The following is a 115343-nucleotide window of genomic DNA, read 5'->3' as shown; positions in this document are numbered from 1 at the left end:
ACCGCATGCGAACATCAGGTTTTCGATCTCCGGATGAGCACCCAGCACGGCATTATGATCGAACATGTTCATGTCATAATGGCCAGCCCAGGCATGCAGCAGCCTCAGTTGCTCCAGCGACGGGATGCGTGCGGCCAGTGCTGGCCAGACCCGCTCTTCAAACAGCGACATGTCGGGTTCGAAGTCACCATAGGCATCGGGATCACAGGATGAATCGGGAGAGATGCCGCAGATGAAACCCGCCCCTTCAGGCCGAAGCCAGGCACCGGAAGTGTCGAAGACCATGGGAACGTCTGTGTTGTCGAGCGGAGCCTTGAAATGATAGATGCACCGCTTCTTGGGCACTACAGGCAGATCAACGCCCAGAGATGCCATCAGCCGTCCCGAATGGGCGCCAGCGGCGCACACCACCCAGTCAGGTTCGAGTTCTGTGCCATCGGCCAGACGGACATTCACGATCCGGCCACCCGCTACGCGCAGTCCGTCGGCCTCCGCCCGGCAGAAACGGACATCTTTATCGATTGCTGCTGCGCGCATAGCCGCGAGCAACGACCATGCGTCGAACCACCCCTCCTCACGCAGCCCGAATGTCCCGACACCCACGTCCTCGACCGCGAGCCATGGGAACCGCGCAGCGAGCGCAGCTGGTTCGAAGCGCTCTACCATGCATCCTTGCGCGCGTTGGATATCAAGCAGCCGGTCCGCTTCAGCAACCGCCGGCGGCGGCGACAGGATCAGATAGCCGCGCTCCACATAGCCGACATCGGCCTCGCGCCCCAGGATGCGGGACAGATTCCGCAGGAAGTCGGCGCCGAACCGGCTCAACGCCACATTGACGGGGCTGCCGAACTGGACACGGATGGACGCGGCCGAGAGGGTCGTGGAAGATTGTTGATAGCTGGGATCACGTTCGATGACGACGACCTCGCCCGTAAACCCCTCATGGCGAAGAAACCAGGCGACCGAACATCCTATTATGCCGCCGCCGATGATGACAACCTGCTGCGGCATTACCGGCTTCTCCGCGGCCGCATGATGCAATGCCGCGGTTCCCATATCGTCTTCATGGCGGTCCGACATCCCGATATTGGATAAAGTCTACGCATTGCACCAGCGGCAAGCCGCATGCAAGCGGCAGATGCCTCTTAAACCTTCATGCTTCGGCCGACTGCGCGGGACGATCAGCGAGCCGTCTCGCCATGGCCAGGAAAACCATAGTCACTATGGCGCATCCCCCGATTATTATGACCGCAACCGGAGTATAGCTCCTCATTTCATCCCGCAACACGCCCGCAAGTGGCGGCAGGAAGAAGGTCAGCGGCAAAGTGACAGGACTATACAGCCCAATGATGCGGGGAAGCGATTGCTGACCGAACAGACGCCCCGACAACATGCTCACCGCCGGAAATATACCTGCGCCGCCAGCGCCCAACGTCAGCGCGGCCAACGCCATGATGGGAAAGGACAGGGTCGACAGCAGAACGAACCAGCTGATCGCCATGCCTGCACCGATAAGGGCAAGTGTTGCGGGCGCTCCCAGCCGGTTGGAAAGGATGCCGACCGCGATAGAACCGATGATGGCGGCGCCGCCCAGGATCGACAACAGGCCCGCAGCCTCCTCAGCGCCCACGCCGCGTTCGGCGGCAAAGGCCGCGAGGTGCGACACGCCTGTTATCCCAACGGCGTTCAAATAGCCCGCGAACAAGCTCATCACCCAGAAGGACGGGCTGCTCAGTACCGACCGGATGGATCTCATCACCCCGCTATCGCTGCGTGGAGAACCCTCGGTGTGTTCGACGCCATGCGTCGCTGCATCCGAGACTCCGATCATCAAGGGCAACAGAGCCAAATGGAGAGCCGCCAGAGTGAGATAAAAGGCAGGAAGCCCCTGGTCGCGTATGATGATCAGGCCTGCCATTGGCATCAACGCAACGAACAATGGCATGTTCGCTATGCCGAGCGCCAGACCCGGATTATGCCTGAACCAGTTGCTGGCAAGCACGCTGGCGGGGAACGGGCCAAACATCGACAGGCCGGCGCCAATCGGCACGGCATAGAGCAGCAGCACCACCTGCATGTTGGGCGCTATAGCCAGCAGACCATAGCCGCAGCCCGAAATCAGCGCGCCGATCGTCATAGTCCAGCGCAGTCCAAGTCGCGCAATCAGGGCGGCGACGAACGGGCTTACCAAGCCCATCCCGAGTACCGACAAGGACAATGCCAACGCTGTTTCGCCGCGGCTCGCTCCATGCAATTCCTGCAACGACAGCACCGAAACGCCAAATCCGCCAAAGGCGCTCCCGACCGCAACATTCTGAGCGAGGAAGGCGCGGAACACCATCATCCAGGCTCTTCCGTCAGGGCTGCTCGCGGCAGGTGTCGCAGCGATGATTTCGCCTGTCGTCCCGTTCATTCACCAGTCTCCTGCTGCGCTTGGCGGCCACGCCAGTTCAACTCCCTGGCATGGCCGCTCTGTCCTTTCGAAACATCTCCTGCCCCGACCCGCTCTCATCCAAACCGCGTCCTTCGTTCAGGCTGAGAGCTGTTGTGGGTCGTGGCCTTCCCGATGGCAGACGGCAGTCTTCGTTGCTTGCCCGCTTATTCGCCGCCGAAGCTGTACTTCAGGCGAAGGCCATACATGCGCGGCTCGCCATATAGGGTGGATGAAAAGAGGAAGCTTCCATTGCTGTTGGTGCTGGAAACGCGGTGCAGCTTGTTCGCCAGATTGGTGCCGAATAGCCCCAGATCAAATCCCGATCCCGCCACATTGCGCCAGTCGATCGATACTGAGAGTAAGCCGAACGGTTCCAGCATGGAGCCAGGCTCGCGACCGGGAATATCGACGGCATTGGTATATTGCTTCGACGTATGCGAATAGTTCGCGAAGAACGACAAGGTCCCCAAGTCGTTGCCCAAAGCTTGTTCGGCGGCAACATGAGCGCTCCAGATATAGGGTGCCACATATTGCAGGTCGATACAGGATGCATCGGCTACACCACCTGGAGCGACCGCGCCGTTACAGGCGATCGTGCCCGAGGCGGATATATATTGATATTTCTTGTACTTGGCATCGGTATAGCTGAAATTACCGCCCAGTTCGACGCCGGGGAAAGGACGCATCGACGCTTCGATCTCGATTCCTTTGATGCGGGCGTCAGCGTTCAAAGTGCGCGCGCCAGCCGCCCCCGTCGTCGGATTATAGTCCCCGGCCGTGCGCTGGATATCCTTGTAATCCGTGGAATAGGCCGCGATATTGAAACGCAGCGGCACCGATCCCAGCCGAAAATCGGACTTCATACCGATCTCGTAGGCCGTCACTTTTTCCGGCAGGAAGGTACGTGTGTCAGGGTCGGTGCCCTGGCCGAAATATACCGCATAGGTGTTGAAGCCTCCGGCTTTGTAGCCATGGCTGACCTTTCCGTAGACCAGGATGTTCGACGATATTCTGTAGTCCAGGCCGATCAGCCATGACGGCGAGTTGGTCCGTTGAGATCCGCCAAACTTGCACGCGTCCAGCGCCGTGGCTTCCGGAACGATCAGCGCGCTATCCTTGGAGCAAACGACAAATCCCGGCTGCGAGCCGTCGTCATTGAACTGCGTCGAAAAACCTTCGATATGATCCCAGGTATGGCGATAGCCGCCTGTCAGCCGCAGGCCGTTGAGCGATGGCGAAAGCGCCGCCAGATCCAGCGTAGCCTGCCCGTATAGCGCCTTCGATACTGTGCTGACACCATATCGCGCGTGCGAAGCCGTGCAGGATTCTGATCCCGTCGACACTGCCGGGCAATAGGAGATCGATCGTGACCCCTGAGCCCCGTCGGGCTTCTGATCATAATAGAAGGCACCCACAGTCCAGTTCAGATCGCCGTCCAGCATCTTGCCCTGCAACTGAAGTTCTTCGGTCCATGCCCGCAGATTGTCGGGTATCAGGGATGTCGGCTCGGTCTCGTTCAAATATGTGATGGGAATGCCCGTTCCTGGCAGGTTGACGGCCCCGGGGCCGGGCAGTCTGCCGGGATTGACATCATGCTGCTGAAGAACGGTAGCATCATTATCATAGCGATAGTCGAGCTTCATTTTCTGGTAACTGGCGATATTGCGCAAGGTAATCTGGTCTGACAGCTCGATGTCTGTCGTGTTGCTCACTCCCCAGGTTTCGATCTTGCTGAACACATCGACCGAAAATGCCGTTTTGCGCGGGCCAAGCGCCTTTGCCTGTTCGGACGCAGCGCGATAGACATCGCAGGAATATCCTCCCACGAAACCAACCGGCAAATTGGCGCACATGGAAATGCCGGCCAGTCCATCCACATTATAGCCCTGGTGGATCAGGCCCGCACCGTTATTCCTGGAATAGGATCCATAGACCATGGTGTAATTTGTGATGGTTTCGGTAGGTCTGAACACGATGCCAATGCGACCGGAATACCAGTGCTCATTGTCGCGATCCTTGTTCCATACCACATCGCGCGTGTAACCGTCGCGGTCATGATAGGCCCCGACCACGCGCACGGCCAACTTCTCGTTCACCGGTAGATTGAGCGCGCCTTCGGCATTGGTTCGATTGTAATTGCCGATTTCCCCCTTCACCCAGCCGCCAAATCTATCCGTGGGTTTCTTGGGCACCAGCAGAACCGCGCCGCCCGTCGTATTCCGTCCAAATAGCGTGCCTTGCGGCCCCGCCAACACCTGCAGATTTTCGAGATCCACGAAATTGCCCGGCCCTCCCTGCTGGCTAAGCGAGATTCCGGATGGCAGCGGTACTTCGTTCAGATAGACGACAACACCGGGAGAAGCCTGAAACGTCGCACCCTGACCGCGGAGCGTGATGGAGTTGGATTCGCGTGATCCCTGACCATTCTGCCCGACGACCAAGGACGGGACGCTGGCTTGCAGGTCCTGCTCCTTGTTGATCCCCTGCTGTTCCAGTCGCGCGGGGGACATGGCGGTGATGGCGATCGGCACGTCCTGGCCACGCTCTTCACGCCGGTTAGCAGTGACGATGATCTCGGGAATTGTAATCTGACCTTGATCATCAGACGTGGCCAACTGGGCTAAAGCCTCCGTCGGAATGACAACGGCCAAAATGCCGGACAACAAAGCCGTACCGCAAGCAAATATATGGCTATCCTTATAGCGCATTTATACCTCCCCTGATTGTGTAGACTTTTTATCCAGCATGCTGCTGGCATTTCACTGCAATCTTCGGTTTTCTATTTCAGGTGGTGATATACCTGACATTATCAACGGACATGCAGGGCGTGCCTGACTTGTTCAAATTCTTCTATTGATCACTATGCGTGATACCCGTGTCCGCGCGTAGGACCGGCCAGGATCAGATCTCGCGGAGTCATCTATCCCGCGCCGACGATTTCAACACTCTTCCAATCAGGTCCGAGACTGCCGAAAACTTGCAAGGAGCAAGTCCTCGACAGGCTCAATCCCGTTTTCAGTTCACCGGCTTAGGCTTTGCTATCATCCTCAGACACCTGCACGATGATCTTGCCACCGGCATATGCGCCAGACAGGGATGCAGCGAGCGCGTCCGGCGCGCTTTCCAGGCCGTTGTACATATGGTGCTTGTAGGTGATCTTGCCTTCGCGCCACATCTTGGAGACATCTGCGCGGAAGGCGTCGTTTTCGCTCTCATAGTCCGTTACCACGAAGCCCTGAATTCGCAGCCTCTTGCCCAGGATCATGCCGGTGGAAATGCTGCTCTGCTCAAAGCCGTTATATTCGGCCGCCATGCCGCACACGATCAGCCGGCCAAAGGGCTTGAGCCGATCAAATACCGGCGTCATCAGATTTCCGGCGACATTGTCGAAATAGATATCGATGCCCTTAGGCGCGAGCCTGTCGAGTTCGGCACCAACATCGGCCGTTAGACGGTCGATACACGCGTCCGCCCCAAGTTCTTCCGTCACAAAGCGGCATTTCTCAGCGCCGCTGGCGATGCCGATCACCTGCAACCCCTCCGCCTTGGCCATCTGGATCACCATCATGCCCACCGCACCCGCAGCGGCGGAGATGACCATGGTTTCACCCGGTTTCGCCTCGCAGAAGCGTCGATATCCCACCCAGCCGGTAAAAGCGGACAGGCCGACCATCCCAAGATTGGCTTCGATCGGCAGGTCTTCGGGGTCCACACGCAGCGTGGCGTCGCCATCGACCACTTCGAAATCCTGCCAGAATCGGCCTCCAAAGACGTAGTCTCCCGCCTTGAAGCCTGGGTGCCGCGATTCAATCACGCGCCCCACATTGCCGCCCGTGTGGGGAGACATCGAAGGCACCATCCCGGAACGCATGCGATCACCGACCGTCATGTGACTCATCAGAATTTCGTCATCCGATGCATCAACGCGGCCTTTCGATGGCTGGTTGGATACTTCGGGCTCAAACCCCGCATAGGGCATGATGGGGCGTATGCCCGGTGCGATGGCGATGTAGATATTCCGGATCAGCAGCTGTCCCTCTCCGGGCTGGGGGACAGAAGCTTCCTCCAGTCGATAGTCATCAACGGTAGGAATTCCCGCCATCGGGCGTCCAATCCGCCAGATGCGATTGACGCCATCCTTCAGGCGCCATGTGCCTTTCCGTTCTACAGCCTGCTGCTCGCTCATGTCATGCTCTCCAATGGTTGGCCAATATTTTCGCGCCCGCCGAAGCTTCATGCAGAGTGCGGGCATCAATTCCGAATCCTGTTTACAAAGTGTATATCGTATACAATTAGACGCAAGCGGTAAGTTGATGTTTGCACGCCGTTGTACGTTCAGCTCATCGGCCTCGACCTGCCAGCATCTGGCGAGAGGATCGCTTCGGGCTAGGGAAAATCTTTACGGTCGACTGAACGGAAAAATTTTAGCGGTCATTTCACCTTCGTGCCCCTGTTTCACGCCTATCTAGTTGACAGCACTGTCAACTGGCGGTGGAATGGAAAATGCTCCGTGCGCCAAACCCGCCGCACCCTAAATAGCTGCTTGCTGGCCGCCCAGCGACAAGTGGCGCGTCTCAGGGTCACTTGGCCCATTACGACGATCAGCACCCCGCTGATCGCCAAGTGACTCCCACACAAGAGAGGCTGCCGCAAGGTCGGCGACGGCGCTGCCCACTGCCTTGAACAACGTTATCTCCTCCGGCGTGCAGCGGGCCACGCCAGATGCGAGCGCTTTCATATCCCCTTTGATCGCCTCGGGGCCGATAACCCCCTTGTTGATTGGCATGATCAAATCGCCCGCTTCGCAGAGCGCCGTGTCCACATTATCCACGAAGATTCGGGCGGCCTGTACGCCAGCATCATCCAGCTCGCGCATGTCGGGGCGGTAACTGCCAATAAGGTCGATATGCGTACCAGGGCGTAAGCATGCCCCACGAATAATAGGTTCGATGGCACTCGTCGCTGCCGAGATGATGTCGTTGCAACCAACCGCCTGATCCAAGTCGGACACGACTTCCACATCAATATCCCGCACGCACAGCTGCACCCGTTGCGCTGCATCCTTCCCCTTTGCCAAGTCGCGTGCCCAAACTGAGATGCGTTTGATCGGCCGCACCGCAGCATGAGCTTCGGCGAGATAAGGGATCATATGGCCGGAGCCGCACAGCAGAAGGTTGCTGGATTCTCGTCGCGACAATTGCCTGGACGCAAAAGCGGAAACAGCCGCCGTCCGCCGCCCAGTGAGTTCGCCCACGTCCATCGTCGCCAGCGCACGTCCATCCTCGGTCGAAAACAAGATGTAGGAGCCTCCGATCACTGGCAGGCCCTTGGCCGCATTGGCTTGCACCACCGTGAGAAGCTTGAGGCCGGCATAACACTGACCGACGGCAGGCATGGCCAGCAGTTCCACCCCGGTCTCTCCATTGGCCCTTAAGCGCTGTGGAGCGACGACATCATTCCGTACGACCTTCCCGACACGATCGATCAAAGCCGGGTAAGGCAGCGCCGCTCTGATGGCGGCAGCCGTAAAATGCCGCGTCGCTGAATCCACTATCATCCACCTTTCCCAAAAGGGCCACGATCCGTATCATGGTAGCCCGATCGACGGCAGTAGCATTTTTGGATATTGAATCCAGTGTAATGTTAGAGCCGAACTAGTGATGCGTCGATATCGTGGCTCGATATGCTCACCCCTTCCTCTCCGGAATCTGCGTTGCCACAAACCACTCGGCCGCTGGACCAGTAGGCTGACCGACCACGGGGAGACCGGGCGGTGGATCGATACGAATATATACACTGACCGAAAGACAACATGAGAGGACCATCATGGTTGCAGACCTTAGATCCTTAATCCGACCTGTTGCGCTGCCACGGATAATCGATGACACATACACCGATGACCAGTTCCAACGTCTCGTCAATGTGATGCGGACCGAGGGCCCGTGGGAATTGATCCTGGCTCAGCATTTCGGTTCGCCTGAAGAGGTCATGGCCACTACTACCAGGTCAGTTCCGGAAGGGGTGGAACTGACTTGGGACATGTTCCTCACACCCTATTTCAGTGGGTGCCTCGCGAAGAACGGCGTCTGCCTTTTCCCCGAGATCGAAGATTGCTTCCTCAACCTGCCATTTCTCGACATGGCCCGCAGCTTCTGGAAAGCGGATTACGCCAAGGCGGCGCACATGCTCTTCAACATCAACGGCCCAGCCGCGAACAATGATCCGGCGCACCTTGACGGGACCGAGTTTCGCGGGATCGATTTGCAGAACGCGCCCGCGTGGCTTCTGAATACGATGGCGAAGTCGGGCCTGTTCAGATCATGGCAGTTGAAGAAAGCGCAGGTCATCGCTTGGTTCTACCGCGGCGCGATCGGCGGTGGCTTCACCTATTGGCCGGATGGTCCAGCTGCTCTGCCGCAGCGCATAGCCGCGCCAATGTGGAATAAAGGTGTCGTTGCCGAAAACGAGATGATGTACCACAGGGCTGAAGCCAATGGTCCTGTAGATCAGCGCATGCCCAAGGGGCTGGCATTCAATTCGTTGTTACAGGCGGACCCTGCCGTCCCGGATGGTTGGCAGATCACGTCCGATGGTGAGGTAATCCAGGCAATTCCGGCTCAGGAGGCACGCATCCTGGTGCATGGGGGGCTGAACTGTACATCGACCTGACTGAGCTTAAACAGGTACTCGATCATACAGACGACCTGACGCACGATCATGTCTTCGACCTGTTCATCAGCGATCTGTGCGCCAGGGGCCATAGCTTCGAAGTGCCGACTGACCCGATGCATGACCGCGAGTTCATCGGGCTGTTGACCCGGGCATATGATACTGGCCCACCCAGTATCTATCCAGCGGAAGCACAAGGCCCGGAGCAGCGGGCCGCTTGACCGATCGATGGCGGGTTCGATGCAAGGCCCGCCCGTACCGACATCGTGGATGACCATATTCGGCAGAGACTGCACCTCACCGGCAATTCCCATTCCACTCGCAGGATAAGAGCATGATTACTCTTGAAGACAAGTTCGCTATTCATGAATTGCTCGCGCGTTTTGCCCATTGCTCAGATTATGGCGACTGGGCAGGCCTTGAAAGGCTGTATGTCCCTGAAGTGGTAACAGAAATTGGGCATCTCCCACTAAAATATGAAGGGGTCGCCGCACAGATTGAACATGCGAAGGAATCCGATCATCAGACTGGCGGAAAGAACCGACACTACCACCTCAACATCTATATCGAGGAGGAAGGCGACGCTGTGATCGCTCATTATTCCTTCTTGAACATCAATGCAGGCACAACGCCGATGGCGCCCAAACTGGTGGTTACTGGGCGCATGCGCGATACCGTGGTGAAGAGACCGGATGGTTGGAAATTCGCACACCGCCACGTTTTGTACGACCAATCCTTCGACCTGGATTTTTGAGTCATCATCGGCAGGGGAAGCTGACGCCTCCCACCGGCGATCGCGAGGCGTCGATGGATGTAGGTCCTGCCGATGCTGTCGTCGAAGGTCCGGCTGTCGGTCAGCGCATCCAGCTTCACCGAAAGGTCGTCGGGAAGATAGAATTGATGGCGGGTCTTGAAGGTTTTCAAGGCTGAACTCATGCGCCTTCTCGATCACGGCATAGCGCTGGTCCCCGACATGACGGCGCGACGGTAGACGCCCTCGACCATCTCGCCGCGTTGCGGCGTGACATGCCTCAGCCCGGTTTCCTGTTCGATCTGCTGGCAAGTCCGGCTGAGTTCGCGCTGCTGGAGAACCACAAGCAAGTCGCGGCGGAGGCGGACAGCCTGTCCCTCCTGCTCTACCAGCCCTTGTTCGACGGGCCATGCCTGGCGTTGGACCAGACCCTTCCTGACGTCCGCCCCGAACCCACCGGACATTCGCATCATCCGATTCAGAGAACACTGGATGACGGCAATGCGCCAGTATCGACTCTACCGTATCTCACCGCGGAGTTCCGTCGAAGTTTCGATCGCAACGCAGCGCCCGAAATTATTCGAGCGCTGCGGCGTCATCAATTAAAAGCGGTAGTTCATCGTTATGCCGAATTCGCGCGGCGGATTGACGGACAAGTTCGTATAGCCCGACCGGAACGGTGTGGGATTGCCCGCTGGCCCCGGAACCAGGAAGCGCGTTGCAATCTGCAATTCCGCGGTGGTGGCATTGGTAATCTGTGTCGAATTGAACAGATTTTTGACGAACGCCGTCAATTCCCATCCGGCGCCGGCTGACCGAATGCCAGCGAACAGATTGACGTTGGTGATGGCATTGTACCTATAGTTTGCGGTCTGTGCATAGAAGCCTGGCCGATAGGTCAGTAACCCACGAATGAAAGGTTCCACTGATCCAGCCGAAAAGCGCAGTTCACTGTTGGCGCTCAACGCGAAGCGGGGGATGTTGGCCAAACGGTCGTTGGTGGTGCAGAACGCCACCTGCTGGCCCACAGGGACCGCAGGCTGTCCTGCAGTATCCGGCACGCCGTCGCCGTTGGAATCCCGGCAGGGCACCGTCGCATTGTCATAATGTGAGTTGGCGTAGGACGCGTTAACCGAAATATCCCATTCATCGATCGGACGTGCATCCAGCTGCATTTCCACACCTTTGGAAATAGCGTCGCCATTAAAGCTGATTGAGGCGTTCGATCCATCGATGACGCCGTTTCTAGCTGATGCAGTCGGCGCGGTCACCAGCCCGATGAAGCCATCGAACTTCTGGTAGAAGGCCGCGAGATTTAACGACACGCGCCTGTCGAACATCTGCGCTTTCAAGCCAACCTCTATCGCATCCGACCGTTCTGGGTCGAGCACCAGCAGGTCGGAATCCAGCGGAGAATTGACGCCGAGCTGTGCCGATCCACGGCGGTAAGAACGGCCATAGGTGGCGTAAGTGGTGATGTCGGGCGTCCAATCATAGCTGATACTGGCCGTGCCCGTCAGCGGATGATTGACCTGCCGCACGAAATCGGGATCGACCGTTGCGACGCGGGGCACGACAATGCCTGCGGGTACGGGTATCCCGACGCCGCCCGTGGTCGTCACCTCAAGGAAGCTCTGCGCCGTAGCCACGGTGCGCGTGTAACGCGCGCCCAGTTCTACCCTTAGCTTGTCGGTCAGCTTCAAGCGCGTCTGGCCGAAGAAGGCGAGGTCGCTGGTCTTGTTGGTGATGTCGACTTCCGCCAGCAGCGGCAGGGCAAACATGCTCGCCGGGAAGGGCGTGTTTGGCACTCGGTTGGCAAAGAAGCTGTCGACGCGAATGGAAGACAGGCCGCCCGCCTTGGTCTCATTGTAGAACACGCCAAGCGTATAGTTGAAAATTCCCTCGAACGCGGAGGCTATGCGGGCTTCGGCCGTGTATACTCGAGTTGGATCCGCCACAGTCAGCACCTGATCGTACCCCTGCACCGCATTGCCCACATCCTGGTCGGTGCGTGAATGGAGCGACGTGTCCTGGAAGCCGCCCAGCACTGAGATCAGATGACTGCCCAGGTCATAGGAGGCGTCCGCCGTCACCAGATGTGTGCGATTGGTGTAAAATGACAATCCTTCATGTACCGCCAGCCGGTCGGATGCGCTGATTGCAGGCCCGCTGACGAAGGGTGAGAACAGACTGGGGCGGTTGCCCGGGCCTTGAACCGCCCTATTCTGTAGCAGGTCGCTTTCCAAATATTGGTACACGATGTTTCCCCGCAGCTGCTCCGTCGGCGCGAAGGAGAGAGTGGCGCGAACGCTTTCGGTTTCCTGGTTGGACCATTCATCACGATTGATGTTGTAGACATGGTTGGCTCGGTTCCGATCGAGAACCGCTGCGACGCGGATCGCCAACTTGTCTTGGATCAGCGGTGTAGACGCCGCGATCTGAAAGTTTCGCGCATGTTTGTTGGTGACGGTTGCCTGCAAATAGCCCTCCGGCTCGCTCAAGTCGGCGCGCCGCGTCGTCACCGTGATCGCTCCCGCAGGCGCGGTGCGTCCGCGCAGCGTGCCCTGCGGTCCACGCAGCACTTCCACTTGGCGAATATCGTAAATCGCGGTGGTTACGGTCTGTATATCGACCGGCACTTCGTTATAATAGACCGCGACGGCAGCTGGTCCGCCGATGTCGGGGTTGAACGAAATGCCACGCAGCGTGGCGACGCTGACCCGCCCTGACGTGTTGGCGATCTGAAGCCCCGGCGCAAGTGCGGGAACGTCCTTGAAATCGAACAAGTTGAACTTTTCGATCTGTTCGCCCGTGGCGACGTCGACCGCCATCGGAACGTCCTTCAACCGTTCCTCTCGCTTGCCTGCCGTGACGATGATGTCGGCTGGCCTCGCTTCACTTTCGCCCGACGGCGCCGTTTGCGCCCATGCACCGCTCCCTGAGCAAAGGGCCGTACCCGCCATCAACATGCCGATCATTTTACCGGAACAAAGTCCCCGCATCCCTACCCCCTAATTTCAGACATTCTCATCTTTGCGGATTGTCGGACGAGGAGAACGTTGGTCAACGCCGGAACGATCTACGCGCTTTCAATCCCGCACCATTGTGGATGTTCATTTCAAGGAGACAAAGACGCGGCCGATTATTTTCACGATGCGGAACAATTGGATTCCATCGGGTCAACCGTCGACCAGATCCTTGCATCCTCTCGAAGATCAAGAACCGAATATCCCCCGCGACAATCGAGCATCACACTGGAACGGGTGCGCACTTCTCAACGGGATCGACGAGCCGCTCGTGGTTAGCTAGGTATCGTTTTTAGAATTCCTTGTACGTTGCTTCGACCAGACTATTCGCAATCTTCCGTCAAAACCTTTCCCCATGGGAGCAAAGAGATTGGCGGCGAGGAGAAAACGGGCTTTTGGAGGCCCCATCTTGCTGCGAGCTTGACTCTCAGATTAGTCAGCCTGGCTTAGTCGGGAAATTCCGCCGCCGCCAGTGCGCCAAAACGCCCGGTCAGCACTCAAAATTCTCTGAGCCGAGCATTCCATATGGCGAACCGCCGCAGCGCGAGCCTGATCGGGATCGCCGGCGGCGATCGCATCCCGAATGGCGCCATGCTCTTCATCCACGGCGCGAACGAGATCGCCGCTGAGCGCCTCGTTCGACCGTGTTACTCCGATCGCTACCTCGATGGGCCGTGCGAGGGCCTGGACGACCTTCCGCCAATAATCATTGCCGCATGCGTCGGCGATGCTGGCATGGAACGCGCGGTCTTCGATGACGCCGAGTTCCCCGGCCTGCTGGACTCGCCGCAGTCGATCCAACGCGCGGTCAATTGCCGCCATGGCCTCGCGCGTTCTTTCCGCTGCCGCGATCGCTGCAATCTCGCTCTCGACCACACGTCGCACGCCGATAAGATCGATCAACGACTTCACAGAAGACTGCGTCAGCGTGTCCAGTTCGGGCCCTCCGGCATCAGGAAGACGGACGAAGGCACCGCTGCCCTGAACCGTTTCCACGCGCCCTTCAGCGCGGAGCATGGCGATCGCCTCCCGAATGACCGAACGGCTCACGCTGAAACGCTGCGCGAGGGCATTTTCCGACGGCAACTTGGCACCGGGAACGAGATCGTGGCTCTCGATATGCTCGATTATAAGGCGCGCTATCCACTGCGAACGGCGTCCGCCGTGATGATCAGAACCTGCAAGGGGGAGAGCGGGACCGCGATCCAATTCACGCATCATGGGTCGACCAAAGGCGATCTTCCATCACGCCAACTGCAAGAAACGAACAATCGGGCTTTCCTATCATCGCGAAGCGAGCGCAGCTTTGGCCGGTGATCGCGACCCGGCGAATACGGCGATGGCGGCGACGATCAATATAAGTGCGAGTACCGCCGTCGCGGTTGCCCGGCTGCCCGTTGTTCCGCTGATCCATCCGATCAGCAGCGGACTGGCAAAGCCTGCCAGGTTGCCAACAGAATTGATCGCGGCGATCCCCACAGCAGCGGCGCTGCCGCGCAGGAACGCCGTTGGGAGGTTCCAGAAAAGTGGACTGGCGGTGAGCGTCGATGCCGCAGCAAGGCACAGGAGGGCGATCGCTGGTACGGGGTTTTGCGCCATTGGCGTCACGATAAGCGCGGCCGCGCCCACCAGCAAGGGCAGAATAAGGTGCCAACGGCGTTCGCCGGTGCGATCCGAACTGCGTCCAACCAGCAGCATCACGACGGCTGCACAAGCATATGGGAGCACCGAAAACAGCCCGACAACCAACGGCGAACCGCCCGAAATGTCATCGATCATCGTCGGTAGCCAGAAGGTGAAGCCATATTGGCCCATGATGCAGCCGAAGTAGATCAGGGCCAATCGCATGATCTGCGGGTCGCCGAACACATCGCGGATGCGCGCGTGATGGCGCACGCCTTCGGGTTCATCGGCGGCAAGATCCCGTTCGATCCATGCGCATTCGCTGTCATCGAGCCAATCCGCCTCGGCAGGCCGCGAAGGCAGCATCCGCGGTACGAGACAGCCCAGAACGACAGCGGGCAGAGCCTCGATCACGAACATCCAGCGCCAGCCGCCCCAGCCGCCAATTCCGTCCATCCCCTCCATGATCAAACCGGATAACGGCCCGCCGACGATGCCGGCTAGCGGAATAGAGACCATGAAGAGCGCAATGACTTCACCCCGGCGGGATGACGGAAACCAATAGCTCAGATAGAGGATGATGCCGGGGAAGAAACCGGCTTCGGCCACGCCCAGCAGGAATCGCAGGATATAGAAGGACATTTCGCCTTCTATAAAGGCGCAGCCAGCCGATACGACGGCCCAGCTGATCATGATCCTGGCGATCCAGCGCCGCGCGCCGAACCGGTGGAGCGCCATGTTGCTCGGAATTTCGAACAGGAAATAGCCGATGAAGAAGATGCCCGCGCCAAGTCCGTATGCAGCTTCGCTGATGCCGAGCTCGCCCGACATTCCCAGCTTTGCAAATCCGACATTCACCCGGTCGAGATAAGCGACGACGTAGCAGGCCATGAGGAACGGAACGAGCCGCCACTTGACCTTGCGATAGACAGCATCTGCCTGCGCCGGAGCAGCGCCCTCCCCTACGATACCGTTCGTATTTTCCATGCCTGTCTGGTTGTCAGACAAGTTTGTATGTGTCAATGCGGCCGCTGAAGGAGCCGCCATGCGACTGGGATGTATCGCCGACGACTTTACCGGGGCAACCGACTTGGCCAACGAACTGGCGAGCCGGGGATTAAGAACGTCGCTGCTGTTCGGAATACCCGCTGATCTTGACCTTGCCAAGATTGACGCCGTCGTGATTGCGCTCAAGTCGCGCTCGATTGCGCCCGATGCGGCGGCCGAACAATCGCTTGCAGCCCTGCGCTGGCTGAAGCAGGCTGGGTGCGAGCGCTTCTACTTCAAATATTGTTCGACCTTCGATTCGACCGATGCTGGCAATATCGGACCCGTGCTGGAAGTCATGGCGGCGGACCTGGGTGTTGAAGCAGTGATCGCCTGCCCGGCCTTCCCAGCGACAGGCCGGACCGTTTATCAGGGACATCTGTTTGTCGGCGATCGGCTGCTGAATGAATCGACTATGCGCGATCATCCGCTCAATCCGATGCTGGATGCCGATCTAGTACGGGTTTTGCAACGCCAGACGCGCGGTACAGTCGGCCTTCTGCCGCGTGAAATCCTTGCCGCAGGAGCGGCCGCCGAAGCGATGGCAAAACACCGTGGCGCGGGCATGATTGCCGTCATCGCGGATGCCATCTGCGACGAGGACCTCGCGCTGCTTGGACAATATTGCGCAGGAGTGCCGCTGGCATCGGGCGCTTCTGGCCTTGCTTCGGGCATCGCCCGCGCACTGGCGCCGCCTGACGCTTGCCGCGCATCGGCGCCGTTGCCCGAAGCTGGCGCGTCCCGGTGCGCAATCCTTGCCGGCAGTTGCTCCGCTGCCACGCGACGCCAGGCCGAACTGGCTGCCGAGCGATATCCATCCCTTCGGCTGTCGCTGCGTGCAGGAGAGACACCGGAAGAAGTCGTCGCCCGTGCGAAGGACTGGATCGACAAGCAGGCGCTCGATCGGCCGCTGCTGATCTATTCGACCGCAACGCCCGACATGGTGGAAGCGCAGCGCCGCGCGTGGCCCGATGGAGCCAGCGCCGCATTCGAAGCTATCCTCGCGGAGATGGCCGCCTATCTGTTTGAGGATGGCGGTGGCGCGCTGATCGTCGCGGGCGGCGAAACATCGGGGGCTGTGGTCAGTCGGCTGGGGCTCGGCCGGATTGACATCGGACCAGAAATCGATCCCGGCGTGCCGTGGACCATTGCAGCGCGGGACGAGGGTCCGCCACTGCTGCTGACGCTGAAATCAGGAAATTTCGGCAGCGACGACTTCTTCCTGAAGGCCTGGGAGCACTTAGATGACTGATGATCCTGCGCTTGCCATCCGTACGGATATCGTGCGCCTGGGACACCGCCTGTGCGACCTCGGCCTGGCGCCGGGCAGCAGCGGCAACATCAGCGCCAGGCTGGCGGACGGACGCATTATCATGACGCCTACCAATTCGCGTCTGGGTGACCTGGACGTCGAGCGTCTTTCAGTGCTCGCACCGGATGGCGGCAGGATAGCGGGCGATCCGCCGTCAAAGGAGGAATTTCTGCATCGGGCGGTCTACGACGCTCGACCGGGCGCTCATGCGATAGTCCATCTTCACGCCACACATTCGGCAGCCGTGTCGTGTATGGACGGCCTCGATCCGTCCGATTGCTTGCCACCGCTGACCGCCTATCATGTGATGAAGGTCGGTCGATTGCCGCTGATCCCCTATCATCGCCCCGGGGACCCGGCGCTTGCGGACCAGATCGGCAGCATGGCATCGGCCAACGCTGCCATATTGCTGGCCAATCATGGTCCCATCGTCGCGGGCAAATCTCTGGCCGAAGCGGCTAACGCGATCGAGGAGCTGGAGGAGACGGCCAAGCTGTTCCTGTTGCTGCGCGGTACGCCAACCCGGCCGCTGAATGCCACGCAGATTGAAGAACTTCATCGCGTGTTCGGCGCGCCAGGCGGTGCACAATGAACATCGTCATCACCGGCGGCTCCGGTTTCCTGGGTCAGAAGCTGGCCCACGCGCTGCTGGCGCAGGACGGCTCCACAAAGGGCCGCTCACATCTTCTGCTGGCTGACCGCGTGGCGGGCCCCGATTTTGGTGACGCGAGGGTCCATTATGCTGTCGGAGACGCGTGCGACCGTACCTTCGTCGCGCGCCTCGTAGCTGAGGCTGACGTCATCTACCATCTCGCTGCCGTGGTCAGCAGCGAAGCCGAGGCCAATTTCGACCTTGGCATGCGTGTCAACATCGACGCTGCGCGGCTGTTGCTGGATGAATGCCGCGCAGCCGGCCGGTGTCCGCGGGTGATCTTCACCAGCTCGGTCGCGGTCTTCGGGCCATCCGATCCCACCGCGCCCATCAATGACGAGAGCGCGGTCGATCCGCGCTCATCCTACGGGATGGAGAAAGCGGTCGTGGAACTGCTGGTAGCCGAATACAGCCGGCGCGGCTTTATCAAAGGGCTGACCCTGCGCCTGCCCACGATCAGCGTTCGTCCCGGCCTGCCCAACAGGGCTGCATCTTCTTTCGCCAGCAGCATCATTCGCGAACCGATGTCCGGACAGGCGGCGATCTGCCCAGTGCCGCACGATACCGCTCTATGGCTGCTGTCGCCGCGGAGAGCGATCGCCGCGCTGGTGCACGCCAGTGCCTTGGACACCTCCAGTCTGGGCGCGCGGCGGATTGTAAACTTGCCCGGATTGTCCGTCACCGTGGGTGAGATACTAGACGCGTTGGAGATTATCGGAGGCCAGACGGCACGGCAGATGGTGAGCGAAGTACCGGATGCCGCGATCGAGAAGATTGTCGCGAGTTGGCCAGCGGCCTGGGATGACGCGACGGCCCGGGCGCTGGGGTTCGAGGGTGACACAACGATCGCGCAGATCATCGACGCATTTGTGTCAGACGATCTCCCATCGCAACGAATATTGCGGCGGGAGCTTGCGGGATCGGACTGAAAGACGGCGGCCATGGCTCCAGCATTTGGCAGCAGGCCTCGACCGCGTAGATCGCAGCCACATCGATACCAATCATTGGAGAGATACGCATGATCCGCCATCTTGCTCTCTTGCTGACCCTTGCCACAGCCACGTGCGCGCCTCTTCCGATGAAAGGCGAAACGGCTCAGTTGCCCATGCCATCATTCCGGTTCGATACGCAGTGGCTCAAAATGCCCGTGAACCTCGCAACCGGAGAGATGGTGGCGGTCGCTGTGGACAAGAACGATCACCTGTGGGTCCTGCACCGTCCCCAAACAGTTACCGGCCGCACTCCAGCGAACGTCGCGCCGCCGATCATGGAATTCGACAGGGACGGCAGATATGTTCGTGGCTTTGGAGGGCCGGGCTCAGGCTATGAGTGGCCGGGCAAAGAGCATAGTCTGGCGATAGCGGCCAATGGCGATATCTGGATCAGCGGCAGTCGGCTGGAGGCGGAGGGCGACGACATGCTTCTCGTCTTTGACGCGCAGGGGCGTTTCGTCCGCCAGATCGGGCAGCGCGGAAAAAGCACCGGCAATGGGGACCGGCGGAATGTGCACGCAGCGGCTGACATCTTCATCGATGACCGCGAACAGGCCGCCTATGTTGCGGACGGATACGGCAATCAACGGCTGGTCGTGTTCGGCAAGGACGACGGCGCGTTCCGGCGCATGTGGGGCGCTTATGGGAAAGCCCCGCCCGATCAGCGCCCTGGGCCACCCCCGGCAGATTTCCATGCGGTTGGGCTCGAGCCTGAATATTTTTACGGTGTGCACGGGGTAGAAAAAGCGCGCGACGGAACCGTTTATGTATCGGACCGCATGCACCAGCGCATCCAGGCCTTCTCGGCCCACGGACGCTATCTGCGGCAAGTCTTCATAAATCGGGATGCGCCTTCGCCCACGACAGCCTCGGGCATCACCTTTTCACGCGATCCCCAGCAGAAATACATGTTCGTCGCCGATTGGGGCAATCACATGATTGTCGTGGTGGACCGCAGGAACATGTCCGTGATCGGCACTATCGGGCATCGCGGAGAGGCAGCGGGCGAGTTTCGCGGCCCCCACCTGATTGACACCGACAGCAAGGGCGTCATCTATGTGGCCGAAGTGCAGGGGCGCCGCGTGCAGCGCCTTATCCCGTCAGATAGGCCATATCAGGAGAAAAGCAACGAGCGCAGTCAGCCGTTGTCGAGGCCTTAATCTTACTGAGTTGGGGCTCAGCAACGCAGAATGGCAGATATCTGCGTCTACCTTATCGCCAAAGTTTTACTCAAGCCAAGGGTGATGAGCGATAATGAATAGCTGCCCTTCCGGATCTGGGTTTCGATATTTTGTCACTGTAAGGCATGAACGGGGCGACCTTCCTTCGAGCGTTCTTCTCCCGGGCCATTGTGGCCCGAGGAGAAGTATCATGGGATTATCAGAATTTGATGCCGACGCACGCGAGCGAGTATCATGGAATGCGGGACGCAAAGTCGCGCGAAGCGCGCGCTAAAGCCCCGTCAGGTCTGGGCAATCCGATTCTTTCTTGGATCAGCATGGGCGCACCAGGGATCAGGCGCTTTTTTGACCTCGCATCGACAGTAAGCTGCGCGGCGGTGGCATGGTGAAGATCAAGATCGGCGACATTGTTTGTGACCGAAAGGTTCGTGCCCGGGCGATCGTCGTTCAGCAGAAGACCGGGCGGCCGGTTCAGTTCGCGCTGATGGACGATGCTAGGATCAGCTTCGTTCGGTGGTTGGAACTGCGGGGCGGATCGTTGGAGGAGTATGCGTTCCTGAGCCGCACCCTGGCGCATTCGCAACTCGGTGCAAGAAGGATAGGCCATAATCTATTTCCGGGCGGCGCCATCCCGCGATGACGCGAGTGGCGCATTGGCGGGAAGAGTGCAGTCGGCATAAGAACTACCGCCGCTCGGCAGCCGAAGAGTGAGCGACGGAAAAGAGAATTTGGCCTCGTAAAAGCAAAACTTGGATTGACCACAACTCTATTCTTTTAGTAGAGATAAACCAGATGGTGCACTTGGCAACGCATCCATGCTTAACAGCATGCAAGCCCGCGGCTTTTGAAGGGATGCAGCTTGCTCCGCGTCAACAACGGCTAAAGCGCACGATGCTAAGGCGACCACGCCAGGGATCGTGTTCCCCCCGTTTCAAGGGGTAATGACGATGCTACCGACTTCGAGTTTCGTAAAAATCAAGATGATCCGCAGGCTGGAGCGCGCGGTCGGAAGCTGATCCCCGCCCATCGCTACGCCGATCCTTCCTTAGCCACTGGCTGATGGGAGCGACCGGACATGTCCGTCCAACAAAGCCCCGATGGTGCTCAGCGGAGGATGAATCATGCCCGTATCAACCGACAGCGCCCCGCGCCCCCTCCCGTGTCCCGCTCAGCGCTACTCAATATCCCTATGCCAGGCCGCAGCTGCGGTGTTCGGAGCGCCTGCCGCCGCCGATCTCAGTTCCCCGCCATCTCGCCAAGATAATAAATTCAAGGAAAATCAGTGATCTACCTGCCGCACAACAACAATAAAGCGCATTTGCATTTCCGCCTGTTCGCCTCAACCGCGGTCTTGGCTCTATCCATCGCCTCCCACGCGATCGCTGCGCCTGCCCCTGCGGAGGCAGATGTAGCCGCCGCCAGTGCAGAAGCGGACGCGGGCGAGATATTTGTTACTGCCCGCCGCCGGGACGAGGACGCGCAGGATGTGCCCATCGCCCTCAACGTCGTCAGTGCCGAGACCTTGGACAAGACAGGTAATTTTACGCTGGGACAAGTCCAGCAGCTTGTTCCCAGTCTTCAAGTTTTCAGCTTCAATCCACGCAACACAAATGTCAATATTCGCGGCCTCGGCGCTAATGTCGCTCTGACAAATGACGGCCTCGAAAATGGCGTCGGATTTTATCTCGATAATGTCTACTACGGCCGCCCCGGCCAGTCGCAATTTGACCTGGTCGATCTTCAACAGATAGAAGTGCTGCGCGGTCCGCAAGGAACTTTATTTGGCAAGAACACGACATCAGGTGCGATTAATATTACCAGTCGTGCGCCGAGTTTTGATCCTGAATTCTTTGGCGAGATCACTGGTGGCGACTATGGCTATCACCAACTCCGTGCTTCCGCGTCGGCACCGATCATCGCTGACAAAGCCGCGTTCCGCTTGTCCTTGGCCGATACCCATCGGGACGGCTTCCTCACCAATCTTCATGACGGATCAAAAGCGCAGGATTATGACAATTTCTCGATCCGTGGCCAGTTGTTGGTCACTCCGACCGAAGCCGTTTCGATACGTCTGATCGGTGACTATTCACACCAAAAGCAGCATTATGTGCTGAACATTCCGGTCACCTATTTCGGCACCTATGACAGCGGCGCGCCGATTGCCAACAACTTCCTCAATCGCACCACCCGTGCCGGATACACACCGCTGGCCGCCGATCCCTTCGCTCGTCAAGGGGACTCAGATGGTCACTATCAAGCGGAGATGGAAAGCTATGGCGGGTCGGCTCAGGTTGATTGGGACCTGGGCAAGGTTGCTCTGACGTCCGTGACAGCCTATCGCTGGTGGGATTGGAACCCGGCGAATGACGGAGATTCCACGTCCCTCCCGGTCGTAACAAAGGCGCAGCAAGCCAATCGCCAACGCCAGTTCAGTCAGGAATTGCGCCTCGGATCGACCGGAAACAACAGGATCGATTGGACGCTGGGCGCCTATTATTTCTGGCAAACCGTCCGCGGCTATGGCGCGTCGGCTTATGGAAGCGCAGCTCCCAACTGGTTCGCCCCGGCAGGCAATCCCGTCGTCACCAACGCCGCGTTGAACGGCTTTGAATCCAACAGCTATTCGGAACCGGTGACGAAGAGCTATGCTCTTTTCGGACAGGCGAATTGGCATATCAGCGACAACCTGACCTTCACTGGCGGCCTGCGCTACACCCATGAAGACAAGACGGGCGTCTATCGCCAATATTGGGTCGCCGGGTCCGATCTGTCCACCTTGTCCCCCGCCGATGCCGCCGCAGCGACTGCCATCCGCAACCAGTTCAATCCGCGCACGAGCTATGATGTGGCGGTTTCGGACGACAGTGTTTCAGGCTTGGCCACACTCGCCTGGAAGGTGACGCCGGACGCCCTTCTTTACGGCAGCTATTCGCGCGGTAACAAATCAGGTGGCCTCAACCTCACCAACATTCCTGCCGGTGCGGTCGCTGAAGTAAAACCGGAAAAGGTCGACAATTACGAGTTCGGGCTGAAAAGCCAATGGTTCAACCGCGCCGTGACATTCAACGCGGCCGCCTTCTGGACTGAAGTGTCGGATTATCAGACGGCGATCACTCAGATCAATGCGGTCGGTCCGGCAATACAATATATATCGAACATTCCAAAGGTCCGATCGCGTGGCTTAGAAGCCGATGTTTCATATGCGCCATCAAAATGGATCGGGTTGACGGCCTCTGCTTCCTATGTCGATGCGACCTACCGCGACTACAGGAACGCGCCCCAAGCACCGGAACGCAATGCTGCGCTCAGCCCGACGCAGGATCTCACGGGTGTCCAACTGCCCGGCGTACCTAAATTCACCTACACGTTGGGAGCAGACTTGGCTCAGCCGCTGGGCAGCGGCCTGACGGTCATCTACGGCCACGCTGACTATTCCCATCGGTCAAGCTTCAATACGTCATCAAGCAACAGCCGATACGCGCAGGTTCCTGGTTACGGCATCCTGAACGCGCGCATCGGCGTCCGGGCCGACGATGGCCGCTGGGACCTGTCTGTGTGGGCGCGAAACCTAGCCCATAAAGATTACTTCCAGGCGCTTTCTCCCGGCGGCTTCGGCCTCGTCACCGGCACGATCGGCGACCCCCGGACTCTCGGCGCGACCCTCAGAACCAGATTGTGAGGCAGATGATGGCAACGCTCTATTCTCCACATTCGCTTGCTCATGCCCCAGCCCGGGACAGGACCGGACAGCTGAACAGATGGCGCTTGGCTGGCTTTGCATCGCTTTCGGTGCCCGTCGCCGCTGCACAGATGCCGCTGGCCGTCCATCTCCCTGCCATCTACGCTCAGCATTTCGGGCTGTCATTGGGCGTGATCGGTGCGATCTTTCTCGCCGAACGACTCTGGGGAGCGATTGCCGATCCGCTGATCGGCGTCCTTAGCGACCGAACGAGCAGCCGGTTTGGTCGCCGCAGGCCATGGATCGTTGGCGGCGCCATCATCTTCGGCTTGGCATCCCTCGCCCTGTTTTTCCCTTCTGCCAGCCTCGTCTCGCCCCTCTACCTCGGGGCCGCGATGTTCGCGATCTATCTCGGATCGGCGATGATCCAGATCCCGTATCTCGCCTGGTCGGGGCAGATATCGGGCGAATATCATGAACGGACACGGATAGTGACGTTCCAGACGGTCGCCGCCGCAGCCGCTTTGCTGCTCGTTCTGATCCTCCCGACGATCATTGACCAGTTGAACCCCAGGGATGGTCAACTCAAGCTCGCCGCTATGGGAGCAGTGGTGATCGGCAGCCTGATCATCACGGTCCCGCTCGCGCTGCGCGCCTTCACCGAAGCGCCAGCTGCCACTCCCGTCAATCATGAGCGCGCGCCACTCGGCCGGACGATCACGATCCTGTTCAGCGATCCGTTACTCCGCCGCGTGCTGCTGTCCGACTTCGCCGTTACGATCGGACAAAGCACCCGTGCAGGCCTCATCGTCTTCTTCGTCACCGCCTACATGGGCCTACCGCAATGGGCGAGCGGCCTATACCTCTTCCAGTTTGTCTTCGGCGTTGTCGCTGGTCCGATCTGGGCGCAGATCGGCTATCGCATCGGCAAGCACCGGGCTGCGATCGCGGGTGAACTCACGCAGGTCGCGATCAACCTTGCCCTGCTGCTGGTGGTGCCGGGTCAGATTGCCCTGCTGTTAGCACTAACGGTCGCCCAGGGCCTCGCTCAGGGATCGGGCAACCTGATGTTGCGGTCCATGGTCGCCGATGTTGCTGATGCTCACCGACTGCGTACGGGCGCAGATCGTACCGCCCTGTTCTTCTCCGCCTTCAGCCTGTCGTCAAAGGCAGGCATGGCAGTGGCGGTCGGCATCGCCCTGCCGCTGGTAGGATGGTTCGGCTTCAACCCTCAAGCTGTCACCAACACGCCCGAAGCCCTGCATGGACTGCTCTGGGTGTTCGCCCTCGGCCCCGCCATTGCTCATCTGATTTCCGCTGCGCTGATCCACGGCTTCCCGCTGCACGAAGCGCAACATTCCGAAATTCGCCGTCGGCTGGAGGAGCGGGACGCCGCACTCACGCCTGCCGAATAAACCCTTGCAAAAAGAGGACCCCTGCAATGACTGACCAGATTCACAACTTCATCAACGCCGCTGACGCACAAAGCCCGCTCGACATCGTCCCCGTCGCTGGCCGTATCGGTGCGGAGGTTCGCGGCATCGCATTGTCGGGGGATCTGGAACCGGCAATCATCACCGCGCTCCAGACGGCTCTCGCCCGGCACAAGGTATTGTTCTTCCGCGAACAGCATGAACTGACGGACGAGCGTCATGAACAATTTGCCGCCTTGCTGGGGGATCCTGTGGCGCATCCGACGGTCCCCGTTGCCGAAGGCTCGCGCTACCTGCTCGAACTGGACTCGAAGGAAGGCTATGCGGCATCCAGCTGGCATACCGACGTCACCTTCGTCGAAGCCTATCCCAAAGCATCGATCCTGCGCGCGATCAACGTACCTGCAGCCGGAGGCGACACGCTCTGGGCAAATGGCGCAACGGCATATGAAGAATTGCCTGAAGCGTTAAAAACGTTGGTCGATGGCCTATGGGCGGTGCATTCCAACAAATATGACTATGCTCATGCCCTCGGCACCAAAGACGCCGCACGAGCAGAGGAATATAGCAAGATATTCGCGTCCACCGTGTATGAAACGGAACATCCGGTCGTTCGTGTCCACCCCGAAACCGGCGAACGTAGCCTGCTGGTCGGCCACTTCGTGAAGCAGTTCGTCGGCTTCAATACCGCGGATTCGCAGCGGCTTTTCTCGATCCTGCAGGACCATATTACCAAGCCGGAAAACACCGTGCGCTGGCGCTGGGTTGCGGGCGATGTCGCCATCTGGGACAACCGCGCCACGCAGCATCGCGCGATAGCCGATTTCGGCCTGCAACGCCGTACCCTTCGCCGCGCCACGGTAGCCGGTGACATCCCCGTGGCAATTGACGGCCGCCGCAGCCGTACCGTCAAGAAAGAACAGGCGCCCATCCTCACGCCTGCTGAATAACCCACCCTCAGCCTTCTGGGGACCGCATGCGCTCGCGGCGGTCCCCTCCTGTTTCTTGGAGCATCCATGCCCCGGCCTCTCAAGACCATATTGCCCTTCCTCGGCGCACTTCTGGGCGCCGCTTCGCCGATGGCCCTGTCCGCAGCAGAAGCGCAGCGACCTAACTTCCTCGTCATCGTCGCAGACGACCTTGGCTATTCGGACCTCGGCGCATTCGGGGGTGAAATCGCGACGCCCAATCTGGACGCCATCGCCAAAGGCGGCACCCGCCTTACCGGCTTCCATACCGCGCCGACCTGCTCGCCCACACGGTCGATGCTGCTGACAGGCACGGACAATCACAAGGCTGGGCTAGGCTCGATGGCGGAACTGCTCGCCCCCAATCAAAGGGGTCAGCCAGGCCATGAGGGCTATCTCCGCTCGGACGTGGCGACACTAGCCGAGCTTCTGGGAGCAGGCGGATACCGTACGCTCTTTTCGGGCAAATGGCACCTGGGCGTCGCCGCCGGTCAGGACCCGCATGCACGCGGCTTCCAACATAGCTTTGCGTTGTTGCAGGGTGCCCACAATCATTTCGGCCGCAACCTTTCCACAGATCCGGCAAAAGGCTTTGCCTACACGCAGGATGGCCGCCCTCTGTCCGCACTGCCCGCCAACTTCTATTCTTCCGATTATTTTGCGGCCCGCCTGATTGATCAACTGAAGTCCACATACAGCGGCGCAGACAAGGCCAAGCCCTTCTTCGCCTATCTCGCCTTCACCGCTCCCCACTGGCCGCTCCAAGCCCCGCGTGAAGACATCACCCGTTACAAGGGCCGCTATGACGCAGGGTATGATGTCCTCCGCGCCCAGCGGCTGAAGCGGCAGGTAGAACTCGGGCTGATCGATCCAGCCCTCGCTGCTCACCCCCCTGTACAGAAAAACGGCAACTGGGATGCCCTGAGCGCCGAGCAAAAGCAAAGCGCTGCCCGTAACATGGAAGTCTATGCCGCCATGGTCGATCGAATGGACCAGAATGTGGGGCGCGTGATCGCAGAGCTCAAACGCACTGGGCAGTATGACAATACGGTCATCATCTTCCTTGCCGACAATGGGGCGGAAGGAATGGACATTGAAAATGGCGGCTTGTCGTCAATCAGGCAGGCGACTGCGCGTGCCGACAACGGCCTGGAAAATCGCGGCAACGCGAACAGCTATGTCGGCATCGGCCCCGGCTGGGCACAGGCTGCAACAGCTCCATCATGGCTGTACAAGGCCTATGCTACGGAGGGTGGAACACGCACCGTAGCCTTTACGAGCTATCGTGGTTTCACGCGAAAAGGCATCGCCAACGCATTCACGTCAGTCACGGACATAGTTCCGACGCTACTAGAACTCGCGCAGGTTCCGCAACCGCAGGGCAGCTTCCAAGGCCGCCCGGTAACAGCTATTCGCGGCAAGAGCTGGGTCCCTTATCTCACCAATGCATCCGAACGTGTCTATGCTGCGGAAGACGCGGTAGGTACCGAGCTATTCGGCTCCAGATCGCTGCGGCAAGGTGATTGGAAGATCACTGACCTGGGGGATGGCCAGTGGGGGCTATATAATATCGCGCACGACCCGGGCGAGGTCACCGACCTGTCCCGGGCGGAACCGGACCGGAAAGCCAAACTGATCAAGGCTTGGGACAGCTATGCGAAGGAGGTCGGCGTGATCTTGCCCAATGAACGCATATACCGCCCATAGATAGCGGAACACCGATCCTCTTCCACCCTGGGCGCGATCATCACCGCCGTAAGCCATACGCGACACTATGCTAGGGGCCTCCTTCGCGAGCCATGACTGGCTATCATTTCGGCAGCGGACTGAGCGGCACGAGGAGGGCGGGCATGCGCCACGTTCCTCGGTATATTCCGCATGGGATCGGACAATGTCTACTCCGAGGAAGCACCGGCGCGCTAAGTGCGCGTCGATGCTTTCCACTCACATGGACTCCACAACGGGAAAAATGATCAATGGCCGCCGCGCGGCTTTCTCCAGCAGGCAATGGCAGCTTATCTAAGTCGCCCGTCACCAAGCTGCCATTTCTGAATTCGGCCGTTCGAGACTTTGAGAAATGAGGAAGCGGCCGGTCCACTTCAGGATCGAAGCCGGCGGCTGAAGGGCACAGAAGGGTCGGTTTCGAGCTTCGAGCGATCCATCCTCCCATTTAGCCAAGCGGCACATGTTCCCATGCCCCCCACGGACCAACGCCGCGCGCCGTATGTTCCGCTCGTCCTTCAGCCGATCGAGATAATCACTCCCGATTGGGCCATTTCGACACGTTCATTCCAAAAGGCCCTTCGAGCATAAGCCGCTCCAACGGAATCACGATCCTTGTGCGCTAATGCCCGCTCAATCGCGTCCGGATGCCACTTCCGCACTCATTCAGGAGAGTGGACGCCATGGAACGGAAGCCGTGCGCCGTCATCTCGTCGCCCGATTAGCCCAGGCAGCGTAGGCCAGCATTCACGGTATTCTCTGACATTGGATTTGCCGCGCTTCTGATTGAAGGGAACGAACATTCCCCTCCCAGCCAGATTTTTGATCTCCGTCAGGATCGCCATAGCCTGCCGCGACAGGGGCACCTGGTGCTCAGCCCGCCCCTTCATCTTTGCGGGCGGGATGCGTCATACAGACTTCACTGCGTCGATCTCTGCCATTCCGCTTTCGGAGCTCACCCGGGCGAACGAAAAGATGCGCCGACAGCTGCAGAGCCCAGCGCGTCAGCGGCTGCCCTCATATCCATCTATGGCGCGTAGCATCTCGCCCGCCTGTTCGGGATCAAGAATGGCTGCGTGATGCTCGATCTTGGGTATGATCAGCGCGCCACGAAGATCGCGATACTCCCAATAGGGAGCTGACAGGCGTGGACGGCGACAAACGCACCTGACCAAGAAGAGTGAATTTTTAGCAGATTCCGCCGTTTTTTCAACCTGAAGTGGATGTTGGCGGAGGGGGTAATGGTGCAGGACGCAGTCCAGAGCGAACCCGTCTCCACTTAGAATTGGAAAGAAATGGGTAATATCGCAAAAACGTGGGATCTGAGCCGGGATGCAGGCAGCGAAAACCCATGAACTCCGCGCTTCCTGGGCGGCACGCGCGGAAACGCGAAAATGGAAAAAACCGCAACAGGAAATGGACATCGCAGCGGTTGAAGTGAAAAATGGCCTTGATTTTCAAGGCAGGCTTTTCATAATGGGCATGTTCAGCGATCAATGCTGAATGAGTGAGATGCTCAGCATCGATCTCCAGAAGACGAGGACGGCTCTATGAGCCGGCGCAATTGGCTAACTACGGTGGAGACACCGAGCGGGCACCGCGCATTCAAGCTTAAATCTGAAGCAGTTCTCAAAGTTCTTCTTGGAGGTATTCGTGCCAGCAAAGTCCAAATCGCGTAAGTCCATCCCACTCAACAACTTCGGCTCCATTCGCCTTGCGATCGAATATGTGTCGCCACACAGCATCGCACTCAGCCGTCGCGAATTGCGCAAGCATCCTCAGTCTCAGATCCGCGAGCTCGCCTCGGGGATCGGTCGCATCGGCTTTACTGTCCCGCTCATCGTGGATGAGCGATTGAGCCTGGTCTGCGGTCATGCGCGGCTGGCTGCAGCAAAGCTGCTTGAGCTTGACGAGGTGCCGGTCATCCGGCTCGATCACTTAACGCCCGAGCAGCTGCGGCTTTTCGCCATGTTCGACAATCGTGTCGCGGAACATGGTGAATGGGACGAGGGGGCCCTCGCCCTCGAATTTGCTGAACTTGCCCTAGAGGATGTAACGCTGGACATCTCGGACAGCGGCTTCGCTGTGGCCGAGATTGATGCGATCGTCGGGCGCAGTAGAACCGCTGAGCTATCCGATCTGGATAGCACACAGGCACCGGATGAAACCAAGCCCGCCATCACGCATTTCGGCGATCTGTGGCATTGCGGCCGCCACCGCCTTTTGTGCGGTGATAGCACTCACCCTGAAGCTATCGCGCGACTGACGCAGGGAGCGAAGATAAGGCAGGTCGTTACCGATCCTCCCTTTGACCTTCCCACAGCAGCATTTTCCTCATCGAAAAAGTTTGGCAATTTCCTGATGGGAGCAGGAGAGATGGGGCCGACCGCGTTTACCGACTTCCTGGCACGGTTCATACAGGCGGCGCAGCCAGTGCTGATGGATGGCGCGTTCATCTACGCGTTCATGGACCACAAGCATATCGCTCAGCTCATTGCCGCGGGTGAGCAAGCGGGCGTTTCCTATGTTCAGTTGCTGGTCTGGGTCAAAGGTCAGGCTGGTATGGGCAGCTTCTATCGGTCCGGTCATGAGCTGGTTGGCGTCTTCCGGCATGGTCATAGTGCAGGCTTGAACAATATCATGCTGGGCGCGCATGGGCGTAACCGGTCCAATGTGCTCAGCTATCCAGGCGTCAGAGGTAAGGGCGGCGGCGGCGCCACCGCTCTCGCTATGCATCCCACCGTCAAAAACGTCGCCATGATTGCGGACTTGCTTCTAGATGCCAGCGCGCCGGGTGAAGCGATCCTGGACAGCTTTGGTGGCAGCGGTACCACCCTAATTGCCGCCGAGAAGGTGGATCGCACCGCCTATCTTTGTGAGCTGTCCCCCGGCTTTGTCGACGTCGCGGTCGAACGCTTCGAGGCGTTGGGCGACGAAAAGGCGATCTTAGAGGCAACCGGGCAGACCTTTGCGGAAGTGCGTGAGGAACGAAGCTCCATCGCTGGAGGCGCCGCATGAGCGATGGTCAACCGCCAAAGCCAATCAAGTTGCGCAAGGATGGTCAGCCCGACGGCCGCGGCCATGCGGAGGGATCGAAGGCCAACCGTCTAGCAAAGAATGATGGTCGGCGACGGCCGGGGCGGCCACCGGGCAGTCGTGACGCTAAATCCGAAATATGCGCCGTCCGAGACATGCCGGTCGCCGTGGTGATTGGGGGACGGCAGCGAAAAGTGAGCACCCGGATGGCCAACTTGCTTAAGCTGCGAGAGAAGGCGCTGAAAGGCGATCAACGAGCCGCCGAGTATCTCGATCGCCTGTTCGCCCAAGTCGAGCCCCCTTCGGTTGAGCCTGATCTGACCGCCAGCCTACTCGAAGAAGATGCGCAGCTGATTAATTACTGGCTCAGCCGGAAACAACCCGCCGACGATCAGGCAATATCGGCCACGACCGATATTGCGGCTGATGCTGACGCCGCGATAGGGCTGAAAGAAGAGAAGCAATGAAGCCGGGGCTGACGGAGCAAGCGCGCTTGCGCGATGCCATCTTGCGCAGCGACATCGTGGCCTTCACCCAGAAGGTGTTCAGCGAGTTGCATCCAGGGCGGTCAATGATCACAGGCTGGCATCATGAGGCCATTGCCTACTGCCTGGAAGTGACGGTGCTCACACATGAGGTCGACCGGCTCATCATCAACCTTCCTCCCCGCTCGCTGAAATCCGTTATGGTCTCTGTCGCACTTCCAGCCTTTCTGCTTGGACGCGATCCGACGAGGAAGATCATCGTGGTCAGCTATAACCAGGACCTCGCCAATTATCTCAGCCGGCAGACCAGACAGGTCATGCAGGCTCCATGGTATCGGCGGCTTTTCCCGTCAACGGCCCTTGTTGGGCAAGGCGCGCTAGGGCAGTTTTTCACGACCGCTGGAGGTTTCAGGGCGGCCTTGTCCACAGGCGGCACCTTCACCGGCAAAGGCGGTGACCTCATCATCATCGATGATCCGCTAAAGGCGGATGACGCCTATTCAGAAAGTGCGCGAGCAGCCTTGCTGGAATGGAGCACCAACACCCTCTTCAGTCGCCTAGACGACAAGCAAACGGGCGCGATCATTCTTGTCCAGCAGCGACAACATGAGGATGACCTTTCCGGCCATATGCTGCGCGCCGGTGGATGGTATCATCTGAGCTTGCCTGCCATCGCCACCGAAGATCAACAGATCACCCTATCACGCAATCCTCTGCGTAGGCATTGTCGCAGGATCGGCGATTTGCTCGATCCTCAACGCGAACCCCAGTGGATCCTTAACGGCCTGCGCCGGCAGATGGGGAGCGCTCCCTTTCTGGCGCAATATCAGCAGCAGCCGTTACCGCCAGAGGGCGACGTCATCAAAACTACCTGGTTCCGCACCTATGAGTATCTTCCCGAAGGCGAGGTCGTACTATCTGTTGATACAGCGACGAAAGCAGGCGCCCGCAATGATTGGTCGGTAGCCATGCTGTGGCGCGTGAGCGAAAACCGCTATTATCTCGATTATGTCTGGCGCCGCCGTGTCGAATTCCCAGAGCTGCTCCATTCCATTAAGCAATTGGCGGAAACGGTCAGGCCGGACAAGATACTGATCGAAGACAAGGGCGCGGGCAGCGGCCTCATCCAGACCCTGCGTGATGATAGCGATGGGTACCCCGTAGTCCCTTACGATCCGGGGCAGATCGACAAGGTCAGCCGCATGCGCGTTCAGTCGCACAAGATCGAAGGCGGGCTGGTGTTCCTGCCGCGCGAGGCCCCTTGGCTGGAAGAGTTTTTGAACGAGGTTCGCCGTTTCCCCAACGGCGCTCATGATGATCAGATCGATGCGATGTCACAGTTTCTGGACCATGCCGGCCAACGTTCAGCAGGCTTAATCACCATCAGATAAAATCTCGGCCACTTGCCATAAGCTGGCATACCCATGAACAGCAGGCGAAAGAACTGATCAGACGTGATCTGTCAAATAGCTCCCTTCATCCAAGCCGATTAGCCTAGTTCAATCCCCATGGCTGTTGCCTCACCACCGCCGATGCACAGGCTCGCTATACCGCGTCGGAGACCACGATGCTGCAGGGCACCCATCAGTGTCGTTAAAATGCGCGCGCCTGACGCACCGATCGGATGGCCGAGCGCAGTGGCACCGCCGTTCACATTCAACTTGTCCACAGGAATGCCCAGATCCTTAGCAGCGATCATCGCCACAACGGCGAAGGCTTCGTTAATCTCAAATAGATCAACATCGTTCACGGCCCAACCCGCTTTGGCCAGCACCTTGCGCATGGCAGGCACTGGCGCGGTGGTGAAGGCGGCTGGTTCCTGGGCGTGAGCGGCCGTCGCAACGACGCGCGCCAGAACGGGAAGGCCGAGTTTTTCCGCCACGCTCTGCCGCGTCATGACGAGCGCGGCGGCGCCATCCGAAATGGAGGATGCGTTGGCGGCGGTGATCGTGCCGTCCTTGCCAAAGGCGGGCTTCAGCGTCGGAATTTTATCCGGCCGCGCCTTGCCCGGCTGCTCATCAGTGTCGACCCATGTCTCTCCGCCCCGGCCAGGCACCGCAACAGGCGTGATTTCGCGAACGAAAGCACCGCTGCTGATCGCTTCATTGGCGCGAGATAGAGAACGTAGCGCATAATCATCCTGATCGGCGCGGGTGAACTGATAGTCACGAACGGCTTCTTCAGCAAAGACGCCCATGGCCTTGCCTGGCTGATAAGCGTCTTCGAGACCATCCATCATCATCGTGTCGATGATTCGGTCATGCCCAATACGCGCGCCCGAGCGATGCTTGGGCAAGGCATAGGGCGCGTTGGTCATGCTTTCCATGCCTCCCGCCACGATGACCTCCGCCGCTCCACTGGTCAGCGCCTCATGCGCCATGATCGCCGCTTGCATGCCAGATCCGCACATCTTGTTGACAGTAGTAGCCTCCGTGTTGAGGCCAAGACCGGCAGTCAGCGCAGCTTGCCGGGCGGGCGCTTGCCCCAGCCCAGCGGGCAGCACGCAGCCCATGTAGATGCGTTCGATCGCATCGGCCGATACTCCGGAACGCTCCACGGCAGCTCTGACGGCCGCGGCACCCAATTCCGTCGCCTTGAGCGCGGACAGGGCACCTTGAAAGCCGCCCATGGGCGTCCGGGCATAGCCCGTGATAACGATAGGATCATGTGCCATAGATAAGGTTCTCTTAAAGACCGCACGGGAAATCTTGCGCTGGTGTTGGATTTGAGGTTCAGCGCGGCGCCATGCGGATGGCGCCATCTAGACGGATCACTTCACCGTTCAGCATGGGATTACGAATGATGCTTTCGACCAACTGAGCGTATTCCGCGGGCCTGCCCAAACGGCTGGGATGCGGCACTTGCGCGCCAAGTGCGTCCTGGACAGCTTGAGGGAAGGACTCCAACAACGGCGTCAGGAAGATGCCCGGTGCGATGGACGTTACGCGGATCTTGTGCTGGGCGAGATCGCGCGCAATGGGAAGGGTCATGCCGACCACCCCGCCCTTCGAAGCGCTATAGGCGGCCTGCCCAATCTGTCCGTCATAGGCAGCGACCGACGCTGTGTTGATGATGACCCCCCTTTCGCAGTCAATCTCTTCCGCTGACGCAAGCCGAGCTGAGAATTTGGCAATGACGTTGAAACTGCCGATCAGGTTGACCGTCACCGTCTTCACGAAGCTATCCAGCGGATGCGGCATATTTTCCTTGCCCACTGTCTTCACCGCCGGAGCGATGCCAGCACAATTGACGAGAATGCGCGCAACGCCATGCGTCCGTTCGGCTGCGTCCAGGGCAGCGGTGACGCTGGCGTCGTCGGCGATGTTGGCGGTCACGAAAGTGCCGCCCAATGCCTTGGCGGTCGCCTGCCCGGCTTCCTCGTTCAAGTCGAAAATGGCGACCTTGGCGCCCTGCTCCGCCAGCATCTGCGCCGTTGCCCTGCCCAGACCGGACGCGCCGCCGGTGACGATGGCAGCCATTGCTTTGATGTCCATAAATAATATCCTGTTTCGCGCCCAATGGGCACCTATTCACCAGCCTTTCGATCCGGACCCGTCAGCTATTTGACTGTTCAGCATCCCGCTGTTTGGCGATCTCCTCATTTCTAAGCAGGAAGCGCTGCAACTTGCCGCTTGGTGTCTTGGGCAAAGACTCCACGAAGGCGATTTCACGGGGATAGGCGTGCGCAGACAAGCGCGTCTTGACGTAGCGCTGGATCGAGGAGGCTAAATCAGGGTCATCCGCGCTGTACCCTTGGTTCAGCACGATGAAGGCTTTGATGATCTCGGTCCTTTCCGGATCAGGCTTGCCGATCACGGCGGATTCCATCACCGCATCATGTTCCAGCAGAGCGCTTTCGACATCAAACGGTCCCACGCGATAGCCCGAGGTCGTGATGACGTCGTCGGCCCGTCCAATGAAGGAAATGCTTCCGTCGTCATTCTGCTCGACCGTGTCGCCGCTCAAATAATAGTCGCCCACGAAAGCAGCTGTTTCCCGACCAAGATAGCCCGAAAACCACATCATCGGTGACGCCTTGCGGTCCAGCGCCAATATGCCCGGCTCTCCTTGACGCAGCTCCTCACCCTCTGGCGAGCAGACGACGACACGGTGCCCGGGTGATGCAAACCCAGCTGACCCGATGTGGATCGGATGATCTATGCCATGATGGTTACACAGCACCATGCCCACTTCGGTCTGACCGTAATGATCGTAGATCGGCGCACTGAGATGTTCGTCGAACCAGCGGATGATCTCGGGATTAAGCGGTTCGCCCGCACTGCTGACAGCGCGAAGCTGCCCCTTGACCCGCGCCGCCTTTTCCGGTCCGCCTGCCAGCAGCAGGCGGTAGGCCGTCGGTGACCCCGCAACATTGGTGATGCCAAGTTCAGCGATCGTGTCGTACGCGTCATCGACATCGAAGCCGCGCTGGTTGAATGTCGTCGTTATGCCGAGCGCCAGTGGACCGGTCACGGCGTAATAGAGCCCATAAGCCCAGCCCGGATCGGCGAAGTTCCAGAACCGGTCCTCAGGGCCCAGCCCCACCGCATCGCGCATATAAGCGGCAAAGGCAGCGATCGCCTTCACCGGCACGAACAGCGGCTTGGCAGGCCCCGTCGTTCCTGATGTGAACATGATGAGAAAGGGATCGTCCAGGCCGCAGGGCACGGCCGGATGACCTTCCTCCTCTTCCTCGATCATGCGCCAGAAGTCGCGCTTGGCGCCGGCCTCCCCAGAGGAAACGACGATCTGCTCGATCGATGAAGGCAGTCCTGAAATTTTGGGAAGATTGTCCTGGTCCGCCACGATCACGCGCGTATTGGCGGTCTCCAAACGATATTCGATCGCCTTGGAACCGAAGGCCGTGAACAAAGGCTGGTAAACCGCCCCGAGCCGCCAGGTTGCCAGGATCAGGATCAGCAGCTCGGGAGCGCGCGGGAGCAGTCCCGCCACACGATCACCTTTGGTCACACCCAAGGACGATAGGGCAGCCGCGAGCCGTGCACTGTCATGCGCCAGTCGCGCGAACGTCCACTCCTGCGTAACTCCATTAAGTCCACGGTGGCGCAGTGCGACGCGCGACTTGGCCGGCGCGTGTCGGTCGCAACATATCACCGCCGCATTGGTGTGACCGGTCTCGTCAAAATCCAGGATAGCCAATGCCTGTGATACATCGAACGTAAAATCAGTGCCGCCAGTCTGGATACTGGATTGCGCCACGTCGTCCATGATGGACCTCCTCAACGAACAAAATCATACTATTCGGTATCAGTCCTCCCCGCCTCACCTGCCGTGCTGCCGATGACTTCGCCGAACTTCAGCCCCGAATGTTTCGCGACAGCAGCGTTTTGAGACGCTGCCCAACCAGTTCAGTCGCTTCGGCCGCCGCTGGCACCACAGCTGACAGATTGGGAAAACCATGAGTCAGATGGTCGAACTCCATCAATGCGACTTCGACGCCCGCCTCTGCCAGCCGGTCGGCATAGGCAACGGCTTCATCGCGGAGCGGATCGACTTTCAGAACGACGATTACGGCAGGGGGAGCCGCGTCTAGCCGATCTGATGTAATCGGCGATATGCGAGGATCTGCCTGATCATGGGAGCCGCAATAATCCCGCATGAGTTGCGGCAAGATTTGCGTGGAAAGAGTGGGATCTGCATTGGCGATCCGGGAAGGATAGCTGACGGATTCCTCGCGCAAATCGACCGCAGGATAGAACAGCAATTGCGCGTCAAAATTCCTGCCGCCCTCTTTGCCGCCCTCTTCCCCCAGTTTGAGAGCCACCACTGCCGCCAGATTGGCTCCGGCGCTCTCTCCCGCAATGACGAGGGGGTTTTCGGAGCCGCCAAGCCCAGCCGCATGGTCCATCGTCCAACGCGCAGCCGCCAGGCAATCGTTGACGCCCGCGGGAAAGGGATTTTCAGGAGCGAGCCGATAACCGCTCGCCACGACGACCATCGAGAGATTGCGGGCAAGCCGCCGCGCCAGCGGTTCGATGAAATCGATACTGCCGAACGCCCAGCCGCCACCGTGCAGCAGATGCAAGGTTCCGGTAGGAGCGGTCAAAGGGCGGAAGATGCGAAGCGGAACCGGCCCACCTTCGCCATCGACGATCAAATTCTCAACTGAGGCCACCTCAATGGGACCATCCGGCCCATTAAAAAGGGCGATCATTCCATCCATATCGTTGCGCATCACGTCGTAGTCGATCTCGTCGGACGTGGGCACGGGAATTTGCGATACGATCTGCTGAAGTACCGGGTCTAAGGCCATCTCAGCTTCTCCCTTGAGCTTATTCGCATCAGCAACGCGCAGAGGCGGCCAGCGTGACCATCGATCCGCTGCGCGCCGATTGGTCCGCAGCTTCCGCGAGGATAAGCGCCTTGAGGCCGTCATCTTCATTGACGACCGCTGTTGCCTTGCCTTCGATGATATCCGCGAAATGCTCGATCTCCATGGCGAAGGCTTCCGCATAGCGATCGAGGAAGAAGTTCTGGAAGCAGTCCGAACGGGCGCCCTCCTCGGTCCAGGTCTGGACGCTGCTTTCCAGCTTGTTCTCCGCGCGGATCATGCCCTTCGACCCGAAGGCTTCGATCCGTTGATCATAACCATAGCCGCTGCGACGACTGTTGGAGATGACACAAATCCTGCCGCCCACCGTCCGCAGTAGGATCTTCGCAGTGTCGAAGTCGCCCGCCGCGCCGATTTCCGGATCGATCAGCACTGCGCCCGAGGCAAAAACGCTTTCGATTTCTTCACCCAGGAGCCAGCTTGCCATATCGAGATCATGGATCGACATGTCCTTGAAGATGCCGCCTGATCCGGGAATATAGCTGGCTGGCGGCGGCGCGGGATCGTGGCTGATGATGTGGAGCGTCTCCAGCGTACCGATTTCGCCCTGCTTCAACCGCCGCTGCAGCCTGGCGAAGCTCGGGTCGAACCGCCGGTTGAAACCGAGCAGGACATGCCTGTCGGTGCCCGCGACTGCCTGTTGGACCTGAGCGGCACGACCAGCGTCTTGGTCCAGCGGCTTTTCGCAGAACACCTGCTTTCCCGCGCGGATCGCTTCCAGAGTATAGTTGAGATGGGTGTCCGTCGCACTGGCGACGAGGACGCCGCTGATCGCCGGATCGGCCCAGATATCCTCAGCCGCCGATACCTTGGCACCATAGCGGCCAGCCAGCTCCTCCGCGCCGCCGAACGGATCGACAACGCGCGACAGGGACAGGCGCGGATTGGCGGCGATGTTGGCGGCGTGGATCTTGCCGATCCGACCAGCGCCAATCAGTGCGATTTCAAACATTGGATACCTTTCCTAAATTGATATTTTCGTTCGCCCTCGAAACGGCGCGCTCATGTTTTTCATTGGCGGCCCAGCCCCAGCTCATCCTCCATCATCTCGCGCAAACGGGCCTTCTGCACCTTTCCGGAGACCGTCATGGGAAAGCTGTCGATGAAGCGGACGTATCGCGGCACCTTGTGATGAGCGACGCGGCCACGGCAAAATGTGACGATCGCCTCCGCATCCTCGGGCGCGCCGGGACGAAGCTTGACGCAGGCCATCACTTCTTCACCGAACCGTTCGTCGGCGACGCCGACAACCTGCACGTCAAGGACGGAAGGGTGGAGGTAGAGCAGTTCCTCAAGTTCACGGGGATAGATATTCTCGCCGCCGCGGATGATCATGTCCTTGATCCGCCCGACGACCCGCGCATAGCCAGCATCATCGATGGTGACGAGATCGCCAGTATGCATCCAGCCGTCGCGGATCGCCTCCGCAGTTCTTTCAGGCTCGCCCCAATAGCCGAGCATGACCGAATAGCCGCGGACGCAGAGCTCGCCCGGCTCCCCGCGTGGAACGATCTCCCCGGTTTCGGGATGAACGACTTTCGCTTCAAGGTGAGGGTGAATGCGGCCGATGGTGGCGACGCGGATTTCGATAGGATCGTCCAGCGATGTCTGGAAGCTTACCGGGCTGGTTTCGGTCATTCCATAGCCGATGCCGATGTCGCGCAGATGCATGCGAGTCATCACCTTGCGCATCAACTCTTCCGGACAGGGAGATCCTCCCATCAACCCGACGCGCAATGAGGACAGGTCAAAGCGCGCAAAGGCGGGGTGCTCCAGTTCGGCGATGAACATCGTCGGCACGCCATGCAATATCGTGCAGCGTTCCGCCTCCACGGCTTCCAGCACCGCCAACGGATCGAAACCGGGAGAGGGATAAACCATGGTGACACCATGGACGACGCTCATCAGGTTGCTCATCACCATACCGAAGCAGTGATAGAGCGGCACGGGTATGCAGATCCGGTCGTCCGGCCCCGCGCCAAACGCGGCGCCTCCCATTGCTGCATTGTTGAGTATGTTGCGATGCGAAAGGGTCACGCCCTTCGGCGCACCTGTGGTTCCACTGGTAAACTGAATGTTGATCGGATCGTCAGCCTTCAAGGTTGCGGCGATGCTGGCGAGTTCCGTTTCCGATGCCGCTGTGCGCAAGCCCGCCACCTCGCTGAAGTCAAGCCAGCCCGGCCGCGGTTCGCCGCCGATCTTGATCGCATAGCGGAAGGCCGGGAGATCGACCGAGACGATCTCTCCCGGCTGTTCGCCAAAATGCGTGACGAAGCTTTCCGTCATTGCAAGATAATCGCTGTTCTTGAACGAAGCTGCGCAGATCAGCGCCCTCACTTCCACCTTCCCCAGCGTATATTCCAGTTCGGCAACGCGGTAGGCGGGGTTGATGTTGACCAGGATCATGCCCGCACGCGCGGTCGCAAGCTGAGCGATGGTCCATTCAGCGCAATTGGGCGCCCATATGCCGACCCGGTCCCCCGGCTTCACGCCCAGTGCCAGCAGCCCAGCGGCAAAGTCATCCGTCGCGGCTTTCAACTCCGACCAGCTGTAGCGGATATTACCATGCCGGGCGACGAGCGCATCCTTGTCGGGCCAACGCTGGGCGGCACGGTCGAGCGCTTCGCCGATCGTATCATCCCGCAGGGGCGGATCCGAGACTCCGATAACTTGACTGAGTTCTTGCATAGTCATGATAAGCTGCTCGCCTGACTGCCGGTCCGGCGTAAAACCGGACCGGGACTATCGTCATTTCATCGTCGGGATCATGAAGGCATCGGACAGCGACGATCCCGAAGCGGCGCCCGATGCGTTCGGCCAGCGCTGCGTCACGGTCTTCACCTTCGTCCAGAAACGCACGCCCTCTTCGCCATGCTGGTTATGGTCGCCAAAGCCCGAACGCTTCCAGCCGCCAAAGCTGTGATAGGCGACCGGCACCGGGATCGGCACGTTGATGCCAACCATGCCGACATTCACCCGCGCGGCAAACTCCCGTGCGGCGTGACCATTGCGCGTGAAGATGGCAACGCCATTGCCATATTGATGCTGGGACGGCAAAGCCAGCGCGCCTTCAAAGCTGTCGGCCCGCACCATCTGCAACACGGGTCCGAAAATCTCTTCTCGATAAGCACTCATGTCCGGCGTCACATGGTCGAACAGGGTCGGGCCGACGAAAAAGCCATCCTCATGCCCCTGAAGCGAGAAGCCGCGCCCATCGACGACCAACTCCGCGCCCTCATCCACACCGGTCTGAATCCACTGTTCGATGCGCGCCTTGTGCTGCGCGGTCACCACAGGACCATAATGCGCCTCCGCGTCGGTGGAGACGCCCACGCGCAGGGCCTCTATGGCGGGGACCAGCTTTGCCTTCAGTCGCTCGGCTGTGTCCTGTCCAACCGGAACCACGACCGGCAAAGCCATGCAGCGTTCGCCCGCCGACCCAAAGGCCGCTCCGCAAAGATCAGCGACCGTCTGGTCGAGATCGGCGTCGGGCATGACGATGCCGTGGTTCTTGGCGCCGCCCATGGCCTGCACCCGCTTGCCGTTGTCGACCCCGCGCCGGTAGACATAATGGGCGATGTCGGAGGAGCCGACAAAGCTGACCGCGCTGATCGCCGGGTGATCAAGAATGGCATCCACCATTTCCTTGTCGCCGTGAACGACCTGGAAAATGCCCGCAGGCAGCCCGGCCTCCATGAAAAGTTCCGCCAGGCGGACCGGAACGGACGGATCGCGTTCCGAGGGCTTCAGGATGAAGGCATTGCCGCAGGCCATTGCGACCGCGCTCATCCACAGCGGTATCATCGCCGGAAAGTTGAAGGGGGTGATCCCTGCGCCGATGCCGATCGGCTGGCGCATCGAATAGACATCGATGCCGGGACCTGCGCCCTGCGTATATTCGCCCTTCAGCACATGGGGAATGCCGCAGGCGAACTCCACGACATCCAGACCGCGCTGAATGTCACCCTTGGCATCAGCGACCACCTTGCCATGCTCGGAGGCCAGCAGGCGCGCGAGATCATCCATATCGCGTTCGACCAGCCGCTTGAATTCGAACATGACGCGGGCTCGGCGTTGCGGATTGACCGCCGCCCATGCAGGCTGCGCCGCTTGAGCGGCATCGACCGCTTGCTGCAATTCGCTGGCCGTGCCCAGCGCCACGCGCGCCTGCACCCGGCCGCTGTTCGGATCGAACACATCGCTGGTACGGGAGGCGACGGCAGTCACCGCACGCCCGCCGATGAAATGGGGGATGTTTCGAGTCTCGGCTTCTACAGTCATGATCAAATCTTCCTCATCTTGCACAACGCCGTCTCGCGCGCCAAAGGAGACGCTTCCCCGCCCCTTCCAGGCGCCCAGCCGCCGCCATGGGTAAAGTGCAGGTCTCCATGGCGGGGCTGGACAGGCGATAGACGTCGAAATTTCCGGTTCACATTCGCCCGGCATGCGGACGAACTCACTTACTCATTCTCCCTTGTCAGTTCCGGGCGATGCGCCACGCGCGATCCAGTCATGGGCCGGATCGTTGGCGAACACCCAGTCGCGACGCGGCCCAGCCATGACGTTCAAATAATAAAGGTCGTAGCCGTGCGGCGCGCCGACGGGATGGTAGCCGCGCGGCACCTGCACCACGTCGCCATCCTCCACAGCCATGGTCTCGTCTATCGAGCGGTCGTCCGTATAGACACGCTGGAAGGCAAAGCCCTGCGGCGGTGACAGACGATGATAGTAGGTTTCCTCAAGGAAGGTTTCCTGCGGCCATGCGTCGCGGTCATGCTTGTGCGGCGGATAGCTGGACCAATGCCCGCCCGGGGTGATGACTTCCACAACCAAGAGGCTTTCCGCGTCGCCTGCGTCATCCAGTATGTTGCGCACAAAACGCTGGTTCGTGCCCTGCCCTCTCGTTTCCAACCGCACATCTTCCGGAGCGATGACGCGCGGACGACGGTTGCCACCGCCTGGCGCGGTGCAGATCGCGACTTCAGCGTTTCCCGCCGCCTTGATGCTGTAGGAGGTGCCTGCCGGTACGTAGACCGATGTTGCCGGTCCTTCGAACACATCGGTCCGCCCACCCATCTGGTCGAAACGCACTTCGCCAGCGGTCACATCGACGGTGCCGGACAGGACGACCAGACATGCTTCCCGCCCTTCTTCACCGCCGTCATGCACTTGCCCAGCGGCCAGACGGACGACCTTGAAGCCGACATAGCGCCACCCCGCGCTCTCGGGCGTGATGTCGAGCACCACGCCCTGTGGATCGGGCTCATGGCTGCGAACCTTGAGGCTCATGCCGCCAGCCCCACTTCAGCCGCGATATTTTGCAGCGTACGCAGGCCAAGCTGCTGATAGGTGTAGGGATTGGCCAGAGCGGGATCCTGTTCCGCCTCAATGACGATCCATCCGTCATAACTGACGCTAGCGAGGGCGCCCAGGAACGGCTCATAGTCATAGATGCCGTCGCCCGGCGCCGTGAACATTCCGCTGACCACGCCATCAAGGAAGCTCGCCCCGCCAGCCCGCGCGCGGTTATAGCGGTTCCGCCGCACATCCTTGCAATGAACATGGTTTACCCGTTCGGGACGTTCACTGATCACCTTTAGCGGATCGATGCCGCCGCAAAGCGAATGGCCCGTGTCGAGCGTCAGGCCGACATGATCACCAGTCACCTCGAAAAAGCGCTGCAATTCATCACCGGTCTCCACCACCGTACCCAGATGATGATGGTAGGCAAAGCGCAGCCCGCGCCCATTCACATAAGCGGCCACAGCGTTCAGTCGCGAGCCGAATTGCTCCCATGCCTCATCGTCGATCTGGGGATGAGCATCGAGCGGCCGGGACCGGTCGCAATGTATCGCGTTCGATGTTTCGGCAGCGATGAAGACTTGAGAACCCATTGCTTCCAGCAGGGCGAGGTGGTCGGCCATCGCCTCGATCTCGGCGTCGGCATCCCGGATCAATAGATTGGTGGAATACCAGCCGCCTATGATGTCCAGCCCGTGCGAGACCATGATAGGCTGAAGGGTGGCGGCATCACGCGGGAACTTGCAGCCAAGTTCCACCCCCTCGAAACCGATCTGCCGTACTTCGTTCAGCAGCGTGTCCAGCGTGATGTCGCCCCCAAGCTCGGGCATGTCGTCATTTGCCCAGGCGATCGGGCTTACGCCCCAGCGTATCGTCATGGCTTTTGCCTCTTCTTCATATCTTCATAACGGGCGCGCGCTGCCGAAACTTCCGCGCGCGATGACACCTGCGGCACCGCGACGTCCCACCAGTGCCCACCGGACTGCGTGGTCACAGCAGGGTCGGTTTCCAGCACGATCACATAGCTGCTTCGCGACGCGGCGGCGCGGCCGAGCGCCTCTTCCAGGGCGGCGATGCCGGACACCTTTTCCGCCTGCGCGCCAAGACCGCGGGCATGGCCCGCGAAATCGATCGGAGGCAGCACCTCCTGCCGCGAATCCGCGAGCAGATTGTTGAACGGTCTGCCGCCAGTCGCCTGCTGCAAGCGATTGATGCAGCCGTAACCGCCGTTGTCGAGCAGCACGACGGTGATCTTCATTCCCAGCATGACCGAAGTCGCCAGTTCGGAATTCAGCATCAGATAGCTGCCGTCGCCCACGAGCACGAAGACTTCGCGGCTCGGATCGGCCATCTTGACGCCCAGGCCGCCTGCAATCTCATAGCCCATGCAGGAAAAGCCATATTCAACATGATAGCCGCCCGGCCTGCGAACGGGCCACAGCTTGTGCAGTTCGCCAGGCAGGCCCCCGGCGGCGCAGACCACCACCGCATCCTCCGGCGCGTTGCGTGACACCGCGCCGATCACCTGCGCGTCAGAAGGCAGAGCGTCCGATGATGCCATCGCAGCATTCGCCGCATGGCTCCATTCAGCCCGCGCGGTCTCGTTCGCTTCCTCCCACGCCTGCGGCACACGCCATTTGTCGAGCGATAGGGCCAGCTCTTCTATCACTTCCCGCGCATCGCCCACGACGCTGTGAGCCCCATGCTTGTGCGCATCATTGGGAGCGACGTTGACCTGGAACAGCTGTGCCGGAAGCAACGTGCGCGATCCGGTGGTGAAATCCTGCAAACGTGTGCCCAGGCCAATCACGAGATCAGCCTCCCGCGCCGCTCGATTGGCAGCGCTGGTGCCAGTCACGCCGATAGATCCCAGCGCCTGAGCATGGCTGGCTACCAGACTGCCCTTCCCCGCCTGTGTCTCCGCCACCGGGATGCCGGTGGCTTCCGCAAGTGCCGCAAGCGCCTCTTCAGCCCGTGAATAAAGAACGCCGCCGCCAGCGACGATCAGTGGCCGCTCCGCCGCGCGGATTGCCTGCACCAGCGCACTGAACTCGCCCACGTCCGGATGAGGACGCCGCTGCCGCCACAAGCGGGGTTCGAGGAAGCTGACCGGACAGTCGAACGCCTCCGCCTGCACATCCTGGCATAGTGACAGCGTGACGGGACCGCACCGCGCCGGGTCCATCATCACCGCCATTGCGCGCGGCGCCGCGTCCAGAATCTGCTCCGGCCGGGTAATACGGTCGAAATAGCGGCTGACCGGGCGGAAGCAGTCGCTTGCGCTCACCGTCCCGTCGCCGAAATCCTCTATCTGCTGAAGCACCGGATCAGGCAGGCGGCTGGCATAGACGTCTCCGGGCAGGAACAGCACAGGCAAGCGGTTCACATGCGCGAGTGCGGCGGCGGTTACCATGTTGGTAGCGCCCGGCCCGATCGACGTCGTGCACGCCATCGCGCGCTGGCGGCGATTGGCCTTGGCAAAGGCGATGGCGGCATGAGCCATCCCCTGCTCATTATGCGCTCGATAGGTGGGCAACGCATCGCCGATGTCCGCCAACGCCTCTCCCACACCGGCCACATTGCCGTGGCCGAAGATCGCCCAGACCCCTGCAAAGAATGGCTGTTCCGCGCCGTCAATCTCGACACGCTGCGCCGCCATCCATCGGACCAGCGCCTGCGCCATCGTCAACCTGATGGTTTCTCCGCTCATGATACCGGATCCTGCCTTGCATCGCGCCATGCGCGCGCCAGCACGCTGAAGCTTGCCGCCATCTGGGCAATGGCGGCGGCGTCGTCGATTTCACCCTTGAACCAGCGCATTGCAGGCTCCACCCAGATGGTGCGGCCAACGGCGAAGCCCTTGACCAGTGGATTGCCAACCGCTGCCGAGAAGCTGGCCAGCAGCGACTCTTCATCCGACGCCAGCCCCAGCAGCAATATGCCACGGCAGTAGGGATCGCGCGCTGCGATGACCTGTTCGATGGCTGTCCAGGTGGCAGGATCGACGGCAGGCTCCAGCTTCCACCAGTCCGGATAAACACCCAGGGCGTAAATATGTTCGATCACGCGGGCCACGGTGTCGGGCTCAACCGGACCGTTCTTCGAAGCGATTACCTCCAGCAACAGCTCGTGGCGCGTTGCCCGGCACGCTTCAAACAGGCTCAATATCTGCCGGTCCTGTTCGGCACGCAGCTCAGCCGGGTCATCGGGATGGTAGAAGACCAGACACTTGACGACATGGTCGAGCGGCCAGTCGGCCAAAATCGTTGCGGCTTCACGCCCGCCTTCAAAACGGAGCGGCCGCGAGCCGGGCAGTTCGATCGGTCGGCCGATCCAGTAGCCCCCGCCAGCGGCGCTCTCCAGCGCGGAACGGCCATAACGCCCGTCAGCGAGCAGGCCAAAGCCGTCTTCGTTCTCCGCAACCTGCGCCATGGCGCGCAATGCCAGTTCCTTGAAATCAGTAACACGATCCAGATTGTTGGTGCCCAGTTCTTCGACCAGCTCGTCAAATTGAGCGCGATGGTCGATCGCGAGCACCGTCAGCTTATCGTAACCGGTCAGGCGGTTAGTCGCCCAATGGACATGTTCCAGCGCCGCGCTGTCGCGCAACCGTCGAGGCCAGTCGTTGCGTGACAAGAACACCCGCAGCTCCTCAGCGCTCGGCTGAGCGGGGGCGCAGCCATGACGGGACACCACGATAGCGCCGCAAGCATTGCCGTAGGTGCAGCACTGCTCGATGCTCTCGTCGCGCAGCCAGCCGCGCAGGAAGCCGGCCATGAACGCGTCCCCCGCTCCAAGGACATTGAAAACCTCGATGGGAAAGCCCTTGCCGACAATTCCCTGGTCCAATTGATCAGGGATCGCCGCAGGGAAGGCGACGCATCCATCCGGACCACGCTTGCACACCAGCAGCGCGCCGCTGTACTCGCGGATTTTGCGCAGTGCCGCGACCGTGTCGGTCATGCCGCCAAGGATGTGGATCTCCTCTTCCGTACCGACGATCAAATCGCAGAGCGGCAGGACGTGCTGAAGCTCCTGCGTGACCTGCTCGCTGGAGACGAAACGATCCTCGCCATTATCCTTCGACGCCAGCCCCCATAGTACCGGGCGGTAGTCGACATCGAATATAACGCGGCCGCCAGCCGCCTTGATGGCATGCACAGCCTTGAGCGTCGCCGCACTAACATTGGGTTGCGACAGATGGGTGCCATTGATCAGCAGCGCGCGGGCAGCTGCCACATAATCAGGATCGATATCGTCTTCACACAGCGCCATGTCGGCGCAATTTTCCCGGTAGAAGATCAGCGGGAAGCTTTCTGGATCGCGAATACCCAGGATGACGAGAGCCGTCAGCCGCTCCGGATCATTGACGACGCCCGTCACGTCGACGCCTTCGGCCTCCAGCTGCTGTCGGATGAAGCGTCCCATATGATCCGAACCGACCCGGGTGATGATCCCGGTATCCAGCCCCAGCCGTGCCGCGCCGATGGCGCTGTTCGTCGGACTGCCGCCCACATATTTGGCGAAGGAGCCCATATCTTCCAGCCGACCGCCGACTTGCTCGCCATAGAGGTCAACGCCTGATCGGCCGAGCGTGATAAGATCGAGCGTACGCGCGCTGTTCGCAGTATCGCTCATTGGTCGGCCCCGCTTTGCGAAGAAGAAAGCGATGTACTCTCCTGTCGCTCCAATCCTTCCAAAACATCGGCGACGATCCGGCGGCTTCGGAACTGAAGTCCGAGCCGTTCGGCATCCGTCAACAGATGAACCATGCATACGAAAACAAAGTCATTCTGTGGATCGGACCAGAACCAGCCGCCTGCCGCACCATCCCAGAAGTAAGTACCACTCCCAAGACGAACATCCGCCTTTTCGGGGTCAGTGACGATTATGCCGTTATAGGCATATTCATAGCCGGGACGCAGCCAGTGGGGAGCGGTGCCAAATCCCCCCGTCAACAGATGATCGGCCGTGTGGCTACGCATCATCAAGGCGGCAGCTTCCCGGCTGATAATCCGGCTGCCGTCCAACTCTCCCTGGCCCAACAGCATGCGGGCGAAGCGAAGATAGTCGGCCGCGGTGGACACAAGGCCGCCCCCGCCCGATGCGAGCAGCGGCTCACCGGCGAAAGGATGGACCAGATCGCGGGGCAAAAGAGCGGAGACATTATCATAATATAGCCGTTCGGACTCGTGATCCGTTTCGACCAAGCCATCGCCCGATAGCGAATAGAGCGTAGCAACGCGGTAACGCTTTTCTTCCGGCACGATGAAGTCGGTATCGACCATCCCCAGCGGTTCTAAAATCCTCTGACGCATGAAATCGCGCAGGTTCATGCCGCTCAGGCGTTCGATGATGACGCCTTGAATGTCCATCGACACACTATATCGCCAGCCAGTGCCGGGATGGAAGGCCAGCGGCACCTGCGCCAACCGTGCGAGATATTGGTCCGCAGTGACGTCGTGAGGAATAACCGGCACTTGCGCCGCTCGGAAAAGCTGGTCGACCGGCTCGTCGGTAAAGCCATAGGTGAACCCGGCCTGATGCGTCATCAGATGTTCCAGCGTCGGCTGGACGGCAGCAGGCACCAGCACCGGGGCCTCAGCGGCCGACCCTGCTTCCAGCACTTGCAGGTCTGCGAGCTCGGGAAGATGTTCCGCGATCAGATCGGAGGGAGACCATTTACCCTCGTCCCACAGGATCATCATCGCGACCGCCGTTATCGGCTTGGTCATCGAATAGATCCTGAAGATACTGTCCTGCTGCATCGCATCACGCGTCGCCACGTCACGCCAGCCCAGAGCTGATTGATGCGCGGGGGCACCCCCTCGCCAGGCCGCCGTTACGGCGCCGCTCAGCAAGCTGCGCTCGATAACGTCTTCGAAGAGACTATCCACCGTCCGCCACGCGGCGGCGGGGGGCGTTCCAGCATTTCCCGCAAATACAGCGCCCGCACCCATCGGCTGCCCCACCATTCCTCTCCTATGGAAATTACATTCCACTTTATATTGGATCAGAACCTTTGGTGCAATAGCTCAAATAGAAGGTTCAGAGCTTTTTGCAGGCTGATCGGCTGCGGAAGGCTCATCCCGCAGCGCGGCCATGCCGATTGCAAGAGACTGGGCGAGACACATGGACGCGGCGAGGGAACGGAAGCCTCGCACCTCTGATTCGCGGACCTGAAGGATCAGATCAGCCTCTTTAGCGATGGGACCAATGACGCTGTCAGTGATGGCAACCACAGGACACTGCCCCTTTGCAGCCTCCACCAGGCTCAGAGTTTCATGGCTGTAGGGCGCGAAACTAATGGCCAGCATCACGTCTCCAGCGCGAAGCCCGCCAACCTGCTGGATTTGTAGTCCGGCGAGGCCATCCACGAGCACGGTTCGCTTTCCCGCTTGCCCCAACATATAGGCGAGGTAGGTGGCAACGGGAAACGAGCGGCGGAAGCCCGCTACGAACACCGTTTCCGCGTAATGAAGCATCTCTATCGCTTCGGACAATTCTCGCGAACCCAGTGCATGGTTCAAATTTTCCAAGGCAAGAATGTTACCCTGAACGAATTCCGACAACAGCTGGCGGGGGCCCTCTGGCTCTCCTGACACAGCATAGCGATGCTGACGGATTCGCTCGGCATAACCGACAGAACGATCCTCGCGCAGCAAACCTTCCCGCACAAGGCGCTGCATCGGGCTGGCACCGGAAAAGCCAAATGCCTGTGCGAAGCGCACGATGGCCGACGGCTGCACGTTGCTACGCTCAGCAATCACCGCCAATGTTTCGAACGCAATATCGTGCGGCTCGTCCAGAATATGCCGGGCGATCCGTTGCAACCGATCGCTCAATTCATCATGGCGTTCCCGGATCGCTTCGAGAAACTCCTCGAAGTCATGCGGCTGTTCTTTACTCTCTGGCATAGATGCCCTTCCACTCAGCTATCAGCATCGGATCGGAAGGATATGTAAGATTCCAACCCTCCCGCCCGCGCCGTGGAATTTACATTCCTTTGCGTAAAAAACAATTCCATGGAGTGGCAGTTGCGACGCTGCAGTTTTGGCATGGCGAAGATAGCCAGTAGTCGCAGCGCTAAAGATTGCGAAATGCGCATCATTTCAATGGAGCGGCTCAAGCTCTCACGACCCGAAGGCAATCAGCCGCTGGACGAAGCATGTGGCGGGTCCGCCGTTGCGGTTCCCCTCCTTCTGCGTTGCACTCGTAATTCGTGCCAAACATATCCTTCGATCTGCACGTTTGACGAAGGATGTTTGGCTCGATAGAGATGTAACCTTGGGCATGCCGTGCAACACGTCAGACCCAAGGCCATCTACACCAAGATCAATTAGATGATTTTCCGTCTTTAGAAGGTCAAATCCAAGGCAACACCGAGTTGGCGAAAGCCATTATACGTCAAATTCTGAATATGATCGGTCGGGAAGAACGGATGCCCCTGGATCGTTGATACAAAACGCTCATCCGTACAGTTTCGGCAAAATGCGCGAAGAGTCCAATTCTTCGACTTCTCAGTCAGCGCGACACCGATGTCGAAGGTTGTATATCCTTTCTGCACCGCATCAGGATCGCCGTTCGACAGAAAATTATAAGACGACTGAGACGTGATTCCCAGGTTGAACGTCGCCGCGAAATCATCACCGAGCGGCTGTTCATAACTGACGTCCATGATCGCCTTCCATTTGGGCGCGTTCGGCAGCCTTCTTCCCGAGGAGTCCGTAACGCCATTCACGCAGTCGGCCTGCCCAAAGTAGCAGGTATCGCCCCTAAACGACACGAACCGAGCGTCCGTGTAGGCCAATCCTCCATTTAGAGTGAGGCCTTTGAAAGGACGGGCGATTACCTGTAGTTCTGCCCCGCGCGTCCGCAACTTTCCTGCGTTCTGAAGAAGAAATGATAGCGTCGTGAAATCGATACTCTGCGCTTGGAAGTTCTTGAATTCAGTTTGATATGCAGACAGGTTAATGGTCAATTTGCGGTCAAAGAGCTGCGCTTTAGAACCGATTTCAAAATGGGTCGGAATTTCAGGACGGACATAAGATAGCGAATATTGCGCATATCCCGGACCTTTATAACCGCGCGCCGCAGTGCCATATATCATCCAGTCAGGATTAAAGTTGTACTCAAGCGTTGTTCGCCATGAGAAATTGGTCTCGCTCCGGTCTTGCTCACTCACTGGCGACACTCCGAGAAGGCTTACAGCGCCGCCTCCTGCCGTGGTCTCATATTGCATATTGATGGTATCATGTGTCAGCCGCGCGCCTGCCGTCAATCGCAACTTATCGGTAAAACGGTAGCTGGCTTGGCCGTAAGCGGCATAGCTCCCCAGAAGCTGGCGCCAATAGCTATCCGTCCCAAGGAAAGTCGTGAAGCCTGGAGGCACCGCCTGGCCGAGCGTGGCCGACAAATCAGCATTCTGCTGCACCCGCGCTCTGAGCAAGAACAGTCCCATCTGGTAATCGAACTTGCCTCCTGCCGGAGAGGTCAACCTCAGCTCGTTCGAAAACTGCTTGATCGCCAGACGTTCGCCATAGAATTGCACGAGTGGCAGCGGACTGTAGTCCGGATCAAAAGCTTGAGAGGTCTTGAACCCACGGTAGGCGGTAATGTTTGTCAACCTCAAACCGCTATCGAGTTCATAGGACGCTTTAATCTGCGCTCCGCCGACCTTCAGGTTATAATATGTGGGGCCATCATAGGCGCTCTTTGAATTGCCGTAGCCAGGTTCCACCCCCAGCGGCGGCAGGACTGTTGCGACAGGACTGGTCGGATCCACTTCTCGGAAGCTCGCGACGCCCCCGCCCGAACCGCGGGATTCCATATAGTCACCGGAAACCAAAATAGATAGCTTATCGGTCGGCTCCCAGAGAAGCTTGCCGGAGCCACCGATCTGACGAAGACCGCCTTCAAAATCCGGGTTCGGAACAACATTCTTCTGCAACGCGGAATTCTTGACATAGGAAATATTGATCCGAGCCGCCGCATCTTCGGAGAGGGAGGCGTTCACAATTCCCTGAGCTCTGAACAATGACGTATCGTTCGCATTGTTAAGCTGACCATATTCCGAGAAAAGGCGGAAAGAGTTGCTGCCGATCTCTGGGTCGTTTGTCCGGATATTTACGAGCCCTGCCGAGGCATTCTTGCCGAACAAAAATCCTTGCGGCCCATTGAGCACTTCGATCGCGGCCAAATCTGTAAAGTTGATGACCCCAAGCTCAGATCTTATCAAGGTGACATCATCGACCACCACGGCAACGGTCGGCTCCATGGACCGCTGGAAGCTCGATGTCCCAACGCCGCGGATCGAGAAATTCGTTCCCTGGGCATTTGCCGCATTATTCTGAGTTACCAAGCTTGGCGTGAGTCGAGCCAAGTCTTCTGGATTTTGGACCCCTCGTTCGCGCAAGGTTTCACCCTTGATGGCCGTAACCGAAATCGGCACGTCCTGAAGCCTCTCTTCCCGCCGATTGGCGGTGACAATGATGTCGCTGGTATTCGCAGCCGAAGGCACGCCGCCGCGCGCCGTCGAAGACGACACCTCAGCTTCACCCTGCAGCCGCGCCTGATCGGGTGTCGATTGGGCAAAAACCAACCCAGGAACCAACGTCCAAGTGGCCGCAGCGCACCGCAGCATAAATCGCCTATGCATAACATCTCCCCACAAATAATTTATGGCTGTAAAATGCAATGGAATTTATGTTCTGTCAACTCTAAATATGAAATTATTCAACTCTGCTGTCGCCGCCACGATCGGAGCTTGCCTCATCTCCGCACGACGGCGCCGCGTGGTGAAAGCGAGACGCCGCCAGCCATATGTCAACGGGGGTTATTCCCTGAACGATCTCCCGACAATATCTCGGGTGAATTAGTCATTATAAGTTGGCGGGTGCGGACCAGAGACCGGTCGGACTGCACCGCCGACCGCCCCCCCACACTTCGATAAGAACGCTCTATCGTTTTATGCACGGGGCTGAAGAACGGGCAGTATGGCCCATCGCCCGCTATACCACCGCGACCACAAAGAAATAATAATATCACTTGACTATATTTCGAACATATATTCTATCCATATCATCAGCTGTGCTCGATAGGAGAGACGTGATGCAGCATTGGCCATATGGTCCGAAGAAACCCCTTTTTGAGCGAGGGTTTCAAGGCGAGAAGAACTTGCCCCACCGTGGCGGCCCAAACGGTGCCGGAGTTGGGGATCGCTCCGATTGCGTCACTGTATGACTGAAATGGTTCAGGCCCTGCGATCCACAAGCTCGCGGAGTGATGTTCGGCGCACATCCTTTGTCCTTTTCCTGGGCATGGTGGGAATGATCGCCAGCTTCCAGGGAATGTACAACATCCTGTTACCAGCGGCGATCGAGCGCTTCGATCCTGCCGGGAAGGTTCAGGACCTCGCCATCCTAACAACATCCGCTGCAATCGTTACTATAGTCGGGCTGATTATCGGCGGCATCATTTCCGATAGGACGCGCAGTCGATGGGGGCGCCGAACGCCTACTATTTTCTTTGCGGCGATCGGGTCAATTGGCTTGATGATCGCATTGGGCTTGGCACGATCTGTCTCAGCTTTGATGATCCTCATGCCCAGTGTCTGGTTCACATTGAGTCTTTATCAGGCGGCATTGATGGCAATGCTTCCAGATCGGATACCTCCTGAACATCGTGGCCTTGCCTCGGCGGCCATCGCTGCGGGAACACCCATTGGCATCCTTGTGGGCACAAATGCAGCCGCTGCTGCAACGTCGTCCTTAGGTGGTTATCTCGTCCTGTCATGTCTACTGGCCGCGACAACATGTATCATGTTCATTGTAGCCCCGGAAAGTTCGTCTTTAGAAAACGAGAGCAGAACGGCACAGCTGACAGTAAACCAGCATCGCGGATCTCTATTCGCCGGCTTTAAAAGCCGCAATTTTACGCTCACCTTTGTTTCGCGTTTCCTGCTCTTTGTCTCTTATTTTGCGGTCACGGGATACCTGTTCTATCTTGTTCAGGACTATATTGGGACGTCCGGTTTACCGGGGCAGAGTGCGGCAACGGCGGTCACAATTTTGCTTAGTATCATGACGGCGGCATGGTTATTGGTGACGCCATTTACGGGCTATCTAGCGGACAGGGTAAATCACACCCCCTTGATTGTCGGCGCCTCGTCGATCGGCATGGGTATCGCCATCTTTGCCCCATCCATTTCTGCAACCTGGTTCGCAATGATAATTTTTGCTGTCGGCATGGGGGCGTGTTTCGGGATCTACTTCGCCATTGATTTGAAACTTATGTCGATGGTGCTGCCTTCAGAAGAAGCGGCTGGCCGCGACCTCGGGGTTCTTTCAGTCGCAACGTCAGCTCCCCAAGTCCTGACCCCTGCGGTGGCCGGATGGAGCGTTGCTGTGGGAGGCTATCAGCTGCTTTTCGCATCAGGAGCAGCATTGGCCATCCTGGGCGGGCTAACCGCGTTTTTCATCCGCGTCCGGGAATCACAAAATGTCCATGGTGGCCGCTAGAGAAACGGCACTTGGGCCCAACCACTGCTCTGATAAACTGCGCCCGAACGGGCTAGCGCTGTTGATTCACCTGATGACCTACCGGCTCCCTCTTTCTCCACCTGTGGCCGCCCCCTTAGCAAGAGGCGGTAGGCATCCGCTTCATATTCGGGACCGAGGTTCAGCCCGGACAATAGATGGCTGACGGTCGTCCGCCGGGAAGCCGCTAAAAATGATCCAACGATCTCCCGCCGCCCAGTCCAGCATCAGAAGCGGTTGGCCATGTTTTCCAGCCACTCCTGCCGCCCGGACTTGGGCGTGGGCGCCAGATTGCGCGATACCGCAAGGTCGGCGATGGAGGCGAGCGTCGCCTCCTGCCCGTGAACCGCCTGTCCCAATTCACCCTGCCAACCGGCATAGCGTTCCGCGCGGAAGGCGTCGACGCGGCCGTCCTCGATAATCGCAGCGGCCTTCACCAGCGCCTGCGCGACCGTGTCCATGCCACCAATATGGCCGTGGAACAGGTCTACAGCATCGATGCTCTGGCGGCGCACCTTGGCGTCGAAGTTGAAACCGCCCGTCGTGAAACCGCCTGCCCGGATGATCTCCAGCATGGCGAGCGTCAGTTCCTCCACGGAGTTGGGGAACTGGTCGGTATCCCAGCCATTCTGGTGATCGCCCCGATTGGCGTCGATCGACCCGAAGATGCCCAGCGCACGGGCCATCGCGATCTCATGTTCGAACGTGTGGCCCGACAGCGTGGCGTGGTTCGCCTCGATATTGACGCGGACTTCATCTTCCAGGTCGAAGCGCTTCAGGAAGCCGAATACAGTCTGAGTATCGAAATCATATTGATGCTTGGTCGGCTCATGCGGCTTGGGCTCGATCAAGATCGTGCCCTTGAAGCCGATCCGGTGCTTGTGATCGACGACCAGGCTCAGGAAGCGGCCGAAATTCTCCTGCTCCGTGCCTATTTCGGTGTTGAGGATCGTGTCGTACCCCTCGCGGCCACCCCACAGCACATAGTTGGCGCCGCCAAGACGATGCGTGGCTTCCAGCGCGTCGCGAACCTGGCTCGCGGCCCAGGCATAGACTTCTGGATCGGGATTGGTCGCCGCGCCTGCCATGTAGCGCGGATGGCTAAACAGATTGGCGGTGCCCCAGAGCAGCTTGCGGCCATGTTTTCCCTGGAGCTCCTCCAGATGATCGGCCGCTTCGGCAAAGCTCTTGCGGAAGGCGCCGATCGTGTCGGCATCCGCCATCACATCGACGTCGTGGAAGCTGTAGAAGGGGACGTCCAGCTTTTCGACGAACGCCAACGCAGCCTCGCGCTTGGCACGGGCGGCCGATGCGTCATTGGCACCGGCGTGCCAGGGACGGCGAAAAGTGCCGCCGCCGAACACATCGCTGCCTGGCCAGCAGAATGTGTGCCAGAAGCAGACGGCAAAGCGCAGATGATCCTCCATCCGCTTGCCCAGGATCATGCGATCCTTGTCATACCAGCGATAGGCAAGGTCGCTGCTGCTGTCGGGCCCCTCATAACGGATCGTCGAAAATTCGGCAAAATAGTCGGCGGACATGGGTGTTCCTTTCAGAGTGACTTGAGCGCGGCATAGGCAGCGCGAAAACGGGAGAGCCGAGGGACAAGACGTTCGGTGAGCGCCGGATCGGGCTCGATGGCGTGGGAGACTGGCGGACGGGTGCAGGCTTGAGCAGCGCTGGCGCCGGTCACCGCCATCATGCCGAGCTTGGCCGCGCCGAGCGCGGGACCGACCTCTCCGCCTTCCAGATAGGCGAGCCGCACGTTGAGCGCGGCGGCAAGGATCGTGCCCCAATAGCGCGAGCGCGCGCCGCCGCCGATGACGGAAAGCTCCTCCACCGTCGTGCCCGCCTCGCGCAGCACCGCCATGCCATCCGCATGGGCGAAGGCGACACCCTCCAGCACGGCGGCGGCGATGCGGCCGGGATCGGTTTCATTGTCCATGCCGAGCAGCGCAGCCCGAATATGCGCGTCATTATGCGGCGTCCGCTCACCCGAGAGATAGGGCAGAAACAGTTCCGGCACGCTCGCTGCGCCCGCTGCTTCGGCAAGCGCGAAGAAGGCGCCCGGTCCATTGGTTCCTGTCGCGCGCACGCCCCAGTCGATGCAGGAGGCGGCGGACAGATGGACGCTCATCTGGTGCCACATGCCGGGCAAGGCATGGCAGAAGGCGTGGACGGCACGGTCGGGATTGGGGCGAAACTCGGCGGTCGCAACAAAGATCACGCCGGACGTGCCGAGCGAGAGCAGTGCATCGCCGTCCTTGATGACGCCGACGCCCACTGCGCCCGCCGCATTGTCGCCGCCGCCCGCTGCGACGGGAGCCGGAGCCATGCCCCAGCACTCGGCGACTTCGGCGCGCAGCTTGCCCGTGATGGCGCTCCCCTCGAACAGGCGGGGCATATGGTCGCGCGTCAGGCCGCAAGCGGAAAGCATCGTCTCGCTCCACCCTCGCGCCGCGACGTCTAGCCATAACGTACCGGCGCTGTCCGACAGGTCGGATGCCTTGTCGCCCGTCATGCACAGGCGGACATAGTCCTTGGGCAGGAGTATGCATCGCACCCGCTCGAAAATGTCCGGTTCATGCTTTCGCACCCACAACAGCTTGGGCGCGGTGAAGCCGGGCATTGCAAGGTTGCCGGTGATGGCTCGCGAATCCGGAACGCGCTGTTCCAGTTCCGCGCACTCCGCGAAACTCCGGCCATCGTTCCACAAAATGCCGGGCCGCAACGGTCGATCATCCTCGCCCAGCAGCGTGGCGCCATGCATCTGGCCCGCCAGGCCGACGCCCTGCACGCGCGCGCGCAGATCGGGCGACAGCGCCAGAACCGCTTCTTCCGTCGCGCGCCACCAATCCTCAGGGGCCTGTTCGGACCACAAGCCATGCGGACGCGACACGGTCAGCGGTGCGACACCCTGCCCACACACGCTTCCATCCTCCCCGATGACGACGGCCTTCACGCCGGACGTACCGATATCGATGCCGAGAAACATGCCTGTGCGATCCTTTTCTGAGCATAAGGTAGCGCTACAACTGCTTGAGGGCTGCCTCGCCGCGATCCGTCACACTCACGGACATCCGAAAATCGAAAAGCCCGTAAATTCACAGTCGGGTCGGCGGGTTCGTGCCTCGGAGACTTTCGTACGCCTGTCGGAACACGCTGCGAGGCTAAACTGCGTCCCAACACCGGCGGATCAAGTCATAGCCTTCAGTATAGACTTCTTCCTCGTTGCTGAAGAAGTCCCGCCACACTCGCGTCGCCGCTGCGAGGTCCGACACGCCACGGCCGAACGCCTCGATCGTCAGCCATTCATCATAACCGAGCACCTTAAGCGCAGCGAGTGTCTCCCTGATCTTGGCATGTCCACGTCCCGGCGTGCCACGATCGTTTTCGGAGATGTGAACGTGAGTTAGATTACCCGAGGCGTGGAGCAAATGAAGTGCAGCGATAGGGTCTCTCTCCTCAATATTGGCGTGAAAGGTGTCGTAAAGAATACCGATTCCATCTGCCCCGATCAGCTCGGCATAGGCGATCGCCTGCTCGCACGTGTTGAGGAGGTGCGCCTCGAAGCGGTTCAGCGGCTCGAGCCCTGCAGTAATCCCGGCTTGGCTGAGTAGTGGAAGGATCTGGCGGTGCACTTCAGCGCAACGATCGAGTTCCGCATGACTGGGCTTCTCGCCGGTAAACACGCCAAGTGGCTGGAACCAAGGGCCGGCGAGCACCTTCCCGCCCAGTGCCGCGCTGCAATCGATGACCCGCTTGAGATGATCGACTGCGCCTTGCCGCGCCGACGCATCAGGGGAAATCGGACTATGTGCTTCGTCGGGAATGATCGCGACCATTGTGCGCTCAAGCCCTAGATCGTCGAGCACGCCGCCAAGCCATCGGTAATGCTTTAAGTCGGAGGTGTCGAACACCGGCACTTCGACCCCGTCGAAGCCGGTCTCCTTGAGAGCACGGAGTACCGGTAGGTGCCCTTCGCTCACGTGGCCGGTCCAAAGTAACAGATTCATCCCTATCTTCATCTTCGCTCATTCCTTTGGAAACACAGCTGGGCGAGGGTCATGCTCGATCAGCTGTGCCCCACCGGCAAATTCTCAAGCTGATGTCTGCCAGCTACAAAAAGGTTGCAATCGATCGGCAATGACTATCGACGATCTGCAATTTTCACACACCCGCCAGTGCGGCCCATTTCTGAATGGACCGATCAACATAAATTGCTCGCTATTCCCAAAGCTGCGACCGGGCTTGCCCGGTCGCAAAAGAGTGACGACTGACTTTGGGATCAGAACTTGAAGCGGGCACCGGCGACGAAGCGGCGGCCCAACGTATCGTAGAGGCGGTAGTTGGTTGGCCCAGAAATGCTCGCGGTTGCAACGGACCGCGGATCCTGATCGAAGAGATTGGCGACGGTCCCGTAGAGTTCGAACGTGCCGATCGACCGGCGTATGGTGAGATCAGTCCACCAATTGGCTTTGACTTCGTTCTTTGAACCAGGACGTACCGACAATAATGCATTGCTGACGGTGCCGCCCCCGACATAGTGCTCCTGCAATTGAAATGCCCAAGGACCTGTCTCGTAGGAGATGCTTCCCAGACCTGTCCAATGTGGCACACCTTCGTTGCCGAAGCCTACATCGCCGGCTAGATCGAAAGCCGGAGATCCCGGCGCCTCGGTCACAAGATCATGTACATAAGTAGCGAAAAGCCGCAAATTGAGGATACCCCCTTGGGACCCGAAATTGACATTTCTCCGATAGCTGACGTCAAAGTCGATGCCGCTGGTGCGCAGGGACGAGAGATTGAGGAACGGCGTACGGATCGATACGATCGCATTGGTCGTGGGATCACGCGTCACCAGATCGCACAACGCGGCACTGCCCGCAGCGCATTGATCCACCGTTTGCTGCGGGTTCAAAGTGCTGATGACGTTAGTGATTTTGACCCGATAATAATCGATCGAGGCTGCAAAACCAGGAACAAAGCTCGGTTGCAACACGACGCCCGCAGTGAACGTCTTGCCCACCTCGGGCATGAGTTGGGCGTTGCCGCTCTGCACCGGAATGGCTGGCACGGACTGATTACCATTCTGCGGATCACGGACAATGGCGAAGCCGCTGCTTGAAGGGGAGAATAATTCCGTGACACTGGGTGCTCGCGCATCGCGCGACTTCGACGCACGAAATCTCACACCCTCGACTGGGCTCCAGACGGCTCCTGCTTTCCAGGTGGTTTGCCCGCCGCTCGTGCTGTAGTCGCTGTACCGGACAGCGAAGTTCAGATCGAGTGAGCGAACTGCGGGAAGATCGCTGAGCAGCGGCACCTGCGCCTCCGCAAACGCTTCCTTCACGTCGAAAGAACCGGCGAGCGCAGGCTGGTTGAGGAAGGCCCACGCACCAGGCAACCCGGTAAACGGGTTGGTCAGGCCGGCGAGCTGGTTCGTGAACTGCTTCAGCTTCTCTTTGCGATAACCAACGCCTGCCGCAATGCTGACCTCACCAGCTCGAGTGGAGAACAATGGCCCGGATACCGAGGCTTCGGCTGTGACCTGGGAACCTTTCCCACGATATTCCTGGGTCGGCTGGAAATAGGCCCGCTGTTCCGTTGTCAGCGGACGATCGCCAAGCAGATTATATGGCACGCATCCGTCAGTCGGGCTCGTCAGGGTGGAGCGGCAAACAATTGTGCCGTCGGGCGCGCGTACCGCGTCAATGGCTTTGGCGAAGTTGATCGTATCGAAGTTGCCATCGAGGATCGTCTCGGATGTGACGCGTCCACGTTGAACGTGGGCCTGCCATTTCCAGTTACCGGCGATCTCTCCGTCCCCGCCTAGGGACATGCGCTCGGCGGTATTGTTCTGCTCCGCGCGAAGCTGATCAAAGCGCTTGCCGATAATGACCGCCTGTTCGCCATTAGCCAGCATCTTTGTGCGTACATCGTCGGGAAGGTAGGCGTTGTCTACACTGAGGGAGAGACTCGGCGAGATGAGAGCGGTGAATGCATGCCCGATGCCCGCGGCATTATTTCCTCGCGAATACATCAAGGTTGCGTAAAGCGTCGCATGCTCACTAAACTCGTAACTCACGCGCCCATAAGCGGACGTGCGGGTTAACCCATTCGCCAATGGTATGCCCGGAGCAGGGCTATATCCCCCTCCGCCGGAGGCGACGGCACCGCTGACATTCGTTCCGAAATCATAAGGCGCAGAGGCGCCATCCGGGGTGAAGGTCGTGCCGAAGGCAGCGCCACTCAGCACCACACCTCCTAGCGGAAACGCGGACACACGCAAATCAGGGATCGTGATATATGCCGGCTGACCCGGACCAGCATTTGGGTTCGGGATGAGCCCCCGTCCACTCCTAGCCCAATCGCGTGGCGCCTTGCCAGGCCTGTTCTTGGGATCGCCGTTCAGTTCATCCGACTTCGCATGCTCAAAGCTGAACAGCACATGCCCGCGACCATCGGCGAATGATCCACCTCCAGACAAGCCGAACTTGTAGTTCTGATTGTCGCCACGCGACGTGATGCCGTACTGCGCCTCGCCCTTCAAACCTTCAAAATCATGGTCCAGGACGAAGTTCACAACGCCGGCAACGGCATCAGAGCCGTAGGCCGCAGAAGCGCCGCCAGTGACCGTATCGACTTGCTTGACGAGCGCCGCAGGGATCCAGTCGACATTCACAAATCCTACGGGTGAGCCCGCCGGGCTCGTCGTCGGCAGGCGCTGGCCATCGAGCAGGATTAAGCTTCTACCCGGCCCCAGTGACCGCAGGTTCAGGAAGTTACCGCCATAAAGGCTGCTGCCTCCTTTGGTCGGCGCTTGAGAGTTAGCAAACGCGGGCAGCTGGTTCAGCGCGTCTGCAATCGTGGTGGGCGATGAAGCTGCCAACTGTTCCGTATCGACGGTCGTGACCGGCGTCGGAGCATTCACGGCGGTCGCAACGCGAGACCCAGTTACCACGATATCGGAAGCCTGAGTTGCAGCACCTTCGGCCTGCGCTTGCACCGATTGGGCCTGCGCCATGGCTGACGAGGCGGACCCGATCACAGCGAGTGCAACTGAGGAAGTGCCACAAAGGCACCGTATAAACCCGTTCATCATAACCCCTCCTCTTTAGCCCAAGGGCAAATCCGCTCTGCGGCGACCGCCTACCTGGGTTATGCCGTGACTTACGTTAGCATCAGGCGTTATGCAATATATGTTCCGCATGGAATTCTCTCGAAATTAATATTTTATGTTTTATGCGTGCCTTTGGATTATCAGTGAAAAAATAGTCGGGCGATAGGGCGCCAGTTAAGCATTCAAGTTTCGATTATGAGGGATTTTATAATTGGTGTTTTAACACCCCTCCAAAATGTCATAAGTTCAATTGCCCAAAATCCTTGAGTTTTGAGGTGCCGCGCCCTTGCTCAAGAAAACGGCCGGATCGGGCCGCTTTTGGAAAAACACGCGACTTTTGGACACGTTTGAGGACAGGTGCAGAAGCCTGTTAGTGAACAGAAACGCACGGCCCCCAACCACCTGACGGCAGCCAGATTAGCGAGCCGCTTACCCGCGTTCATGCCTCGTCGAATTGGAAAGGATGATTCGCCGATAGAGGGCTAAGGGGTAAGCGGGTTTTAAAGAGGTGGACATCGAAGCCGTCCCTGGATTGAAGGGATCGACCTCCCAGCTCCGATGCCATAGTCGCGGTTCGCCTTGGAGAGTTCGAACATCGTGCGATGTCCGTGCACAACGTGCTTCGCACAATGCGACCGCTAGATCGTGATTTATCCGTCGCTGAGTGCCCGGGCTCTCACTGCTTTGAGCGACGTCTTGTAGGATCGGGCGGATCGTTGCAATGCGGAGATGCGCGTGGCCTCAGGGCTGCGGCGCGCATGTCCCGCGATCCGCCGCCCATTTCACTGCGGCTTCGTTCAATGCCATATTGTGTGCGTCACTATAAATTTCTGGACGATGCCCGATCGCCGAATAGAAGACCCTCCCCTTCCCGATACAATTCGTCCAAGCGATCGGATGGTCGTTCATCCGTAAGTCCTCGCCCTTTGGACCTACGGGCTTGTAGCTGCTTTCATCGAGCGTAAGTACAACCTTAGCTCCCGCCGCGCGAGGATTGGTGCCGAACGAATACCATTCATCCTTCATTATCCACTCCGACGGCAAACCGGATGCGATCGGATGCGCGGGCTGCTCGACCTTGATCCTGGCATCCTGAAATTGAGGATTCATCGGATGCCCGATAAAGCGCGTGCCGATCAACTTGTCGGCATACCAATCCCAAAAATAGGCCGGGTCGCCTGCCGAGCCATGCACGGCGACCAATCCTCCGCCCTTTTCCACGTAGTTCTGGAGTGCGCGGCGCTGGCTCAGCGTGAGCACATCCCCGCTAATATTGTTCCAGATGATCACATCGACTTTGCGCAATATCGAAGGCGTAATCGCGCCACCCTTGTCAGTGGTCACGATTGACCAACCGTTGCGCTGCGCCATCCCCTGAAAGGAAGCGCGTGCAGCCTCGACCGAAGGTCCGTCACGAAAGCCGTTGATCTTCTCAAACAAAAGAATTCTCAACTTGCCCCGGCTCCAAGTGAGCTTCGGCTTGTCATTGTCATAGCGTTCGCAGCGCTTCATCTTGTCAGCAGCAGTCACTGGCAGCGCGCGCAGCTTTTGTTCGAGCTGCATCAATCTGTCAGGCGACAAGCCGAGAATGCGCCAAGTATCTCTTACTGTCACGATCGCAGCGAAGGTCGGAGCCTCAGTGCTTATGAACTGCTCGGGAACTTTGTCCAAAAGTGTAGGCGCGGCTTCCATCAACATGGAACGCCCGGCGGGGCTCAACAGCACATCGACCAGCGGAGAATCGAGGGAGTAAGGCGCATCTCGAAGCGGGCAGTCAGTAACTGGCCGTGCAGCCTGCGCAGGAGTTATTGCGAGGGGCGCCAGCAGAGCAGCCGCTCCGGCCATCAGTTTCCTCATCCATAGCCATTCTGCCCTCACGCGCCGGTCTCCTCACCATCGTTCCAAAAAGCCGGTCCCGATTCAGATCTTGCCTGCGCGCAGAAACTCCGCCGCATGATGAGCAGCCCTCGCCGACAGCGCCATATAGGTAAGGGACGGGTTCTGGCAGCCTGACGACGCCATGGCAGCGCCGTCGGTGATGAACAGATTAGGCACCTCATGAGCCTGATTATATTTGTTGAGCACCGAAGTCTTAGGATCCTTGCCCATGCATGCGGTGCCCATTTCATGAATGCCCAGGCCGAGCGAACCCGGCTCTTCGCTGGCGTAAAGCACCTTGCCGCCCGCGGCCTCAACCATTGCCTGCCCATCCGCGACAATCTGCTTTGCCATCTTCTTCTCGTTTTCACCTAACTCGCAATCGATATGCACGATCGGCATGCCCCATTTGTCGGTGCGGCTTGGATGAAGCGTCACCCGGTTCTGCGGGTTCGGCAGCATCTCGCCAAAGCCCACAATGGCCGCCATCCAGGGTCCGACGCGGCGGGTCCGCTCTTTCAGCGCCTTGCCGATGCCGGGTGCACCCGTGGCATTCGCGCGCCAGCCGGTTCGCGAAACACCCCCTTGAAAGCCGTAGCCGCGCACAAAATCGCCCGGCTCACTAACATTGCGGTAGCGCGGAATGTAGAGCCCCGTCGGGCGCCGACCTTTATAATAAGTGTTGGGCCCATCCATTGTGCCAACCACGGCCAATCCGGCAATATGGTCCATGAGATTGCGCCCCACCATGCCGGAGCCGTTGGCGAGGCCATGAGGGTCGGCCTCCGACTTTGAATTCAGAAGTATTTGAGCGGTCGCGATCGCCGAAGCGCAGCAAAAGATCGCCTTTGCTTCATATGTCCGGCCCTGCTTGCTGTTGGTGTCGACCACCCGCACTCCGGTGGCCTTGCCGGTCTTGGGATCGCGGATGATGCTGTGGACGATCGCATCTGTCACGATCGTGAGATTGCCGGTGCGCTCGGCCGCCGGGAGCGATCCGCTCAGGCTCGAATAATAGGCACCATAGCTGCAGCCCCGTTCGCAAAGCGATCTATTTTGACAGCTCGTCCGACCCAGTGCCTCATGTTCCGGCGTAGCCTTGGAAAGGTTGGCGGCCCTGCCGGGAATAACCTTGCGTCCGGGGAATTTCGTCTCCACGGCCTGCTTGAACATCTTTTCGGCATCGTTCAGGGCGAATTCGGGAAGGAACTGACCATCAGGCAGTTGCGCCAGTCCTTCTTTCGAACCAGCCACGCCGACGAAGCGCTCCACATGATCATACCAAGGCGCGATATCGCCATATCGGATCGGCCAATCGGAACCGTGTCCATCCTTGGCGTTAGCTTCGAAATCCATAGGGCTCAGCCGATAGGATTGCCGCCCCCACATGATCGAGCGGCCGCCCAGATGATAACCCCTGATCCACAGGAACGGCTTGTCGTCTGGCGTTGAATAGGGGTGCTCGCTATCCTTCACCCAATATTGCTGCGTAGCCGTATTCATCGCATAGCATTGGCTCTGGATCTTGTAGTCGGAAGCGATCTCTTCCTCTGGCACCAGCCCGGCTGTGGGAAGATCCCAGGGCTGCATCCAGTCAGTGTAGGAACCACCATGTTCCAGCTTCCGGCCACGTTCTATGACGAGTGTCTTGAGCCCGCGCTCGCACAATTCCTTGGCAGCCATGCCACCGCTCATCCCTGAGCCGATCACGATCACGTCAAACATGGTTTTTGTCTTTCCCTCGACCGATCAATTGACGCCGGCGCCGCCCCAGGCACGTGTTTCGGGGGTGATCGGAATGGATGGAACCCATTGTCCGGGCGCGTGCTCATAGCGGAGTTCCTGGGTGAGGGCGGGCTCGGAAAAATAGTAGAGCACAATCACCAATTCCTTCAGCTTCGCGTAGCCCATGTCGGCGACCTGAGGTCCGGCCAGCAGAGCGTCGAGCGAGGTCGGCTTCTTCTTCTGGGTGGGCGCTTGTGCCACAGGAACGCCTGGCGGCTGGGTGGGGACTGCGTCCTGCTTTGGCCGACCATAATGTGGGTCCAATATGGCATGTGCCGAATTCAGCGGTCCGACGGCCTCGGCCGGCGCGCCCGCGGGCGTGAGCGCCGCTTTGTCATGCGCTTCGAGCAACGCATAGCGCTGCTCAGCGGTCAGCTTGACGAAGGGCGTTTCGCTCCCCGGAATCTTCAGGGTTCCGATCCTGTCGAGCGAAGCGATGATCGTGGCCCGTCGCTCCGACGAAGCCCATTTGCGGAGCATTTCGTCGAACAGTTTTGGCACGCCCACATCCATCGCTCCGGGGGTCTCGGTTCGAGGGATGATCGTGTCCGCCGTCGCGCTGAGAAGCGCAAAACGCGCGGCTTCGAGGCCCGGCTGCTGGACAGCTGCTGCCAGCGCGCCCTTTGGCACTGCGCTTGCGCCGATGAGCCACAATGCATGTTTGAAAAGCGTCCGGCGATCTGTGTCAGGCAGGGTTAGCATCTTGATCCTCTCCAGCATCTCCGGGGCTCAATGTCTGATGTAGAACATATTTTCCGTATAAACAAATGTTAGATCTATATTTTTCCCTAGAAGCGTCGGAGCGATCAAAAGAGCGCTCGCTGGGGAGAACGCCTGCAGCGCCTGGAGTCCAAAGAAAGCCGGGCGATGCTAGACAGCCTCCCCGCAAATTGTCATGACAACCTCATAGCGGCGCGATGTGAACTGATCAGGCGAGACCCAGCGTCTCCCGAATAAAATTTCTATCGACAGCACTGCCCGCAAAATCGTCGAATGCCTTTTCGGCTTTTCGGATCATGTGCCCTTTGATGAAGGGCGCGCCCTCCGCCGCCCCCTGCTCGGGGTGTTTGAGCGCGCATTCCCATTCGAGCACCGCCCAGCCAGCATAGCCATATTGGATCAGCTTGGAGAAAATCGCGCAAAAGTCGATTTGCCCGTCTCCGAGCGAGCGGAAACGGCCGGGCCGTTCAACCCATGAAGAATAGGAGCCATAGACGCCAGCGCGCCCATTCGGGCGGAATTCCGCATCCTTTACGTGAAAGGCTTTGATCCGGTCATGATAGATGTCGATGAAAGCGAGATAATCTAGCTGTTGCAGTAGGAAGTGCGACGAATCGTAGAGAATATTGGCGCGAGGATGCTGCTCGACTGCATCGAGGAATCGTTCGAACGTGATCCCATCATGCAGGTCCTCGCCCGGATGCAGCTCATAACAGATGTCGACGCCATTTTGGTCGAACATGTCGAGTATTGGCCGCCAGCGTCTTGCAAGTTCGGAGAAGGCCTCCTCAACCATTCCGGTGGGCCGCTGCGGCCAAGGATAGACCATATGCCACATCAACGCGCCTGAGAACGTCGCATGGCTGGACAGGCCAAAGCGGCGGCTGGCTTGCGCGGCAAGGCGCATCTGCCCCGTCGCCCATTCCGTGCGCGCGGCCGCGTCGTTATGAAGTCGCGCAGGCGCGAAGCCGTCGAACAGCCTGTCATAGGCCGGATGGGTCGCGACAAGTTGACCTTGAAGATGCGTCGAAAGTTCGGTGATTTCGACACCGTTTGCGGCGCAGATCCCCTTCACCTCATCGGCGTAATCCTGGCTCTCCGCCGCCTTTTCAATATCGAATAGGCGCGCATCCCAAGTCGGGATTTGAACACCCTTGTAGCCGAGACCACCCATATATTTCGTAATCGCGTCGAGCGAATTGAACGGGTGTTCATCGGTCGCGAACTGCGCGAGGAAGATGGCCGGTCCTTTCATCTCCAATTCTCCTTTTACAGATCGACCCAAACCGCGCCGCGACGACTGGATTCAAGTGCTGCGGCGATAAATCGCATGCCTCGGAGCGCGTCATCCATCGTGGCATAGCCTGGCGACTCTTCCGAACGGGTTGCGCCGCGAAGCTGCTCCCCAAAAATGCGATAGATGTTGGCGAACGCTTCCAGATAGCCCTCGGGATGTCCACCGGGCGTCCGCTGGATGGCGCGGATGTCAGGAGCGAGATAGGCGCGATTTGCGCCCGCATGCCATATTTCCGTCGGCCGATCGCGATAGCCTATCCGCATCGTGTTCGGCTCCTCCTGCCGCCAATGCAGCCCAGCCTCAGCACAATAGATGTCGATGGCAAGATCATTGATGTCACCGACGCAAATCTGGCTCGCGGTCAACGTGCCCCTGCCGCCGCCGGAAAGGCGGAACAGCGCGGCGCCGTCATCATCGATCGCGCGGCCGGGCAGCATAGTCAGCTCCGCGCACATCAAGGTGATCCGCTCACCCGTGATAAATTCGACCAGGTTGGCGGCGTGCGTGCCGATGTCGCCAAAGGCGCCGGCATCCCCTGACTGGTTCGGATCGGTCCGCCACGCCGCCTGCTTGTTATCAACCAGATCAGCGGCGCGGCTGAGCCAATCCTGTGTGTATTTCACCGAGACCCGGCGTACCGCGCCAAACTGACCGCTTGTGACCAGTTGGCGTGCCTGCTTCACCAAAGGATAGCCGGTATATGTGTGGGTCACGGCGATCCGTCGCCCGGTCCGTTCCACTGCATCGGCAATGGCCTTGGCATTCTCGATCGTGTCGGCCAGGGGCTTGTCGATTATGACGTCGAACCCTGCTTCCAGCGCCGCTATGGCCGGGGCGGCATGCATATGATTGGGTGTGACGATCGACACCACCTCGATCCGCTCACTTTGCCGCAAGGCCGCCTCACGCTCCAGCATTTCAGGCCAAGAGCCGTAAACACGATCGGCAGGAAGGCCAATTTCGGCGCCAGACGCCTTGGCCCGTTCAGGATCGGATGAAAGAGCGCCAGCCGTCAGCCGCCAGTTACCTGCGATGGCGGCGGCCGTGCGGTGGACACCACCTATGAAGGCGCCTCGCCCGCCGCCGATCATACCGTAACGGACTGGCTCCATATTCCTCTGCCTTATTTCCTGGTCGCGAGATATTTGACGATCGCCTGTCGCTGCGCGGCGTCCGGCAATGCTACCACCATTCGAGTGCCCGGCACCACTTTGGTTGGACCAGCCAAAAAGGCGGCCACCGTCGTTTCGGTCCAGGTGAGCCCCGACTTCTTCAACGCAGCAGAATATGTCGGAAAGGCAGTTGTTCCAGCCTTCCGACCTATGACGCCCGCCATATTAGGGCCGATCCGTGGCCCATCCTTTGCAGTGACCGCATGGCAGCTTGAGCAGCGCTGTTTGAAAAGCTGCTCACCAGATACCGTTTGCGCATTCGCTGACGCCGCCAGAGCGATAGTCAAACAAAAGAGGCTCGCCCTTGTGAGCATTACTGATCTCCATTCAGTTGATCGTCTTATCACGCACGCCGCCGCAGCACCGCCTCGAATATCGACACTCCTTGTTGTGAGCCGCCCGACCAGACCATCAATCGGACTTTAGAACTGCACATCAAGCGAAGCACCAATTTGCCTGAAGCCACTGGGCGTCAAATTCTGGATATAGTCTCCAGGGAAGAATGGATGGCCCGAAATCGTCCCGACAAATCGGGTATCGGTGCAATTGCGACAGAATAGGCGAACTGTGCCACCCCAGGCCGCATTGCTCAGCGCTACGCTCGCATCCATTGTCGTATAGCCTTTTTGAACCGTATTCGGGTCCGCGTTCGACAGAAAGTTGAAAGAGGTCTGCGACTTGACGCCCATATTGAACAAGGCGGAAAAATCACCTCCAAGTGGCGCCTCGTAGCTCACGTCCGCGACGGCCTTCCATTTCGGAGCGTTGGGCAGGCGATTGCCCGAAGAATCTGTAACACCACCAGCGCATGATGCCTGACCTATATAGCAAGCGTCGCCTTGGAAGCTCAGGAATCGCGCATCCGTGTATGAAAGCCCCCCATTCAAGGTCAGGCGTGACGTGGGCCTGGCAAGCAACTGCACATCAAACCCTCGGGTCCGCAGCTTGCCGGCGTTCTGCAGCCGAAAGGTCAGGCCATTCGTCACATCGATGCTCTGCGCCTGGAAATCCTTGAACTCGGTGTTGTACGCCGCGACATTGAGCGTCAGCTTGCGGCCGAGCAACTGGATTTTAGATCCGACTTCGAAATGAGTGGGGATCTCGGGCCTGACGTAGAACAATGAATATTGGGCAAAACCTGGCCCCTTATAGCCCCGCGCCGCCGTTCCATAAACCATCACGTTTGGATCGACATCATATTGGAGGGACGCGCGCCATGAGAGATTTGTCTCCTTCCGCGATTCCGCAGGCGGCGATCCGACAGGGATCAGCGAAATGACACCGCCACCTGCCGTGCTGCGGTACAACATATTGATCTTGTCATGGGTCACGCGCGCGCCCGCAGTGAGCTTGAGGCCCGGCGTGAGTTCGTAGGTGCCCTGGCCATATAGGGCGTAATTTGATTGCCGTTGCCTGTAGAGGCCGTCGCCGCCAAGGAACGTCGTAAATCCTGGGGGAACGGGCTGGCCCAGGTCCGCGGCCAGACGCGTTCCTTCAAATATATAGGCGCGCATGGCAAACAGGCCGAGTTGATATTCGAACCTTCCGCCCGCCGGTGACGTCAAACGCAATTCATCAGACCACTGCCGGAAATTGCTGCGGCCCGGGAAAGCCTGCACCAACGGAAAACCGCTGTAGTCGGCATCGAATTCGCCGCGCGATTTCAGCTGCCGAAAAGCGAGGATGTTGTTCAGCGTCAAGCCGCCATCAAGCTCCAGCGTCGCCTTCGCCTGCGCGCCGCCAACCTTGTTACGGAAGTTGCTGTACCCGTCGGCGGAGGTCTTGGAATTGTCGGGTCCAGGCGTAATACCGAACGCAGCCTCTTCCGTGCCAAGTGGGCTACCAGGGAGCGTCGATCGGATATTCGCGAAACCTGCACCAACTCCCTTGCTGTCGAGATAATCTCCCGCCAGAAGCAGCGTGAATGTATCGGTCGCCTGCCACAGAAATTTGGCAGACCCCCCAGACTGCCGCAGACCGTAGCTGGAGTCACGGTTGCGCGCCGGATTGACTGGCTTCAAGAAATCTGAATTGTCCACCAGAAACGCGTTGACGCGAAGCGCTGAACGGGACCCCGTGGCAATATTGCCGATGACCTGAACCCGGAAGAGATCCGTATTGGCCGCATTGGCAAGCTGTCCATATTCCGAATAGAGACGAGCTGAATTCTCGCCGATCCTTGGATCCTTGCTGTGAATATTGACCAGACCAGCCGACGCATTTTTTCCGAAGAGGAATCCTTGCGGACCGTTCAGCACTTCGACGCTCTCAAGATCAACGAAGTTGATGATCGCCATGTCGGATCGGATCAGCGCGACATCGTCGACGACGGTCGCAACGCTGGATTCGGCCGACCGCTGAAAACTCGCCGTCCCGACGCCGCGGATGGAGAAGTTAGACGCCTGCTGATTGCCGCCGTTGTTCTGGATTGTCAGCGAAGAAACGAGCCGCTCGATTTCCTGCGGATTCTGCACGCCTCTTTGGATTAGCTCTTCTCCGCTGATTGCGCTCACAGCCATCGGCACCTTCTGCAGCGGCTCTGCGCGACGGTTGGCTGTGACGATGATCTCCGGCACCTCAAGGGTGGCGGGCTGTGCACTGGATGAGGTCTGTGCGGTCCCGAGCGTAGGAATGAATACCAGCGTCGCAGTGGCGCACGAAAGGATGGTCCGGTGGCGCATTTTTCCTCCCCAAAATCTTAGTATCAAAAATTCTTACTATCGAACATTTCTTCTGTATAGATGTTCTGTGAAAAAATCTCTTCAGATGGCAACGCTAGGCCTCAAGCGCCACAGGGTTAGCACACCCCTCTCCGATCATCCTCTGAAGTACATTTATTTTTCGCAGTTTTCAGGGCCAGAACGGTTCGAGACAAAAGGGATCCTCCCGCGTCAGAGACCAACCTGCGATTGACTGACATGGAACTTTCATTCGTAATTACGGTATATAGAAGATAATTTGTCACGGCTCGCCGTGGGAGCGCGCTAGTCGCGAGGCATTGAAGGAGAAAATGGCGTGTGGAAGCTGATCAAGCGTTTCGGGGCGTTGTCGTCCCAACTCGCAAATTACTCGGGCTCCTGCCTATGAGGCATTTTTGTAATCGCGCAGCGACCTCGGCACTGGCCGCGGGCTTCGCCCTGGTCATGGCTGCGGCTCCCGTCATCGCCCGGCAGCTTGGCGACGCATCCTCTATGCGCGCCCGATTTCAAGCCGCGCCCGAGGTAAAGAGGCTGAAAGTCGTAGAGACGGCGGACGGAGGAAGCCAGGTCAATGCCGAGCTGAACGGGCGCATGTTCGCGTTGCGGATCCCCCCGAACTGGAACAAGCAGGCGGTGCTGTTCGCACACGGCTACACTCCCCCTCGGACAGGCAAGGCAGACACGGTGTCAGCCGATCCTGTTGTTGACGATCCCGCGCACGGACTGCTCGGCACCGCTTACGCGCAAGGCTATGCCGTGGGTCACACCGCGTACGACAAGCTGGGGTTCGCCGTCGCGTCCGGCATCGTGCGTAACGTCGCATTGGAACGGCTGTTGCGAAAGATAGGCGCGAAAAAGGTCTTCCTCACTGGCGGATCAATGGGCGGCAGCATCACCGCGCTGGCGTCTCAGCTTCACCCGAAGGAATTTGACGGCGCAATGGCCATGTGCGGCCCCGTCAGCGACTGGACCTACACGCTTCAGCACGTTGCGGACGTTCGCAATCTCTATAATTACTTCAGCCGCCGCACGCCCTATGAGCTTCCCGGATCGAAGGACGTGACGACCGGCATCAACGGCATCAACCCGGTCGCGTTCTTCCTCAACCTCCGCAAATTGCAGAACGACGCTGTGTCCGACCCGAAGGGTCCAGCGGCGCAGATCATCGCACGCACGATGAGCGCGGCACCTGGCATGCGGAACAAGGCCGATTTCGCCACTCTCAGCAGTGGGCTGATCCTTGCGATCGCCAGTATCGATGACGCTCGACAGGTCCTTGGCGGCCTTCCTATCGGCAACCGTGACGTTGTTTACCAATCATCCTTGCTCAGTGACGCGGAAAACGCCGCACTGAATGAAGGGGTTCAGCGTTACGAAGCCGATCCCGCCCCGCGGGCCAAGCTGATACGGGACTATAGTACGACCGGGAACCAGCACATGAAGCTGCTCACGGTTCACAATGCCTACGACCCGCTGGTAGCATATGAACATGAAGATCGTTTACGCAGCCGCGTCGAGCGGGCGGGCAACCTAAAAGCGCTCGCGCAGCAGACTTGGCCGACTCTGACCCTCTCCTTCACGGCACCTGCGGCCAAGACGCTGGTGCCGGCCGCGGAAACCTTCAAGGGCTTTTACGGTGCTGCGCATTGCGGCTTCACGAAGGAACAGATGAGCAAAAGCTTCAATGACCTCATCGCTTGGACCAGCGACGGCATCAAGCCGCGAGAGTCGTTCCGGAAAAATCTTGATCAGTAGCTTCAAATCACTGGAGGACCTATCAGGTGACCGTGGCTTTGCTTGAAATATGCCCTCAAGCCACAGTATCGCACGCAGCCGAAGAAAGCTTAAGGGCCGGAGAGTGCGATAAAGTTTGATGGGCCTCGATGTAAAAAGCAGAACCTCCGAACGAACATAGTGGGCGTTATCGCGCTTTCCGGCGGCATTGACCGGTTAGACGCGCCTCTTGGGCCCTCTCGTCCACTCGGTATGACACCTATAACACCCTCAGCCTCCAAATGTTGGCCGCCGATTGCAGATCGTCCCATCCCAGCAGCCGCAACCAGGTCAGGCGTTCTCCAGGGCCATCGAACGGCGACTTTCACTGAAACCTGCCGCTAGTCGACAGAAGCGCGCTCTTGGTTATTGCTCCATCGTGTTGATTGGCTACTATAGAGCCGGGGCTGGGCGAAATCGGCGCAGGTCAACCACTTGCTTCCGGGGGCGCATGACACCGCACGATTTTGAAGAAATGGCGCAACGTCGAGCTGAAGGAGCGGTCCGCGTCGCAGAGCCATTTCAACGATCTGTGCGCGCTGCTCGGCATCCTCGATCCGGTCTCGGCCGATCCGAAAGGCGAGTGGTTCACTTTCGAGAAGGGCGCAAACAAGACCAGCGGTGGAAACGGCTGGGCCGATGTCTGGCGCCGCGAATGCTTCGGCTGGGAATATAAGGGCCGCCACGCCAATCTCGACAAGGCCTATGCCCAGTTACTGCAGTATTCGGTGGCACTGGAAAATCCGCCGCTGCTCATCGTGTCCGACATGAATCGGATCGTGATCAGGACCAACTGGACCAACAGCGTCCAGGAAACGCACGAGATCGCGCTGGATGACCTGAACGACGGCGCGGTGCGCGACCGGCTGAAGGCGGCGTTCCTCGATCCCGAGCAGTTCAAGCCTGCTCAGTCGCGGCAGGACCTAACGGAGGAAACGGCGCGCGAGTTCGCCAGCATCGCCCAGCGGCTGCGCGATCGAGGACATGAACCGCAGCGTGTGGCGCATTTCGTCAACCAGCTCGTCTTCTGCATGTTCGCCGAGGATGTAGGGCTGCTGCCCGATCACCTCTTCACCAAGATGCTGACGGCCAGCCGGATGCGGCCGGAACGATTCGAAGGTAATGCCGCAAAACTGTTCGGGGCGATGGCAGAGGGCGGCGACATCGATTTCACGCCTATCGACTGGTTCAACGGCGGCCTGTTCGCTGACAACAGCGCCCTGCCCGTCAGCAGCGAGGATATCGGGCAGTTGCTCAGCGCCGCCCGGCGCGACTGGAGCCAAATAGACCCCTCGATCCTCGGCACCTTGTTCGAGCGCGGGCTCGATCCCGCCAAGCGCAGCCAGCTCGGCGCGCATTACACCGATCGGGACAAGATCATGATGATCGTGCGGCCGGTGATCATCGAGCCGTTGGAAGCGGAATGGGCCGAGGCGCTGGCGAAGATGACCGCGCTGGTGGAAAACGCCCCGCGCGAGACCAGGGAGAAGCTACTACGTGGTGCTGAACTGGGCAAGCGCACCCGCGCGTTAGGCGAGGCCCAGGCGATCCACGCAGCCTTTATCGAGCGGCTGGCAAATTTTCGCGTGCTCGATCCGGCATGCGGATCAGGCAACTTCCTTTACGTCGTGTTGAAGGCGCTGAAGGACATCGAACACCGCGCCAATCTGGACGCAGAAGCATTGGGCTTGTCACGCGGCTTCCCCCGCGTGGGGCCGGAATGCGTGCTGGGCATCGAGCTCAATCCCTATGCCGCCGAACTGGCCCGCGTCTCGGTGTGGATCGGCGAGATCCAGTGGATGCGTCGCAATGGTTTCGATGCGGCGAAGAATCCGATCCTGAGGCCGCTAGACACGATCGAGTGTGGCGATGCCGTGCTCAATGACGATGGCACGCGCGCGGAATGGCCTACGGCCGACGTGGTGGTTGGGAACCCGCCGTTTCTAGGCAATAAGAAGATGATCGCCGAGCTGAGCGAGGGCTACACAGTTGCGTTGCGCAAGGCGTGGCCGGAACTGCCGGGCGGGGTCGATCTCGTCTGCTATTGGTTCGCGGCGGCGTGGTCGATGATGGCTGGTGGGCGTTTGCAGCGCGCTGGGCTAGTTTCGACGAATTCGATCCGGGGCGGTGCAAATCGCCAGGCTTTAAAGCCGATCGTTGAGCATGGTCGCATTTTCGAGGCTTGGAGCGATGAGGGCTGGACAGTCGACGGCGCTGCGGTGCGTGTGTCGATGGTATGCTTCGGCAAGAGTCAGAATTTATCCGCTCGCCTTAATGGCGCTCCAGTGGCTTCAATCTTTGCGGACCTTTCAGCCGAGCAGCGTGGCTTCGACTTAACATCAGCGGAGCGTTTACGAGACAATCGCGGCGTGGCATTTCAAGGTCCAGTCAAAGTTGGACCTTTCGATATCGACGAGGACCTTGCCTATCATTGGCTTTCACTTCCCACCAATCCAAATGGGCGACGCAATTCCGACGTGGTTCGCCCGCTACTTAACGGAATGGACATTACACGGCGAAGCTCCGGCCGCTGGATAGTGGATTTCGGTACGTTGGCCGAGGCCGAGGCCGCCATGTACGAAGCTCCGTTTGAGTATGCTCTGGCAACGGTAAAGCCCTTTCGAGATCAGAACCGCAGAGAGAAGCGGAGGCTATTTTGGTGGCATCACGGTGAGACGGTTCCGGGGATCAAACGCGCGACAATTGGACTGAAGCGAGCCATCTTCACCCCAAGAGTTGCGAAACACCGAATTTTTGTTTGGGCCGCGTCTTTAGTGGTGCCGGACTCAGCCGTAGTCGCCATCGCTCGCGACGACGACACGACCTTTGGTATCCTGCACTCGCGCTTCCACGAACTCTGGTCGCTCCGAATGGGCACCTTCCTCGGCGTCGGCAACGATCCCCGCTACACGCCTTCGACCACGTTCGAGACCTTTCCCTTCCCCGCAGGCCTGACTCCGAACATACGAGCCGCCGACTATGCCGACGATCCGCGGGGGCAAGCGATCGCCGCCGCCGCCGCGCAGCTGAATGATCTGCGCGAAAAGTGGCTCAACCCCGCCGATTTGGTGGTGCGCGAACCCGAAGTCGTGCTAGGCTATCCCGATCGCTTTCTTCCCCGCGATGAGGCGGCGGCGAAAGAACTGAAGAAGCGTACGCTGACCAATCTCTACAACGCGCGGCCGCAATGGCTGGTGAACGCGCATGCCGCTCTCGATACCGCCGTCGCCGACGCCTATGGATGGGGCGAGGACTGGCGTGCCGGGCGGCTGGAAGAGGACGAAATCCTCGCACGCCTGTTCGCTCTCAACCAAAGCCGTTCGACCGAGACAAGCTGACGTCGGCCGTTGAACGGAAATGCCCCATTCACCGCATTCCGATTCGACCTTCCAAGACACTCAGCACCAAATCTTTCGCTCTCGGGTCCGGTCAGTCTGCTTTCTCATGTTTTGGGGCTGCGATTGGCCGGTAGGCGAATGTCCGGATTGCAGCGTCGATATGGGGATAGCTGCCGTTCGCGTGGCGTCGGCTCGCGACCAACTCACGACCTTCAGGGCCGTGCTGCGGATGACGGTCTGTGCCGAAAGCTGCCGCCAGATGACGAAGCTTGTCGGGATTACGAACTATATAGATCGCCGCGATGCGCCAATCGCGCACGTCGAGCGCGGTGGTCTGGAGCACGTCGCCACGATCGATACTGATATAGCCGGGCAGGCCGTTGATTGTCGCGGTGCGCAGTAGCGTCGGCGCTGACGTGTACTTGCGACGCAGCCCGGCGAACAAGCGAAGCGCTCGTTCGATCCCGCGCACCACATTGCGGAACGCGATTACCTTGCCGCCGCCATCGGAATGGATCTCGACGTCGCGCGCCAGCATTGCGGACAATGCGACCGTGTCACCGTCGCGGGCAGCAGCGAAGAAGGCGCGCGCGATCCGATCGGCTTCAGTTGCCTCCACGGTGAAACGCGGTCGCGCATGCTGTACGTGCCTGCGTGCGCGTGAGGCAAGCTGCCGGACGGCGGCGGGCTCGCGTCCCAATGTCCTCGCGACATCGGTGAGCGCCATGTCGAAAACGTCGTGGAGCAGGAAGGCGGCACGCTCCAGCGGGGACAAACGCTCCATTGCAAGCATCAGTGTGAGCGTCACGTCGTCGGCGATCGTCTCTTCTTCCTCAATAGTACCCATCAACGGTTCAGGCAGCCAGGCACCGACATAGGTCTCCCGGCGCACCCGGGCGGACTTGAGCTGATCGAGGCAAAGCCGAGTGACGATGCGGGTCAGATAGGCTGCCGGCGTGTCAACGCTCTGCACCGTTGCCGCCCAACGCAGCCACGCTTCTTGCAGGATATCTTCCGCCTCGCTGAGAGAGCCAAGCATCCGATAGCCAAGGCGAAGCAGTCGGGGCCGCTCAGCCTCAAAATCCGCGAGACGTTCATCACTGTGCAGCAAGAGTTTCCCACTCCGACAATGCTTGGTTATCGCGCCAGGCCCAGAGGGCCAGAGCGGTCGTCGCTATAGCTGGTAAGGTCACCGCAGGAAAATCCTGAGCCAGTGCACCTGTCCCACAGATGCCGACCGCCACCTCCCAGAAATGGAACAGTGCATGGCCGGCAAGCGAGATGGCAGCGGTAGACCACAGAGGGACGCGCGACGCCGGCCGAGCAACACCTGCGAGCATCGCGGTTGCGACGAGCAGGAAGATCAACCCGATGTCGCGCACGAAATGCTGGTTGAACGGACCGGTCGTGGTGACGCCCGGCACCGCGAAATACCAGTTCTCAGGTGAGACCAGCATGAAGAGGCCATTGGCTGCGGCCCCGAGACCGAGCACTGCGGCCAGTGCGAGCGGAAGGTTCCGGCTCATGCTGCGCTCTCCTGCGCGCGAGCGGCAAGCCACTCATCGAAACGCGTGGGCGCGATCCGTGGATTCTCATCCGGGACAAGCGAGCGGTCGTTGGCGGGGGCGCCAAAATAGTCACGTTCGGCGGTGACGTTGATCCGGCGTGGATCGTCCCGTGCGCCGAGCCAGCTAGCCGTAAACTCGGCCAGGGGTGCGCGCTCTGGTCCTGCCATTTCGATGATGCCGCCGATCGGGGCAGCTGTGGCGATCTCGGCAAGCAGGGCCGAGACATCAGCTGCGGCGACCGGTTGGAGCGCAATCTGTGGCAAATACACGGCGCTGTCCCTCGTGTAGGCATCCGCGATGGTCGATAGGAACTCGAAGAACTGCGTGGCGCGCACGATCGTGTAGGGTATGCCGGCGGCGGCGATCAGTTGCTCCTGAACCAGCTTAGCGCGAAAATAACCCGATGCCTGAAGACGATCGGTTCCCACCACCGAAAGTGCGACGACGTGGCGCAATCCCGCGTCGCGTGCTGCTTCCATCAAGTTGGTTGTCGTGCCGCGGAAGAAAGCGAGAGCGGCAGCGTCCTCGAACGAGGGTGCATTGCTGACATCGACCATGACGGCGGCATCCGTCAGCGCTTGCGCCAGGCCGGCGCCGGTCAGCGCATCGATGCCGGTGCTAGGTGAGGCGACGACGACCTCATGGCCCTCGGCCCGTAGCAGACCCACGAGCGGCCGGCCGATCAGCCCGGTGCCACCGATGATAACGATCTTCATGTCCATTCTCCGATGCCAGTGTCTACCTGCATGACGAGATGGCCGCCACCGGTGTGACATGACGACAGCAGGATCAAAAAATATCTGCGCCATGATGTCACGATGCACAGGCTTACCTCGTCAAGTCAGCGAGCGCCGATGATCGGTGCCAGTGACGAGGAAAGCAGCATGGCCGATACGAAGCGTTTGAACTGGTCGGAAACCGCCCCCGTGGGCGCCAAGGCCCTGTTCGGGTCCATCATTATGTAACCCAGAAAACGGATCTTCCTGAAGAGCTGATCCATCTGGTGTTCCTACGGGTGTCGCAAATCAATGGCTGCGCCCATTGCATCGATATGCACACCCGTGACCTGCTCAAAACCATGGCGATCGACAAAGTCGTGCTGGTCCCCGTCTGGGCGGAAGTGCCGCATCTGTTTTCTGACCAGTATCGAGCAGCGCTGGCCTGGGCTGAGGAAGTGACCAACATCAGCACGACCCATGCTTCGGACGAAGCATATGCGGCCGCTGCCGCCGCCTTTGCTGAAAAGGACTTGGTCGATCTCACGCTAGTTATCGCGGCAATGAACGCGTTCAATCGACTGGGCGCGCCATTCCGCCTGCCCGTCGCCGCGAAGCCATAGGCTTATGAAAGGGGGAGCATATCTTTGCTCGCCCTTCGACGGCATGCGACCGGACTCAGCCGTTCGCGCCTGATCCGATAAACGTCCGGTTCCGCCGGAAGCAATCGATCGCATCGACGAAGCGGACCATCGGCATCGCGCCACTTCTCGCGGTCCAACTGCTCGTTTCGGCTCTCAGCACAAGCTACTTGTTCAAGTCAGGCAGTCGGTTTGGCGATCGAAAAGCCGCCATGTCCGACAAGCCGCTTGCAAGTACAAGATCACGCGGTTCTGTCCTCCGCCGCGTCTGCGCTCGCGAGGACCTCCTCCTTGTCCTCGTGGAGGTAAAGGCGGCGCACGATTACGAGCACCACGATGGTCAGCGGCGTAGCCAGCAGAACCCCGGCGACTCCAAAGAGAATGCCGGCCGCAATGATCCCGAAAATCGTGATCGCTGGTGGCAGGTCCACCATCTTGTTCTGGACGAGCGGCATGATCAGGCTGCCTTGTACCTGCTGGACAGCCAGCAGCAGGCCCAGCGTCCACAGCCCGGTCGCGGTTCCCTGTCCGAACCCCAGCACCACGGCGGGAACCCCTGCGATTAGAACGCCAAGGTAGGGCACAAACTCGGCCAGACCCGCCACTAGGCCTATCGCCCAGGCGGCCGGCACGCCAACCAGCCACAGCGCCAAGCCCGTCGCAACGCCGACGAACAGCATGCCTAGGGCCTGTCCCTTCAACCAGTTTTTCAGCGAGATCGAGATCGCGTCGAGCGTTTCGGCCGACTGACTTCTTGCACTGAGCGGGATGAGCCGAAGCAGGCCGGTGGAGTAAAGCGTCGGCTGAGCCGCAAGGTACACGCCGCCCACGAGAACGATCAGCAGCAACGACAGGGCTCCGCCAACCGCCGCTAGAGCTGTCCTCGCCGCGCTGACTATGGCCTCGCTGCTGGGCGCCAATCCTTGCGCTCGCTCTAAGATGGCCGCGCCGATGGGCAAGGCCGCAATACGGCCTTGCAGGCCTACCCATGCGGTCGGCAGCCGCTGGGCAAGCTCGCCGAACTCCGCCTGCATCGTGGCGCCGAAGAACGCGAAGGCCCCACCGATCACTGCGATGAACAGGATGACTGTGACTGCCAAGGCCATGCTGAGTGGCATCCGGACCCTCCCGCGCAGGGCATTGGTTCCGGTCAGCAGGATCAGCGAGACCAGGGTGCAAGCGAATAGGAGCAACAGCAGGTCCACGAGCATCCACAGCACGTAGGCCGCAGCGAGCGTTAGGATCACGACGGCTGTCGCCCGAAAGACCCGCCGTTCAAGACTGTCACGCGCCGGAGGTTGGGGTACTTCGGACTGGGTTACGAGCTCGGATTGTTCGACGAAGTTTGTCATCAAGCACGACCTTAGCCTATCTTAGCGCGTTATCCAGTCTGGCAGGCGCTTTATCCCAGTAGCGACCATTCCGTTCCGGCCAAACTGCGGCCTTTCCTGCGACATCTCTTCGTGGCTACGTCACAGCGTCTCGGAGAAGCTGAACTTGGGAGCGATCTTAGCGGCTTAGGAATTGCCTAATGAGGGGCAAGAAGGCTACTAGGCCAGGCTCGCTTGCATGCACCTAAGCTGGCGTCAAAAGGCAGAAGGGCGGCCGACCATCAAGCCGCCATACGACTCAGTTTGGCACTCACGATCAATCCGCGACTCGCCTCGTAGTATTAGACGTATCGCCAAGCCATTGTTCCATGCTCCTCCGCACCAGCCTGATTCCAAACCCCGCAGATCGGCTTGCCTCGGGACGCCACGAATTCGGGATGCCATTCATTCACGAAAACGGGTTTAGGATCGCCACGTGGGACGTGGTATACTGGCGCATCCCGGCTTCGACTCCGTCCATGGCGGCCGTGACTGAGAGACTACTCAAACCGAAGTAGGCAGGCTCAACAAGGCTTTCGACGACCTGGCGGCGCCGTAAAGACGCGGGGCAAGCCCCCTGGCTTGTTCAGTCCACAGAAGGAAACTGCGATTCCTGGAACTCGCTTTTAAATCGAAGCGCTCCTCAACCGGAGGTGAAAATATGTCTGATGCGCAAGGAGGGCGCAGGCGCTTTAGCGCCTTTCGATCGGCAGCTGAAGAAGTAGGGATGGCTGTCAAACGAAACGCGGCAGCAGAAGGCCGTTTAAAATACGTGCTTCAGCAGAAAGCCGCATCACCAACGGCTTCCCAGAAGCGTGAACAAAGGAATGTCTCAGCAATGAATATTGAAAACACTGATCTGGAACGCCGGGTACTGGCCCATGAACGCATTTTACGGGCCTTGATCCGTCATATCGCAGAAGAGCAGCCCGACATTCTGATGCGCCTCAAACAAACGTTCAGCAGAGGTCATGTCTTGGGGGAGGATGAACAGGATTATGTGTCCACGCAGCAGTATGGTGACCAATTCATCAGGGAGATTGAACTGGCGATAGCGCGACAGGCCGACACAGTATAAAGCCGCGAGGGCCTGCACTAAAAGCTCGCGCTTTACCGAACATACGGCGGTGCGGGCTCTTCGTTCCCCTACCTCGAAATGCCACCGCCCTCGTTCTCCCATTCGTCGAGAGCAGTGGCGAGTTCATCTCTCCTTCCCCTGCTCCACCAAGGCTGACCGCGCAACTCATTGTCAGCAGCCTTTGCCCGCGAACGCCCGTGGCGTTCGGCCAGCCAAATCCCGGCAGCGACGATTTTCTCATAGCCGAAGATCGATGCGGCACTGGCTATTCCAGCAGCAGCGCGGATGACATAATCTGCCCATTCGGCATGTCCCGCCTTGTTTTTAGTATCAATAATCATGATGCACTCCGGGTCAGCAAGCGGGAGCGCTCGAGTCTCTCAGTCACGGGATGCTTGCGACTAGAACCGGGTGATGTTTCACCTTATCACAATTGAGCGAACCCGAAGAGTCTTGTTTTACCCGCATTACGTAGAGAGCGGATGGACGTTCCCACCTGGTCGGAAATAGCCGGTTCAGGGCAAACGCGTAACTCGATATGGCCATCGTAAGACAGATCGCCTCTTCTGTAATAAGAATTCCAAAGAATTTTTTGGTAGCATGATATTAAAGTGAATAGCAAAAAAGTCGTTTCAGCTCCAAAGGTTAACGATATTTAAGGTCTAGGATAGATTTAAAGCTATCTATTTCAGAAAAACGAGTTCACAACATTGGTGCGACCCAGAAGGATTTCAAAAGAATTCTTCTACTGACCCGGCCGTTTTAGGATGGCCGGGTCATTTTTAGCGGGCATGGCTCTATCCGCCTGCGGGACCCATCGCCCGGATCTTCCACATGCGGATCCCCTTGCTCATCGTAGCCAGCGTAGACTCACGGAAGATCCCACGGGTTGGGCCTTTACGATCCCGCCGCTCTGAGGCTCTGTCGTGGGCCAAGCCCATTCCCTCCGTACCAGGCGTACCAATTCGCCAGCATGGGATGAGAGGCGATGGCTGTCACTCGAAATGGAACAACATTGATCCAAGCGCCCTGTAGGCAAGTTCAATGACCATCGAAAAGCTTATTGGTCCAGCGCGGCGCTGGTGTCAGCCATTGTCGCGCCACGTTCACCCATCGGCTCTTCCGGCCCAGTAGTCGTGTCGCGCGAGGTCTGCCGCTCAACCTCGGCATTGACTAGAGCCCCAATCAGCATGGCGTATGCGGAAACATAGAGCCACATGAGAAGGACTACGACAGCGGCAAGCGAACCATAGGTTGCGTCGTAATCCCCAAGCCAGCTTGCATAGAGGCCAAAGCCGAGCGTCGTCAGAAGCCACAGCAGCGTTGCCAAGCCGGAGCCCAGACTAAGCCATTGCCAGCGTGCATCCGCTCGGTCTGGAGCAAAGCGATACATCGCTCCGAGCGCTAAGCTGCACAGCGCGGCGGCTATGGTCCAGGTGATTGCCTGCAGGGCCACGGCACCAACGGTTCCAAGGCCTTCTACAAGCCCTTGGGCGAAATTGAGCATCGATGCAGCGACGATGCCGATCAAGCCCACGATAACGGCGCCAGCGGCAAGCGCAGCAGCAATCAGAGCCGTCCGGATCAAGGATCGACGGTCCTCCTGCTCATAGATGATGTTCAATGATCCGATCATTGCCCCTGAGGCACGGGACGCGCCGTAGATCGAGACCGCCAGTGCCAGAAGAAGGGCGATTCCTTTCTTTTCAGCTGCGCTTGTGGTGAGCTGCGTTAGCTGTTCGTATATCAGTCGTGCCGCATCGGCTGGCACAAGGTCCACGATAGCACGCATATGCTTGGCGACCGTAGCTGGATCAGCGACGAGACCGTAGGTCATGACGAGTGAACCGAGAAGAGGAACAAAGGAGAGGAAAGCGTAAAAGGCTACGCCAGCGGAGAGCAGGCTGAGATTATGCCGCCCGCTGTTCACCCACGCCCGCTTCAAAATGGGCTTCCAACCGGCCCAAGGGATCTGGCGCGGCGTTTCTGCAAGCGCGCCCTTTTCGGTAGCACCTACCTGGTCCCTGGGCCCTGACATCTGCCGATCCTTTCATTGCAGATAGCAGGACTGGCCGGAGCCAGATCAGTTCCTCGACTGGGCGAAAAGACGGAAGGTATGTCGGCCATCTCATTTTCTTTGGCGGCCAATCGCCTGCCGGCGACCCAGCGGGCGGCGACGCGCCATCTACGGTCATTCAGGCTGCGAGGTGCGCAACCTGAAAGCTGTCGCGGTATTCGCGTCTCGAGCATGTGAGGTGCTGCTCGGCTGGCAAGCTTGTCAGCGTCCCTGGTAGGGCGCATATGAGGCTAATTGGCGCTCTCGCTTCGGGAGTCCCAACTCGCAGATGGTAGCGCTGGCTCCGGCTTGTGAAAGCGACAATATGATCGCGGACCAGCGACAGGAAAGTCGGGCTTAAGCCATGACAGCTAAAGACGTACAATTCTCCCAACAGGCCCGCGAGGGCATGGCACGGGGCGTCAACATCCTTGCCGACGCAGTGCGCGTTACACTTGGCCCCAAGGGCCGCAACGTTCTGATCAATAAAAGCTACGGAGCGCCCCGGATTACCAAGGATGGCGTGACCGTCGCCAAGGAAATCGAGCTTGCCAATAAGTTTGAAAACATGGGCGCGCAAATGATGCGCGCCGTAGCATCCCGAGCGCATGATCACGCTGGAGACGGGACCACCACCGCCACCGTACTCGCGCAGGCGATCGTTCGAGAGGGTATGAAGGCGGTATCCGCCGGCATCGACCCCATGGATCTCAAGCGCGGCATCGATCTCGCTGTCACCGCCGTGGTGACCGAACTCAAGGCGCGATCCAAGCCCGTTGCGAACAACCAGGAGATTGCTCAGGTGGGCATCGTCTCGGCCAATGGCGATGAGGTCGTCGGAAACAGGATCGCCGAGGCCATGGAAAAGGTGGGCAAGGAGGGCGTGATCACGATCGAGGAGGCCCCCGGGATTGAGTTCGCATTGGATGTGGTCGAAGGCATGCAGTTCGACCGGGGCTATCTGTCGCCCTATTTTGTCACTGACAGCGAGAAGATGTCGGTCGAGTTAGAGGATCCGTATATCCTGATCCATGAGAAGAAAATGGGGAACGTGCAGGCGATGCTTCCCGTCCTGGAGGCGGTAGCAAAGGCGCACCGATCGCTTCTTATCGTCGCCGAGGATGTTGAAGGCGATGCGCTCTCGACGTTGGTGGTCAACAAGTTGCGCGGCGGGCTCAAGGTCGCGGCGGTAAGGGCGCCGGGTTTCGGTGATCGTAGCAAGGCGATGCTCGAAGATCTTGCGATCTTGACGGCGAGTAACGTTGTGACCGAGGAACTTGGCGTCAAGCTGGAGAATGTCACGCTCGAAATGCTGGGCACCGCAAAGCGTGTGTCGATCTCGAAGGACACGACCATGATCGTCTACGGGGCCGGCAGGCCCGACGCCATTCAGGGCCGTGTTGAAACGATCCGACGGCAGATCGAGACTGCGACAAGCGACTATGACCGGGAAAAGCTGCAGGAGCGGCTCGCTAAGCTGGCCGGGGGCGTTGCCGTCATAAAAGTCGGCGGGGCATCCGAACTCGAAGTCAAGGAGCGGAAGGATCGGGTCGAGGACGCGCTGCACGCGACGCGGGCAGCGGTCGAAGAGGGTATATTGCCGGGCGGCGGCACCGCCCTGCTTTATGCGTCGAAGGCGCTGGACGCTATCTGTCCCGTCAATGATAATCAGCGGCGTGGCATCGAAATCGTCCGCCGGGCGCTGCAGGCGCCAGTTCGCCAGATCGCCGAGAATGCAGGTTTTGATGGCGGCGTGGTCGCCGGTAGACTCCTGGATGGGAAAGACGAGAATCTTGGCTTCAACGCGCAAAGCGACCAATATGAAAATCTTTTCCAATCCGGCATCATCGATCCTACCAAGGTTGTGCGAACCGCGTTGCAGGATGCCGCGTCAGTCGCCGGGCTGCTGATCACCACAGAAGCGGCAATTGCTGATCGCATGGAGGGCGGCAGCAGTGCCGATGGTGCGCATTCAGGCATAGGATTCTAGGGCAGCGGCATTTTCCCTCCGTGCTCCGACGAATAGATGCGAGTGATGGAGCGGCCTGTGATATAACAGACCATCACCCTGATCGTGCCGCAGGCATATCGTGACAGAGAGACCATCGTGCTCCCGCCTGCAACCGGGAGATATTCAGTGTCTGCTGCCCTAGACAGCGCTCTTCTCGATGAGGGAAAGCGATCATGACCATCCGCACGACACGCAAAACGGCAACGTTCACAGCGCCATTTCAACTGCCGGGGTTCGCAGAACCGTTGCCAGCAGGTTCCTACGAAGTGGAAACTGACGAAGAGATGCTGGAGGGCAACGGCCATACAGCCTATCATCGGGTCGCTACTACGCTGCGGGTCGAAAGAGGATCAGTCGTCGAGCATCATCCGATCGATCCGGCGCATCTCGCCGCGGCACTGGAACGCGATCAACGGGCGCGATCCACTGCACTGCCGTCCGCGGCCGTGACAGAGCAGGCCCCGACATCTGACACTGCACGACCTGGTCGCGCCCGTTGGGTTTCTCTGTGGGTCCGGAATGCTCCGCCGGGCGGAAGCCGGTAGGCCCGCCATGTCCAACAGCTCAGCCATGTGCAGACGAGAGGCGGCGCACCATCGACAGGTCGCTACCGCATCGCCTCTTGATAAGGTGCGTCAGAGAGCGCTGAAGGCCGCAAGCGCTTGGGAGACTGAGGCTGTCCAGGCTGAGGCCCGCGAGGCGGGAGCGCCTGTCGCCCTCAGCCCCGAAGACGCAGCGATTGCTCTGGAATTCCGGTTGGAAGAGGAGGATGAGGCTCGGAGCCGCGCTGGCGATGAGGGAGATAGCCTCCTCACCCCCGGCCGTGGCGAGGAGAAGTTCTGATGAACGGAGAGGTGGAGCAATTTGGCTGGTGGGTGGCCGCACAGCATGGGCGGCCTGCCTGATCGGCCCTGATCGACGAGTTGGCAGGCGCTTTTGAAGCACCCGCCCCCCCAAATCAGCTTTTCAAGGTAACGATGCCGAGCGCACCGGGTTTCTGCGACGGGTTGGAAGCATTCTGCTTTTTGGTTTTCTCCGCCTTTGGTTTGCGAACTTCACGGTTGGATCTTTTCTGGCTTTTGGCCATGATGTGTTCCTCTGCATTGGACGTCAGATGTAGGGGTTGTACTGCTTCGCTTATTCAGGTGCGTTTCGGGGAGGCACCCGGTGTCACATTGTTGCTCTTTCTCAAGGCCATGAGGTTGTCGAGCGCACCGTTCAATCGCTGCCTCTCGACCGTAGACAGCGCTTCTCCACGTGCTAGTGCGTCGCGGGCAGCATAGAGGAGATTGTGAAGTTCCTGTAGCTTGTCGAGGCCTCCGCCTGGTCCGGGCATCGATCGAACCTCGGTACTCGCCAATCCTTTTTGTGTAGCATCCATTTTTCTGCCAATCGCTGTAAAGTTGGGTCAGCTCAATTGTTTAGCAATATGATGGCTACTGTTGCTGCTATCACCATGAGCAGGCCGTTGATTATGGCCGCACGCATCGTGGTATCGTCACGAAATAGATCAGCGCACCATTGCAGCTTAGTGAGCCGGAGAGGCTTGGGTCTCGATGACGTAGCAACGCCAATTGCCGTTCCACCCTCATTCTCCCAGCTGTCGATCGCCGACGTTAGCTGGCGCTTACGGTCACGCGAAATGGCAGCCGCGCTCCGCGATCGTTCTCGCGCGGCTCCAAGGGCGAGCCACCGTCGTTCGGCATTAGCCTGACTGCGGGCCTGGCGAAGTGATAATGATGGATTAGAGCTTTCATTTGCGGACATTGTGCACTCCTCGCCAAACGGGAGCGCCTGTGTCTCTCAGCCCCGGCCTGTCTGGATGAGTCGAACCGGGATACGTCACAATAGCACATCGCCATCGGGGACAAGAGTGCTTTCTGTTCGGCATCGGAGTGCAAACGGAACAGCTTGTCCGTTCCAGCCATCATCGCGAGGATTGACGTCGCGCCTGCCATTGATCGAGCAGCTGCAGGGACGGAGTCACGGTGATGCCATGTAGAACGATGGAAACGAGAATGACGAGGGCAGCGACGCTCCAGAGCCTCTCCGCCTCGGGGAAGTTGGCTTGATTGAGGGCGAAGGCGAGATAGTAGATCGTGCCCACACCCCGTATTCCGAAGAAGGAAATTACGAGCTTCTCCCGCCACGGAAGTTCCAATGCGGCAAGGCTGATGAGACCAGCGAATGGGCGAACGACGAGGATTGTCAGGGCGGTGAATAAGATCGTCCAAATATCCAGATGCGCGAATAGCCCTGCATGGGTGATCATGCCGCCGAACAGCACCAACACCAGCATCATCAACAGGCGTTCGGCTTCTTCGGCGAATGCATGCAGACGATGATGGTAGCTGTGGTCGCGGCTGGCATGGCGAAGGCAAAGCGCCGCGACGAAGACGGCGAGAAAGCCATACCCATGTGCCAGCTGCGTGAGACCATATGCAAGGAGCGCGGCGCCCAAGGCTACGAAACCGTCACCTGTTCGGGACAGCTTGGCGGCGTTGGGCAGGTGGAAAGTAACGAAGCCCAGGCCCATTCCAATGACATAGCCCATGCCGAGACCAGCAAGAACCTTCCAGATCACGTCAACGATGAGCCAGTGTCCAAACGCTTGGGTTCCAAAGGACAGGCCCGCCAGCGCAATTGCGAGGTTGACAAAGGGAAACGCAAGCCCATCGTTCAGTCCCGCTTCGGACGTGAGCGCGAAACGGGCCTCATCTTCTTCCCCCTCCCCTGGTGCGCCGACCTGGACGTCGCTCGCGAGCACCGGATCTGTGGGGGCAAGACTCGATGCCAGGAGCAGGGCGGCCGCGAGGCCGAGCCCCAGAAGGGAGGAGGCGAGTGCAGCAACGAGCAGGATGGTGATCGGCATTGCAATCGCGAGGAGACGCCAGGTGAGGACCCAGCGGCGAAGACCGACGAGCCGGTCGATCTTGAGACCCGCGCCCATGAGCGCGACCACAACCACAAACTCGCTCAGGCGCTCCACCAGGACGGGGTACTGCAGTGGATGAACCGCGAATGGTCTTAACCGCGGCATCGTAAACAGGGCTGCGCCGATGGCCACGCAGAAGATCGGCAGCGACAAAGGCATCTTCCGCAGGGCCATCGGAATCCAGGCGGTCATCAAAATGATGGCGCCCATACCGGTCAGGATCTGGACGTAGAATCCAGAATCGAGCATTGATAGTCTCTCCCGAAACGAGCGAGCTTTTTTGGAACCGACCCAAGCCGCGCAGCTACACCATTAAGTCAGCGTGACGTTCACGTGGACGTCCATGCCGATAAAGTCGTCCGCTGCGCCAATGTACCCACCAGTGACCGGCATGATCTGCTTGTTACACCTGCCAACTGCGACGGGAATAAGGTTCGCTGAGCCGGTGCGCCGGTGCGTAGGGTCAAATGCGATCCACCCGGCCGCTGGAAGGTAGACTTCCGCCCAGGCGTGCGTTGATCCTGCATCATGCAGGAGTTGGTCTGGATCATGCAAATAGCCGGAGACGGCACGGCCGCCAAAGCCAAGGTGGCGAACCGCCTCGATGAATAGAGCCGCCATGTCTCGGCAGGATCCACTCCCCATCGTTAAAGTTTCCAGCGGACCTTGTGTTCCATCCTCGTCTCGGGTTCGGTAGGCGATCGCATCGGCGATGCCATTGTTGATGTCTTTCAGCAGCGACAACGTGTCTGTCGGACATGCGCGAACGAAAGCGCGTACCCAATTATCAAACCTTCCGCCATTATCCGGATGTTGCGCCTTTAGGAGAGCGCCCAGATCGGCCCTTTCTTCTTCTGAATAAGTGAAAGGGTAGGAGTGAGCGCCTGGCGCGATCCGGAAGATGGGCCATGCCGAAGCAAACTGCTCCACCGTGACGTCCGTTGATATGACGAGTTGGTCCGCAGAGCCCGAAAAGCAGGCGGTCGCAACCAGGTTCCCAAACACGTCTTGCGTCCATTCGACCTCTGCTTCCGGCGTCAGACGGATAGAACTCGCCAACACCCTCAGATCGTGCGAACTGCGCGGCACAAGCATCAGGCGATGCGGTTGCAGGCCCACAGCATCCCGATAACGAAAGGTGGTTTCATGGCGTATTTGGAACTTCATGACCCCCCAACGCTCAATCCGACCATAGGGTGCGTCTTAATCGATCTGGACTCCCCAGTTGCTGCTTCAGACGCTTTGTTTATCCGCGCCCGAGGAGCGGGAGCCGACATTCTCCTGGCGGCCCGTTTCTGGCGTTCTGCGATGCAGGGCGAGCAAACAGTGCATGTCAGCTGACAGGAGCTGCCGTCCCACATGTCGCTTGTGGGGGCAGAAATGTCCCAGACCAAGTCGTAATCTGAAGGTCCGCTCCTAGGCGTGACGATATCGCGTTAAACGGCTTGGATTGGCGCGTTGCTGCCAGGCAGCTTCGCGCTCAGCGAATGGCAAGTTGTGTCAGAATCTGCCGTTCCGAGCCCGATCGGTGAACGGCGTATTCTGGTCGGCACGAGCCCCACAGCATGTCCGGCGCATCCTCGTGAGCGAGCGTTCTGCAGATGGCCAAAGTGGCCATAGGAGAACGATCATGGAGATGCCTGAAACAGAACTAACCGCCACCAAACGCCCGGTCTGGAATGCCGGAAGGACCGTAGGTGCAAAGCGGGCTCTGAAGCCGAAGCAGATTTGGGAAATTCGTTTCTACCTCAATCAGCGCCGCCGCCTGCGAGATCGGGCGCTGTTCGATCTGGCGATCGACAGCAAGCTTCGGGGCTGCGATCTGGTGCAAATGAAGATCGGCGACCTTGTCAGCGGCGGACATATCCGAACGCGGGCAATCGTGATGCAGCAGAAGACCGGCCGGCCCGTTCAATTCGAACTGCTGCCAGATGCTCGGGCCAGCCTGCTGGCATGGCTCGAACGCCGGGGCGGCACGGTGGACGATTATGTGTTCCCGAGCCGGGTTGATCACAATGGGCACCTGAGCACACGACAATATGTTTGGCTTGTCGACGAATGGGTCACAGGTGTCGGTCTGATGCGGAGCGAGTATGGTACGCACTCGCTTCGGCGAACGAAAGCATCGATCATCTACACGGCTACGGGCAATCTGCGGGCCGTCCAGATACTTCTTGGTCATAGCAAGATAGAGAATACGGTGCGCTATCTCGGGATCGACGTGGAGGACGCGCTTGCCCTCGCCGAAAACACCGAAATCTGATCGTACTGGCGCCCGCGTCCGGGTAGAGCCGGACACGGGCGCTGGGACTTTTCTGACATTCGCGGGCGAAAGACTGGATGGCAAGTTTGCTCCGGAGCGGACATACTGCGCCTGCCCAGCCGATACGCGTCGCAACAAAGCTTGGCCGCTTGCTGCCAGCCCGCCTTCCGGCGAAGGTCGGCACAGCTGCCGTAAGCGACTGCCCTTCAAGCGGCAATTGTCGACAAGGCGCGGTCGTTCGGCTCCGATCCGATTACGGCCTTCTTATCACAAGCTGCCGAACAGAGCGGCAAGAACGGACAATCAGCCGGGCAATGAATGAGAGTCAGCCTGAGCGCCGCGCGCAGGTATTATGAGGAGCTGACTGCTCAGTGCAACATTGCCAGGAGCGTCGTGGCCAATTCATCTTTACGAAACGGCTTCGTCAACCTTGGGCGATCCGCATCGACGCCAGTCGTTTCGGCATAGCCGGACACTAAGAGAACAGGAAGTCCAGGGCGGATGCGTTGCACATGGCGGGCAAGCTCGGTGCCGGTCATGCCCGGCATGAGGTGATCGGTAACGATGACATCGAATGCCTGATCACGTTCCAGCATTCGCACCGCCTCATCAGCAGAACTCGCTTCGATCACGGCGAAGCCGAGATCGGCGAGCATGTCGGCGGTGCTCATTCGCACCAACTCTTCGTCATCGACAAGGAGGGCTACTCCGCGGTCCGATCCTTCTTCTTCAAACCGGCTTACGTTCGACGGCAGATTCGCGTCCTCGTTGCTGACGGGGAGCCATAGCTCGACAGTGGTGCCCATTCCCGGTTGGCTTTGAATTGTCAGCGCTCCACCCAGCTGGGAAGCCAGACCGTGCACCGATGACAGGCCGAGGCCAGTGCCTTGGCCGATGCCCTTGGTTGAGAAGAATGGCTCGATTGCGCGGGCGAGCGTCGCCTCATCCATCCCCATACCCGTATCGGCGACCGAAAGGCGAATATAGGTTCCGCTAGCGAGCTGCGATCGATGGTCGCCGTCTACAGTCTCCGTGCTCGCCGTTATTCGCAGCGTACCCCCGTCCGGCATCGCATCGCGTGCGTTCACCGAAAGGTTCAAAAGCGCCATTTCCAATTGGTTCGGGTCCGCTCGGGCCGGTGGCAGGTCTTCGGCGACATCCACGACAACCCTGATCTGTGGCCCCGTAGTGCTCTCGACCAAGTCACCCATTCCGGCGACGAGCGCCGCCACGTCGACAGACACGGCTTGGAGCGGCTGACGCCGTGCAAACGCTAATAATCGCTGAACAAGTATCCGGGCGCGTTCCGCTGATTGGGCCGCGCCAGCGATCAGTCGCTGCTCACGCTCGCTACCTATCCCCCTGCGCTGAAGCATGTCGAGAGAACCGACGATCGGCGTCAGAAGATTGTTGAAGTCGTGGGCAACGCCACCGGTGAGCTGCCCCATCGCTTCCATCTTCTGGCTCTGGCGCAGCGCGTCCTGGGCGCGGGCCAGCTCCGCCTCCCGCGCCTTTGCGTGGCTGAGATCGCGTCCGATCGCGATAAAGTTCACACCATCGGGTTCGGGCGCCACCGTCCACTCGATTGGCTTCCACCCGCCATCGCGTGTGCTGATGCGGTTTTCAAAACGTGTAGGCTGCCCCGTACCCCGCATATTTTCGATTGCCGCCAGCGTGGGCGGAGCATCGTCCGGATGCATGAAAGTGGCATAGCCGTTTAAGAGCAATTCGCGCTCAGACCAGCCCAGGACTTGCGTCCAAGCGGGACTTACCGCTGACATCATGCCGCCATAGTCGGCCCGGGCGAGCATATCCTGCGACAGGTTCCACAGTCGGTCGCGCTCCGCCACACGCGCTTCGACCTGTAGCTCAAGTGTTTCGTTCAGCTCGCGCAGGCGCGCCTCGCTTTCACGAAGTGCATGCTCGCCCCGGGCTCGCTCGACGGCGCTGCGCGTGCGCTCCGCGAACTCGCGGATAAGCGCAAGGTCGGCATCGCTCCAGTTCCGCACTTTCCCGTCGTTGACGAAGAACACCGCCGCGAGCCGTCCGCGCTCCAAGACAGGCGCGTTCACGAAGGAACGTGTGGACTTGGCTTCCAGCGCGTCGGCGGCGGCGCCGGAAGTCTGCGGATCAGACCGAGCATCGGCTATTACTGTGAACTCGCCGCGTTTGAGGCTGTCGATAAAGTAGCCATAATCCCTCAGCGGAGTAACTCCGGCGAGGCTCTGGACCCCAGGCGCCGTCCAGTCACGATCGACGTGCAGCGTTTCGGCGTCGTGATCTATTGCGCCGTACCCGACGCGCGTAACGCACAGCGTTTCACCGAGGATGCGCGCGGCGGCACTGGCGATGCCGGCCGGCTCCTGTACATCCTTCAGTGCCTCCGCGAAGTCGACCAGAGCCACGCGCCGGATCTCGGCCGCCTTCCGCTCGGTGATCTCCAGCACGCTACCTGCGACACGAAGACAACGGCCTGCTGCGTCAAACACACCACGGCCTTTGGCAGCGACCCAACGCTCGACGCCGTCTTCCTTCCCGATCGTGCGATATTCGACGTCATACAAGGCACGTGTGGCCGGGTCGGCGGCGGCAGCGTAAGCCAAGCTCGTCGCTTCGCGATCGTCAGGGTGTAGTCCACTGTAGAAGTCGGCCATCGTGACCGGAACGTCCGGTGAGATACCAAACATCGCCTTGGTACGTGCCGGCCAGATCAAGCGGTCGTTGACAACATCCACATCCCAAAAGCCGATCTCGGCATTCTCGACCGCTAGTCGGAGCCGTTCCTCGCTTTCGCGAAGCTGCGCGGTTGTGTCGCGCAATTGGTATTGGCGGTCTCTGGCCTTGAGGGACGAGCGTATCGCGCCGAGCATCGCCTCCGCGTGAAGAGGACGCTCCAGCAGTACGACATTGCCGAGCTCTGCAAGGCGATCGGTAGCGGATATCGACCGGGGCGAGCGTGATCCGTTGGCCAGCACCACGAAGGGGACGTCCGACCAGGCAGGCTGAGCTGCAACCCACGAGGCGAGCTCGGAAAGCGGCGACGTCGCCAACGCCTCTTCGGTGATCAGAACCGTGCCCGCGCCTTGTTCGAGCAATTCAACGAGGTGGGACTGATCAGAGCAAACCTGCGCGTCGATGTCGTGTCGTGCCAGGAGCTCGGCGGCGATGGCGGCGTCCCTACCGCGGGGAGCAAGGATCAGAACCCGCTTGAGCATGTCAATCGCGCGGGCTTTCCGGATCGATCTGACTAGCCATCAACGTATCCCGCGTGCCAGAGAAAATGGGCACGCCCGTCAGAACGCCTTGGAACCTGTTTAGTGGCTCACCCAATCGCAGCCCGTCGCTGCCGATCTGAAACTCCCGGATCGTCCTTTCGTGCCGCGCCGTCCGCGTTTTAATCACCGAGATGGCTTGGCGGACCTCGCCCAACGCCTCGAAGTAGCGCAACTGGACAACCGTGTCGGAGAGGTAGCTGAGATCCACGTCCGTCCGAATATCGCCAGCGATGCCGTGGAGGCCGAGGATAAGAAGGCTGACGACGCCCTTTTGACCGAGATAGCTCAGCATCTCGTGCATCTGGATAATGAGAAACTGCTCGTTGGGCATCGCTTGGAGGTAAGCGTTGAGACTGTCGACCGCGACCATGGTCGCCCCGCTCTCAACCGCTTCCTGAATGCGACCAGCGAACTCGCCCGGCGACATCTCGGCCGGATCGATGGCCCGCAGTTCGAGCAGGCCGCTGTCGATGTGCGGCTGAAGGTCTAGACCAAGCGCAGTGCTCCGCGTGAGCAGCGTCGACGCGCGCTCATCGAACAGAAAGTAGGACGCTTTCTCGCCGCGCTTGAGCGCCGCCTCAACGCACTGGATCGACGCCGTCGTCTTGCCGACTCCTGCGGGTCCCGAAAACAGCGTGGCGGTTCCGGGCACAAGACCGCCGCCGAGCAGCGCATCCAGCTCAGGCGAGCCGGTCGAGACAGGTTCACTGCTTTTCCGGGTGGTGTGATCCGCAGCGACCAGCCGCGGGTACACACACAATCCACCCCGCTCGATTTCGAAATCGTGATAGCCACCCCTGAACTCGCGCTGGCGCATCTTCACGACATGCAGGCGACGCCGCTGAGCGCCGAAACTCGCCAACGTCTGGTCGAGCGAGATCACGCCATGGGCGATACTATGCAGTTGGAGGTCATTCCCGCTCGCGCCTTTGTCATCGAGGACGAGCACCGTGCAGGCACGCGTCGAGAAGAAGTGCTTGAGCGCGAGGATTTGACGGCGATAGCGGATAGGGCTCTGCGCCAGCAATCGCAGTTCGGAAAGGCTGTCAAGGACAAGGCGTGCAGGACGGATTTTGTCTACCTTCGCCATGATATCGCGGACCGTTTCTCCGAGCTCGACCTCGCTGGGGTGCAGCAGCGTCTGCTCATGATCCTCGCCGAAACCGTCCGGCGGAACCATCTCGAAGAGGTCAACACCATCCAGTGACCAGCCATGCGCTTCGCCGACGGCGCGCAGTTCGACTTCGGTTTCCGCTAACGTGATGTAGAGGACGGTCTCTCCCAGAGCGGCGCCGGCGAGCAGGAAGCGCATTGCCAGCGTCGTCTTGCCCGTGCCTGGTGTGCCTTCCACTAGGTACATGCGATCGGGCGTGAGGCCGCCGTTAAGAATATGATCCAGGCCGCTTGTGCCGGTCGAAGCTAATCCGGTCTCTCTATTGTTGGGCGCCACTCTCGCTCCTCCTTTGCAGCCGCCCACGCGCAGGCTCGGCCGCCGAAGGTTGGGTCAAACCAATATGATAGCGTCATCGGCGAACGGAAGCGATCATAACTTCGTTCGTGGTAACGCCTTCGGCCCGTACGACGCCCGTCTTTGCCTTGGTCTTTCCGTTTGCGGGCCTCGGATAGCTCGTGCCGAAATGTCCGGAATTGAGGCGCATTGCTGCGAAACAGTTTCACGACGACCGAGCGGAAGCTTTTGTCGGAAGCCGTCATTAAAGGCGCGACCGGCGAACGACCCATCTTTGGTCGACTGCTGCCGGAGGCGAGCGCCGGATCATGGTACGTTGCTACCATTCCTGTAAGTGCGCGCGAACGGCGGCTTTCGGCAGGAGTGGACATGCGAGTTTTCCTTTCCGCCACGTCAGAACCACAAGAGTTGGCCGGCTGCTGCCAGGGGCGGGAGCAAGGATATGCGCCCGCCTCTGTCCGTTCATGGCTTTGCTGCAACCGGGAGGCGGAATGGCGCGCCCAGCCGATTGAATGCATTCATGGCCGCAATGACGAGCGTAAGGTCGACCAGATCCTTCGGTGCAAAGGCGGCCTCCGCAGCCGCATAGGCGTCGTCGGAGGCGTGGGTGGTGCTGACGTTCGTCACTTCCTCGGCCCATGCGAGCGCGGCGCGATATTGGTCGGGGAACAGGTGCGGCACCTCCGCCCAGACGGGGATCAGCGCAACCTTGTCGACCGGCATGGTCCTGAGCAGGTCGCGGGTGTGCATGTCGATGCAATGGGCGCAGCCGTTGATCTGCGATACCCGTAAGAAGACCAGGTGGATCAGTTCCTCGGGAAGATCTGTCTTCTTCGTCACATAGTGGTGAACCCCGAACAGCGCCTTCGCGCCTTCGGGCGCGACTTCGGACCAGTTTAAACGTGTCATCTCGGTCATGATGCTTTCCTCGTCATGGCGCCGGTCGTCGGCGCTCACCGGCTTGACGAGGTAGGCAGGCGCGCCGTGACATGGCGGAGCGTTTTTTTCGATCCCGCCGTCGCCCATGTCACACCGGCCGCAGTCATCTCGTCATGTAGGCGGACACCTTGCATGGGAGGCATGGACATGAAGATTGTTATCATCGGCGGCACGGGACTGATCGGTCGGCCTCTCGTTGACCTTCTGCAAGCGCAGGGTCATGACGTCGTCACCGCCTCGCCGAGCAAGGGCATCGACGCGCTGACCGGCGCAGGCCTGGCCCAGGCGCTCACGAATGCCTCAGTCGTCGTCGACGTCAGCAATGCGCCCTCGTTCGAGGATGACGCCTGCCCTGCCTTCTTCCGCGGCACTACTGCCAACCTAATGGAAGCGGCGCGCGGCGCTTGTATTCGCCATTTCGTCGCGCTGTCGGTGGTGGGCACGGATCGCCTTCAGGCGTCGGGCTATTTTCGTGCCAAACTGGCTCAGGAGGAGCTGATCGCCGCAAGCGGCGTGCCCTACACGATCGTGCGCGCCACCCAGTTCTTCGAATTCCTGTCCACCATCGCCGATGGCTACACGCAGGACGGAACCGTGTTCCTGCCCGGAATTGCGCTTCAGCCGCTCGCCGCCGGCGACGTGTCGGCGTTGCTTGCCAAGATAGCCATAGCCGCTCCGGCCAATGGCATCGTCGAAGTTGCGGGCCCTGAGCGCGCGCCTCTGGCCGAATTTGCGGGCAGCTGGCTTGGCGCATACGACGACCCTCGCGGGATCGTCGTGACCACCGCAAGTGAGTATTTCGGCGCGCCGGCCGACAACCGTACGTTGGTGCCGGGCGCAGGCGCGAGGGTCGCGCTTACGCACTTCAACCAGTGGCTCGCCGCTCAATCCCGGGAGCGTGCGGCATGAGCCGGCGCTTCCCCCTCGCGCTGGCCGCGGCGCTCGGCAGCGGAGCTGCCGTAAATGGTGTCTTCATGCTGATCTCGCCCGCCAACTGGTATTTCGCAGTGCCGGGTGTCACCACCACCGGCCCGTTCAACCAGCATTTCGTGCGAGACATCGGGCTGATTTTCCTGCTGGTCGCTGTAGCGATGCTCACGGGCGTCGTGCGGCCGGCGGCGCGCCTACCGCTCTGGTCCGCCGCCGCGCTTTGGCTGGCGGGCCATGCGCTGTTCCACTTCTGGGAAGTGGCGGTGGGTATCTGCGGCACCGGCGCACTCGCGCGGGATTTTCCTGCGGTGACGCTGCCGGCTATACTTACGACCGCGCTTGCCCTGTGGGCTTGGCGCGATACGGCGCGTGAGAGCCGCCGACCGCACTCGGTGGAGGACGCGCGTGCCGCACAGGGATGAATACCTCGCTGATTTCGAGGCTCAACGACCACGGTTGTTGCGCCTCGGATACCGTATGCTCGGCTCGGTCAGCGAAGCGGAGGATATCGTTCAGGAGGCGTGGCTGCGTTGGTCGGCAAAAGTGGAAAGCGTCGATGCTCCGGCTGCTTATTTGACCCGCATCGTCACCCGCCTCTGCCTCGACCAACTCAAGTCCGCCAGTGCGCGCCGGGAGACCTATATCGGTGCCTGGTTGCCCGAACCGCTAATGGGCACCACCGAGCCCGACGAGACGATCGCCGACGACGTGACACTTACCCTGATGCTGGCGATGGAGCGCCTGTCCCCACTGGAACGAGCCGCCTTCCTCCTCCACGACGTGTTTGGCGTGGCGCTGACGGATATAGCTACGACCTTGGGGCGCGAGCCCGCCACGGTCCGTCAGCTTGCTTCGCGCGCGCGCAAACATGTGCAGGATGCTCGGCCGCGTTTCACGGTGGAAGCGAGCGAGGCTGATCGAATCGCTAGGGCCTTCTTCACCGCTTCGCGGGACGGGGACACGGACACGCTGTCTGCGCTGCTCGCGCGCGACGTCGAGATTTATTCGGATGGCGGCGGCAAGGTGATCGCCTTCCGCAATATCGTGCGCGGAATTGATCGGGCGCTTCGCTTGTTCGCTGGGCTGCGGCGCAAATATACATCGATGCCGACGCTCCTGCGCACCGCGACGATCGACGGGCTGCCCGGTTATGTCAGTATCGATCGAGGCGATGTGCTCCAGACGACCGCGCTCGACGTGCGTGAGGGGCAAATTGCGGCGATCTACATTGTTCGCAATCCTGACAAGCTGCGCCATCTTGCGGCAGCTTTTGACACGAGCAGCCGCTAGCAACCCTGCCCTTAATGTCTTGGACTGGTCGGCGCCTGCCGGCAGTCGAATGCCGCATCGTGGGACAAAGCCGCCGTTCTCCGCTCGTCACTTGAATGACGGCTTGCGGCAAGAGCAGCCGCTTGAGGCTACTTCGAATATCATCTTTGGTAGACTGAGGTTGGTCTCATCTGCCGCTAGCGGCACCGCCGACATGGCATCATCCGCGCCGACGCTAAAACGCGTTTCTGCGTCGACCATGATCTGCGGCATGATCCTATAGCCATAGCCGGCAAAGATGCCGCCGACCAAAGAGTTTAGCTCCCTGCCCGAACTTATCGTTGGATGGTCACCAGGCATTCCCTCGTTTGTGCCACGTCACCCAATAAACGGCCAACAGGCCCACGACAGCCGATGCGAGCGAGGCAAGAAGAATTCCCAGCTTCGCCGCAGCCAGCAGCGTCGAAGGATAAGCCAGGTTCGCAATGAAAAAGGACATAGTGAAGCCTATCCCCGTCAGGAAGGCGCCGGCCGTGAGGAAAGACCAGTTCAGGCCTGCTCCGAGCGTTGCTAGGCCGGAACGCAGCACCAGCCAGCTGAAGAGCAGAACTCCTATCGGCTTGCCGAAGACCAGCGCGACAAAGATTGCGACGGTGACAGGTTGGATGTCGGACGTTGAAAACGCGACCCCCGCATTGGCCAGAGCGAAGAGAGGCATGATTGCGAACCCCACCCAAGGGTGCAGCATCATTTCCAACCGCTCCAACGGCGATAGGGATTCGCTGATGGCGCGGCCCGCTTCCACAAGGTCGCGGCGGTCCGATGTGTCGCCACTCCACTCATGATCACGCGGCTCCATGACGTTCCCGAGGATGGCGCGCACAGGATCCTAACGTACAAGCGATGGATCTCCTCCGATTTTTGGTGGCTCAGTTCAGGGGCTTTCGAACCCCCTGTCCGGGTTTTCGCTGAGCAGCCTGTCCTCTTCGCTGGGCAACCTCTCATTTTGGAGAGCGGCCATGTCCGCAATGATGCGCGTTCGTTCGCGACGAGCTTCGCGTTGTTCGGCGGCAACAGCCACGGTGCCCCATGCCTTGGCCGCTTTCTCGGCCACGCGGCGGATGTTTTCCAACACCGCATTGATCGCGCGATCACGCTGGATGATCTCCTGCATACGGCAAAAGGTCGATGAAAGTTCCATGGGATGTCCTTTCAAAAGCTCAATGCCCAGGTGGCCAAGATCAGGAGGGCTTTTGGTCACGTCTGGCCTGAGCAACTGCGTCGCTCAACTTCGAGTAGCGATAATCCTTGTAGCGATAGTGATCGACCCGAACGCGAGTGATCTCGTAATGAGCCATCTGCTCGGCCGCAGCGGCTTCGTCTAGTTCAGAAGGATCGTTCATCCTGGTTGCTCCTGCGACTGAACACCGGCCCGCAGCACATCAAGCTTCGCCTTTTGCTGGCGAAGGACGCGAGAGCGATTTGCATAGGTGTTGTAACGCATCCCTACCCGCCCATCGGCAAAATCGCTGGCCAGCTTGCTTTCCATGCGACGAACCTGAGCCTCGAGCGTCTCGACATCATTGGCGGAAAGTGCGGGAGTTGGCGTCGGGGACTTCGCTCCGGCGACGTGACCGCCTTCATTCTCCCAATTGTCCTCGCGCAGGGATCGCGCGGCGTCACCCTCCGCACCGCTGGATTGCGGGGTCATGGGAAGATCGAGTGGAAGAACCGCGCTGTCCGTACTCGTTTCGCCAATAGATAAAAAGGACATCGTTCGTCTCCATCATGAGCGGGAGCACGAACTATCTCTCGGCCGCATTCGAGCCCTGGGCATTGGAGTGCGGTAAATTCGATATGGGGTGTGCACTGCGAAATACCATGGGCGGAGAGGCCTTTTGGCAAGCCACCCTGTTATCCACCCGCGCATGCTGGTCAGCGCAGTTCGACTTCCACGCTCATATGGTCCAGCATGTTCGTTGGCCCCGCATAGCTGCCGCTGACCGGCGCGATCTGGTAGATACCTCGACCGGTCGCGACAGGCACAAGGTTGAAACCACCAACGCTGCGGTTGGTCGGGTCAAAGGTGATCCAGGCAGCGCCGGGTACAAAGACCTCCGCCCAGGCATGGGTGGACCCGGTCATATTCTGGCCGACGAGGTTTTCCTTCCGGTTGTCGAGATACCCCGAGACGATCCGCGCGCCGAAGCCGAGACTGCGCGCTGCCTCGACGAACAACACCGAGAAATCGCGGCATGATCCCCAGCCGCGGTTCAATGTCTCCACGGGGGACTGTGTGCCTTCATCCTCTCGCGCCTGATAAAAGATCCCGTTGCCAACGCCGGTGGTCAGGTCTTTTAGCAGTGCAAGCGTATCGGTCGGATTTCCAGCGACGAATCCTCGCGTCCAGTCACGCAACCGATGGGCCTCGTCCGGGTACTGCATGACGGTCAAACTGCCGAGGTCCGTCCAATCGTCTGTATCGAAAAGGATAATTGATCGCCGATGCAGCGATATCGAACACCGGCCACGCGACTGCGCTCACGGCGAGCACCGATCTGCTTTTGACAATCGGGCTGTCGGTCATGACTGGAACGGTCGCTGTCGCAACCGCGTTGCCGGCGACGTCACGGGTCCAGGAAATGCTCGCCTCGGGCGTGATATCGAGATCAAAAGATACGAGTTCGAGATCATGACCTTCGCGCGGGCGCAACATCAGCCGGTGGGGGCCAAGCTGGACCGGCTGCCTATAATGGTAGGATGTGCGGTGCCTGATGGTGAGCATGCTCAAATGGCTTCACTGGTAGCGCTGCATTGCCGGCGTACCCATATAGATGATGATGATCTCAGCGTATCGATCCGCGGCGGACCATGTTGACGATTGCGAGCAATATGATCGACCCCACGAGCGAGACCAGAAATGTCGTGATCGTGAGCGGCGCATTGTTGATCTCGCCCCGCGCAAAAATCAGGCCGCCGATGAAGGCGCCGATGATGCCGACCATGATATTGAGAATGATGCCCTGCTGTCCATCCGCGCGCATGATGACGCTTGCAAGCCAGCCGATGACGCCGCCGACGACAAGCCACATGATGATTCCCATGATCGCTCTCCTGTGATCCATAATCCAGAAGACGATCTCGCCGCATCGGCATATCGCGCCCGGAGTATATTAAATCATCGGACGGGGCATCCGTTCCATGAATATTATATTCTATATGTGTAAATACCTATCAGTCGGCAGGTGAATCATGGCGTTTCCGAAAATATAAATATGGAATATTTGCAACGATATCGAACCTCGATCGTTCCCTGATAGCTGCAAGCGGTACCTCTCCATCCTGGACGGTGCGTTTCCAGCCAAAGAGCGGACGTGCCTTTTCTTGCCGGAACAACTGGTGGATTCGGGTCCGCGAGGAACATAACATGAAATGTTCAATGATCTCCGTCCTGCTCGGGACGGCAATGCTCAGCGTCCCTACGGTCGCCCCAGCCCAGTCCACCATGCCCGCCATGACGGGCAGCTATTCCAGCGCGGACGTGGGCGCCGCACCCATCCACGGCCTCGATGGTCCGGCCTTCTCTGCCTCCGCATCCGATGCCAATCTGTTTCAGATAGCGGCAAGTCGGCTTAGCCTCGCGCGCTCACAGCGTGGCGACGTCAAGAACTATGCGCGCCGTATGATCTCGGAGGCGCAAACCTCCCAGCAGACGCTTCTCGCCTCGCTAAACAACGACCAGCGCAGGATCGCCCGGCCGACCACCCGATTGTCGGCAGAACGAGCTTCGATGCTCAAGATGTTGCGGAGCACGCCGCGGGGATCGTTTGACAACCTCTATCTCACCCAGTCCGCACGCGTTCAGCAGGGCAATTGGGTCACTTACAAGGGCTATGCCGAAGACGGCGCCGACCAGTCGCTGAAACAGGTTGCCGGAAACGGCGTGCCGATCATCGAGCAACAGCTCCAGCAGGGCGATGCGCTGTTGCCATCGACCCTCTCCGCAAACTGAGCGCCACGAGGAGCCGGAGGGTGCCATCCCTTCCCGCTCTTGATACTACCCAAATAAAGGATACAAAACGTGAGCGACAAGCATGATATCTCGGTTCTGAACGGACTGATCACAACGACCCTCGACAGCCTGAAAGGCTTCGAGGATGCAGCCGAAGACGCTAAGAGTACGCGCTTTGAGACCCTGTTCGCCGGCTTCGCGCTTGATCGCAGACAGGTCGTCGCTTCCCTGCAGGCGGAAGTACGCGGGCTCGGCGGTGAGCCTGAGGACAGTTCCAGTTTCCTGGGCGCGGCGCATCGCAGCTTCATGGACCTCAAGCAGGCGTTCACTGGCAAGAACGACAAGGCGATCATCGACGAAGTCGAGCGCGGCGAGGATCATATCAAGGCCAAGTTCGAAATCGCGTTGAAGGACACCGACCTGCAACCCGCAACACGGGACGTCATTCGCGACGCCTTCACCTCTGTGAAGGCCGGGCACGACCAGACCAGCGCATTAAAGCACAGTCTTGCCTGAGAATGCTTGTCCAGTCCGGGGTGGCGCTTGCTGCCCCTGGCTTTCACTCAAAGGAGCCAAGCCATGGCCACCAATGCAGAAGCACCAGCCGCGCCCCTTGGCGCGGTTGTCCTGATCTCCGCCGACGACATTCGCGGCAAGGCCGTGCATGGCCGCGATGGCGACAAGCTGGGTACGATCGCCAAGCTTATCCTTGATGAGCGGACCGGACAGATCGCCTATATCATCCTGTCCACCGGGGGATTTCTCGGATTGGGGCAGAGCTATCACCCCATTCCCTGGTCGGCTTTTCGCCACAGCGAGACGGAGGGCGGATATGTGGCCGCCATCGACAAGCGCCTGTTGGAAGGCGCCCCCAGCTTCCGGCCGGATTCGGCGCCTCTATTCGACGAAACCTATGGTCGGCGCGTGACCGATTATTATAGGATAGCGCCGGCAGCCAATGGCTGATCTGGACCGGTCTTGTCCCGAATTCGGGACAGCACCATCTGCCCGGCGTTGAATAGATGCCGGGCTTACGCACGATGATGCTATGGTCAAGCCACGAGTCTACGACCTCCTCAAAGGAAAGTCCGATTCGCGATTACCGGATGCAGCTTTCATTACCGTGAGCTTTCCGGCTTCCCCGGAAAGGGGCATCATTATGAAGCCGCCCGTCCACCCTGATGTTGCGCACGGCCTCGCGCTGGCGATCCTGACTTCTTCCGCAGCGCCCGCGTTGCTCCTCGACGAGGACTTGACCGTCATTGCCGGCAGCACATCCTTTTACCGCGCATTCGGTCTTGATCCGCTGAATGTCAGCGGACAGTCAGTGTTTACGCTCGGCGCAGGGGAGTGGAACGTGCCTCAGCTTCGCTCGCTGCTCGACGCCACCCTTTCGGGCCATGTCAGGATCGAAGCCTATGAGATGGATCTCAAGGGTGGAGTGCCGCCCCGGCGCCTCGTTTTGAGTGCGCACAAGCTCGACTATGGCGAACCGGAACAGGTCCGCCTGCTCCTGACCATTTCGGACGTCACGGAAGCCCGGCTTAGCGAGAAGCTCAAGGATAACTTGCTCCGCGAGAAGGCGATCCTGCTCCAGGAGCTTCAGCACCGCGTCGCCAACAGTCTCCAGATTATTGCGAGTGTGCTGATGCAGAGCGCGCGGCGGGTGCAATCGGATGAAGCGCGGGGGCATCTCCACGACGCGCACAATCGGGTGATGTCGATCGCCACTTTGCAGCAGCAACTCGTGGCATCAAGGCTGGGCGAGGTCGAATTACGGGAATATCTGAGCCAATTGTGCAAAAGCCTGGGCGCCTCGATGATCCACGATCATGACAAGGTGTCGATCGCGGTGACCGCCGACGGCACCAGCGTGAATGCCGACATCTCGGTGAGCCTGGGACTGATCGTCACCGAACTGGTCATCAATGCGCTCAAACATGCGTTTCCCGGGGCGCGCGATGGCAGGATCCTCGTCGATTATCACATGCACGATGTCGGCTGGACCTTGTCGGTCAGCGACAACGGCATTGGCACGCCCGAGACGCTGGCCGATGCGAAGCCAGGCCTCGGCACAAGCATCGTCGAAGCTTTGGCCAGTCAGTTGCATGCGACCGTTGAGACCGAGGGTGGATACCCAGGGACGACCGTTTCGGTTACGCATACAAAATCTCCATCGTCCTAACGCAGCCCTCGCAGCGCAGGTTGAGATCGCACAACATGAGATCACCTACGGCCAGCCGGCCTTGTTCGATGACACGGTGACGTCCCACGGTTGGAGGTGAAGCCGCGCGGGTGTCGACCGCCGGTCCGACTTGTCAGCGCCGGAAACTCGGACGTTTCTTCGCAACCGGACTGAAAGAAGTACTTGGGTACCTTGCATCAATGGTCTGACACCCCATTTATTGTGCGGTGCAGCAAGATAGTCATAACCACGCCTTTGCAGGCTATCTGCATCCAAGGTGATTGTCATGCGCAAACTCTCCGACACTATAGCCCGGCTTGCTTCACTGCGTGACGCAGCCGATATGAGTGCAGTGACCAGCGGGCGCCTCGAAAGCCTTCCGAATTTCGGCTCGAACCCTGGGGCTCTCCACGCCCATATCTATGTACCGCCCACTCTCTGCGATGGAGCAGCCCTCGTCGTCGTCATGCATGGCTGTACCCAGACGGCAGCCGGCTACGACGTGGGGGCAGGCTGGTCCGAGATGGCCGATCGGCACGGCTTTGCCCTCCTGTTTCCTGAGCAGCAGCGGCAGAACAACCCGAACCTGTGCTTTAACTGGTTTTCGCCGAAGGACAGCCGCCGTGGTTCCGGCGAGGCGCTTTCGATCCGTCAGATGATCGACGCCGTCGCCAGTGCTCACCCGATCGATCCGGCGCGCATCTTCGTCACAGGCCTTTCTGCGGGAGGGGCGATGGCCTCGGTGATGCTGGCGACCTATCCGGAGGTGTTCGCCGGCGGCGCGATCATCGCCGGTCTGCCCTACGGCTGCGCGAGCACGATCCCGCAAGCTTTTGATCGTATGCGCGGGCACGACGTCCCGCGTGAGGCCGAGCTTGCAGCGCTAATTCGCGGCGCCTCCGATCATCCGGGACCATGGCCTACCCTCTCGATCTGGCATGGCAGCGGCGACCCGACGGTGAACCCCACAAACGCCGACGCCATCATAGCCCAGTGGCGCGCTCTGCATGGGATCGGCCTCGATCCCGCGCGGATCGAGGCCGTCGATGGATATCCCAGGCGCGTCTGGTGCGATGCCGCCGGCCACGAGGTAATCGAGGAATACAGCATCACCGGCATGGGCCATGGTACGCCGCTCGACACCGCGGGCGAGAACGGCTGCGGCAGGAGCGGTGCCTATATGCTGGAGGCCAGCATTTCCTCCACACGACACATCTGCCGATTCTGGGGCCTAGTGAATAGCGACAAGCATGCTGTTCATGTTAGACCTGCCGAGGCGGGACCTACGAGACAAAACCTCGCTCTCACATTTGGATCGAACACGGTGAATGAAACCCCACGTGCCGGTATCCCTACGGCGCGCCCGCTGATCGACGTGCCCGCAGTCGGCGGAGTGGGCAAAGTGATTGAGGATGCACTTCGGGCAGCCGGGCTCATGCGTTAGCGGCTCGCAAAACTCAGCGCACGCCATGACCCACTGGATCTGTGACGGTTTCGTGCCGGTCATCCATTCAAGCGGGCACGGGACGGCTTCAGGGGGTCGCCAGGCGCCGTGGGTCTTCCTGTTTATCGAGCGCCAAAGCGTTCTTCGAGCGGCCACTCCTCTGGCCATCGGAGAATGATCATGGAATTGCCTGAAACTGAACTCACCGCCACCAAGCGCCAGGTCTGGAATGCCGGAAGGGCCGTTGGCGCTAAGCGTGCGCTGAAACCGAAGCAGATTTGGGAGATCCGATTTTACCTAAATCAGCGCCGCCGTTTGCGAGATCGAGCGCTGTTCGATCTGGCGATCGACAGCAAACTCAGGGGCTGCGACTTGGTGCAGATGAAGATCGGCGACCTTGTCAGCGGCGGACAAATTCGAACGCGTGCGATCGTGATGCAGCAGAAAACAGGTCGGCCTGTTCAGTTCGAGCTGCTTCCAGACGCTAGGGCCAGTCTACTGGCCTGGCTTGAGCGGCGGGGCGGCACGGTGGACGACTATGTCTTTCCGAGCAGGGTTGATCATAATGGGCATCTCAGCACCCGACAGTATGCCCGGCTCGTCGATGAATGGGTGACAGGGGTCGGTCTGATGCGAAACGAGTACGGCACGCACTCACTTCGCCGGACGAAGGCATCAATAATCTACCGGGCAACCGGCAACCTTCGCGCCGTCCAGATCCTCCTCGGTCATAGCAAGATCGAGAATACGGTGCGCTATCTCGGGATCGACGTGGAAGACGCGCTCGCCTTAGCCGAAAACACCGAAATCTGACTCGTTGGCTCCTCGCGTCCCGCGAGGGGCCATTTTAACGCGCTTGGGAAAATTGCTGCCCTTCCCAAGCCGCTTATCGAACGGCAGAGTTTGGTCAAAAGCCGTCATTCACTGGAAGATCTGCGGAAGTCCGACTTTGTGAAGGGTTTCGGGCGCTTGCGTACGAAAGCCTCCAGTGCAGGAACCCGCGGGCCCCACTTGCTGGTCTATGGGTAAAGCGGCTTAGGGGTGGTTTGGACGGGTAAGCGATGCCGATCCGGAAGTGTCGGTTCTGGCCGGATCAACGTGACTTTGTGCGGCGTCAAAGTGCGGACGGTGGTGGTTTTGCTGGTCGGGGTGCCCTGCGCTGGGCTCGTTTCCGGAATGGGCATGCACTGGGTCATTGGCCAAGACGCCATGGGCGCGACCGTCGTGCAGCCTGAGCCATGCCGGATCATGGCGCATTCCCCCGGATTGGCGATGCCGATGATGGTGGCGCGCGGGGCTGGCACCAGCGGGCAAAGGCTTGGATGATGGTCATGTGCCCGCCGCAACATGGGCATGGCGGGCGATGGTCGGGAGGTTCGTCGGGTTCGGGCTCCTCGACCGGTACAGCAACGCCCAGCAGTCTGCGGGCCAGCGCCATGGTGTCCTTGTGGGTCGAACTGGCGAGCAGGCCGTAATGCCGGATGCGGTGGAAGCCGCGCGGTAGAACGTGGATCAGGAAGCGGCGGACGAACTCGTCGGTCACCAGCGTCATGACCTGCTGGCGTTCAGCAGCAGGGCGGCGATAGTCCTTGTAGCGGAACGTCACGCCGGTCTCGTCGAAGCCGAGCAGCCGCCGGTTCGAGATGGCAACCCGGTGCGTGTAGCGCGAGAGATAGGCCAGCACCGCCTGCGGCCCGGCGAAGGGCGGCTTGGCATAGACCATCCAGCGCTTCTTCCGGATCGGCGAGAGATGCAGCAGAAAGGCCTTGCGTGTCGCGAGGCCAGCCAAGGTGCTGAAGAAGACCAGCTTGCCGGCATCGAACAATGCCAACAAGCGAGTGAGGAACAGACGGCGGAACAAGGCGCCCAGCACACGCACCGGCAGCAGGAATGCGGGGCGCGACGAGATCCAGCGCGTGCCGTCGAGCGCGATGCCACCGCCAGGCACGATCATGTGCACGTGCGGATGGTGGGTCAGTGCCGATCCCCAGGTGTGCAGCACGGCGGTGATGCCGATCCGCGCGCCAAGGTGCTTGAGATCGGCGGCGATGATCAGCATCGTGTCCGCGGCTGCGCGGAACAGCAGGTCATAGACCACCGCCTTGTTCTGTAAGGCGATGTCTGCGACCTCGTTAGGCAGGGTGAACACGACGTGGAAGTAGCCGACCGGCAACAGGTCGGCCTCGCGCGCGGCCAGCCAGGTGCGCGCGGCGGCGCCTTGGCACTTGGGGCAGTGCCGGTTGCGACACGAGTTGTAGGCGACCCGCCAGTGCCCGCAGTCGTCGCAGGCCTCGACGTGACCGCCCAGCGCGGCGGTGCGGCAGTTCTCGATGGCCGTCATGACCTTGAGCTGGCCGAGGCTGAGATGCCCGGCATGGGCCGCGCGATAGGCCGGCCCGCTGCTCCGGAAGATATCGGCGACCTCGAGCGAGGTGCGCAACGGTTCAACCGGGAGGTGCCCTGCCTTCCATCACGGCCACGATCTGGTCGAGCGGGCTGGCCACCGCCCGCATCGTCTTGCTCGAGACCTGGGTATAGATGCCGGTCGTGTTGATGTTCACGTGTCCCAGCAGCACCTGGATGACCCGTATATCGACGCCTTGCTCGAGCAGGTGAGTGGCAAACGAGTGGCGCAGTGTATGCGGGCTTACCCGCTTGTGGATCTCGGCGCGCTCGGCCGCTTCCTGCACGACGCGGTGCAACTGGCGAGCCGAGACCGGATCCGTACCGCTGCGGCCGGGGAACAGCCAGCCATGAGGTAGCATCACTCCGCGCCGCTTGCCTTCGCGCCACCATTGACGGAGCAAGTCCAGCAGGTGCGGTGAGAGCATGGCGTTGCGGTCCTTGCGTCCCTTGCCCTGCTCGACGCGGATCATCATCCGGGTGCTGTCGATGTCATCGACCTTGAGGTGAGCAACCTCCGAAACCCGCAGACCCGCGCCATAGGCCACACTGAGGGCCGCCTTGTACTTGATGCCTGGCGCAGCCTCGAGCAGCCGCGCTGTCTCCTCGACGCTCAAGACCACACGCAGCTTGGGTGTGAAGCGAACGACGACCAGCGCCAGGGCCATCTCCGGCCGCCTGAGAGTTATCCCGAAGAGGAACCGCAGTGCCGATACCGCGCCATTGATCGTGGCTGGACCAACGGCGCGCTCGTGCTGGTCAACCTGAAAACGCCGAAGGTCTTCCACCGTGGCCGTGTCCGGGGGGCGGCCGAGAAACGCGGCGAAGTTCCGGACATGTCGGATATAATCATTCTGCGTGTGCGCCCCGAAGCCACGCATCGTCATGTCCTGCAGCATCCGCTCACGCAGCGAATGGGTCGGGGCAGCGGTCGTGATAGCATCCATGGTAAGTTCCTCTCCGTTAAAGGAACTCCACCGTCGGCGGGCGACGCCGCCCCGCCGAAAGCCTCACAATACTACGCTACGTCACCCCACGCGACCCTCCCGCGGAGCGGGTTCGTGCTTTGGTCGGTAAGCCCCGAAACCATTCGTCCGCCTCCTCGCCAGCGAGCGTTCTGCAGATGGCCGATGTGGCCATAGGAGAACGACCATGGAGATGCCTGAAACCGAAACCACCGCCAGCAAGCGCCCTGTTTGGAATGCCGGAAGAACCGTGGGTGCAAAGCGGGCACTAAAACCAAAACAGATCTGGGAAACCGGCTTAACATTGCACAGCAATCATCTACCGCACGTGGAGGCGGAGCAACGGCTAGAGGGGCATATGTGGCTCCGAAAATACAGGACACGGTCATCCGCTTGGTATGGACTGAGCCTATCTCCAAACGACGGGCGCATACGAACCGGGAAGAAGGTAGAGTTCCCTTGGGCGCGAGATGAAGAATTTGAGCGTCAGGGAGAACGATTGGGGATCAACCTATCGTTAGAGCGACCGGCCAAGCTCGGGCGCAATGACCCATGCTATTGCGGCAGCGGAAAGAAATACAAGAAATGTCACCTAGGCTCGGGCTAAGGGAGCCCTAAAGTTTCGTCGACACGCATGCTGACGTTCCCAACAGTCTGCAACTGCAGACGTTGCAACCATATCGCGTCGATCCCCACTTTCGGAAAATCGACTGTGACTAACTAATGACCGATTTAGGCGCGAAGCTGACAGGTCCGTTCGCCGTCTGGAACGTCCGCTACTCCAATCGGCGCCTCTGAGAGAAGCCGTTCCGGACTGTCCAAACAAAGCGGACATGATGACCGGTCCAAGCGCGGCAATGATATGTCCGCTACTGGGGAATGCAACTTGGCCACTAAGCTACGAAGAAGGGTCTTCTTACAGTTCTCTACTCGATAAGATCATGCGACACTTTTAAGTTGGTGTACGGGCCCCACCAATGCTTGAACCTTCAGACCATCAAGATAATCGCTCCACCATTGGGCCATCTTTACGCGCTCCTCCCAATGCTGCCCTCTTGCATATTCGTCGATGGCCTTGAGCAGTTCTCCCAATTGTACAGGATCGAGAATAGCAGCATGATGCTTGACGATCGGCGACATCAATGCGTCACCAAGCAACGCTGCAGGGTCCGACTTACATAGCGCCATGGCCACGCCGTGTCGAAAAACGCGGCTGGCGAAGGCGCGCGTCCTTACCGCCGTTTCCCTCTTCCCTGCCCTTTCCAGCTTCTTCAACACCGAGAGCAGTTCGGATGGCTCTATCTCGGCGACAGGTCGGCCACCGATCGGCTTTGTAAGCTGCGAGAGATACCAGCGCGCCTTCTCGATGGTCGCCGCCGCTCTTTGGTTGCCAACGAATTTCACGGCGATAAAATCCTCTGCAACGGACTGGAAGCTATTGTCCGCGCTCAGTCGCGCCATGATTTTCTTTTTCTTTCGGTCGTGGAGCGGATCTCCACCCTCCTTAACCTCTCGCCTGGCCTGGTCACGCAGATCGCGTGCTTCAGCCAAGCTGACCTCTGGCCAGTCTCCGAGGGTCAGGCGTTTCTCACTTCCCAGCACTCGATATTTGAAGAACCAGCGCTTCGCGCCGTTCGGGCGAATCTCTAGATAGAGGCCTTTTGCATCTGTCTTTCGATAGGCGCTATCAAGTGCTGGAAAGGCGCGGATTTCTGCGGCTTTCAGGGCCATTTGGGGGCATTCCTCTTCTTCCCATCACTCTGCCCCCAAAAATGCCCCCATTTTCATGAGATCTGGGGACATTTCTTGGAACAAAGCGAGACCACCGAGAAGAACAGAATCTCTCGGAACCCGCAGAAAATCAACGTTTTTGGACGTTTTGAGAAGAGGCTCTGGTGCCGCTTACGTGACTCGAACACGTGACCCCATCATTACGAATGATGTGCTCTACCAACTGAGCTAAAGCGGCGTTGGGTGGGCCAGATAACAGCGGTTGGTGCGCAGGACAAGCGGGCATTGCATCTTTGCGCATCATCTTTGCAGGCATGCTCCTTCGCCGCTCCCTCATCGGCCGCCGCCTTCTTCACGGCATGTTTACCATCCCATGGCAGTGTCGAGTCTCAGGAAAGCTTTTCTTCTGGGTTAGGACCAGCCGGATGGACACTCTGCGGGGGCAGGAAATCTCCAGCGATCAGGATGATTTCGACTATGCCGACAATGGCGCGATCGAACCGCCGAGCGAGGTCGGCTCCGATGAGCGGCGCATGCAGGTGCGTGCCTATAATTATTGGGCGTCCCTGCTTGGGGACCGCGCGCTTCCTTCGATCGAGGATTTGTCACCCGATCAGCTGGAGGATTTTGGCCCGAACAGCGTGCTTCTCGATTTCAGCACCGGGCTCGACAATCCCGCCGTCGTCTATCTCGGCACCGCGCTCCGCCGGGAGTGCGAGGTCACCGGGTCGATCCAGTTCATCAACGATGTCCCGTCGCGCTCGCTGCTGTCACGCCTGACGGATCATTATCTGCAGATCATCGCCAACGCCGCGCCGATCGGGTTCGAGGCAGGGTTCGTCAACCAGCGGGGCGCCGAGATACTCTATCGCGGCATCCTCATGCCCTTCTCTTCGGATGGCGAGACGATTGATTTCGTCTTCGGCGTCATCAGCTGGAAGGAGCTGGCGAGCCAGGCCTTCGCCGACGAGTTGGGCCGCGAAGTGGACGCCGCCTTGCGCAGCAGCGCCGCGCCGCATGCGGTCGCGCCGATCTGGGCCGACGGTCCTGCGGCGGGCGAGGATGAAGACACGCTCGACCTGTCCGGCATGGAAAGCCCGGCCGAGGACGCGCCGCTTGCCGACTGGCTCGCCCTCGCCCGCGATGGGGCGGAGCAGGCCCGCACCAGCGAAGCCCGCACCCACAGCGCCCTCTACCGCGCCATCGGCCTTGCCTATGATTTCGCGCTGATGAGCGAGGCGTCGCCGGAGGATTATGCGGAGATGCTGGCCGACGCCGGTATCAAGGCCCAGGCCCGCAGCCCGCTTACCGCCGTGGTGAAGCTGGTCTTCGGCTCCACCTATGACAAGACGCGCATCACCGAATATGCGACCGCGCTTGAGCATGCGAAGAGCGCGGGGCTAGGCATCGGCGCGCTTGGCGACTATCTCGGCGCATATCCCGGCGGCCTAAAAGCCCTGATCCGCGACGAACGCGCCCAGCGCCGCGCCGCCCTGCCCGCCGCGAAGGACCCGCGCCAGACCGCCCGCGCCGCGATGAAGGCGGCTGCGCCCCTCGATCCCATCGCGATCCCAACTGATGAAGACGGCCTTGCCGTCGTCGTCGCCCGGCGGGAAGCGGATGGCAGCCTCGCAATTGTCGGCGCCCTTCCCGACGGATTGGATCTTGGCCAGCGGGTAATCGTCGCCGCGGCCGCATAAAGACCTGATCATTTTATTTCGGCCAAATGTAATTTTCTTACCATTCCGGTTGAGCCGCTCCAAACCCTGGCGCATAACCTGGGCCAGCCGGAGAGTCGCGCGGCACCATTCCAGCGCCTTCTCCGTTCAGGCAAAGCGGCAACAGCCGCAGCGGGAAGAGGGTTACGCATGACGGCATTGTCCGAGCCGAAGTCCGGCCAGGTAGACGCATCGATCCGCAAGGCGCTTGAGGCCGCGCTGGAACGGGGCGCGCTCCCCGGCGAGAGCGACGATTTCGGTCATGACGCGGCGACCGCCGCCGCCACTTTCCTCGCCCGCGCCGCTGACGTCCGCAGGCCCGGCCAGCTCGCCATCGCCATCGAAACGCTCGGCGAAGGAGCGACCGGGCGCTTCATGCGCATCGCCATCGTCAATGACGACATGCCGTTCCTGGTGGATTCGATCGCCAACGCGCTCGCCGCCCATGACATCACCATCTACCGCCTGCTGCACCCGGTCCTGTCGGTCGATCGCGCGGACGGCGGCAGGCTCGGCGCCATCCTGGACGACGAAGCCCCCGGCGCCCGTCGCGAATCCATGATCTATATCGAAGCGGACCGCGCCGATGCGAAGGGCCGCCGCGCGCTGGATAAGGCGCTGCGCGACACGCTGGCCGATGTCCGTATCGCCGTCGCCGACTGGCCGCGGATGCGCGAAGCGATGAGTCGGGATGCAGACGCGATCCCCGATGGCGAAGGCGCGGCGCTGCTCCGCTGGTTCCTCGCCCGCCATTTCACCCAGACCGGGCATGAGCGCCGCCACCGCGACGGCGGGGCGGACGATCGGCTTGGCATATGTTCGCTCGGCGACGCGCCGCTGCTGTCGCCCGCCTCGCTTGAAGCAGCCTTCACCTGGTTCGAGGAAGGCCGCCGCAATCCGCTCATCATCAAATCGAACATCTTGTCCCGCGTTCACCGCGCCGTTCTGCTCGACCTCATCATCGTGCCGGTGCGCGAAGGGAAACAGGTCGTCGCCCTGTCCATCCATGCCGGCATGTGGACCAGCGCGGCGCTGTCCGCCAGCCCCGACAAGGTGCCGCTGCTCCGCTCCGCCCTGTCGGCGCTGATGGACAAGTTCGGCTTCGATCCGGGCGGCCATGCGGGCAAGGTGCTGGTCCACGCGCTCACCGCCCTGCCGCACGACATATTGATCGGCTTCGATCATGAAACGCTCGAACGGCTGGCGCTCACGTTCATGTCGCTGACCGATCGGCCGCGTCCGAAACTGGCGCTCGGCACCAGCGCGCTTGCCCGGCATCTCTATGCCTTCGCCTGGCTGCCACGCGACGAACTGAGCACGGCTCGCCGCCTCGCGGTGCAGGACATGCTTTCGCAGGCCGCCCACGCGCCGGTGCTCAGCTGGTCGATCGCGCTTGAAGAAAGCGGACTCGCGCTCTTACGCATCACGCTCGACCTGCGCGATGGCGGCGTGGTGCCCGACGAAGCGCCGCTCGACCGGCAATTGAAGCAGATGGTGCGCGGCTGGGTCCCCGCCGTCGAGGAAGCTCTCGCCGATACCGAGGAGCCGGGCCGCGCCGCTGCGCTCGCCCAACGCTATGCGCCCGGCTTCCCCATGGCGTACCGCAATGGCGCTGGCCCTTCCGAAGCGGCAATCGACATCCGCCTGCTGCACGGCCTCGGCGGCCCCGGTGACAAGTCGATCCGCATCTACCGCAATGGCGAAGACACGCCCGAGCAGCTGCGCCTGAAGCTTTACAGCCACGACGTCATCGCGCTGTCCGAAGTCGTCCCCGCTTTCGAGAATTTCGGCTTCCGCGTGATCGACGAAATGACGACGGCGGTCGATGGCGGCGCGCAGGGCCATGTGCAGCGCTTCGTGCTGGAACTCCCCTCGGGCGGCAGCGGCGACGCCGTCGTCGCCCGCGCCTCGGTCGTCACGGAAGCCATCGCCCAGGTGCTGGAGGGCCGGGCTGAAAATGACCGCTTCAATGAGCTGATCGTAACGGCTGGCCTCGCACCTCACGCCGTCGTGCTCTTCCGCGCGCTGTTCCGCTACCTCCGTCAGACCGGCATGGCCTATGGCATGGCGACCTTTGCCGAAACGCTGCGGCGGGAACAGGACATCGCCCGCCAACTCGTCACCCTGTTCGAGGCCCTGCATGATCCAGCCATGAAGGATGGCCCCGCCCGCGCCGAACAGGCGCAGGCGGCGATCACCGCTGGCCTTGAAAAGGTCAGCGCCATCGACGAGGACCGGGTACTGCGCCTGCTGCGCGCCGTCATCACCGCGACGCTGCGCACCAATTTCTTCAGCGAAGCCGCCGCCGAAGCGCTCGCCTTCAAGCTCGACTGTGCGCAAGTGCCTGGCCTTCCCGCTCCCCTTCCCTGGCGCGAAATCTG

At 59.9% G+C, this 115343-nt stretch carries 92 protein-coding genes, 1 tRNA gene and 1 pseudogene (2 of these 94 cut by a window edge); 36 read left to right on the top strand and 58 right to left on the bottom strand.

Features of this window, described 5'->3' with window-relative positions:
* From MU848_RS04560 to MU848_RS04540, 5 genes are all read right to left on the bottom strand, one after another.
* Positions 1 to 1011 carry the 5' portion of an NAD(P)/FAD-dependent oxidoreductase gene (locus tag MU848_RS04560; protein WP_247230499.1) on the bottom strand. 153 nt of this gene lie to the left of the window's left edge, so the window shows 1011 of its 1164 coding nt (coding positions 1-1011); its start codon is at positions 1009 to 1011; its stop codon lies off the left edge, out of view.
* Between the two features lie 142 nt (positions 1012 to 1153).
* The gene (locus MU848_RS04555; protein WP_247230497.1) at positions 1154 to 2413 is read right to left on the bottom strand and encodes an MFS transporter; all 1260 of its coding nucleotides are present in this window, start codon (positions 2411 to 2413) and stop codon (positions 1154 to 1156) included.
* 185 nt (positions 2414 to 2598) lie between these two features.
* Positions 2599 to 5049, bottom strand: coding sequence for a TonB-dependent receptor (locus MU848_RS04550; protein ID WP_247230495.1), 2451 nt, complete (start codon positions 5047 to 5049; stop codon positions 2599 to 2601).
* 413 nt (positions 5050 to 5462) lie between these two features.
* Positions 5463 to 6620: an MDR family NADP-dependent oxidoreductase gene (locus MU848_RS04545; RefSeq protein WP_201514782.1), complete on the bottom strand. Its 1158-nt coding sequence runs from the start codon at positions 6618 to 6620 to the stop codon at positions 5463 to 5465.
* 345 nt (positions 6621 to 6965) lie between these two features.
* Positions 6966 to 7844 carry a hypothetical protein gene (locus tag MU848_RS04540; RefSeq protein ID WP_247230493.1) on the bottom strand — a complete coding sequence of 293 codons (879 nt, stop codon included), beginning with the start codon at positions 7842 to 7844 and terminating at the stop codon, positions 6966 to 6968.
* 578 nt (positions 7845 to 8422) lie between these two features.
* On the opposite strand from MU848_RS04540, the gene MU848_RS04535 reads away from it, so the two are divergent.
* The 3 genes from MU848_RS04535 (at position 8423) to MU848_RS04525 (ending at position 10033) form a co-directional block, all read left to right on the top strand.
* Complete coding sequence (locus tag MU848_RS04535; protein ID WP_247230492.1) at positions 8423 to 9103, top strand: hypothetical protein; 681 nt, start codon at positions 8423 to 8425, stop codon at positions 9101 to 9103.
* A 334-nt stretch (positions 9104 to 9437) separates the two neighbouring features.
* A complete protein-coding gene (locus MU848_RS04530; RefSeq protein WP_247230490.1) occupies positions 9438 to 9857 on the top strand; it encodes a nuclear transport factor 2 family protein in 420 nt (139 codons plus the stop codon).
* Positions 9854 to 10033 (top strand): hypothetical protein, encoded by a 180-nt coding sequence (locus tag MU848_RS04525; protein WP_247230488.1) that lies wholly within the window; start codon positions 9854 to 9856, stop codon positions 10031 to 10033. The genes MU848_RS04530 and MU848_RS04525 overlap by 4 nt, the downstream gene beginning before the upstream one ends.
* Positions 10034 to 10051: 18 nt before the next feature.
* Here the strand turns inward: MU848_RS04525 and MU848_RS04520 are convergent, their stop codons facing one another.
* The 4 genes from MU848_RS04520 to MU848_RS04505 all read right to left on the bottom strand — a co-directional run bounded on the left by MU848_RS04520 (position 10052) and on the right by MU848_RS04505 (position 15490).
* Positions 10052 to 10318, bottom strand: a complete 267-nt coding sequence (locus MU848_RS04520; protein WP_247230486.1) for a DUF3363 domain-containing protein — start codon at positions 10316 to 10318, stop codon at positions 10052 to 10054.
* Between the two features lie 138 nt (positions 10319 to 10456).
* Entirely contained in the window at positions 10457 to 12856 is a 2400-nt protein-coding gene (locus MU848_RS04515) for a TonB-dependent receptor (RefSeq protein WP_247230484.1), read from the bottom strand.
* 456 nt (positions 12857 to 13312) lie between these two features.
* On the bottom strand, positions 13313 to 14101 hold the full coding sequence (locus tag MU848_RS04510; RefSeq protein WP_247230482.1) for a FadR/GntR family transcriptional regulator: 789 nt from the start codon (positions 14099 to 14101) through the stop codon (positions 13313 to 13315).
* Between the two features lie 63 nt (positions 14102 to 14164).
* Entirely contained in the window at positions 14165 to 15490 is a 1326-nt protein-coding gene (locus tag MU848_RS04505) for an MFS transporter (RefSeq protein ID WP_247230480.1), read from the bottom strand.
* A gap of 58 nt (positions 15491 to 15548) precedes the next feature.
* Here MU848_RS04505 and otnK point away from each other — a divergent pair, with 58 nt between their 5' ends.
* The 13 genes from otnK to terL all read left to right on the top strand — a co-directional run bounded on the left by otnK (position 15549) and on the right by terL (position 32401).
* The gene (gene otnK, locus MU848_RS04500) at positions 15549 to 16802 is read left to right on the top strand and encodes a 3-oxo-tetronate kinase (RefSeq protein ID WP_247230479.1); all 1254 of its coding nucleotides are present in this window, start codon (positions 15549 to 15551) and stop codon (positions 16800 to 16802) included.
* Positions 16795 to 17454: a 3-oxo-tetronate 4-phosphate decarboxylase gene (gene otnC / locus MU848_RS04495; RefSeq protein WP_247230477.1), complete on the top strand. Its 660-nt coding sequence runs from the start codon at positions 16795 to 16797 to the stop codon at positions 17452 to 17454. The genes otnK and otnC overlap by 8 nt, the downstream gene beginning before the upstream one ends.
* A complete protein-coding gene (gene denD, locus MU848_RS04490; RefSeq protein ID WP_247230475.1) occupies positions 17451 to 18443 on the top strand; it encodes a D-erythronate dehydrogenase in 993 nt (330 codons plus the stop codon). The genes otnC and denD overlap by 4 nt, the downstream gene beginning before the upstream one ends.
* Before the next feature lie 149 nt (positions 18444 to 18592).
* A complete protein-coding gene (locus MU848_RS04485; RefSeq protein WP_247230473.1) occupies positions 18593 to 19666 on the top strand; it encodes a hypothetical protein in 1074 nt (357 codons plus the stop codon).
* Positions 19667 to 20069: 403 nt separating this feature from the next.
* Positions 20070 to 20327 carry a hypothetical protein gene (locus MU848_RS04480; RefSeq protein WP_247230472.1) on the top strand — a complete coding sequence of 86 codons (258 nt, stop codon included), beginning with the start codon at positions 20070 to 20072 and terminating at the stop codon, positions 20325 to 20327.
* A 642-nt stretch (positions 20328 to 20969) separates the two neighbouring features.
* Positions 20970 to 23366: a TonB-dependent receptor gene (locus tag MU848_RS04475; RefSeq protein ID WP_247230470.1), complete on the top strand. Its 2397-nt coding sequence runs from the start codon at positions 20970 to 20972 to the stop codon at positions 23364 to 23366.
* An 86-nt stretch (positions 23367 to 23452) separates the two neighbouring features.
* The gene (locus MU848_RS04470) at positions 23453 to 24781 is read left to right on the top strand and encodes an MFS transporter (RefSeq protein ID WP_247230468.1); all 1329 of its coding nucleotides are present in this window, start codon (positions 23453 to 23455) and stop codon (positions 24779 to 24781) included.
* A gap of 26 nt (positions 24782 to 24807) precedes the next feature.
* A complete protein-coding gene (locus tag MU848_RS04465) occupies positions 24808 to 25749 on the top strand; it encodes a TauD/TfdA dioxygenase family protein (protein WP_247230466.1) in 942 nt (313 codons plus the stop codon).
* Between the two features lie 66 nt (positions 25750 to 25815).
* Positions 25816 to 27474 (top strand): arylsulfatase, encoded by a 1659-nt coding sequence (locus tag MU848_RS04460; RefSeq protein WP_247230464.1) that lies wholly within the window; start codon positions 25816 to 25818, stop codon positions 27472 to 27474.
* A gap of 1347 nt (positions 27475 to 28821) precedes the next feature.
* Entirely contained in the window at positions 28822 to 28992 is a 171-nt protein-coding gene (locus MU848_RS04455; RefSeq protein ID WP_247230463.1) for a hypothetical protein, read from the top strand.
* Positions 28993 to 29142: 150 nt separating this feature from the next.
* Entirely contained in the window at positions 29143 to 30507 is a 1365-nt protein-coding gene (locus MU848_RS04450; protein WP_247230461.1) for a site-specific DNA-methyltransferase, read from the top strand.
* A complete protein-coding gene (locus MU848_RS04445) occupies positions 30504 to 30992 on the top strand; it encodes a DUF5681 domain-containing protein (RefSeq protein ID WP_247230459.1) in 489 nt (162 codons plus the stop codon). Before MU848_RS04450 ends, MU848_RS04445 begins: the two co-directional genes overlap by 4 nt.
* A complete protein-coding gene (gene terL, locus MU848_RS04440) occupies positions 30989 to 32401 on the top strand; it encodes a phage terminase large subunit (protein ID WP_247230458.1) in 1413 nt (470 codons plus the stop codon). The genes MU848_RS04445 and terL overlap by 4 nt, the downstream gene beginning before the upstream one ends.
* A 98-nt stretch (positions 32402 to 32499) precedes the next feature.
* Here terL and MU848_RS04435 read toward each other — a convergent pair whose 3' ends face one another.
* The 14 genes from MU848_RS04435 to MU848_RS04370 all read right to left on the bottom strand — a co-directional run bounded on the left by MU848_RS04435 (position 32500) and on the right by MU848_RS04370 (position 52264).
* A complete protein-coding gene (locus tag MU848_RS04435) occupies positions 32500 to 33684 on the bottom strand; it encodes an acetyl-CoA C-acyltransferase (protein WP_247230456.1) in 1185 nt (394 codons plus the stop codon).
* Between the two features lie 58 nt (positions 33685 to 33742).
* Positions 33743 to 34504, bottom strand: coding sequence for a 3-hydroxyacyl-CoA dehydrogenase (locus MU848_RS04430; protein WP_247230454.1), 762 nt, complete (start codon positions 34502 to 34504; stop codon positions 33743 to 33745).
* A gap of 61 nt (positions 34505 to 34565) precedes the next feature.
* On the bottom strand, positions 34566 to 36239 hold the full coding sequence (locus MU848_RS04425; RefSeq protein WP_247230452.1) for an AMP-binding protein: 1674 nt from the start codon (positions 36237 to 36239) through the stop codon (positions 34566 to 34568).
* Positions 36240 to 36327: 88 nt separating this feature from the next.
* The gene (locus MU848_RS04420; RefSeq protein ID WP_247230451.1) at positions 36328 to 37284 is read right to left on the bottom strand and encodes an alpha/beta hydrolase; all 957 of its coding nucleotides are present in this window, start codon (positions 37282 to 37284) and stop codon (positions 36328 to 36330) included.
* 28 nt (positions 37285 to 37312) lie between these two features.
* Positions 37313 to 38314 carry an inositol 2-dehydrogenase gene (gene iolG, locus MU848_RS04415; RefSeq protein ID WP_247230449.1) on the bottom strand — a complete coding sequence of 334 codons (1002 nt, stop codon included), beginning with the start codon at positions 38312 to 38314 and terminating at the stop codon, positions 37313 to 37315.
* 59 nt (positions 38315 to 38373) lie between these two features.
* The gene (locus MU848_RS04410; protein ID WP_247230447.1) at positions 38374 to 40056 is read right to left on the bottom strand and encodes an AMP-binding protein; all 1683 of its coding nucleotides are present in this window, start codon (positions 40054 to 40056) and stop codon (positions 38374 to 38376) included.
* 54 nt (positions 40057 to 40110) lie between these two features.
* On the bottom strand, positions 40111 to 41643 hold the full coding sequence (locus MU848_RS04405; RefSeq protein ID WP_247230445.1) for a CoA-acylating methylmalonate-semialdehyde dehydrogenase: 1533 nt from the start codon (positions 41641 to 41643) through the stop codon (positions 40111 to 40113).
* 183 nt (positions 41644 to 41826) lie between these two features.
* Positions 41827 to 42651, bottom strand: coding sequence for a 5-deoxy-glucuronate isomerase (gene iolB / locus MU848_RS04400; RefSeq protein ID WP_247230443.1), 825 nt, complete (start codon positions 42649 to 42651; stop codon positions 41827 to 41829).
* Entirely contained in the window at positions 42648 to 43541 is an 894-nt protein-coding gene (iolE, locus tag MU848_RS04395; RefSeq protein ID WP_247230441.1) for a myo-inosose-2 dehydratase, read from the bottom strand. Before iolE ends, iolB begins: the two co-directional genes overlap by 4 nt.
* Positions 43538 to 45373, bottom strand: coding sequence for a 3D-(3,5/4)-trihydroxycyclohexane-1,2-dione acylhydrolase (decyclizing) (iolD, locus tag MU848_RS04390; protein ID WP_247230439.1), 1836 nt, complete (start codon positions 45371 to 45373; stop codon positions 43538 to 43540). Before iolD ends, iolE begins: the two co-directional genes overlap by 4 nt.
* Positions 45370 to 47301: a bifunctional 5-dehydro-2-deoxygluconokinase/5-dehydro-2-deoxyphosphogluconate aldolase gene (locus MU848_RS04385; protein WP_247230437.1), complete on the bottom strand. Its 1932-nt coding sequence runs from the start codon at positions 47299 to 47301 to the stop codon at positions 45370 to 45372. The genes iolD and MU848_RS04385 overlap by 4 nt, the downstream gene beginning before the upstream one ends.
* Complete coding sequence (locus MU848_RS04380; RefSeq protein WP_247230436.1) at positions 47298 to 48635, bottom strand: serine hydrolase domain-containing protein; 1338 nt, start codon at positions 48633 to 48635, stop codon at positions 47298 to 47300. Before MU848_RS04380 ends, MU848_RS04385 begins: the two co-directional genes overlap by 4 nt.
* A 63-nt stretch (positions 48636 to 48698) precedes the next feature.
* Complete coding sequence (locus MU848_RS04375; RefSeq protein WP_247230433.1) at positions 48699 to 49580, bottom strand: MurR/RpiR family transcriptional regulator; 882 nt, start codon at positions 49578 to 49580, stop codon at positions 48699 to 48701.
* A 440-nt stretch (positions 49581 to 50020) separates the two neighbouring features.
* Complete coding sequence (locus tag MU848_RS04370) at positions 50021 to 52264, bottom strand: TonB-dependent receptor (RefSeq protein WP_247230431.1); 2244 nt, start codon at positions 52262 to 52264, stop codon at positions 50021 to 50023.
* Positions 52265 to 52910: 646 nt separating this feature from the next.
* On the opposite strand from MU848_RS04370, the gene MU848_RS04365 reads away from it, so the two are divergent.
* Positions 52911 to 54182 carry an MFS transporter gene (locus MU848_RS04365; protein ID WP_247230429.1) on the top strand — a complete coding sequence of 424 codons (1272 nt, stop codon included), beginning with the start codon at positions 52911 to 52913 and terminating at the stop codon, positions 54180 to 54182.
* A 245-nt stretch (positions 54183 to 54427) separates the two neighbouring features.
* Here the strand turns inward: MU848_RS04365 and xylA are convergent, their stop codons facing one another.
* From xylA to MU848_RS04310, 11 genes are all read right to left on the bottom strand, one after another.
* A complete protein-coding gene (gene xylA, locus MU848_RS04360; protein WP_247230427.1) occupies positions 54428 to 55741 on the bottom strand; it encodes a xylose isomerase in 1314 nt (437 codons plus the stop codon).
* An 11-nt stretch (positions 55742 to 55752) separates the two neighbouring features.
* On the bottom strand, positions 55753 to 57195 hold the full coding sequence (gene xylB / locus MU848_RS04355; protein WP_247230426.1) for a xylulokinase: 1443 nt from the start codon (positions 57193 to 57195) through the stop codon (positions 55753 to 55755).
* Between the two features lie 175 nt (positions 57196 to 57370).
* Positions 57371 to 58228: a sugar phosphate isomerase/epimerase family protein gene (locus tag MU848_RS04350; RefSeq protein WP_247230424.1), complete on the bottom strand. Its 858-nt coding sequence runs from the start codon at positions 58226 to 58228 to the stop codon at positions 57371 to 57373.
* A gap of 260 nt (positions 58229 to 58488) precedes the next feature.
* Positions 58489 to 61227, bottom strand: coding sequence for a TonB-dependent receptor plug domain-containing protein (locus tag MU848_RS04345; RefSeq protein ID WP_247230422.1), 2739 nt, complete (start codon positions 61225 to 61227; stop codon positions 58489 to 58491).
* Positions 61228 to 62064: 837 nt separating this feature from the next.
* On the bottom strand, positions 62065 to 63168 hold the full coding sequence (locus tag MU848_RS04340) for a ThuA domain-containing protein (RefSeq protein WP_247230420.1): 1104 nt from the start codon (positions 63166 to 63168) through the stop codon (positions 62065 to 62067).
* Between the two features lie 75 nt (positions 63169 to 63243).
* Positions 63244 to 64926: a GMC oxidoreductase gene (locus tag MU848_RS04335; RefSeq protein ID WP_247230419.1), complete on the bottom strand. Its 1683-nt coding sequence runs from the start codon at positions 64924 to 64926 to the stop codon at positions 63244 to 63246.
* A 24-nt stretch (positions 64927 to 64950) separates the two neighbouring features.
* Positions 64951 to 65688 (bottom strand): gluconate 2-dehydrogenase subunit 3 family protein, encoded by a 738-nt coding sequence (locus MU848_RS04330; protein ID WP_247230417.1) that lies wholly within the window; start codon positions 65686 to 65688, stop codon positions 64951 to 64953.
* A gap of 226 nt (positions 65689 to 65914) precedes the next feature.
* Entirely contained in the window at positions 65915 to 66961 is a 1047-nt protein-coding gene (locus tag MU848_RS04325) for a sugar phosphate isomerase/epimerase family protein (protein ID WP_247230415.1), read from the bottom strand.
* Between the two features lie 14 nt (positions 66962 to 66975).
* The gene (locus MU848_RS04320) at positions 66976 to 68115 is read right to left on the bottom strand and encodes a Gfo/Idh/MocA family protein (RefSeq protein WP_247230413.1); all 1140 of its coding nucleotides are present in this window, start codon (positions 68113 to 68115) and stop codon (positions 66976 to 66978) included.
* Positions 68116 to 68126: 11 nt separating this feature from the next.
* The gene (locus tag MU848_RS04315) at positions 68127 to 68489 is read right to left on the bottom strand and encodes a c-type cytochrome (RefSeq protein WP_247230412.1); all 363 of its coding nucleotides are present in this window, start codon (positions 68487 to 68489) and stop codon (positions 68127 to 68129) included.
* 108 nt (positions 68490 to 68597) lie between these two features.
* Positions 68598 to 70856, bottom strand: coding sequence for a TonB-dependent receptor (locus MU848_RS04310; protein WP_247230410.1), 2259 nt, complete (start codon positions 70854 to 70856; stop codon positions 68598 to 68600).
* Positions 70857 to 71318: 462 nt separating this feature from the next.
* On the opposite strand from MU848_RS04310, the gene MU848_RS04305 reads away from it, so the two are divergent.
* Positions 71319 to 72629: an alpha/beta hydrolase family protein gene (locus tag MU848_RS04305; RefSeq protein ID WP_247230408.1), complete on the top strand. Its 1311-nt coding sequence runs from the start codon at positions 71319 to 71321 to the stop codon at positions 72627 to 72629.
* Positions 72630 to 73114: 485 nt separating this feature from the next.
* Positions 73115 to 75985, top strand: a complete 2871-nt coding sequence (locus tag MU848_RS04300) for a class I SAM-dependent DNA methyltransferase (protein WP_247230407.1) — start codon at positions 73115 to 73117, stop codon at positions 75983 to 75985.
* A gap of 256 nt (positions 75986 to 76241) precedes the next feature.
* On the opposite strand, the pseudogene MU848_RS04295 reads toward MU848_RS04300, so the two are convergent.
* The 3 genes and pseudogenes from MU848_RS04295 to MU848_RS04285 all read right to left on the bottom strand — a co-directional run.
* Positions 76242 to 77096 (bottom strand): annotated as a pseudogene (locus tag MU848_RS04295) (sigma-70 family RNA polymerase sigma factor); the annotation flags it as partial.
* Positions 77083 to 77511, bottom strand: coding sequence for a hypothetical protein (locus MU848_RS04290; RefSeq protein ID WP_247230405.1), 429 nt, complete (start codon positions 77509 to 77511; stop codon positions 77083 to 77085). The pseudogene MU848_RS04295 and the gene MU848_RS04290, both read right to left, overlap by 14 nt.
* Positions 77508 to 78269 (bottom strand): SDR family oxidoreductase, encoded by a 762-nt coding sequence (locus MU848_RS04285; RefSeq protein WP_247230403.1) that lies wholly within the window; start codon positions 78267 to 78269, stop codon positions 77508 to 77510. The genes MU848_RS04290 and MU848_RS04285 overlap by 4 nt, the downstream gene beginning before the upstream one ends.
* A 287-nt stretch (positions 78270 to 78556) precedes the next feature.
* On the opposite strand from MU848_RS04285, the gene MU848_RS04280 reads away from it, so the two are divergent.
* On the top strand, positions 78557 to 78892 hold the full coding sequence (locus MU848_RS04280; protein ID WP_247230401.1) for a carboxymuconolactone decarboxylase family protein: 336 nt from the start codon (positions 78557 to 78559) through the stop codon (positions 78890 to 78892).
* A 260-nt stretch (positions 78893 to 79152) separates the two neighbouring features.
* On the opposite strand, the gene MU848_RS04275 is transcribed toward MU848_RS04280, so the two are convergent.
* Positions 79153 to 80262, bottom strand: coding sequence for an AI-2E family transporter (locus MU848_RS04275; protein ID WP_097093052.1), 1110 nt, complete (start codon positions 80260 to 80262; stop codon positions 79153 to 79155).
* Between the two features lie 679 nt (positions 80263 to 80941).
* On the opposite strand from MU848_RS04275, the gene MU848_RS04270 reads away from it, so the two are divergent.
* Positions 80942 to 81358 carry a hypothetical protein gene (locus MU848_RS04270; RefSeq protein ID WP_141397866.1) on the top strand — a complete coding sequence of 139 codons (417 nt, stop codon included), beginning with the start codon at positions 80942 to 80944 and terminating at the stop codon, positions 81356 to 81358.
* A gap of 68 nt (positions 81359 to 81426) precedes the next feature.
* On the opposite strand, the gene MU848_RS04265 is transcribed toward MU848_RS04270, so the two are convergent.
* Together MU848_RS04265 and MU848_RS04260 are read right to left on the bottom strand one after the other, a co-directional pair.
* Positions 81427 to 81699, bottom strand: a complete 273-nt coding sequence (locus MU848_RS04265) for a hypothetical protein (protein ID WP_097093049.1) — start codon at positions 81697 to 81699, stop codon at positions 81427 to 81429.
* Between the two features lie 719 nt (positions 81700 to 82418).
* The gene (locus MU848_RS04260) at positions 82419 to 83396 is read right to left on the bottom strand and encodes a YihY/virulence factor BrkB family protein (protein ID WP_230463165.1); all 978 of its coding nucleotides are present in this window, start codon (positions 83394 to 83396) and stop codon (positions 82419 to 82421) included.
* 382 nt (positions 83397 to 83778) lie between these two features.
* On the opposite strand from MU848_RS04260, the gene groL reads away from it, so the two are divergent.
* Both groL and MU848_RS04250 read left to right on the top strand, forming a co-directional pair.
* Positions 83779 to 85404 (top strand): chaperonin GroEL, encoded by a 1626-nt coding sequence (gene groL, locus MU848_RS04255; protein ID WP_196224416.1) that lies wholly within the window; start codon positions 83779 to 83781, stop codon positions 85402 to 85404.
* 573 nt (positions 85405 to 85977) lie between these two features.
* Complete coding sequence (locus MU848_RS04250) at positions 85978 to 86268, top strand: hypothetical protein (RefSeq protein ID WP_196224417.1); 291 nt, start codon at positions 85978 to 85980, stop codon at positions 86266 to 86268.
* A gap of 115 nt (positions 86269 to 86383) precedes the next feature.
* On the opposite strand, the gene MU848_RS18970 is transcribed toward MU848_RS04250, so the two are convergent.
* The 3 genes from MU848_RS18970 to MU848_RS04240 form a co-directional block, all read right to left on the bottom strand.
* Positions 86384 to 86512: a hypothetical protein gene (locus MU848_RS18970; RefSeq protein WP_255254834.1), complete on the bottom strand. Its 129-nt coding sequence runs from the start codon at positions 86510 to 86512 to the stop codon at positions 86384 to 86386.
* An 840-nt stretch (positions 86513 to 87352) separates the two neighbouring features.
* On the bottom strand, positions 87353 to 88609 hold the full coding sequence (locus MU848_RS04245; protein WP_196224419.1) for a cation:proton antiporter: 1257 nt from the start codon (positions 88607 to 88609) through the stop codon (positions 87353 to 87355).
* Between the two features lie 63 nt (positions 88610 to 88672).
* Positions 88673 to 89527 carry a transglutaminase family protein gene (locus MU848_RS04240; protein ID WP_196224420.1) on the bottom strand — a complete coding sequence of 285 codons (855 nt, stop codon included), beginning with the start codon at positions 89525 to 89527 and terminating at the stop codon, positions 88673 to 88675.
* A gap of 463 nt (positions 89528 to 89990) precedes the next feature.
* On the opposite strand from MU848_RS04240, the gene MU848_RS04235 reads away from it, so the two are divergent.
* Positions 89991 to 90623, top strand: a complete 633-nt coding sequence (locus MU848_RS04235; RefSeq protein ID WP_247230399.1) for a tyrosine-type recombinase/integrase — start codon at positions 89991 to 89993, stop codon at positions 90621 to 90623.
* Between the two features lie 368 nt (positions 90624 to 90991).
* On the opposite strand, the gene MU848_RS04230 is transcribed toward MU848_RS04235, so the two are convergent.
* The 3 genes from MU848_RS04230 to MU848_RS04220 all read right to left on the bottom strand — a co-directional run bounded on the left by MU848_RS04230 (position 90992) and on the right by MU848_RS04220 (position 96284).
* Positions 90992 to 93838, bottom strand: a complete 2847-nt coding sequence (locus MU848_RS04230; protein WP_247230397.1) for a PAS domain-containing protein — start codon at positions 93836 to 93838, stop codon at positions 90992 to 90994.
* A gap of 1 nt (position 93839) precedes the next feature.
* Entirely contained in the window at positions 93840 to 95348 is a 1509-nt protein-coding gene (locus MU848_RS04225; protein ID WP_315862415.1) for an ATPase domain-containing protein, read from the bottom strand.
* Between the two features lie 480 nt (positions 95349 to 95828).
* Positions 95829 to 96284 carry a carboxymuconolactone decarboxylase family protein gene (locus tag MU848_RS04220; RefSeq protein ID WP_247230395.1) on the bottom strand — a complete coding sequence of 152 codons (456 nt, stop codon included), beginning with the start codon at positions 96282 to 96284 and terminating at the stop codon, positions 95829 to 95831.
* A gap of 168 nt (positions 96285 to 96452) precedes the next feature.
* On the opposite strand from MU848_RS04220, the gene MU848_RS04215 reads away from it, so the two are divergent.
* Genes MU848_RS04215 through MU848_RS04205 form a run of 3 tightly spaced genes read left to right on the top strand, consistent with a single transcriptional unit; the run spans position 96453 to position 98525 of the window.
* Entirely contained in the window at positions 96453 to 97214 is a 762-nt protein-coding gene (locus MU848_RS04215) for an SDR family oxidoreductase (protein ID WP_247230393.1), read from the top strand.
* Positions 97211 to 97657: a hypothetical protein gene (locus tag MU848_RS04210; RefSeq protein WP_247230391.1), complete on the top strand. Its 447-nt coding sequence runs from the start codon at positions 97211 to 97213 to the stop codon at positions 97655 to 97657. The genes MU848_RS04215 and MU848_RS04210 overlap by 4 nt, the downstream gene beginning before the upstream one ends.
* The gene (locus MU848_RS04205; RefSeq protein ID WP_315862414.1) at positions 97641 to 98525 is read left to right on the top strand and encodes a sigma-70 family RNA polymerase sigma factor; all 885 of its coding nucleotides are present in this window, start codon (positions 97641 to 97643) and stop codon (positions 98523 to 98525) included. Before MU848_RS04210 ends, MU848_RS04205 begins: the two co-directional genes overlap by 17 nt.
* A gap of 87 nt (positions 98526 to 98612) precedes the next feature.
* Here the strand turns inward: MU848_RS04205 and MU848_RS04200 are convergent, their stop codons facing one another.
* From MU848_RS04200 to MU848_RS04165, 8 genes are all read right to left on the bottom strand, one after another.
* Positions 98613 to 98816: a hypothetical protein gene (locus MU848_RS04200; protein WP_196224430.1), complete on the bottom strand. Its 204-nt coding sequence runs from the start codon at positions 98814 to 98816 to the stop codon at positions 98613 to 98615.
* A 37-nt stretch (positions 98817 to 98853) separates the two neighbouring features.
* Positions 98854 to 99387: a Na+/H+ antiporter NhaA gene (locus MU848_RS04195; RefSeq protein ID WP_247230388.1), complete on the bottom strand. Its 534-nt coding sequence runs from the start codon at positions 99385 to 99387 to the stop codon at positions 98854 to 98856.
* A 51-nt stretch (positions 99388 to 99438) separates the two neighbouring features.
* Positions 99439 to 99705: a hypothetical protein gene (locus MU848_RS04190; RefSeq protein WP_196224432.1), complete on the bottom strand. Its 267-nt coding sequence runs from the start codon at positions 99703 to 99705 to the stop codon at positions 99439 to 99441.
* A 40-nt stretch (positions 99706 to 99745) separates the two neighbouring features.
* A complete protein-coding gene (locus MU848_RS04185) occupies positions 99746 to 99907 on the bottom strand; it encodes a hypothetical protein (RefSeq protein ID WP_196224433.1) in 162 nt (53 codons plus the stop codon).
* Entirely contained in the window at positions 99904 to 100278 is a 375-nt protein-coding gene (locus MU848_RS04180) for a hypothetical protein (RefSeq protein WP_196224434.1), read from the bottom strand. Before MU848_RS04180 ends, MU848_RS04185 begins: the two co-directional genes overlap by 4 nt.
* A gap of 161 nt (positions 100279 to 100439) precedes the next feature.
* A complete protein-coding gene (locus tag MU848_RS04175; RefSeq protein ID WP_247230386.1) occupies positions 100440 to 100949 on the bottom strand; it encodes a transglutaminase-like domain-containing protein in 510 nt (169 codons plus the stop codon).
* On the bottom strand, positions 100915 to 101289 hold the full coding sequence (locus MU848_RS04170) for a transglutaminase N-terminal domain-containing protein (protein WP_230463168.1): 375 nt from the start codon (positions 101287 to 101289) through the stop codon (positions 100915 to 100917). The genes MU848_RS04175 and MU848_RS04170 overlap by 35 nt, the downstream gene beginning before the upstream one ends.
* Positions 101290 to 101350: 61 nt before the next feature.
* Positions 101351 to 101608 (bottom strand): GlsB/YeaQ/YmgE family stress response membrane protein, encoded by a 258-nt coding sequence (locus tag MU848_RS04165; RefSeq protein ID WP_247230384.1) that lies wholly within the window; start codon positions 101606 to 101608, stop codon positions 101351 to 101353.
* A gap of 323 nt (positions 101609 to 101931) precedes the next feature.
* Here MU848_RS04165 and MU848_RS04160 point away from each other — a divergent pair, with 323 nt between their 5' ends.
* From MU848_RS04160 to MU848_RS04135, 6 genes are all read left to right on the top strand, one after another.
* The gene (locus MU848_RS04160; RefSeq protein WP_247230382.1) at positions 101932 to 102516 is read left to right on the top strand and encodes a DUF4142 domain-containing protein; all 585 of its coding nucleotides are present in this window, start codon (positions 101932 to 101934) and stop codon (positions 102514 to 102516) included.
* 69 nt (positions 102517 to 102585) lie between these two features.
* On the top strand, positions 102586 to 103032 hold the full coding sequence (locus MU848_RS04155; RefSeq protein ID WP_196224437.1) for a ferritin-like domain-containing protein: 447 nt from the start codon (positions 102586 to 102588) through the stop codon (positions 103030 to 103032).
* Positions 103033 to 103095: 63 nt separating this feature from the next.
* Positions 103096 to 103482, top strand: a complete 387-nt coding sequence (locus tag MU848_RS04150; protein WP_196224438.1) for a PRC-barrel domain-containing protein — start codon at positions 103096 to 103098, stop codon at positions 103480 to 103482.
* A 193-nt stretch (positions 103483 to 103675) separates the two neighbouring features.
* Entirely contained in the window at positions 103676 to 104701 is a 1026-nt protein-coding gene (locus tag MU848_RS04145) for a sensor histidine kinase (RefSeq protein WP_196224439.1), read from the top strand.
* A 286-nt stretch (positions 104702 to 104987) separates the two neighbouring features.
* Complete coding sequence (locus MU848_RS04140; protein ID WP_196224440.1) at positions 104988 to 106145, top strand: extracellular catalytic domain type 1 short-chain-length polyhydroxyalkanoate depolymerase; 1158 nt, start codon at positions 104988 to 104990, stop codon at positions 106143 to 106145.
* Positions 106146 to 106325: 180 nt separating this feature from the next.
* Positions 106326 to 106958: a tyrosine-type recombinase/integrase gene (locus tag MU848_RS04135; protein ID WP_196224441.1), complete on the top strand. Its 633-nt coding sequence runs from the start codon at positions 106326 to 106328 to the stop codon at positions 106956 to 106958.
* 433 nt (positions 106959 to 107391) lie between these two features.
* On the opposite strand, the gene MU848_RS04130 is transcribed toward MU848_RS04135, so the two are convergent.
* On the bottom strand, positions 107392 to 108585 hold the full coding sequence (locus MU848_RS04130; protein WP_247230381.1) for an IS91 family transposase: 1194 nt from the start codon (positions 108583 to 108585) through the stop codon (positions 107392 to 107394).
* Between the two features lie 4 nt (positions 108586 to 108589).
* Positions 108590 to 109495, bottom strand: a complete 906-nt coding sequence (locus tag MU848_RS04125) for a tyrosine-type recombinase/integrase (protein WP_247230379.1) — start codon at positions 109493 to 109495, stop codon at positions 108590 to 108592.
* Positions 109496 to 109700: 205 nt separating this feature from the next.
* On the opposite strand from MU848_RS04125, the gene MU848_RS19115 reads away from it, so the two are divergent.
* Positions 109701 to 110120 carry an SEC-C metal-binding domain-containing protein gene (locus MU848_RS19115; RefSeq protein WP_196224442.1) on the top strand — a complete coding sequence of 140 codons (420 nt, stop codon included), beginning with the start codon at positions 109701 to 109703 and terminating at the stop codon, positions 110118 to 110120.
* 332 nt (positions 110121 to 110452) lie between these two features.
* Here MU848_RS19115 and MU848_RS04120 read toward each other — a convergent pair whose 3' ends face one another.
* Together MU848_RS04120 and MU848_RS04115 are read right to left on the bottom strand one after the other, a co-directional pair.
* A complete protein-coding gene (locus tag MU848_RS04120) occupies positions 110453 to 111244 on the bottom strand; it encodes a tyrosine-type recombinase/integrase (protein WP_247230377.1) in 792 nt (263 codons plus the stop codon).
* 162 nt (positions 111245 to 111406) lie between these two features.
* Positions 111407 to 111482 (bottom strand) — tRNA-Thr (locus tag MU848_RS04115).
* 187 nt (positions 111483 to 111669) lie between these two features.
* On the opposite strand from MU848_RS04115, the gene MU848_RS04110 reads away from it, so the two are divergent.
* Together MU848_RS04110 and MU848_RS04105 are read left to right on the top strand one after the other, a co-directional pair.
* Entirely contained in the window at positions 111670 to 112944 is a 1275-nt protein-coding gene (locus tag MU848_RS04110) for a PAS domain-containing protein (RefSeq protein WP_247230375.1), read from the top strand.
* 168 nt (positions 112945 to 113112) lie between these two features.
* On the top strand, positions 113113 to 115343 hold the start of the coding sequence (locus tag MU848_RS04105; protein ID WP_247230374.1) for an NAD-glutamate dehydrogenase. Its footprint extends 2440 nt past the window's final position; 2231 of the gene's 4671 nt are visible here — the first part of the coding sequence; the start codon lies at positions 113113 to 113115; its stop codon lies beyond the right edge, outside the window.

Source organism: Sphingobium agri, from assembly GCF_023051225.1.
GTDB lineage: Bacteria > Pseudomonadota > Alphaproteobacteria > Sphingomonadales > Sphingomonadaceae > Sphingobium > Sphingobium agri.
Note: the sequence above shows the minus strand (reverse complement) of the source record. Positions and strands in the feature narration are given on the sequence as shown.

Bases quoted from the DNA above. Each gene is read 5' to 3' on its own strand.
- MU848_RS04515 (WP_247230484.1), bottom strand. From the start codon at position 12,856: ATGCGGGGACTTTGTTCCGGTAAAATGATCGGCATGTTGATGGCGGGT.
- MU848_RS04185 (WP_196224433.1), bottom strand. From the start codon at position 99,907: ATGAACGATCCTTCTGAACTAGACGAAGCCGCTGCGGCCGAGCAGATG.
- MU848_RS04305 (WP_247230408.1), top strand. From the start codon at position 71,319: ATGGCTGCGGCTCCCGTCATCGCCCGGCAGCTTGGCGACGCATCCTCT.
- otnK (WP_247230479.1), top strand. From the start codon at position 15,549: ATGCGACTGGGATGTATCGCCGACGACTTTACCGGGGCAACCGACTTG.
- MU848_RS04135 (WP_196224441.1), top strand. From the start codon at position 106,326: ATGGAATTGCCTGAAACTGAACTCACCGCCACCAAGCGCCAGGTCTGG.
- MU848_RS04210 (WP_247230391.1), top strand. From the start codon at position 97,211: ATGAGCCGGCGCTTCCCCCTCGCGCTGGCCGCGGCGCTCGGCAGCGGA.
- MU848_RS04530 (WP_247230490.1), top strand. From the start codon at position 9,438: ATGATTACTCTTGAAGACAAGTTCGCTATTCATGAATTGCTCGCGCGT.
- MU848_RS04375 (WP_247230433.1), bottom strand. From the start codon at position 49,580: ATGCCAGAGAGTAAAGAACAGCCGCATGACTTCGAGGAGTTTCTCGAA.
- MU848_RS04235 (WP_247230399.1), top strand. From the start codon at position 89,991: ATGGAGATGCCTGAAACAGAACTAACCGCCACCAAACGCCCGGTCTGG.
- MU848_RS04385 (WP_247230437.1), bottom strand. From the start codon at position 47,301: ATGAGCGATACTGCGAACAGCGCGCGTACGCTCGATCTTATCACGCTC.
- MU848_RS04170 (WP_230463168.1), bottom strand. From the start codon at position 101,289: ATGCTCACCATCAGGCACCGCACATCCTACCATTATAGGCAGCCGGTC.
- MU848_RS04420 (WP_247230451.1), bottom strand. From the start codon at position 37,284: ATGGCCTTAGACCCGGTACTTCAGCAGATCGTATCGCAAATTCCCGTG.
- MU848_RS04230 (WP_247230397.1), bottom strand. From the start codon at position 93,838: ATGCTCAAGCGGGTTCTGATCCTTGCTCCCCGCGGTAGGGACGCCGCC.
- groL (WP_196224416.1), top strand. From the start codon at position 83,779: ATGACAGCTAAAGACGTACAATTCTCCCAACAGGCCCGCGAGGGCATG.
- MU848_RS04320 (WP_247230413.1), bottom strand. From the start codon at position 68,115: ATGGAGCCAGTCCGTTACGGTATGATCGGCGGCGGGCGAGGCGCCTTC.
- MU848_RS04315 (WP_247230412.1), bottom strand. From the start codon at position 68,489: ATGCTCACAAGGGCGAGCCTCTTTTGTTTGACTATCGCTCTGGCGGCG.
- xylB (WP_247230426.1), bottom strand. From the start codon at position 57,195: ATGTTTCTCGGCATCGATATCGGTACGTCCGGCGTGAAGGCCGTCGTC.
- MU848_RS04410 (WP_247230447.1), bottom strand. From the start codon at position 40,056: ATGACTATGCAAGAACTCAGTCAAGTTATCGGAGTCTCGGATCCGCCC.
- MU848_RS04275 (WP_097093052.1), bottom strand. From the start codon at position 80,262: ATGACAAACTTCGTCGAACAATCCGAGCTCGTAACCCAGTCCGAAGTA.
- MU848_RS04290 (WP_247230405.1), bottom strand. From the start codon at position 77,511: ATGAGCCGGAACCTTCCGCTCGCACTGGCCGCAGTGCTCGGTCTCGGG.
- MU848_RS04285 (WP_247230403.1), bottom strand. From the start codon at position 78,269: ATGAAGATCGTTATCATCGGTGGCACCGGGCTGATCGGCCGGCCGCTC.
- MU848_RS04405 (WP_247230445.1), bottom strand. From the start codon at position 41,643: ATGACTGTAGAAGCCGAGACTCGAAACATCCCCCATTTCATCGGCGGG.
- MU848_RS04140 (WP_196224440.1), top strand. From the start codon at position 104,988: ATGCGCAAACTCTCCGACACTATAGCCCGGCTTGCTTCACTGCGTGAC.
- MU848_RS04480 (WP_247230472.1), top strand. From the start codon at position 20,070: ATGGTGAAGATCAAGATCGGCGACATTGTTTGTGACCGAAAGGTTCGT.
- MU848_RS04485 (WP_247230473.1), top strand. From the start codon at position 18,593: ATGAAAGGCGAAACGGCTCAGTTGCCCATGCCATCATTCCGGTTCGAT.
- MU848_RS04425 (WP_247230452.1), bottom strand. From the start codon at position 36,239: ATGGACGACGTGGCGCAATCCAGTATCCAGACTGGCGGCACTGATTTT.
- MU848_RS04175 (WP_247230386.1), bottom strand. From the start codon at position 100,949: ATGCAGTACCCGGACGAGGCCCATCGGTTGCGTGACTGGACGCGAGGA.
- MU848_RS04510 (WP_247230482.1), bottom strand. From the start codon at position 14,101: ATGATGCGTGAATTGGATCGCGGTCCCGCTCTCCCCCTTGCAGGTTCT.
- MU848_RS04310 (WP_247230410.1), bottom strand. From the start codon at position 70,856: ATGCGCCACCGGACCATCCTTTCGTGCGCCACTGCGACGCTGGTATTC.
- MU848_RS19115 (WP_196224442.1), top strand. From the start codon at position 109,701: ATGGAGATGCCTGAAACCGAAACCACCGCCAGCAAGCGCCCTGTTTGG.
- iolG (WP_247230449.1), bottom strand. From the start codon at position 38,314: ATGTTTGAAATCGCACTGATTGGCGCTGGTCGGATCGGCAAGATCCAC.
- MU848_RS04350 (WP_247230424.1), bottom strand. From the start codon at position 58,228: ATGAAGATAGGGATGAATCTGTTACTTTGGACCGGCCACGTGAGCGAA.
- MU848_RS04215 (WP_247230393.1), top strand. From the start codon at position 96,453: ATGAAGATTGTTATCATCGGCGGCACGGGACTGATCGGTCGGCCTCTC.
- MU848_RS04265 (WP_097093049.1), bottom strand. From the start codon at position 81,699: ATGATTATTGATACTAAAAACAAGGCGGGACATGCCGAATGGGCAGAT.
- MU848_RS04145 (WP_196224439.1), top strand. From the start codon at position 103,676: ATGAAGCCGCCCGTCCACCCTGATGTTGCGCACGGCCTCGCGCTGGCG.
- MU848_RS04365 (WP_247230429.1), top strand. From the start codon at position 52,911: ATGGTTCAGGCCCTGCGATCCACAAGCTCGCGGAGTGATGTTCGGCGC.
- MU848_RS04430 (WP_247230454.1), bottom strand. From the start codon at position 34,504: ATGGACATCAAAGCAATGGCTGCCATCGTCACCGGCGGCGCGTCCGGT.
- MU848_RS04335 (WP_247230419.1), bottom strand. From the start codon at position 64,926: ATGTTTGACGTGATCGTGATCGGCTCAGGGATGAGCGGTGGCATGGCT.
- MU848_RS04260 (WP_230463165.1), bottom strand. From the start codon at position 83,396: ATGTCAGGGCCCAGGGACCAGGTAGGTGCTACCGAAAAGGGCGCGCTT.
- MU848_RS04435 (WP_247230456.1), bottom strand. From the start codon at position 33,684: ATGGCACATGATCCTATCGTTATCACGGGCTATGCCCGGACGCCCATG.
- MU848_RS04120 (WP_247230377.1), bottom strand. From the start codon at position 111,244: ATGGCCCTGAAAGCCGCAGAAATCCGCGCCTTTCCAGCACTTGATAGC.
- MU848_RS04535 (WP_247230492.1), top strand. From the start codon at position 8,423: ATGGCCACTACTACCAGGTCAGTTCCGGAAGGGGTGGAACTGACTTGG.
- iolB (WP_247230443.1), bottom strand. From the start codon at position 42,651: ATGAGCCTCAAGGTTCGCAGCCATGAGCCCGATCCACAGGGCGTGGTG.
- MU848_RS04110 (WP_247230375.1), top strand. From the start codon at position 111,670: ATGGACACTCTGCGGGGGCAGGAAATCTCCAGCGATCAGGATGATTTC.
- MU848_RS04220 (WP_247230395.1), bottom strand. From the start codon at position 96,284: ATGACCGAGATGACACGTTTAAACTGGTCCGAAGTCGCGCCCGAAGGC.
- MU848_RS04165 (WP_247230384.1), bottom strand. From the start codon at position 101,608: ATGGGAATCATCATGTGGCTTGTCGTCGGCGGCGTCATCGGCTGGCTT.
- MU848_RS04545 (WP_201514782.1), bottom strand. From the start codon at position 6,620: ATGAGCGAGCAGCAGGCTGTAGAACGGAAAGGCACATGGCGCCTGAAG.
- terL (WP_247230458.1), top strand. From the start codon at position 30,989: ATGAAGCCGGGGCTGACGGAGCAAGCGCGCTTGCGCGATGCCATCTTG.
- MU848_RS04555 (WP_247230497.1), bottom strand. From the start codon at position 2,413: ATGAACGGGACGACAGGCGAAATCATCGCTGCGACACCTGCCGCGAGC.
- MU848_RS04160 (WP_247230382.1), top strand. From the start codon at position 101,932: ATGAAATGTTCAATGATCTCCGTCCTGCTCGGGACGGCAATGCTCAGC.
- xylA (WP_247230427.1), bottom strand. From the start codon at position 55,741: ATGTCCGCCGACTATTTTGCCGAATTTTCGACGATCCGTTATGAGGGG.
- MU848_RS04250 (WP_196224417.1), top strand. From the start codon at position 85,978: ATGTCCAACAGCTCAGCCATGTGCAGACGAGAGGCGGCGCACCATCGA.
- MU848_RS04520 (WP_247230486.1), bottom strand. From the start codon at position 10,318: ATGTCCGGTGGGTTCGGGGCGGACGTCAGGAAGGGTCTGGTCCAACGC.
- MU848_RS04190 (WP_196224432.1), bottom strand. From the start codon at position 99,705: ATGGAACTTTCATCGACCTTTTGCCGTATGCAGGAGATCATCCAGCGT.
- MU848_RS04150 (WP_196224438.1), top strand. From the start codon at position 103,096: ATGGCCACCAATGCAGAAGCACCAGCCGCGCCCCTTGGCGCGGTTGTC.
- MU848_RS04455 (WP_247230463.1), top strand. From the start codon at position 28,822: ATGCAGGCAGCGAAAACCCATGAACTCCGCGCTTCCTGGGCGGCACGC.
- MU848_RS18970 (WP_255254834.1), bottom strand. From the start codon at position 86,512: ATGGCCAAAAGCCAGAAAAGATCCAACCGTGAAGTTCGCAAACCAAAG.
- MU848_RS04505 (WP_247230480.1), bottom strand. From the start codon at position 15,490: ATGGAAAATACGAACGGTATCGTAGGGGAGGGCGCTGCTCCGGCGCAG.
- MU848_RS04445 (WP_247230459.1), top strand. From the start codon at position 30,504: ATGAGCGATGGTCAACCGCCAAAGCCAATCAAGTTGCGCAAGGATGGT.
- MU848_RS04270 (WP_141397866.1), top strand. From the start codon at position 80,942: ATGTCTGATGCGCAAGGAGGGCGCAGGCGCTTTAGCGCCTTTCGATCG.
- MU848_RS04245 (WP_196224419.1), bottom strand. From the start codon at position 88,609: ATGCTCGATTCTGGATTCTACGTCCAGATCCTGACCGGTATGGGCGCC.
- MU848_RS04125 (WP_247230379.1), bottom strand. From the start codon at position 109,495: ATGGATGCTATCACGACCGCTGCCCCGACCCATTCGCTGCGTGAGCGG.
- MU848_RS04180 (WP_196224434.1), bottom strand. From the start codon at position 100,278: ATGTCCTTTTTATCTATTGGCGAAACGAGTACGGACAGCGCGGTTCTT.
- MU848_RS04345 (WP_247230422.1), bottom strand. From the start codon at position 61,227: ATGGCGCAGGCCCAATCGGTGCAAGCGCAGGCCGAAGGTGCTGCAACT.
- denD (WP_247230475.1), top strand. From the start codon at position 17,451: ATGAACATCGTCATCACCGGCGGCTCCGGTTTCCTGGGTCAGAAGCTG.
- otnC (WP_247230477.1), top strand. From the start codon at position 16,795: ATGACTGATGATCCTGCGCTTGCCATCCGTACGGATATCGTGCGCCTG.
- MU848_RS04325 (WP_247230415.1), bottom strand. From the start codon at position 66,961: ATGAAAGGACCGGCCATCTTCCTCGCGCAGTTCGCGACCGATGAACAC.
- iolD (WP_247230439.1), bottom strand. From the start codon at position 45,373: ATGAGCGGAGAAACCATCAGGTTGACGATGGCGCAGGCGCTGGTCCGA.
- MU848_RS04330 (WP_247230417.1), bottom strand. From the start codon at position 65,688: ATGCTAACCCTGCCTGACACAGATCGCCGGACGCTTTTCAAACATGCA.
- MU848_RS04460 (WP_247230464.1), top strand. From the start codon at position 25,816: ATGCCCCGGCCTCTCAAGACCATATTGCCCTTCCTCGGCGCACTTCTG.
- iolE (WP_247230441.1), bottom strand. From the start codon at position 43,541: ATGACGATACGCTGGGGCGTAAGCCCGATCGCCTGGGCAAATGACGAC.
- MU848_RS04340 (WP_247230420.1), bottom strand. From the start codon at position 63,168: ATGGCCGGAGCGGCTGCTCTGCTGGCGCCCCTCGCAATAACTCCTGCG.
- MU848_RS04240 (WP_196224420.1), bottom strand. From the start codon at position 89,527: ATGAAGTTCCAAATACGCCATGAAACCACCTTTCGTTATCGGGATGCT.
- MU848_RS04465 (WP_247230466.1), top strand. From the start codon at position 24,808: ATGACTGACCAGATTCACAACTTCATCAACGCCGCTGACGCACAAAGC.